Genomic DNA, 89246 nt, shown 5'->3' on the forward strand with positions numbered 1-89246 from the left:
CCAAGCAAGACTTACGTTTACTGGTATTTCTACTGATTATTGCGGGCTGTATCGGGTTAGGGATTGGCTATCTTTGGATATGCTTAGGCATTGCCTGTCTCATATTTTTTGGTATCCAATTACGCTCATTATATTTAGTCAATGATTGGATTTCGAATCGTCCTTACGATGTACCACCAAATTTAAATGGAATCTGGGGGGCATTACTGTTCAATGTATATCGGTCTCAACGCCAAGAACGTATTGTACAGTCTGAAATGGTTGGACTGATCGATCGGACCCAATCTTCTCTTGTGGCTTTATCAGAGGCGATTATTCTTACGGATGATTCCCATCAAATCGAATGGTGGAATCCTGCTGCGGAAAAGTTATTTGGCATTCAAGCTGTTGATCGTGGCCGCAACCTGCTCACGATTATTCGCCAACCTGATTTTATTGAATATTTTCATAATACCCATCAAGCACCAGATGGTGTAAAAATTAAATTGGTGAATCATGATAATAAGTATGCGCAAATCAAACTGACTCGCTTTGGCAATGAAAGTCGCCTCTTAGTTGCGCACGACATTACCCGTATGAAAAATCTCGAGCAAATGCGTTCAGATTTTGTTGATAATATTTCACATGAATTAAGAACACCACTCACAGTGTTAAGTGGGTATATCGAAACATTCACAGATCAAGAAGATATCAATCCGCGCTGGAAACGTGCCTTTGAGCAAATGCAATCGCAAACTAAACGCATGAATGCATTGGTCAATGATCTTTTGCTTTTGTCTCGTTTAGAAAATGAAAAACAAATTGCGAAAAATCAAATTATCGAAATGCCAAGTTTAATGAACCATCTTTTCGATGATGCGCAAGCTTACAATATTGATTATGGTCATACACTTAACCTTGATATAGACAGCCACTGTGACTTAATTGGTTCAGATATGGAATTGGCGAGTGCGTTTAGTAACTTAATTACCAATGCCATAAAGTACACCCCGAAAGGTGGCACCATCACCATCGGCTGGCATGATGATGGGGAACGTGGCTATTTTTCTGTTCAGGATACTGGTATTGGAATTGATCCAAAACACTTACCGCGTTTAACTGAGCGTTTTTATCGTGTGGATAGTGCACGCAGTCGTCAAACAGGTGGTACTGGTTTAGGCCTTGCCATCGTTAAGCACGTACTTATGCAACATGGCGCACATATTGAAATCGAGTCGAAAGAAAACGAAGGCTCTACATTTATTGCCGTGTTTCCCAAAGAACGCTTGTATAAAATGCACGAATAAAAAAAAGCGCCTAAGGCGCTTTTTTTAGTCAGAAGATACACTCAAATAAGATGACCTAACGCTTCACCCATTACTACAGTTGAGTTCGCCTTAAATGCTTGGTCCCATTGCATTTTATCTTTCTCAAACAAAACTACAGCCGTTGAACCCAAATAAAAACGTCCGAGCTCATCACCTTTTTCAAGTTTCATCGCATGATGGTTCAGCTCTAAGCGACCCGTTGGTTTTACTTTACCTGTCGCAACAGTTTCAATTCCAGCAACAATCATTGCGCCAACTAAAACAACAGCCATACGACCAACATCAGTATCGAATAAACATACCATTCGTTCATTACGTGCAAACAAACCCGGAATATTTTCAGCTGTAGTTTGGTTGACTGAAAATAATTCACCTGGAATATATAAAGTTTCAGTCAATGTACCAGAATAAGGCATATGCACACGATGATAATCACGCGGTGATAAGTACACTGTTGCAAATTCACCATTTTTGAATGGTGCTGCCAATTGAGGATCACCAATTAACTTTTCAACTGAAAAGCTTTGACCTTTTGCCTGAAAAATATCGCCCTCATTGATTTTACCCAATTGTGAAATTGCACCGTCTGCAGGTGACACGACACTTTTAGGATTAGGATCAATTGAACGAACGCCTGTTTTCAAAGAGCGAGTGAAAAACTCATTAAAGGATTTAAATTTCAAGGCATTTTGTTGCTCAGCAATTGACATATCAATGCCATATTTTGCTTTAAATGCTTGAATGACAACATTCTTTAATACTGGGTTTTCACTGGCTGCGACTTTACCTACCAAACGGCTGAGTTTTTGTTGCGGGACGATTTGCTGCGCTTGAATAAATAGTTTCTTTTTTAAATTTGTCAGACTCACTCAGGTGACTCTCCAGTAATGATTGGACTGTCGAGGCGGTTGCCCCACTCGCTCCACGCACCATCATAAGCTTGGATATCCCAACCCAGTAATCGACCAATAATGTAAGCTAAACCTGAACGGTGATGAGACTGACAATATACGACGACTGGCTGATCAAATTGAAAGCCCAATTGTTCTAAACGTTGTTGCGTGCGTTCTAAGGGGTGCAATTTTAAATGATTTTGACGATTAAGTGCAGTACTCCACTCAAAATGTCTAGCCGTTGGAATATGTCCACCACGACGTGCCGCGAGACGTTGCCCGGTATACTCCTCAGCCGTTCGGCAGTCCCATACTTGGCAAGTTTTATTTTCAATTTTTTTTATTAAAGTTGAATAATCAATACGGTGTTGATCAACATTGGATGTCTTAACTTGAAAAAGACATGTGACTGGCTGAACCTCTTCAACTTCTGAAGAAGTAGGATAGTTGGCGCCTAACCATGCATGAATACCACCATTTAATAAACTGGTGTTATAAAAACCCATACAGTGTAGATTCCAGATCAGTCGACCAGCCCATGCCCCACCTTCATCATCATAGACCACGACATGATGCTCAGGTGATATGTTTAATATCTGTACTAGCTGCTGAAGCCCTTCATCATCAGGCAATAAACCCGTAGCTTGTTCCTCTTGGCGCACTAAAAATTTTGGCTTCAGATGTATAGCATGCGGAATATGTAATTGCTCATAGACCGAACTTCGGGTCAAATCAACAATACGTAACTTTTCACTTCCTAAATGAGGAACAAGTTGTTCTGCTTCAATGAGCAGCCCGAAATCAAAAGCGTTAGTGGTCATATTTATTGAATAGTTCTATTGGCCTTGTTCAAATCTTAGCACAAGACTTTTTCAAAATTATTCTGATTTTTTGCATGGTATTAGCAAAAAATCAGAAAAGGGAAATTATGCTTGAGGAGACTCAACATCAAATACCTGACGCAAATATGCGAGGAAGGTATCATTATCAGTCATGGTTTTTCCTGGACTATCAGAGAGTTTAGCTACTGATTGACCATTGCACTCGACTAACTTTAAAACAATATTCAAAGCAGTTTGTCCCATATCATTGGTGAGGTTAGTACCAATCCCGAAACTGACTTGGAAACGATCTTTAAAATATTGATGCAAATCCCATGCCTTCTCTAAGTTTAGACCATCACTGAAAGTGAGCATTTTAGTTTTGCTGTCAATTTTTAATTTTTTATAATGTGCGTAGGCTTTATCGCCCCACGTATATGGATCACCACTGTCATGTCGTAGACCATCAAACAATTTGGCAAAATACAAATCAAAGTCTCTTAGGAATGCATCCATACCAACAACATCTGTCAGTGCAATGCCTAAATCTCCGCGATATTCCTGCACCCAAGTTTCAAGTGCAGCTTTTTGGAAATCACGTAAGCGAACATCCAGTGCTTGGAAAGCTTGTAAAAATTCATGTGCCATCGTACCAATTGGTGTAATACCCAACTGCTTTGCCAATAAAACATTACTTGTGCCACGAAAAATATGTGGTGCAGCCTTATTAAACTCTTCTACCACATGTTTTTGCCAGTCAAAACTATAGCGACGGCGTGTTCCAAAATCGGAAACAAGAAATGGTGGATCATTCGGTTGTTGACTACTTTCATAGTGTTTCAACAATTCAATTTTAGCTTTAAGACGGCGCTCTCCTTCTGCCAATACCTGCTCATCGCGAATACGACGAAAATAGAGTTCATTGACAATTGCAAGTACGAAAATTTCAAACATCATTGCTTGAACCATAGGTCCTTCGATACGGATATCTAAACGGCCTTGATCATCGATACTGGCTTTAATAAAGCGGCGCTTAAGTTGAAATAATTCTAAATAGTCTACAAAATCACTTTTAATAAAGCGCAAACTTCTTAAATATTGTAATTCGTCTTCTTTAAATTTGAGCTGACACAGTAAATCTAACTGTTCGTTCAGTTCCTCTAATATATCCACGAGTGGATAGGCTGTATCTTCAAGGTTACGACAACGAAATTGATAGACACTATCCGTTTGAGGAAATTGATGTAATACCACTTGTAACATCGTGAATTTATACAAGTCAGTATCAAGTAAGGATTGAATAATGGCAGACATATTATTTTTCAGTTTTTAGCAACTTATTGCATTAAAGCACATTTTGTTGCGATTCATAGCTCGTTTTAGTAATTGTCGAAGATTATTCGACTAATTACTAAAACTTAAACTGATTATTTTTTTGCATTGTCTTGACTATATGACTCAGTCAAAGCTTTCAATGCTTTATCTTGCCCAATAACTTTTGCGAATTCTTCTGTGGTCTTGTGTCCTGTCTGTTTCGCTTGAGCATCACAATCGACCTGACTCAATTGTTTGGCAATCGACCATTCAAGCTTAAAGATAGCACCCATCAAAGCTGTATTACCCTTATTATCACGAGCACAGCGGTCTGCGCCGTTTTCCAATAGAGTCGTTACAATATCTTGATGACCATAGTAGGTCGCCATCATTAATGGTGTAAAACCAGCATGGTTTTTAATATTGACTGGAAAACCATGTTTCAAAAATTCATGAATAACTTCTTTGTTTCCTGTTTTCGCTGCTGCAAAAAATAAGTCAATCACTTCTTTCTGATCTGATTGTTGTGAGCTACTGACAGACGTCGTTTGAGCGTGAAGCATTACTGAACTTAAACTCAGTAAAGCGATTAATAAACTATATACAATATTTTTCATTCTTCCCTCACCTGAGTTTAAATTCGATAACGAATGCCTGTAAAACTCCCCTAGGGTTGCAGGAAAGGAATTGAGTTTTACAGGACTTTTTTGAGGTGACACCTTATACCCTAATCACCAATTTAAGGACTAATCTTGATTAGTCTTTTAAAGCTGCCGCTTTCGCTTTAACAGTCGCTAAGTTACCGTTTACAGCTTTAGTCATACGTGTGCCGTAATCCGCATCTGCTTTATAGAAATAAGACAACATGATGTGTTTAGTTTCTGAATCTTTTACGTTACCAAGATCAGCTGCTAAGTTCATAATGAGGTCAGATTTCTCTTTAGCAGAGTATGAACGGTATAAATCACCCGGTTGCTTAAAGTTTTGCTCTTTCACAGCACGTTGTTGAACAGTGCCAGAAAGTGGAGTTTCAACAGCACGTGCTTTAGGAGTCGACGGTTTTGGCTCCATACGGCTTGGTTCATAGTTCACGTTAGATGAAGTTGCACCAACATTCATATAACCATCTTGGTTATTGTTGTTCACATTTACCAATGGACGGTTTACTGGAATTTGCTGGTGATTTGCACCCAAACGGTACATTTGTGTATCAGAGTAAGAGAAGATACGACCTTGAAGTAAGCGGTCTTCTGATGGCTCGATACCTGGTACTAAATTACCTGGTGCTAAAGCAACTTGTTCCGTTTCTTGGAAGAAATTCTTCGGCATACGATTTAATGTCAAAGTACCCACTTTTGTTTCTGGTACTAAATCAGTAGGCCAGATTTTAGTTGGATCAAGTGGATCGAAATCGAAGCTATTCAAATCTTTAGGATCCAACACTTGGATATAAAGATCCCATTTCGGGAAATTGCCCGCATTGATGTTCTTATAAAGATCATTCGTTAAGTGGTTGAAGTCTTTACCTTGTAATTCAGCAGCTTCTTTAACGTTTAGACCTTTAACACCTTGCTTAGAACGGAAGTTAAATTTAACGTATTTATATTCGCCCTTGTCGTTGTACAATTTAAATGCATGTACACCGAAACCGTCTTGTTCACGGTAGCTCGTAGGAACACCTTGGTTACCATATACATAAGTCAACATATTTGTTGCCCATGGCTGGCTAGACAAGAAGTCAAATACGCGATTAGCGTCTTGAACGTTGTCAATTGGGCTTGGTTTCATTGCGTGGATGAAGTCTGGGAACTTGATCGCATCACGAATGAAGAATACAGGCGTTTGGTTACCAACTAAATCCCAGTTACCTTCTTGAGTATAAAACTTAATTGCGAAGCCATGTGGGTCACGTAAAGTTTCTGGAGAATGCTTACCATGAATTACTGTAGAGAAGCGTAAGAATACTGGAGTTTTCGTACCTGCTTTGAAAAGTGAAGCAATAGTAATATCTGATAAATCTTTAGTTGCAACGAATTCACCATAAGCTCCCGTACCACGTGCGTGTACAACACGCTCAGGGATACGCTCACGACCGAAACGTTGAAGTTTTTGAATCAACTGTACATCTTGTAATAATACAGAACCATTTGGACCTGCAGTGATTGAGTTTTGGTTATCACCCACTGGTGCGCCGTTATCTTTTGTTAATGGTGCAGCTGATGCTGCTGTCGCAGTTGCAAGCATTGCAACCAACATTGAACGCTTAAACATCGTTTTCTCTCTCAAATTTACCTTTCCTGCACGCGTAAATTACCTCCTTTAACAAAATTGGTAAAAAGGTTAATTTTTATTATTTCAATCGCTTTATTAGATTAAAAGTATATACTCTGATTAATTATTTTTTTATCAATAACTTATGACGATAGATGGCGACTTTATCCCTTTTCTTTTTTTTAATTTGATACAATTCATTTGAATTAAAAAACATCAAACTTGGTTGAATTATGCGTGCTTTACTCCAACGCGTCCTTGAAGCGAAAGTCGTTGTGGATGGTGAGATTACTGGTCAAATCGGAAAAGGAATTTTAGTTTTTATTGGTATTGGCAAAGAAGATAACTTTGAAAAAGGTAAGAAGCTCATCGATAAGATTTTAAAATACCGTTTTTTTGATGATGACCAAGGAAAAATGGGTTGGAATCTTAGCCAAGCAGGAGGCGGATTATTATTAGTCTCGCAATTTACCCTGATGGCACAAACCCAAAAAGGTTTGCGTCCTGACTTCGGCCCTGCAATGCCGCCTCTCGAAGCAAAAGAACTGTATGAACAGTTAGTTGAATACGCAAAATCTCAGTTTGAACATGTACAAACAGGAATCTTTGCAGCGGATATGAAAGTGCATCTCATCAATGATGGTCCGGTAACCTTTAATCTTGAAGTTGAATGACAAAAAAAGCCCGCTTATGAGGGCTTTTTCTCTTGCATTTCAATACTCATCTCTAGAATCAAAACGAGAAAAGTCCGTATGTAGGTGATGTATTACTTACCTGTCTTTTCTTTAATAAATTGACGAGCAAATTGTATTTTTTCTTTTACAGGTTTAGGAATTTTTGGTGGAATTAATTTAGCGACTTGGTTAAACCATACCAATAAGCTGAAATCACCTTCCATTTTAATACTGCCATTTTGCATACCCGTCATGAATGCAGTTGGATCACCTTTCATCAGGGTTTTAACACCTTGCTCGCTATCAGCAAACTGAAGTACGAAATCTGCTTTCTCTGCATCACCTGAAACAGAATCAATCTGACCATTGTTGACTAAAATCTGACGTGCAACACCTAGATCTGTACCAATTTGAATACGGAACTGACGATCATGAATTAACTCAATAAATTTTGGACTCGTACGTGACAATTGTTTCATACGCAACGCCAAACCTAACACCAAAAGGTCTAGTGGATCTGTGCTTGCATCAACGATAGGTAATTTCACAACAGGTATTGAAGATAGTTTCATGACAATTTAAGTCCGTTTTTTTAATATCAAAAATAATTGATTCATCCTAGCATATCTTATAAGTAAGGAAATGCAGCTTTGTTTAACAAAACGTATAGGCAAAAAAAAGGTATATCATTTTGATACACCTTTAAATATAAAATTGTTACTACGCAGTTTTGGTCTACATCTCATCTGTCATGCGCAGGATTTAATCGTCCTCATATACAGGAGTATGTTCAATATAACGACGATTTTCTAAAGCCTTTTGCGCACGACTATCTTCGCGAAGTAAGAAAGCCGTTAAAGCCACCATGGCTAAGCTAATCGCTGTTAAATAACTATATGCCAAGGACATGTCAAAGACGTGTTGAACACTATAACGAATACCTTCAAGTAAACCCCAGAAGACCATACCCGCCAACATAAACCCTAGCCAATGACGATAAGGTGAAAAGAATACGGCCGCCAATGCTACAGCGATCAGAGCAAATCCGAGTATCGTTGCAAAAGTTAAAGTGACCATAAAAATCTCCGTCAAAATTTAGATGTTTCAAATACTGCCTAATGGTGTTTCACAACAAATTAAATAACGCTTCACTTTCTTCAATGGTCTTGTTGGCGTCTATGAAAGCATTATGGTGAGTTTTTTTCAGAAAAAAAGACCTGATGCTTTTGTAAGCGACACATATTGTCGCAACATTCTTTTGTCATTACATTTTTTAAGATTAGACATTTTTCATAGAGTCAGAATCAGTCAAACTTGGCGTGTCATTACAAAAAAATACCTCGTAATTTTTTGTCAAAACATCTTTTTTTCGATGATGACCATCTGTTTTTTCGTCTGAACTTAGCTGATTAAAATTTGTCTAAGAATGATTCACTTAGATTAAAAAAAGCGACCATTTGGTCGCCTTTTTAATGCGCTTTTTTGATTTTAAGCTCGGCTTAAATCTTTATCATGTACACCTAATAGGTACAGAACACCATCCAAACCAACACTAGAGATGGCTTGATTTGCATTTTGGCGTACCAGTGGTTTGGCCCGGAATGCAACGCCCAAGCCCGCTATAGAGAGCATTGGCAAATCATTCGCACCATCACCTACTGCAATCGTTTGCTCAAGTGAAATGCCCATTTCATCCGCAATTTGGCCTAATAAAAATGCTTTACGAGCGCCATCCACAATATGCCCTTTAACTTCGCCAGTGACCTGCCCATCTTGAACATCCAAAATATTGGCATGAACTTCATCAATCCCTAGTTTTGCTTGTAAATATTCAGCGAAGTATTGGAAGCCACCAGATAAAATAGCCGTACGATAACCCAAAGATTTCAGGGTTGAAATAAGACGTTCTGCACCTTCAGTAATCGTTAAACGTTCTGCAATTTTAGGCAATACAGAAGCATCCATGCCTTTCAGTAGTGCCACACGCGCACGGAAACTGCTCTGAAAGTCCAGCTCACCTTGCATAGCACGCTCAGTAATTTCTGCGACTTGTTCACCGACACCTGCTTCAATTGCCAGCTCATCAATTACTTCTTGTTCGATAAGGGTTGAGTCCATATCAAAACAAACTAAACGACGATTACGACGGTACGGCGTGTCTTCTTGTACTGCAACATCGACACTTAATTCATTTGATAAACTTAAACATGCCGCTCGCATTGCTGCAGCATCTAACATTTGACCGCTCAAACCAAATTGCACACAAGCACGTTTTGGTTCATTTTCAAAATGATTTAACGTTGGTCGTCCAGACAAACGGGTGACTGTTTCAATATTAAAGCCTTGACTCGAAACAATATTAGTCACTGCTTGCAAATGTGCTGCAGTAAGTTCAGGTGCCAATGCTGTCACAATATATCGTGTACGCCCACCTTCTTTCACCCATTGCTCATAATCTTCTGAATTGATTGGTTTAAAGCGCACAGTAAGACCAATATCATGTGCTAAAATCAGAATATCCTTCATGGCCAAAGCTGTTGCTGTCTGGTCTTCGGAGGCAACCACGATGCCGAGAGTCAATTGGTTATGGATAACTGCTTGTCCTACATCTAAAATTTGCAAAGAATGTACGGACAACACCTGCATCAATCGAGTAAACTGATTCGGTTGGTCAGGTCCTAAAAATGAAATAAGAATGATTTCTCGCATGAATTGACTCGGGTCTGAGCTACGAATATTGTAAGAATCATAATCGAAATTGAATTAATTTTCTTTGGAAGTTTACGTTGAATGCGCCTAGACAAGGGCTATTTGCTAGCCTGCTGATTGTAAGTTTTGCCTTGCATACCTTTTTATTGGTTATTGCAACGACACATCAATTAAATGAAAACCGTGCAAGCCAAGGTTTGCTAATGACGACTCAACTGGTCGCAGATAGCTTAACTGAACTTGAACCTGCCAATACTGTATCTCTTGCATTATTAGCCAATCGCTATGCAACGAATCCAAGTGTTGCATATATACGTATTCTTGGCACAGGAGACCAAGTTCTCGCAACTGCAGGCTTGTCTAAGACGCGTCAGGGTGAAATCTTCGTTCGAGATGCACTACAAAATGAAAAGAAAATTGGCAGTGTGGAAATCACATTGGTTAAACCAAGTATCGGCGAAATATTAAGAACACAATGGCTGGCGATCCTCTCGTCACTCTTTATTCATGGCTTATTATGGTTGGCTTATCGTGCCATTGCTCGCCCTACGCGTAGCGAATATCTTGCGAGATTAAATAATGAGTCCCGTTTACGTCATGAGATCAAGCTGCTCACTGAAGCATTAGAACTGGAAAAGAGTCAGCCTAAACAACCTCATACGCCAGAGCAAAATAAAGAACAAGCTGCAATTACGCCAAAAGTACCGACTCTGCAGTTAAATCAGGATGCTTTATCACTGAATATCCAATTTTATGATCCGAAACAATTAATTAATACGGTCAACAAATCTGTCTCTTTACCTTATTTTAATTTATGTCAAATTTTCTTAAATAAGAGTATCGAACTGTGTACAGCGCATTATCATTTGAATGTTGATGATATCGTTGTGAATCGTAGTTTTGATCAACAAGGTGCTGTCATTAGTATTTCTTCACTCAAGAATAATTCGATTGCTTGCATCTTAATGATTGGTTCGGTTTTTCAATTATTGTCAGAAGTACTCTATAAACGTTACCGTGAGGATAAACGGTTCGTATTGCAAACACGTTGTGCTGTAACCGCACCAGTGGAGGCAATGCAACTCGATTCAGTACAAGCAGCGGAAAGACTCACACATCACCTGATTGCGAAAGAAATGGCGCTATATTTGACCCACGATCAGTTAAAGCATATTGGTGAATGCTATCAATTGGTTCCGATGCCGAATCCGACCAGTGTGTTAACTCGTCACGCTTTTATGATTAATGGTATGAACGAAGCCTGTGCCGAACTCGCACAAAATATCCGTACTGAAATTTTGAAAGGCAAAGCCCAAAGCTCCTCGATGGATCGTACAATCACCTCTTAATTAGATTAAATTTTAATAAGCAAACCAGATTTGATGCTAAGTTAAATCTGGTTTTTCTTTTTTAAAGCTTACAGGCGTGAAAAGTTAGACTAAGCGTCTAGTTTGTATACAAAATTGCTCTTTTGGTAATTTTATCTCTCTTTTCAATGTGCTATGAAGGTGTATGTTGGACTGTATTGAATGGTACAGTCATAAGCATAGGCAAACTGACTAAAAAAGCGTTAGACTATGGCGCAACAAATTTATTCAAATGTCAGAATGACATAACAAAAAGGTGAAGGTTGATGTCGCTCAATACTGTAGAAGAACTTGTAGCAGATATCCGTGCAGGAAAAATGGTCATCCTGATGGATGATGAAGATCGTGAAAATGAAGGCGACCTCGTTATTGCTGCAACGCACGTACGACCTGAAGACATTAATTTCATGATCACACATGCTCGTGGCTTAGTTTGTTTAACCTTAAGCCGTGAACGCTGCAAACAATTAAATTTACCGTTAATGGTTGATGCGAATGGCGCTCAACACGGGACAAACTTCACACTTTCTATTGAAGCTGCAAATGGCATTTCTACAGGTATTTCTCCAGCAGAACGTGCACACACGATTCAAACAGCAGTTGCGGCACATGCAAAACCAGCAGATATCGTTCAGCCAGGCCATATTTTTCCACTCATGGCACAACCAGGTGGTGTGCTCCATCGTGCAGGTCATACCGAAGCAGGTTGTGATTTAGCTCGTCTTGCAGGTCTTGAACCAGCTTCTGTGATTTGTGAAATTATCAATGAAGACGGGACTATGGCCCGTCGTGCTGACCTTGAAATTTTTGCTAAAAAACACGGTCTAAAAATTGGTACAATTGCTGATCTTATTCACTACCGTATGACCAATGAACAAACGGTAGAGCGTTTGGATCAACAAAAACTCGATACCGAGTATGGTACTTTTGATCTTTACCGTTATCGTGAAGTCGGGAATCCTGATATTCATTTGGCATTGGTTAAAGGTCAACCTGAAGAGGGTGTGACGACTGTTCGCGTTCATGGCTTCAATCCGGCGCGAGACTTATTAAAGCTTAATAAGCAAGATGGTGAAGCAGCTTGGAATTTAGATCGTGCTTTAAAAGAAATTGCACAAAGCGATCGTGGTGTCTTGGTATGGATTGGACAACGTCAGCCGTCTGATTTAGGTCCAGCATTAGAGGCATTAACTGCGCCAAAACCAGCCAAGTCAAATGCTGCCTTATCGCAGCAATACCAAACCATTGGTGTGGGTGCACAAATTTTACGTGATTTAGGCGTACAGAAAATGAAGCTCCTGAGCTCACCTTTACGCTTCAATGCATTGTCTGGCTTTAATTTAGAAGTGGTCGAATACATCACAGCTGATCAGAGCTCTCATTCATAACTCTTATTAAATATCGAGGTTGCTATGGCGATTCGCCGTATTGAAGGTTTATTACATCTCGCGAGCGAAGATCGTTACGCGATTCTAGTTGGTCGTTTTAACAGCTTTGTTGTTGAACATTTATTAGAAGGTGCAATTGATACATTGCATCGACATGGTGTTAAAGACGATAATATCACTGTCGTTCACGCGCCAGGCGCTTGGGAACTTCCGGTTGTGGCGAAAAAACTCGCAAATTCTGGTAAGTTTGATGCGGTAATTGCACTTGGTGCAGTTATTCGCGGTAGCACTCCTCACTTTGACTTTGTTGCTGGTGAATGTGCAAAAGGCCTTGGTGTTGTTGGTTTAGAAGCTGGTTTACCTGTGATCAATGGCGTATTGACCACAGACAGCATTGAACAAGCCATCGAGCGTTCAGGTACAAAAGCAGGTAATAAAGGTGGCGAAGCTGCCTTGACTGCAATTGAAATGGTTAACTTGCTAAAGGCGATCTAAAGCATGTCGCAGACACTCCAAGCTACTTATGCAGCTAAACGCAAAGCACGTCGTTTTGCTGTACAAGGGATTTATGAATGGCAAATGAGCCACAACCCTGTGCATGAAATTGAAGCACGTACACGTGCTGAAAATGCCATGCACAAAGTGGATCTCAGCTATTATCACGAGTTGCTCACACAAGTGATTGCAAATCATGAAGCATTGGATGCGTTATTAATTCCAGTACTAGATCGTGAGATCTCGGCACTGGACGGCGTTGAATTAGCTACTTTGCGTCTTGGCGCGTATGAATTGAAAGAGCATCTTGAAATTCCATATCGCGTCGTTCTCGATGAAGCAATTGAATTGGCTAAACACTTCGGCGGTGCAGATAGTCACAAATACATCAATGGTGTATTAGACCGTTTGGCACAAAGCCTACGTGAAGCAGAAAAACAACAAGCAAAATAAGTTGTTGTTGAAATGGCTGAGTTTTCTATTATTGACACCTATTTCAATCGACCGAGTTATTCTTCAGTCGATCTAGGTGTCGGTGATGACTCAGCCCTGCTCACCCCGCCTCTACAGCAACAATTGGTCATTTGTGCCGATACCCTCGTTGCTGGTCGACATTTCCCCATCGATACAGATCCCCATGCGATTGGATGGAAATCTGTAGCTGTGAATCTTTCAGACATTGCAGCCATGGGTGCAAAACCTCAAAGCATTCTCTTGGCATTGAGCCTACCCCAAATTGATCATCACTGGCTAAAAGGGTTTAGTCAGGGTTTGTATGATTGTTGCGATCAATTTGGAGTAAGTTTAATTGGCGGCGACACAACGCAAAGCCCACATCTCACATTATCAGTTACCGCTCTAGGCTGGGTGGATATTGGGAAAGCCGTGCCACGTTCTGGTGCTCAAGCAGGTGATTTAATCTGTGTATCAGGCACTGTCGGTGATGCTGCATTCGGATTAAAATATCCCGATCATGCTTTAAAAAAACGTCTCGATTATCCCACTCCACGTTGTGAACTCGGTCAAGCGCTTAAAGGATTGGCGCATAGTATGATTGACGTATCCGATGGTTTAGCACAAGATTTAGGACATATTCTCAAAGCATCTCATGTTGGTGCCGACCTACACTTAGATCAACTTCCACTTAGTCCTGCCTTACAAGCATTGCCCAATCAACAAAAATGGCAATTGGCTTTAGCAGGTGGTGATGATTATGAATTGTGTTTTACCATTCCTTCACCTGCCTTGGATGAATTAAAAGCTCGACACTGCGATACACCGATCACGGTGATTGGTGTCGTAAAAGAGACTCAGCAATTAGATTTTTATCATCATCAACAACCACAAGAACTAGAATTACAGGGATATCAGCACTTTGCCAAAACAACCAATTAATTTTAAAGCGATGACTTGGTCTGAACGTTTCATTGTTTTTTGTGGCGTTGGATTCGGTTCTGGTTTAGCGCCAAAAGCACCTGGTACTTTTGGTTCAGCTTTTGCCTTGTTGTTTATCCCTGCTTTCATGGCAATAGGTTTTTTGTATAGCACGATTGCCATAATCGTTATGTCATTGATTGGGATATATATTTGTGGAAGAGCCGCTGATATAATGCGCGTCCATGATGACGGACGAATTGTGTGGGATGAATTTGCGGGTCAATCGATCACGTTTCTCCCTTTAATCTACCTAGGTCTGATGAATTGGGTATGGCTTTTTATTGGTTTTGCACTTTTCCGTCTCTTTGATGTTTGGAAACCTTGGCCGATTCGCGTCATTGATCGTCAAGTCGACGGTGGTTTCGGCATTATGCTTGATGACCTGATCGCAGGTTTGTGGGCAGCACTTTGTATTATAATTTATCTCTATATTGATATGGCTTAAGCCAAGCTCCAAAGAAAGGATGTTGTATGTCAACCACAGTTGTTATTCTTGCTGCAGGTAAAGGGACGCGAATGCGTTCAAAACTACCAAAAGTATTACAGCCTTTAGCAGGACGTCCACTCTTAGGGCATGTCATTGAAACCGCAAAAAAAATACAAGCTGAAAATATTATTACTATTTTCGGTCACGGCGGCGCTCTAGTTAAACAAGCATTTTCGACAGAAAATATTGACTGGGTTGAACAAGCTGAACAACTTGGTACAGGTCACGCTGTTCAAATGACCTTACCTGTATTACCCAAAGATGGTATTTCCTTAATTTTATCCGGCGATGTCCCTTGTATTACAGCCGATACATTACAAAAATTACTTGAAGCAACACAATCTAAAGGTATTGGCTTAGTCACACTTACACTAGACGATGCTTCAGGTTACGGTCGTATCGTGAGAGAAAATGGTAAAATCCAAGCCATTGTTGAACATAAAGATGCTTCAGAAGCGCAACGTTTAATTCAAGAAATTAATACTGGCATTTATGCAGTAAACAATTCCAAATTGCACGAGTGGTTGCCACGTCTGAATAATAATAATGCGCAAGGCGAATATTATTTAACAGATATCGTAGCAATGGCTATTGACGATGGACTCGAAATTGCTTCAGTTGAACCTGCTTTAGCTTTCGAAGTTGAAGGTGTAAATGATCGTGTGCAATTGGCAGCATTGGAAAGAGAATACCAAACCTACCAAGCGAAATTACTGATGCAGCAAGGTGTACATTTGATCGACCCGAGTCGTTTCGATCTCCGAGGTTCACTCAAGGTTGGTCAAGATGTACGTATCGATATCAATGTCATTATCGAGGGCGAATGTGAACTTGGTGACAATGTCGAAATCGGTGCAGGATGTGTAATTAAAAACTCCAAAATTGCTGCAGGCACGAAAGTTCAACCGTATAGCGTATTTGATTCAGCCATTGTGGGTGAGCAGGCTCAAATTGGACCATTCGCACGTTTGCGCCCTGGTGCTAAATTGGCAAATGAAGTACACATTGGCAACTTTGTTGAAGTGAAAAACACCACCATTGGTTTAGGCTCTAAAGCCAATCATTTTACGTACTTAGGTGATGCTGAAGTGGGTGAGGGTTCAAATATCGGCGCGGGTACGATCACATGTAATTACGATGGTGCCAACAAGTTTAAAACGATCATTGGTGACCAAGCCTTTATAGGTTCAAACAGCTCTTTAGTCGCGCCGGTTAAAATTGGTAATGGTGCAACAGTTGGTGCTGGATCGACGATTACTCGTGATGTGGATGATCATAGTTTAGCCGTAGAACGCTCTAAACAATTTGTGAAAGACAATTATCCACGTCCACAAAAGATTAAGAATTAAGGGGATTACAATATGTGTGGTATCGTCGGCGGTGTAGCAGAACGAAGCATAACGAATATTCTAATTGAAGGCTTAAAGCGTCTTGAATACCGTGGTTATGACTCAGCGGGATTAGCTTTAATTAATGCAGGTCAAGTTTTACGTGAACGTCGTGTCGGTAAAGTTATCAACCTTGAAGAAGCGGTTTCAGAAGCAGCGATCACTGGCGCGCTTGGTATCGCACATACACGTTGGGCTACTCATGGCAAACCTACAGAAAATAATGCACATCCGCATATTTCTGGTCAAGTCGCTGTGGTTCATAACGGTATTATTGAAAATTACCAAGAGCTTAAAGATGATCTTGAAGCATTAGGGTATGTGTTTACATCCCAAACAGATACTGAAGTTGTTGCACACTTAGTTCATGATGCACTGAAGTCTGCTCCTAACCTGCTTAAAGCCGTTGAACAAGTTGTGCCTCAACTCAAAGGTGCATTTGCACTCGGTATCGTACATACAGATTACCCAAATGAATTGATCACTGTTCGTGAAGGTTCACCGCTCGTGATCGGTGTGGGAATTGGTGAGAACTTTATCAGTTCTGATCAATTGGCCCTATTACCGATTACCAATCGTTTTATATACCTTGAAGAAGGTGATATTGCGCGTTTAACACGTGATACGATCGAAGTCTATGTACAAGGTGAGCGCGTTGAACGCCCTGTCAAAGAACTTGATGCGACAGTGAGTAATGCTTCAAAAGGTGAATATAAGCATTACATGCTGAAAGAAATTTATGAGCAACCTGAAGCGATCAAGCAAACCATCTCTCAAGCCTTAAATGCCGATCACTTACGTGATGATTTTCTTGCAAATGCTGTAGAAGATTTTTCTCATATTCAGCAAGTTCAAATCATCGCTTGCGGTACCAGCTACCATGCAGGCATGATCGCAAAATATTGGTTTGAACAACTGATTGATGTACCTTGCCAAGTTGAAATTGCAAGTGAGTTCCGCTATCGCACTCCAGTCATCGTGAACAATACGCTCTATGTGTGTATTTCTCAATCAGGTGAAACTGCCGACACATTGGCTGCTCTTCGTGATACACAAAAACGTGCCAAAGCGAAAAATATTAATATCACCACTATGACGATCTGTAACGTTGCAACATCTTCCATGGTGCGTGAAACAGATTACAGCTTATTGACATTAGCGGGTCCAGAAATTGGGGTTGCGTCGACCAAAGCATTCACCACACAACTTGCTGCCCTGATGCTGCTCGTGCTTAAGTTCGGTCAAGTTAAACAAACGATTTCTAGTGAACAAGTAACAGAAATCATTACTGGATTATGGCATACACCTAAAGTGATTCTTGACACATTACAATGTGATAAAGAAATTTTACGCCTATCTGAATTGTTTGTTGAAAAACAACATTGCCTATTTTTAGGTCGTGGAACACAGTTCCCAATCGCGCTTGAAGGAGCGCTTAAACTGAAAGAAATTTCATATATTCATGCTGAAGGTTATGCAGCTGGTGAGTTAAAACACGGCCCATTGGCCTTAGTTGATAATGATATGCCTGTTGTCATTCTTGCTCCTCAGGATGACATGCTTGATAAGCTCAAATCAAATATGGAAGAGGTTCAAGCACGTGGTGGTGAGCTGTTTGTATTTGCAGATGAAAATAGTGGCATTAAGGAAAAAGAGCGCCAACACGTTGTTCAAGTTCCGAGCGTTTCAGCACTATTATCACCAATCGTATACAGTATTCCTGTGCAGCTTTTGTCCTATCATGTCGCTGTACTACGCGGTACCGATGTAGATCAGCCGCGTAACTTAGCCAAGTCAGTTACGGTTGAATAATTCAATTTGATCTACACTTAAAAAGTGTATGAGAGTAATAAAGTTTCATACTGAGTAATAAAGTCTCATACTGAGTAATAAAGTGTAATACTGAATTGCTCAAAAAATCCACACAAGCTATGCTCTAAACAGCATGATGTGTGGATTTTTTTATGGCCAACTTTAAGAACACACAAAATCATGAACTCAAAATTCAAAAATGGATTAAAGAAGGACGAGGACAGGGTTTTGGAAATAGCTATAAACCTTGGCTCACAATTCGAGATGTGAGTTCAGAAGGTCGATCTCACCGAGTTTTTGGTCATAAAAGCCAAAGAACTCATCACCTTCTTTCGGATCTAGAACTTTCTACTTTTCTATTACTAGAATGGCATCCAACGACTATCGATATCCGAGAACAATATCCCTTAGACATTGAAAAAACTCTAGAAATTGCGAAGACAATTGGAATCCCTCACCCTAGATTTGGGAAACACTATCAAATCATGACAAGTGATTTTTTAGTGGATACACATAATACAATAACACCTAAATTTGTAGTCCAAGTTAAATATTCAAATGCTCTCAATGACCCACGCACAATAGAAAAAATAGAAATTGAACGACAATATTGGAAACAGCAAAACATACCCTTTTATATTTTTACCGAGCACCAAGTTCCTAAGACTGTTAGTCAGAACATCCAATGGTTATACAGTTCAATAAATACTCTGGAAATAAGTGAACAAGATACGCTAGATAAACTTAACTTTTATGCGGATATTTTCATTAAAAATAAATCTAAAAAGATTAATGAATTAGCGAGAACGATTGATCAAAAATATCATTTTGAGTTAGGACAATCGTTAAGAGAAATTAGAGACCTACTTGCTCAAAGGTATTTCATATTTGATCTTAATATTTCTTTTAAGGATTTAAATACAGACCATATTCAATTGGGCGAACTAAATATTTGGAATGAGGTACTTCATGCTGAAAATCAATGAAGTATTAACTTTTGAAAGCTCTTTATTTAGGATTTTAACTATCCTACCTGACTCTGTGATTTGGATTAGTCTTGATTTGGAAAATGCTTTTCCAATTGAAGTTAGTAGAACAGAAATCTTAAAAGGTTTGGAAGATGGCAATATTAAAAGAACAATAGACCCACATGAGTCACTTGCTTTCATTCAACCTGAGAAGGAATCAATACAAGAAATAAAACGTGACCAAAATTATGCTCTTATTTATCCTCTGATCTCTCATGAATTATTTTATATTCCAATACAAAGAGGCAAAATAATTAGTGAAATCATGAATCAACATGAAGTCACCAAACAAACTATTTATCGCTTAGCTCGCAGATATTGGCAAAGAGGTCAAACTCCTAATGCATTGCTTCCTGATTACAGAAATAGTGGAGCTAAGGGTCAAAAAAGAATAGCTAAAGACAAAAAATTAGGTCGACCTCGTATCTATAATAGTGAACAAGGCATTAATGTTAATGAGAACATTGAAAAACTTTTCTATCGCACCATTAAATTATTCTTTTTAAAAGACAACAAGCATTCACTCCCATTTGTATATCGAAAATTTCAAACCACATATAAAAATCTCTATCCTGATATAGCAGAATCAGATATTCCAACAATATGGCAGTTTAAGTATTACTACGAAAAAGAATTCAAAAAAATTGAAAGCATAAAATCTCGTATTGGTACATCCAACTACCGAAAGGACTATCGTCCTTTGCAATCAACGTCTAACGCTCAAGTCACAGGCCCTGGTGCACGTTATGAAATTGATGCCACGATCGCTGATATTTATCTTGTTTCCAATTCAAATCCAGAAAGTATCGTTGGTAGACCCACCATTTACTTTGTGATTGACGTCTTCAGTAGATTAGTCACAGGCTTTTATATAGGTTTTGAATCACCTTCATATTTAGCTGCAATACAAGCATTGAATATAGCGATGACCGATAAGGTTCAGTATTGTGCTGAGTATGGGATCTCAATTCAGCAAGAGGATTGGCCAGCTGTTGGTCTACCTGATGCTTTACTCGCGGATCGAGGAGAATTATTAGGCTATCAAATTGAAGCCTTAGAGAAAACTTTCGCTGTAAGACTTGAAAATGCACCAGCTAGACGTGGTGATGCTAAAGGCATCGTAGAACAAGCTTTCAATACATATCAGGCTTATTTCAAAAAAGAAGGTAAGGGAAAAGGTATTGTTGAAGGCACAACTGTAAAAAAGACTGGTGGTAATGATTACCGTCAAGATGCCACATTAAATATTCACCAATTTACTGAAATCATTCTTGCTTGCATCATCTCGCATAATCAATTTCATGTGCTAAAAACATATGATCGTGAAGCAGATATGCCCAATGACTTACCAACTATTCCCTTACATTTATGGAATTGGGGTATTCAAAACCGAACAGGAAAATTGAGAAGTGTTCCAGAAGAAGCACTCAGAATCGCATTATTGCCACGTACTAAAATCACAATATCAGACCTAGGTATCAAAGCATTTGGTCTTTACTACCTAGCGAAAGAAGTACTTGATCTCGGTTGGTTACATCGTAAAACAGGAAGTTCTCGTCCTCAAAACCTTGAAGCCGCATATGATCCTTACTCAGTGAATAAAATTTATATTTTTCCGAAAGATAATAGTCTCGAATATTGGATAGGGTCTCTCTCCGATCGATCGAGAGAATTTAAAGATTGTACTTTATGGGAAGTCAAAGAAAGGCAAAAAGCCCAAAAAGAGCACCTTGTACAACACGAACTAGAGGCTTCAAAAAAACGAAGAGAGCTTGAAGCTTTTATCAGTGAAAAACTTAAAACTAAGCTTCCGAAGAATCCAATTAAACCATCTCAACGAATCGCTGAAATAACTAAAAATAAAGCAAAAGAAAAAAATATTGAACGCAAAGCTAAGGTAAAACAGCAAGAAATATTGGATACAAATATTATTCCAATGCCTAAACTGAAAGCCTCAATTAAGCCTCAAGATGCTGAAGCGGTTCATTATCCAGACTTAACAGACGAATTATTTGGTGAGGATGACTAAATGACTTTGCCATTAAACTTTATTCAAGCACGTTACACACCTAGTTTTGGTGAATATAAAGACAATCCATTTATTGAGGCTCTACCACCAATCATGCAAGAAATTGCGGATATCAAAGCTAATCTGATTGGAAAGGTGGACTTTAATCCTGAAGATATTCTGAGATCTAAGAACGAAAGAATTCATCTTTCATCGCAACTTCTTCATCAATTTTTTCAACCCATTACTCGACATATTTCATTAGAACAAAAAATTGCAATATTAATTCGTCAAGGCTATGTAGGACGCAATATTGCTGATGGTAAATTGCACCAACATTTGCAAAACGGTTATGAGCGTATTATGTCAGGAGACATTAACGCCTTTAGATTTGATGCACCAAAATCTACAGCTTTAAGCTATTCACTGATCGGTTGTTCAGGAAGTGGCAAAAGTACAACCCTACAGCGAATTCTGAACCTCTATCCTCAAGTGATTTATCATGAAAAATATAACTTCACTCAACTCGTTTATCTAAAAATAGACTGTCCTCATGATGGCTCTTTAAAAAATCTATGTTTGCATTTCTTTAAGGCGATTGATGTTGCATTAGGAACAGATTTTGAAAGAAAAGTTGCCTTAAAAAGATTAGGAATCGAAGCTCTACTCAACTATATGCGTCAAATTACCAATACCTATGCTATTGGTGTACTCGTCATTGATGAAATCCAACACCTGAGTGTTAAAAATTCAGGTGGTGCTGAAAAAATGCTGAACTTTTTTGTCACCTTAATCAATGTTGTAGGTTTGCCAGTGGTTATGGTCGGCACCCCCAAAGCCAAATTTATATTTGATGGAGATCTGCGTTCAGCGCGTCGTGGGGCTGGTTTCGGAGCTGTTATATGGGAACCTATGAAGAACAATCCCCCATTATCAAATACCACGACGAGAACAGAATGGATGGCTTTTACCAATGCTTTATGGAAATACCAATGGCTAACCAATAAAGAACAACTGAGTGACGAAATTCGAGACTGTTGGTATGAGCTGTCTCAAGGCGTACTGGATATAGTCGTCAAACTTTTTGTTTTGGCTCAATGTCGAGCGATCATGACAGGACTAGAAAGAATAACGCCAAGTTTGCTTAGACAAGTCTATGAGGATGAACTCAAATTTGTCCATCCAATGATAGAAGCGCTTAAGTCTGGAGATCCTAATCGCATCGCACTTTATTCCGACTTAACTATTCCATATGTGGACAAGACCTTACTTCTACTTCAGAAAAAAATAGAAGAAGAACAAGAAAAAGTTGAACAATATAATGGAAATGTACATGCTCAAAGATTGCATAACCTACTGATTGCCACTGGATATCCAGAATCTAAAGTAATTTCTGTAATCAAAAAAGCCTTTGTCGATTTCCCTCATCTCAATATGCAAGAACTCATGCCTATCGTTTCTAATTGGCTCACTGAGGTCGAGGTGGATAAAGAAATCAAACCTGAAAAAATGAATCTCAGAAAAATAAAACAAAGTGAATGGGTGAGCTTACCGTCAGATGATTTAAGGTTTAAGTTTTCTCAAAAGCAAAAATCCCAAAATTTTTATGACGTTCTTCAATCGAGCGATTTAATTTTTGATACTCAAACTTGGGTGCAATCAATGTAATAGTGAAATTGGCATGTTGAATTTTCCTACACCATATCCCAATGAATTAATTTATAGCACGATAGCTAGAGCTGGAATTCATCATGCTATTACAAGCCCTAAGCAATTACTTGAAGAAGTATTTGCTAATCGTAAGGTTATTGCCACGATTGATTTACCTAGCCATCTCATATGCCTGTTAACGCATTTATCACCGAACTACACACTTGAAAAGATTGTTTATGAATATACTCTTTTTCCAATCCACGCTCTATTTTCTCCTGAAAATACACGGTTAAAATGCCTTCACTGGATGGGGAGTCAATCAAAAGGTTCTATCCATTTAGCATTAGGAGTTGCGGCATCCAAAGTTAAGCAGATAACAACGCATCGCTATTGTCACCATTGCTTAGAAGAACAATATCACCAATATGGAGAATTTTTTTGGTCAAGACTTTGGTACATTCAAGGCGCAAATTGCTGTAGCAAACATAAAGTTAAATTGTCAGAATTTTTACCACCAGCCCATTTGAATGGACGACATCAATTTATTCCTGCAAGTTTTATCCTGGATCGCAAGCAACCTTATACCCCTGCTCATGAGTTAGATCTAATCGTGAGTAGACGTGTTGATGAACTCTTAAAACTTCCTCCAACATCATCGCCTACCTTTCATCAATGGAGTCAATTTTATCAACGTGTTGCAAAGCGGTTAGGTTTCAACAAAGGTTCTAAACACACTGATCATTCAAAAATTTATTCAGCCGTTATAAAAATATGGGATCTAAAATGGTTACAGCAACATCACCTAGATGAACTGAAGTCCGAAACAAGTTGGCTTAAAGCTATCTTTAGAAAGCATCGTAAGTCATTCAGTTATCTTGAGCATATTATCGTCTTAGAGACGTTTTTCCCTAAAGGCTGGACATGGGTAGCCATTCTGGGTGAAATTCATCAATTACCTGCTAAGCACTCTAATACTGATACACCTAGTGAAAGAACTAAGTGCAAAGACATATTGATGCTCAAAGAAAAACGTAATGAATGGATCTCTTTGATTAAAAATTTTGGAATAAAGCCATCTAGAGTCAAAAATGCAGCCTTATATGCATGGCTTTATCGCAATGATAAAACTTGGTTACTCACAAAAAATAAAAGCTTTCACGCTTTGCCCGCAAGTATTCCCATGAAAGTAGATTGGCCTCTGAGGGATTGGCACATGGTGAGGCGATTATTCAAAATATTCTATCAATCATTAGACGATTTGAGTTTACCTAGGCAATCTAGAAACTGGTATCTCAAGCAACTACCGCAACACTCCACCGTAGAGAAAAACCTATATCAGCTGCCCTTAACTCATAAATTTTTGAGTACTTTTTCAGAAGATATCAGCTCTTATCAAATCCGAAGAATCACTCGAACAATTATTCAATTTCAAAAAAATAATCAACACCAAGCGAGTTGGCAATTATTACGATATTCAGGATTAAGTGAAGAACGATTAACAGATGAAGCTCTCAAATTCCTAAATCAAATGAAAAGGATGAATCATGGCTAAGATAAGTCACATCGCTAAGAACATGAAAATAAAAAAGATTGGTTCTTTATTTAAAAAACATAACTCAGGCAGTTGGGCAATAAATCTAGCTTTGGAAAATGAAAATAAAATATCTGAGACGACTTTCACTAATTTTTCTAATGCAAAATTATTAAGAAAAAATAGTCACATCAATCCCACTCAAGAATATCCCAAAGGCTACAATTTACGCTTTAAAATTAGTTCAACTCAAGATTGGCTATCTTCTGTCAATAATACAAACTTATCGAAAGGAAAGTTTGTAGAGCATTATTTCTTATTTGATGCAGTCCGTGTGGATCAATTCGGTCATCCAATGTCCGAAACCATTAAAATTAAGCTACCTCAATTTGAGCTTGCTCGATCTCTGTTTTTCTACACTCCATATTTAGCAAGATCAGCAATAATAGAGAATAGTTTCAGTATCGATTTTGATATTGTTTCAAATCGAGATCATTACCTCATCAATATTTTACCAGCTTGCTCATACCCTATTTCTCATTTCAATGATTCAGGTATTCGACGCATCTTATCTTGGATTCTTCTTGATCCTGATATTCGACAATCCTTTGAAAGTATCAGTCAGTTTTGTACCAAATATGGCTATGACGTTGACCAATATCGTATATGGAGTTTTTGTTTTAATCCCCCTCAACTCAATGGAGTGATCTTTGATTCATATGGCTATTACAAGGCTGAAACTTCTGAGTTTTTTGTCAATGAAATATCAGGTTTCGAAAGAATCTCAAGCCGAATTTCGAAAGAAGTTGAGTTCTATAGCGATAAATTCATTGAGTCTAAATCAGGTGGTAAAGGTGAAAACTCTTCGGGAACTAAAAATAACGGAAAAGAACCGACCATCAAAGATGACGAGGATGGCAATAGTGATGATGTTCAAATCATTGATGTTGTACCGACACACTTCGACTTCCTAGAAGCCATTGAAACAAGGAAAACTTCTAAAAAAACTAGGCATAGAAATCATGGTACAAAAGATCAAGACTTACCATCCACTAATGCGCCATCGGAAGTTAGCACCAATGAGCCTATTTCTGAGGGTACTATCCCCTCTGCTGAATTTAATGGTGTTGAAGATGAAACTGAAGATCTTCATTTATATCTTGATCGTTTCTCTGCATTTCAACAAATGATTGATTTGTTTTGCAAGGAAAACACAGTTAAAAATTCTACCTTTCAACTCCATAAATTACCCAACATTCAAGGTCACTCCAAACATATAAAAACTGATGGAAATCCTAGATGTGTCGCAGAAGTCAGTTTTCAATTTAATGGGCAAAATATTTTGATCTTAGAAGTAGATACTTCTGATAATAAGAAACCTCTTTCAACTCGTGTCTTATCACTTAAAGACATGAATCAATGGAACCAAACTGATCGTGCCAAAGTTCTTGAGCTTGTCGTCACTCAATGCTTACGTTGGCCAAAAGGCATCTTTAAAAATATTAGCTCTAAAAATAGTACTTTGAACCATCCACGGATGAATTCAAAGAATCAGGATATATCCGAACAAGAATTAAAAGGATGGATGGAGCGTTTAACTAATATTATTTTAAATTAGATTTCTGATGAACAAAAAAAAAGTTTAAAAATTTAAGATTGCCAAACAAGATGCCTTACAATCCGTCTGGTATTAAAGCTATATAATTTTTTTCAGGCTATCTTTTCTCATTTTAAAAGACTTCTAACAAACATTAAGTTAAGATCATATAACAAGAAAAAGTATCCATATTTAGATACACACCTCTCATAATTTTGATTTATCAAGGGTTGTTATGTCTGTAAAATCTTTTAACTTTAGAGCCAGAGCTCGTACTATTGAGCACTTAGGTAAAGGACAAATTGCAGACTGCCCCACAGCTGTAAGTGAGCTTTGGAAAAATGCTTATGATGCTTATGCGAGAGATGTTGCATTATTTACTGTAGATGCTGAATATCCTTGTGGTGCATTGATCGATAATGGCTGTGGTATGTCACCAGAGCAGATTATTGATAACTGGCTAATTGTCGGAACAGAATCTAAAAGTAAGAAAAAAGCTCTAAGTGATGAAGATCGTTTTGGTATTCCAATTCGCCAAACCCAGGGTGAAAAAGGTATTGGGCGACTCTCTGCCGCATTTTTAGCAAATGTTACTTTTCTTGTGACTAAAAAGTTAAATGGCTCTTTTACTTCTCTTCTTGTCGATTGGCGATTGTTTGAAAATCCATATCTGTCCTTTGAAGATATTAGTATTCCTTTCTTAGAGTTCGACACGATTGATGAAATCACTATTGCTTTTGATTTATTAAAGCAAGAACTTCTTCAAAATATTGTATTCAATGAAGATGAAGATGAAGATGAAGATGAAGATGAAGATGAAGATGAAGATGAAGATGAAGATTTAAAATTAAAAAGACTAATCAAAGAAAGAGCTTGGATAAAATTTTCTGAAGATGAGTTAGAAAACAATAAATCAGAAAACTTTATAACTACACAGAATAAAATTCTCAATTTTTGCCAGGAATCTGTCTTAGATGAAAGAGCTATCTTACCTTGGAAGGAAATACTAAATAATGTTTCTGAAAAAGATGGTGGGCAACATGGTACAGCTCTATTCTTGCTTGATCTAAGACGCGATTTAAGTTTATTAACTAATCAAGGTGATCTCGCAAAAGATAATCTTGAATTAGCTTCAATCGAAAAAGACCTTGTTGATACTCTAAGAGCATTCACAAATCCATACGTTGAAAAAGATGAAAGTTTCTCATACCGCCTCTTTAGAATAAAAAATACTTCAGAACCATCGGATATCTTAAGAGAGACTGATGTCTTTAATATGCAAGATTTTGAAACTCTTGAACATAAAATATCAGGTGAATTCGATGAAAAAGGTTGGTTTAGAGGTCATATTGTAGCTTTTGGTCAAGATAAAGGTGATGTCCTTATACCTCCAAATATTAGTATTAATCCTAGTTCTGGCGTAGGTAGGTTCAAATTTAAAATTGGTTCTTTTGAATATAAGCAGGATACTACCTCCTTAGATGAAAAAAGCGTGGCTGTATTAAGTGAGAAAGCAAAAAAATATGCTGGGTTACTAATATTTAGAGATAATTTACGTGTACTACCATATGGAAGAGTTGATAATGACTTCTTTGAAATTGAAGAACGTCGTACAAATCATGCGGGGAGACACTATTGGTCAAACCGAAGAACTTTCGGATATATTGGTATCAGTTATGAGTTAAATAAAGAACTCAAAGACAAAGCTGGACGTGAAGGCTTTATTAAAAATAAAGCATCAAGAGAATTAAAAGTATTAGTTTCTGATCTTTTAATTGAATTAGCTGATAGATATTTTGGCTCTAAATCTGAAGAACGACAAGAGTTATTACTTATTGCAAAGAAAAATAAAGAGCTAAGAAAAGATGCTCAAACACAAGCTCGAAAGGCATCACAAAACAGCTTTAAAGAAGCTTTAAAAGATCAGACACCCAAATTAGATAATTCTCTATCACTAGCTAAAGCTCTTAAAAATAGTTTAGAGAATGTAGATAAACTAACTATTGATAAACTTCAAGATTTTGATCAACAGCTCTCTAAACTTGACGTGATCCGTACTGAAATTAAAACGCCTACGAAACCACCCAAGCTAGGAATTTATGAAGAAAAGTATAGGGAATATCGTGATAAATATAACGAATTCTCAGCTTATATTATTCAGTTAAAAACTGTTGTTAACAAGATGGAGTCAGAACTCAATAAGTTAGCTCCACAACAAACAGCTAAGAAATTGTTCGATAAAAACCAGGGCATTCTCAATTCAAAATTGAATAAATATCTATCTACCATTGAGGCTAAGATTGATGCACTTCATTCTATTTGGAAAAAAGATATTAGTGAAGATAGAAGCTCATACTACAGTCAAGCAATCAATATTGTTGAAAGTGTTGAGGACTCATCTCATTTAGAAAATGCTCTAAACAATCTAGATATCATATATCTACAGTTAATTGAAACCTATACATTTAAATATGATGCAATTTTAAAAACATTAGAAAAAATATCTGACGGCATTAACTTAGATTCAGCATTCTCAATAGCTGAAGAAGAACGCTCTGATATTGAAGACAAAATGCGGACAATCAATGCAGTCGCACAACTTGGAATTAGTGTAGAAATTTTATCTCATGAGCTTGAAGAAATAGACTCCTTAGTCACTCGTGGGCTAAATTCATTACCAAGTGATGTAAAAGAACATCCTGGTTTTAAATTAGCTTACAACTCTCATAAAGCACTCACAAGCCAAATTCGCTTCCTTTCCCCATTAAAAATTTCTGGCTATCAAACACGCCAAACCATTACAGGGAAAAATATCGAAGCCCATATTAATCAGTTCTATGGCGATCGTTTTGAAAGACAACGAATCAATTTTGAAGTAACTGAAGCTTGTAGATCATTAAAAATTAGTGATCTTCCCTCACGTATCTATCCTGTATTCATTAACTTGATTAACAATGCAATGTATTGGGTTTCATTAGTTGAAGACAGAAAAATTAAAATTGATTTAGTTAATGATCTCGTAGTAATCGCAAATTCAGGACCCAAAGTTGATGAAGACGATGTTCCAAGACTTTTTGATCTTTTCTACACAAAACGAGCGAATGGACGTGGCGTAGGGCTGTATTTATGCCGTGAAAACCTAGCTGTAGCGCATCACAAAATTTGGTATGCCGAACAACATAATGATGACCCTTTCATATTCGAAGAGGGCGCTAACTTTATTATTAAATTTAATGGATTGGAGAAATAAGTGTGACTGTTGCTAATGAATATGAAAGTTTAGTTCAAAAAACGTTTTGCAATAATGCTATACGCTCAGTCATGATGATTGACGATCAATTTATTCCCTATCCGGATTTAATAGATTCATTGTCTAAAAATGAACACATTGATGAAGATAAAGTCCTTACATCCCAAAGAGCAGCTCTACTAGAAAAATTTTTTCAAAATGAAAAAATATTATGTGATATTGATAACTCAGTACGCAATCTAGATGTAGAGCGCATTAGAAAATCTGATTTACTTATTATTGATTATCATCTTGAACGAGATAATCCGAGTAAAACTTTAGAAATTTTATGTGGCTTGAAAAATTCTAAGCATTTTAACTTAGCTGTAGTGTATACCAGTGAAAAACCTGAAACTGTTTGGAAACAAATTGCTGCCTCTTTTAGTCCTATTAAAAATATTGAATATGAAATTGAAAAAATTGATGAATTTGACGATTTTTGGGATACAGAAATTTTACCTAGCATACAATCAGGTGGTACCTATAGTCTGTCAGACAAAGAACTTATAGATTACATTCTCTTTGACAAAAATAGTGGTAGACTCAAAGGCATATTATCTAGAAACCCACAATTCAAAGATAAGAAAGAGGAAATTTCAAATATTATTTGCGATTATTTTTTAGGTAACAATCAAATATATAAATCTTCAGAAAATAGCTATACTATAATAGAAGGCGACTCCGAAGGTAAAACCTGGATCAAGTCAGGCAATCTTTTCGTATGTATTTATCCAAAAAGTTCAGAAAATCTCGACCAAGACCCTATTAACATCTGGAATACTTTAAAAAACTCTTTAGTTAGTTGGAAACCTTCTTACTATCAGTTAATACAATCTGAAATCCAGAATCATATCGAATCTGATGCAATGGCTTTTGATAGCGTTCATGACAACGATAAACATGGCCAAGCTGCTTGGTTGCAAGAAATTTTGAAGTCAACTAACGAAACTGAGGTGTCTCAACTTCTTAGCAATATTTACGCTGACGTATCTGAAGAAATTTCTTTTAAATTCAACTGCAATGATGATTTGAAGAGTTTTATTCTTTTAACTTTTGAGTTTTATAAAAATAAATTAAATCTCGAATCTGATGCCAATCTAGCTAAATTCTGTTGTGAACAAATGAAGCTTCCTTTTAATGAAAATAAAACACCTAAAGATATGTATCATGCCTTAAACATGCATTTATCATCTAAAAATTATCAGAATGAATATATTTCCACTGGTACGATCTTTAAAACAATTTCCGAACATGAGGAAACAGATCAGCCGTCTAAATGGTATTTATGTGTATCTGCAGCCTGTGACATGATACCCAGCCAAGCCAACGATCCATATAATGATAGATTAACTCCGCATCGATTAATACGTGTGTTAGAACTTTTCCCTGCTAATCAAGAGAATGCTATTAAATTTGCTACACATTCCAAGTATGTGTATGTATATGATAATGATCAAAGAAAATATTTTTCTATTTTAAATGAGATATCTAATCTGCCAGCTCTAGATTACATGATAATCAAAAATCATGCAGATGAGCTTAAAAGAAAAGAAATCCCACTTATGATATTTACCAAAGATCACAGTGGTAATGTAGTAATAAAAGATATCAAAGTGAAACCGAAGTCACAGTTACGTGTCGGATATGCTGAACGCTATCAATCTATGGCTGCTCAACATGCTGCTAGAATCGGAGTAGACTACATCAACTCTAATATCGAAGTACCCGATAGATTAAAATTATTTTAATTTTTGGTAATGTTGCAAAATGGCTAAACCAAATTGTTTAGCCATTTCACATGGCACTGCATTTCCGATCTGCCGAGAAACTTCGACCACACTTCCATTAAAAATAAAGTCCTGAGGGAATGTTTGTAATCTTGAAGCTTCTCTCACACTAATTGCCCGATGTTGATTCGTATCTGGATGCCCAAAACGCCCATTAGAATAGCTATAGCAACGTGTTGTTAAAGTCGGAGCTGGCTTATCCCAACTCATACGACCATAGACATCCATATGACCAGAATGTGTCTTATGACATTCATTAATCAAATGATCTGGCCAATTTCGACGATCCCCACCTTCTGGAGTATTTTGAATACGCTCTAGATTACGTTCATTTAATGTTGGGCATCTATGCCATGGATCATCTGGATGTACTTCACCAGCTTGGATAGCTGGAAATTCTCCAATAAAATCTCGAACAGTTTTAATCGGTTCTAAACCTTCTCCATGTGTTCTTTGTGGAATTTCCATTTTTCCAGATTTACAAGCTAATAGAACAAAACGTTTACGTTTTTGAGGAACGCCATACTCTTCAGATTTTGCGATGAACTCTGTAATCTTATATTTTTTAGATTCTAAAAAAGTGATGAACCGTTTATAAGGGCCATCTTTTTCTTTATCAATTTTTTGAAGACCAGGAACGTTTTCGACAAGAATATACTCAGGTTTTAATTTACTGATAAACCGGTGTGTTTCATCTAATAATGTACGTCGAATATCATCTTCACTTTTTGATTTATTTTGTGTAGAAAATGGCTGACATGGAGCACATGCAACAAACAAAAGAGGTTCTTTTTTTATGTTTTTCTCTTTAAAAGCTTTTGTTAATATTTTTTCATCTACTTTGCGAATATCATCATTAAAAAATAAAGCTTCAGGAAAATTAGCTTGATATGTTGTCGCCGCATTAGAATCAAAATCTAAACCAATTGTAATTTCAAATCCAGCTTGGCGTAATCCTTCACTTACACCACCGCAACCAGAAAAGAAATCAATTACTTTCAAAACAGCACCAAATTTTAAATTAAAAAATATGCCAAATCATAACAGAAGATAACTTTATAAAATTACTCAGGCAATAAATCTTTTACATTTACATCTAAAGAATTTGCTAATTCGTAAAGTTTTTCCAAAGTAGGATTCACCTCACCTCTTTCAATCCGCCCTAAGTAACTCCGATCCATATTACAGAGTAATGCAAGTTGCTCTTGAGACATGTTTTTTTCTTTTCTGTACTTTCGAACCAATTGCCCAAATTGAATAGTAAGTTCTGACATAAACATTCAAGTGCTTAAAAAACAGAACTATCACTATTTGAGGACTATATATCCACGGACTATAATCCTCTTTTTAAGTTTTCTACTTTTTTATCATGAAACAAATTACTTCGCCTTTCTTTCAATCTTTTCTAGTACTTCTTTCCCACAACCAAATTGATGGATGGACATCAAACAAAATTTGGAACAACTTGAATCTTTTAAAAGATGAAAAGGAACGAATCAACCACCAGCAACTTTATAGGCTTCTGAGAAAAATGGTACGACAAGGACACTTGGTCAAACATATTCATTCTGACAATCCAAGGCTTTCAACATTTGTTGAAACAGAAAGCATGTATGAATTTAGAAAACAATTTGATTTAGCAATTGTTAAAAGTGATTCGAAAAAACTTAACTTCAAGACTAATGAATTAAAAGAAAAGCAAAAGATTTATGAAAACCAAATCAAAGCTTCTGAACAAGCACTTATAGACTTTCCAGAACTAAAAACAGAAATATTAAGAAGAAAAAACCAATTACTTCAAGATCTTGAAAAACTGAAAGCTTACACTGACTTTCTAACATCATTGATATAATATGAAAATAAATTAAACGAGCCTAGAGTTTCATTTCAGTATGAAACTTTATTACTCGATGAAAAGTAAAAATGGAAGAAAATTTAAAGTTAAGTATGAAACTTTATTTTTTCTTCCATTAATTTCGAATTCGAAATATCAATGAGATAAGGCTTGATCAGTATGAAACTTTATTACTCTCATACAAAAAGACCGATAATGAATATTATTGGTCTTTTTTTATTAAATGAAATATCTTATCAGTGCATGTTTAGTCGGACATCCAGTTCGCTACGATGGCCAACATTGCCTTCAACAAAAAATTAAAATGCTCATTGATACCGATCAGGCCGTCGTAATCTGCCCTGAAATTTCTGGAGGGCTTAGCACTCCCAGAGCCCCTGCTGAAATTCAAAAAGGAACAGGCTCCGATGTTTTGAGTGGTCATGCAAAAGTATTTGATCTTTCGGGAAAAGATGTTACCGAAGCATTTATTTTAGGAGCAAAACAGACCTTGGCTTTTGCTAAAAAACATGGGATTACTCATGCGATTTTGAAAGCTAAAAGTCCATCGTGTGGTTTTGGTCAGATTTATGATGGCTCTTTTTCAGGGACGAAAATAAATGCGAACGGTGTTACAGCAGCGCTTTTAAAGCAACATGGTATTCACATCATGACTGAAAAAGAATTTCTAGGTCAGTTAACGAAAATAGAATCAGCTACTTAATCACATCACCGTCATACTTATTTTTTTTAAGGACAGCTTTGTCACGCGTCGCCCAATAACTTGCCAAGATGGGTCCCGAAATATTATGCCATAAACTAAAAATCGCACTTGGAAGTGCTGTAATGGGTGTTGCCGCAAAATGAACCGCAGCTAAAGCAACGCCTAAGCCAGAATTTTGCATCCCTACTTCTATCGAAACTGCTTTAGCATCTGCTTGATTAAGCTGCAATAATTTTGCAGCCCAATAACCTATAAAATATCCTAATCCATTATGTAAAATTACAACAGCAAGGATCAGTAACCCTGACTGTAAAATTTGCATTTTGCTTCCAGCAATAATCGCAGCCACAATCAATACAATCGCGATGACTGAAACCATAGGCATCATTGCGATATATCGATCTATTTTTTGCTTAAATAGGCCGCTCACGATCACCCCTAAAATGATAGGGAACAAAATCACTTGCATTACCGATACAAGCATTGCTACCGCATCTATATCGATCCACTGACTCGCTAAGAGATAAAAAATCAATGGTGTCAGCAAAGGTGCTAACATCGTTGAAACTGAGGTACACGCGACGGACAAAGCCACATTTGCCTTTGCCATATAAGCAATGACGTTAGATGCTGTTCCTCCGGGACAACATCCAACAAGGAGTACGCCAACGGCAATTTCAGCGGGTAATCGAAATGCTATGCACAATCCCCATGCCAATAATGGCATCACTATAAATTGAGCACTCACGCCAACGGCAACCGCCTTAGGCTGGCTGAGAACACTTTTAAAATCTTCCCACGACAGGGTCATTCCCATGCCAAACATGATAATCCCGAGCATCCAAGTGATATAAGACTTAAGCCAAATAAAAGCTTCTGGCATATACATGGCAATTCCTGCAAATAGGAGTACCCACAGCGCAAAGGTTTTCTGCACGAATTGATTGATAGCTTTCATTTAGAAGTTCACTTGTTGGATTAACGACGTATGATCTTGAGCCATGCCTTTAAATGGTCTGCGCTGAGTGTCTGAGAGTCATCAGTTCTTTGGCGTAAATTCGTTTCACACCTTGTGCAAGCATTTCTTGCCATGCATGTTGCAACGAACCATTTAAATCGATGCCTTTAGTCGCATCTGACACGACATAACTGTTAAAACCTAATTTTGCAGCATCAATTGCCGTCCAAGCCACACAAAAATCAGTGGCGATCCCGACAATGAAGATGTCACGAATTCCACGCTCACGCAGATAACCTGCTAAGCCAGTCGATGTTCGATGATCAGCTTCTAAAAAGGCAGAATAACTATCAATATGTGGATGAAAACCTTTACGAATGACCAACTGCGCTTTGGGTATATTCAACTCTGGATGGAAATCTGCATCATGTGTACCCTGTACACAATGTGAAGGCCATAACACCTGACGACCATAAGCTAATTCAATCGTCTCGTAAGCAGACTTTCCAGGATGATTTTCAAAAAATGAAATATGGTCTTGAGGATGCCAATCTTGGGTAAGGACAACATTTTCAAAATGCTGAGCAAGTGAATTAATGGTTGGAATAATTTGATCTGAATTCGCTACCGCCAAATTTCCCCCAGGGGTAAATCCATTCTGAACATCAACAACGATAAGTGCACTTTGTTGTGGTTGGAACATCCTTTTCAGCTCCCAATATTTTTAAAATTGTTAGGGACTATTGCATAGGATCATGAGAACTACAATTGCTTGAGTTGAAAATTTGATATCAAAATTCTATAAAAAAAGCCTGCATCAAGCAGGCTTTAATCTATGTTTTTGTCTTAATTTTGGATACGACGTACCAACATTAACATGAAGATTGCAGAAATAATAATACAAGGGATTGCTGCAGAGATTACTCCTGCTGCACCAAATCCAGCCGTTAACAATGATCCTGCAATTGCTGGCCCAAGCATAGCACCGATACGACCTACTGCTGATGCCACACCAACACCTGTACCACGTACTTCTGTTGGGTACACAATACCGCCAAATGCGTAAAGCACACCTTGACAGCCAATCACGAAAGCACCAACCAATGCTGAAGCCAAATACATTTGTGTGAGTGAGCTTGCTGCATTCAATGCAAGAAGACCAGCCAAAATACCACCGTACATTAACAAGATCACATAAGCTTTTTTCCAGCGATCAGTTAATACACCTAAAATCACAGTACCTACAGTTGCACTTACCATGAAGTAGAATTGCGCTGTTGCACCTTCTTTTCTTGAGAAACCTAATTCCTGGAATAGAGAAGGTAACCAGCTGAGCATGATGTAAACCACCATGAGCGTGAAGAAATAGCTACACCAGATGAACATCGTACGAAGAAGATTCTGTGAATTAAACAAATCTTTAAACGAACCTTGTGGAGCTTCTGCAATTTCAGCTTCAGTTCTATTTTGCGTTTTCAAGAATTCTTTAGATTCAGGTAAGAACTTCATCATCACTGGAATAACAATTAATGGTAATAAACCACCAAGATAGAAAATATTTTTCCAGTTAGCACCGAAATCTGTACTTGCAATTAAAGATAAGATCGCAGCACCGACAGGCATACCGCAATACATTAGCCCTACAGCACGACCACGATTTTGTGGGGTTACAGCTTCAGAAGCCAAAGTGATGAGAATTGGCATTGCTGCACCTAGTCCTGCACCTGCAAGGAAACGTACAGCCAATAAACTGTTAAAACTATTTACCCATACCGTACATAAAGTGAATACAGCGAAAACAGCAACAGACCAAATTAAAACTGTTTTACGACCAATACGGTCCGCAATACGCCCACCTACCAGTGCCCCAGGTAACAGACCTAAAATACCGGCACTAAAAAACACACCTAATTGTGAACTATCTAAACCAAAATGTTCACGGATACCCGCAGCTGCAATACCTGCAGCCTGAATATCTAAGCCTTCAATTACTGCAATGAGGAAGCAGATACCTACCGTCAAAATTGCATGTTTGTTACTTACTGATTCTTGCATTGAACTTCCCTCACTCATCAGCATTTGAGTCCGATGCCCGATTATCTATGTAAGTCAATGAAAGTGAGAGTTATCAAATGGTGTAATAAAATGTAATCAAAATAAGATTAAATTTCATACCTCTTGCCAACCAAAATAAATTCTAGTCTTCAAAACGATTAATTATTTTTTTTATTTAGGAAAAAACCAAGAAAAATCTATTATAAAATCTATAAGTATTAGAATAATTTAACCTTTAAGTAAAAAAATTAAGACGTTTTATAAATTATAATAATCACATAATTTAAAAATTATTAGTCTATTCACCTGTACATACATACATCTTAAATCTGATGTAAGTGATATAAGCTATTAATTCAGGGTAAATTGGTCAGATTTTAGTTCGAATTTTCATTTTTATCCGCAATACTTTCATAGACGAACATCTATCTTCCCTGTTATTTAAATGCCTAACCATAAGGTCTTAAAATTGCTTTTTTTAAAAAAAGTTACTTGTTTTAACTAAACTTTTTTTTGACTGAAGTGAATTCATATTGTTCTTATTGGTAGCTTAGTTCATAATTTGCATACGCATTATCCAGTATGCAGGCATATTGGATCGTGATATAAATCAAAATACATACCCATCCAAACTTCGCTTCTCAACCTTCACTGGATGGAAAAATAGGATCGTGTTTTAAAATGACTACTCAGCAAGCTCAGGTAATTCAAGGCTCAATCGTCGCAATCGTCACTCCAATGTTTGAAGATGGAACTGTTGATTGGAAGGGTCTCGAGAAGCTTGTTGAATGGCACATTGAACAAGGTACAAATAGTATCGTTGCCGTGGGAACAACAGGTGAAGCTTCGACCTTAAGCATGGCTGAACACACTCAAGTGATTAAAGAAATCATTCGTGTAGCCAATAAACGCATTCCAATTATTGCCGGCACAGGCGCAAACTCAACGCATGAAGCGATTGAGCTTACCAAAGAAGCTAAAGAGCTTGGTGCAGATGCTGCACTTTTAGTAACGCCATATTATAACAAACCGACTCAAGAAGGCTTGTATCAGCATTACAAAGCAATTGCTGAAGCTGTTGATTTACCGCAAATTCTTTATAACGTACCTGGCCGTACTGGCGTTGATATGAGCAATGAAACTGTAGTTCGTCTTGCTGATATTCCTCAAATCGTAGGTATTAAAGATGCAACAGGTGATGTTCCTCGCGGTGCTGAGCTTTTAAAAGCACTTGAAGGCAAAGATATGGTGGTCTATTCAGGTGATGACGCAACAGCATATCAACTGATTGAGCATGGTGCGAAAGGTAATATTTCTGTGACCGCTAACGTTGCTCCAAAGCAAATGAGCCAAGTGTGTGCCGCTGGTTTAGTGGGTGATGCAGCTCAAGCAAAAGCAATTAATGATCAAGTTGCAAATTTACACGAAATTCTATTTTGTGAATCAAACCCAATTCCTGTGAAATGGGCACTTCATGAAATGGGATTAATTGGTACAGGTATCCGTTTACCACTTACTCCATTAGCAGAACAATATCGAGCTTCACTGCGTGATGCATTAAAAGCTGCGAGCATTATTTAAAGAAGAGTTTAACAACTATGCAACTACGTTTTGGTTTACCCCTTGCCCTTTCAGCCCTCAGCATGGTCGGTTGTAGTACGATTGGTATCGATAATGGTTCACTCGATTATAAAAAATCTACTGCACAAACCCCGCTTAAATTTCCTGAAGGTTCAATGGTTAGACCAGCAACACCGCTTTATCCAGCGCCTGTTGTTGAACAGCTTGCAATAGACAATGCGCCACAAATGGTTAATAAGCGAGGTAATCGTTTCGAGCTACCTCGTCCTAATGTGGCACCAACCGTTTCTAATCCTGTTGAGAGTGAACAATCAACTGCTGTCGGTCGTCCACAACTTTTAACTGATGGAAATGGCAATCCGTTGATCAAAATTGACGGAAATTCTGCTACAATTTGGCAATACACAATCGCCACCCTCAGTAGCCTCAACTACAACTTTGTCAATCAACCTAAGAATCCCCATTCCGCGACAATTCAAGTGGATGGTGAAAGTTTAGTGCTTAAACTGACATCTGTAGGTTCGAGTCATACCTTGGCCGTGTTTACCCCAACTAACGCGTTTGCAGACAAACAAAAAGCTGCGAGCCTGTTAACCCAGATTTATCAAAACTGGCCAGCCTAGTCGTTCTAGGCATATTTTTTCTGAAAAAGGTTCCACCATGTTAAAACAAACCTTGCTCTATACTGGTAAAGCTAAATCCGTTTATGAAACCGATAGTGCAGACCACCTGATTTTAGTCTTTCGTGATGATGCCTCAGCATTTAATGGCGAAAAAATCGAACAGCTAGATCGCAAAGGTAAGGTGAACAACCGTTTTAACGCCTTTATCATGGAAAAACTTGCAGCTGCAGGTATCGAAACTCATTTCGAAAAACTTTTAACGCCAAACGAAGTTTTGGTTAAAAAGTTAAACATGATTCCAGTTGAATGTGTAATCCGTAACTATGCAGCTGGTTCGCTTTGCCGTCGTTTGGGTGTTGAAGAAGGTTTAGAACTTACACCACCTACATTTGAATTATTTTTCAAAGATGACGCTTTGGGCGACCCAATGGTGAATGAATCTCAAGCAATTGCTTTAGGTTGGGCTACTGCTGAACAACTTGAGCGTATGAAAGAGTTAACTCACCAAGTAAACGTGGTTTTAAAAGATCTTTTTGCTCAAGGCAACATGCTTTTAGTTGATTTTAAACTTGAATTTGGTGTGTTCCATGACCGTATCGTTCTTGGTGATGAGTTCTCTCCAGATGGTTGCCGTCTATGGGACAAAGATACCAAGAAAAAATTAGATAAAGACCGTTTCCGCCAAGGTTTAGGTGGTGTGGTTGAAGCTTATGAAGAAGTTGCAACACGTATTGGTGTTGACCTTTCTGATATCTAAATCAAAATTTAGATAAAATAAAGCCGAGTCATATGACTCGGCTTTTTTGTATCTGGTGATATTATTTTTATATTTTCAAATTATTGTTATACATTCATTATTTTTGTTAAGTAGCATTACCAATGCTCTCTCCTCATTGGTAATGCTATTAATTTATCGAATCGATATTTAAATAAGATGACAAATCTGGGTCATTGATCATTAAAAAACTCAATTGTTGTTTTTGTTTTTAAATTTACCCCCATTAATCGAATAAATTAATGTTATTTATTAAAATGATCGTTTTTACAATATTACTAAGTTCAACTAATATATTTTTATACCAGGCAACTACAGGAGTTGGTGGCTCAAGAGAGAGACTGTAGTTGCCGACCAAATGAATCGCTTTTCGCCCAGCTTCCCATAGAACTGGGCTTTTTTTATTGTTGTTGCTGCTCTTGCTGCCAGCGTCGCTGCTGTAAACGCTCTGCTTCGACTTCACGCTTATTACGAGCTGATTCGTACAATTTGGTGCCTTTCAGCTCTGGAGGCATATAATCCTGCAACACGAAATGTTCTGGATAGTGATGTGGATATAAATAATCTACACCATATCCCTGCTCTTTCATTAACTTGGTCGGAGCATTTCTTAAATGTAATGGAACTGGAAGATTTGACGTACGTTCAGCCAACTCTAATGCTTTATTGATTGCTAAGTAAGTGCTGTTACTTTTCGCGCTTGTGGCCAAATACACTGCACATTGGCCTAAAATAATACGGCATTCTGGCATTCCAACCGCTTGAACGGATCTAAAACACTCCCCAGCCAATAACAACGCATTAGGATTAGAATTTCCAATATCTTCCGAAGCGGCAATCAACATCCGACGTGCAATAAAGACGGGATCTTCTCCCCCCTTTAACATTCTCGCCATCCAATATAGTGCAGCGTCAGGATCACTTCCACGAATTGATTTAATGAAAGCTGAGACTAAATCATAGTGCTGCTCACCAGATTTGTCATATCGCGCGATATTTTGTTGAGCTACTTTTACCACGATGGCATTGGTGACCATATTTTCAACATCTGCTTCAAATGTGCTCGCAATGAGATCCAACAAATTGAGTGCTTTACGAGCATCACCTGCGGCAAATTGAATTAATGCATCATATTCTTCGATGTGAATATGACGGTCTTTCAGAAATTGGTCATGCTTGAGTGCACGTTCAATTAAATGTTGAATATCATGCTCAGATAATGCATTCAGCGTATACACCTGACAGCGCGACAACAAAGCATTATTGACTTCAAAAGAAGGATTTTCTGTAGTTGCACCGACCAGAGTAATCTTGCCTTTTTCTACTGCGCTCAGTAAGGCATCTTGTTGAGATTTATTAAAGCGATGAATTTCATCAATAAAAACCACTGGCACAATGAGATCGCCACTTTCCCCAATAATTTCTCGAAGCTCTTTAACACCAGTGTTGAGTGCAGACAAGCTAATAAAAGTACGATCTACAGCTTGAGCTAACAATAGCGCAATGGTGGTCTTGCCGACCCCTGGAGGCCCCCAAAAAATAATCGAAGGTAAATGTCCTTGGTCAATCATTTGACGTAAAGGTGCGTCTTCACCAAGTAAATGATCTTGTCCGATAATCTCAGACAAATCACGTGGACGTAAGCGTTCAGGTAGCGGAATTTGTGTATCGGACATATTTTTTATAGATCTCAAAGTGCTGTTGACTAGTCTACTATGTAATAGTCAAATTCCAATATTAATAGTCAAAACAACCATCACTATTCAACATTTTTCATTTTACTCAGATTCGAGTTTTGCTTTTAATTTGAATAAATAAGCTTGCGGTCCATCTTCTATTCCCCAAATTGTGCCATCCTTCGCTTCATGCAAGTCTCGTACTCGAACCCCCATATCCAAGCGCTGAATTTCTCGTACAGGTTCAGATTGTGGATCTACCACAATAATGGCTTTCGATGATAATCCACCGATTAAGGCTTTGTTCTTCCATTGTGGAAAATAGTTAGATTTATAAAAAATCAGACTCGAGGGTGAAATCACTGGAGACCAATCAAGTTTAGGGGCTATAAATTCAGGTCGCGTTTCATGATTCGGAATCTGTTTCCCATCATAGTGATCACCATTAGATACAATTGGATAGCCATAATTCTTACCTTTTTCAATAAGATTGAACTCATCGCCACCTTTAGGGCCCATTTCTGCCACCCACAAACGATTTTGATGATCAAATGCCATACCTAAAGGATTACGATGACCTAAACTCCAAATCTGCGCTGAGACACCACCTTGTTTGGCAAATGGATTAGATTCTTGAGCACGACCATCATCATACAAATATACAATTTTACCTAGATTAGACTGCATATCTTGTGCAGGCTGAAACTTCTGCCGTTCCCCTGAACTAATCCATAAATTCGCTTGCTGGTCAAACACTATACGATGTGCATAATGCCCCTGACCCGACACTTTAGGGACTTGCTCCCATATGCGTTCGATATCCGTCAGTTTCGGTGCTTCGATATTCGATAAATCCAATTTCGCTCGGATTACCACTGCACCAAACAATCCATTTTTTTCTTCGGCATAACTGAGATATAACCAAGCGTTATTATTGAAATTAGGATGAATCGAAACATCACCTAACCCACCTTGTCCGCCATAAGCAACTTGAGGCACACTAGCCACGTTAAAACTACGTTTTGATTGTGGGTCAAACAACTTAAGTATGCCTGACTTTTCTGTAATTAACAGTTGACCATTTGGCAAAGTTGCAATCGCCCATGGTTCATTAAATAGAGCAATTTTTTCAACTTGATATCGTTGTTCTTGAGCTTTTGAATTTTCGTTTTTGATTGTTGATTCCTGCGGATTCTGTGCTTCAGTGGCCTTATTTTGATTGGCATAACACGCCATTATGATTCCGCTCAAACCAACAATCCAAATCAGTTTTGCAGCTTTTAACATGTCTTTCCCTTTTTAAATCCTTGAATATCAGTCTCAAGGATTAAACGGCAATGATCATTTTAAAAGTGTTTTTATATTACAAAATATGTGCAGTCTAGCAATTGAATGTACTAGCGTACCCACCGCACGATGTATTCATCTATTTCATTTTCATTAACAAGCTGTTCAGATATACAACGACCTGCTACAGATTTTCGAGCACTAATCACACTTTGTTTATTGCCTGTCACCAAGTGATGCCAATTCGGTAGCTTTTTACCTTCATTAATACGTCGATATGCACAACTCGAAGGTAGCCATCGTATTTGTTGTAATTTTTCAGGCGTTAACTGAATACAATCAGGTACATGCACCTGACGATTTTCATAATCTGAACAATACCCCGTCTGACAATCTAGAAGTTTGCACGCAACTTTTGTATATGCGATTTCTTCGGTTTCATCATCTTCTAATTTAACCAAACAACACATACCACAACCATCACACAGTGCCTCCCATTCTGCTTGGTTCATTTCAAACAGTGAATAATGTTTCCAAAATTCAGGGCGTAAAGATGTGCTCATGATTCAGCTAAATATCAAAAATTTGAGTCAGTATATCACTAATAATTCTCATAAAATTTCATCAATCTCAGTTACAGTTGATTAACTAAAGAATATCAATACTCTACGTTAAAATACCCTTTGTATACATTTTGCTCAGTTTATTTTCTTATACTGAATGAACATTAATAAAAATTTATGGAGAATCAAAATGTTCCGTTGGGCGATTATTTTTGCAGTGATTGCATTGATAGCAAGTTTGCTAGGGTTTGGTGGTGTAGCAGGCTTATCTAAAGATTTCGCAATTATCTTACTTGTGATTGCAGTGATTCTCGCAATTGTAGGCTTTATCTCAAGAGGCAAAGTCTAGTGTTCTAAATCACTAGATTAAATTGAAAACACAAGATTGATGAAAAGAAGAAGGTACTCCTTCTTCTTTTTTTATTTCTTTTTATCTGTTCATTGATACGCGTTTTACATATTCCAATCTTTCATAAATTCTCACATTTGATTTTACTTTCTTATTGCAAATTCATCACTTCGGAAAACATTTATGCTTTAATCTTTGCTGATTTTCATAAACGAAAGGACTTTCAATAATGACTTCAGCAATTCAAACAAGAGAAATTCAGTATAAAGCGGCAGATGGTACACAATTGATTGGTTATTTTGCCGCACCTGAAAACTCTTCAGGAGCTGCAGGTATTATTGTAGCCCCAGAGTGGTGGGGTCGTAATGAATATACAGAACAACGTGCTCGAGAACTTGCAGAACAAGGATATGCTGCTTTTGCCATTGATATGTACGGCGACAAAAAGGTAACCACTGAAGCCTCTCAAGCAAATGAGTGGATGATGCAAACTTTCGCACAGCCTGAAACGATTGTACACCGCGCTACTGCTGCATTAGACACTTTATCTGCACAGCCTGAAGTTGACGCAACTCGATTAGCTGCGATTGGTTTTTGTTACGGTGGAAAAGTTGTCTTAGATCTTGCTCGATCTGGTACGAACTTAAAAGCAGTTGCTACTTTCCATGCTAATTTATCTGCGCAAACACCTGCTCAACAAGGTCAAGTTAAAGCTGAAATTCTGGTTTTGCATGGTGAGCTAGATAGTATGGTCACGCTAGATGATGTGGCACAATTTAAAGAAGAAATGTTTGCAGCTCAGGTGCCGCATGAGGTCATTATCTTTGAGGATGCAAAACACGGTTTTAGCAATCCACAAGCTGATGAACGGGCAAAAGCCAATGGTGTAGATCTCGGTTATAACGCTGAAGCTGAGGAAAAAAGCTTAGCTGCGATGTATGAGTTACTGTCGCGTCACTTAGATTAATATACTTTCAAAGTTTATTAGCGCTAAGATTATTGAAGAAAGAAGATAAAATATAAGAGGAATGTAAGGATGAGTGAACAATGTACTTATTGCAATCACGATGAATATGATGTGATTGATAAAAATGAATTCGGTGTGATTTTGCCAGAACATCAGCCGTTGACTAAAGGACATTCCGTTATTATTCCTTTACGTCATGTGAGTTCTTTTTTTGAAATTACCGATAAAGAGCGTAAAAGTTTACAATCGTTGCTAGAACTGGCACGTAACGAGTTAAAAATCCGTCATCATCCGGAAGGCTTTCATATCGCTTTTAATGATGGCAAAGTTTTTGGCGATGAAGAGTCGGAACATTTACACATCCATATTATTCCTCGTTACAAAAACCAACCGCTTAAATTAGATAGTCGTTGGGGCATTATTCAAGAGTAATGTTGATTTTACAAAAAGGCGCAACATGCGCCTTTTTTCATGCTTTTTTAAAAGGTCTTTGCCTAGATTGGTTATACTGAGCACAGATTGTATTAATGGTATTTTCATGTTTTCTTTTTCAACTGCGTTACTTGATTGGTTTGATGTACATGGTCGACATGACCTGCCATGGCAAGTCGCAGATGATCCTTACAAAGTTTGGGTCTCTGAAATTATGTTGCAGCAAACCCAAGTGAAAACAGTTCTGAAATACTATGATCGTTTTATTGAGCGCTTTCCGACGGTCACCGATTTAGGTCGTGCTACTTGGGATGAAGTTGCTCCTTACTGGGCAGGTCTAGGCTATTATGCGCGTGCTCGCAACCTGCATAAAGCAGCCACAATCGTAAGTCAAAATGGACATTTTCCAGAGACTTTAGAAGCTTGGATGGCACTGCCAGGAATAGGTAGATCAACTGCTGGTGCATTGATGTCACTTGGATTACGCAAATACGGCGTGATAATGGATGGAAACGTTAAGCGTGTTTTAGCACGTTTCTTTGCCATTGAAGATGATTTATCAAAGCCTGTCCATGAACGTGCAATGTGGGAATTAGCCGAGCAACTCTGTCCTGAACAACGCAACCATGATTACACGCAAGCCATTATGGATTTGGGTGCAACAATTTGTACTCCTAAAAAACCACTTTGCCTGTACTGTCCAATGCAGTCAGAATGCCAAGCTTTAAAGCAGGGTCTGACACAAGAGTTACCATTTAAAAAGCCAAAAAAAGCAGTGCCTATAAAAACTGCGGATGTTTTATTACTGCGAAGTACTGAAAATACATGGCTATGGCATCAACGTCCGCATTCAGGCTTATGGGGTGGTTTATGGACCTTACCCATTATTGATGAAACTTCAGAATTTAGTCAATTGACTCAGCAATATGGTTTGGTGAGTAATCAATTACCGACTCAAATTTCACACAGTTTCACCCACTTTACCTGGTTACTGAATGCACATATTTTCCATGTTGATCTCGACCAGATGGAATACCTCCAAACAGAATTAGGAGGTGAATGGCTCGCTCCACAAGTTGTAACAGAAATGGGTATTCCAACTGCGATGAAAAAATTGATCTCAGCCGTGAATTTGTGACATAGTCGATTCAAATAAGTGTGGCTGTATCATATCAAGGAGTTCGAGTGACTAAGTATTTGCGACATTACATCATCCTAAGTGTAGCTATTTTACTTGTCGCCTGCAGTAGCCAACCTCCAAAACAAACGCCGCTTGATCCAACCCTCGTTGCTCGCTTACATATGCTTCCTTTGGATCGAAAATTACCTATCCCAGTACAAGGTGTAAAAGCGCGACAACTGACAGACACTTGGGGTGCATCACGAAGTCACGGTCGAACACATGAAGGCATTGATATCTTGGCGGCTCGTGGTACAAAAGTTTATAGTGCAACTGATGGAATTGTTCGCAGTATGCGCGATAATAAGCTGGGTGGGAAAGTCATTTGGATTTTAGGACCCGCTGGTTCTTGGCATTATTATGCGCATTTAGATCAGCATAAAAAAGGTCTCAATGAGGGTGACTTCGTGCGACGAGGTGACCATATTGGTTATGTCGGCAATACGGGTAATGCTCGACATACTGCCCCTCATTTACATTATGGAATTTACTTAGATGGTCGCGGTCGAGGCCCTGTCAATCCATACCCTTATTTACGTTAAATTAAAGTTTTTATTTTTAGGAAGTTTTCATGTCAGAAGCCTTGATTAATCGTCTAGTTGAATTTGCAGAATCTGGCAATCAACAACGTATTGTCTTAAATGGACAAAGCCATCAGGGCTGGATTATGGAAATTACCGAAGAAGCTCTGTTGATTAGCACTGGTTTTGCAGATAAAGCAGGTAAAGATTTCTGGATTAATTTTTCGGATTTAGAACAAGCAGAGTTGTTCTTTTGGGACAATCAAAACGATCAGTGGGTTGCTTTTACCATTTGATCACTTCGGAGCATTCGCATGACGATTCAACGCTGTAGCTGGTGCTCCGATGAGCAGATTTATATTGATTATCACGATCAAGAATGGGGTGTTCCTGTATATGATGAACACACCTTATTTGAAATGCTCTGTTTAGAAGGTCAGCAAGCAGGACTCGCTTGGATTATTGTTTTAAAAAAACGCGAGCGATATCGACATCATTTCTTTCAATACACCATTGAAGAAATTGCGACTTTTACAGATGAACATTTAATCGAAATAACACAAGATCCGGGCATAATTCGTCATTTAGGTAAACTAAAGGCGATTCGAGATAATGCTCGAGCATGGTTGAATATGCGCCAAATCATGCCTGATATGGTCAAATGGTTATGGAGTTTTGTAGGGCATCAACCCAAAGTTCATTCTGTGCCAGACTATCGCTTAGCACCAACACAAAGCGAATTAAGCCTGCAACTGTCTAAAACTCTAAAAAAGAATGGTTTTAAATTCGTGGGTCCAACCATTATCTATTCTTATCTGCAAGCGGTAGGAATGATTGATGATCATGAAAATCACTGCTTTAAAAAGCTTAGTTTAGCGCCATAATCCTTTTAAGAAGGTGCTTGGGATGATGACCTCATTTTTTGTTTCACCCAATCCGCTAAAAACACGATGGAGTCATGAATTTCATGAGTCAGTTCATGCCCTGCATTTAAGCGAATATAATTTTTATAACGGCGCTCTTCTCCAAAAACATCTCCGGGAACAATGTTAATACCATGTTGACGTGCGGCATAATAGAGTTCTAAACCATCAATATGTGTCGGCAATTGCAGCCATAAAACATAGCCACCATCTGGCTGACTTAAACCAATGTCAATCGCGTGAAAAGCGCTTAATATCGTTTGTCGATATTCATCAACTTGATGATTTAATTTTGGTTTTAATCGGAGTAGATGCTCACGATAGGCTCTACTATACATCAGGTCAGCCAAAGCCAATTGCAAAGGTGTATTCACACTGACATTTTGAATGACAATTTGACGATGTAAATGTTTAAGCCTTGGCGGTAAACAAAACCAACCTACTCGATATGCGCTGGACAATGATTTTGATATTGAACTGCATAAAATGACATAGCCTGCTTCATCCCAATGTTTGATCGGTAAAGGTCGTTGTAAATTAAAACTACATTCAGCATAAATATCATCTTCAATCACATAGCATTGATACTGTTCAGCCAATTGCACAATCTTCTGCTTATCATGATTTGAAAGCTCAAATCCTAGTGGATTTTGATAATTCACAGTCAATAGACAGGCTTTGGTATCGGGGTGCTGCATAGCTCTTTCTAGACGTTCTAAATCAAAACCATCCACATTTGCAGGTATCTCAATCAACTTGCGTTTCAGTGTCCCTAACAACTGTAATTGACCATTAAAATTTGGGGTTGGAATCACAATGCCATCCCCTTCCTTGGTCAAGAGCTGAACCACGAGTGATAACGCAGCCATACAGCCATTGGTGATATAAATCTCGTCTGGATTGATATAAAACCCATCTTCAGCCCAATGGTCTGATAAAGCTTGTCTCAATCTCAAATGCCCTTGTCGATTACTATAAAGGAAATCTTCTGGTTGACTGTGTTTTAAAGCACGTTGAATTGACTTTCGGATTGCATCTACAGGCACGTGATTTGGAGAGATTTGTACTGCACCTAAATGAATTGATCGATTATTGGTTGAAGACTCCTGTATTTCAATTTGCAAATCTAAGTTAGTGATATCCTTTGCTTCAGCATCAAATTCACGATGATAAGGCAACACTGGCGGATCGTTTCTGGATTTCAAATGTTGAACAAAATAACCCGATTTATTTTTAACAGTAATGAGCCCTTCCGATTCCAATAATGTATAACAATTTTTTGCTGTATTTAAACTGACGGCATGTAATGCTGAAAATTGTCGAAGGGAAATGAGCTTCTGTCCTGAACAAAGTTCTCCACTCAAAATTTTCTGTTTGATATGTTTGGCTAAGATTTGATACTGAAACATGAACTGTGCTCATTTTTATAAAATTTGTGTATCTGTATCTATAAACCTAGCAAATTTATGATGGTCTTACAGTTAAAAAGACACAGGAGGCCACATGAACAACGATAAATTATATTTGATATTACCCTTGGTAACACTTTTGACAGCTTGCCAACCAGAGCATGCGATCGATCAAGCTGCACTTGAGCAAAAATTTATTTGTACATCCTTAATTGATGGATTCTTAAAAGTGACGCACAACAGTCATTATCGTTTTACAAAAAGTATTGAATCTCCAGATCAGCAGAAAATTTACCTTTACACCGTGTCTTCTGATCATGCAGTCAAGCTCAATAGTCCCACACAAAAAAATTTAAATTTTCAATGTGATGATTCCAAAAAACAGACCTACCAAGTTTTTCTATTGGATCAGGCATCTAAGACAAAGCAACCAATTTTGAGTTTTCATTTGCCTCAAGCAGCAGAGTTAAAGCAATTTACAGCTTACACTTTGAAAAATGATTAAATGCCTAATTTAAACTCATTATTTCAAAATATCTGGTAACGATATCTGCGCAGATTGAGATTTTGCTAATTCAGTTTTCATTTTTTGCAACATTTGATAAGGCTGCTGTTGTACAAACATATTGGTCACACTTTGTGGAATTGCACCTTCTGGATCCGCATATCCTGAAGTGCTGACCTTCACCTTATTCGGTCCAATCTGTTCAAAGCTCCAGTCTCCAACATAGTGTTGCAGCCGAATATACTGAGGATTCTTCGATTTTCCCGTTTGCGAAGCTTTATTCTTAATATGAACAATACCTTTTGAATCCTTATACATTTTCCCTTGCACAATCAGATCTCGATCTTTCAAAGGAAATGGAAAATCTAACACCATGTAGAGTTTAAATTCCCCTTGCTTCAAATCTTGAGAAATCACCTGTGCTGAACCGACATTGGGTACCCATGATTTTGCATTTTCCACATCCAAAACTATTGCAACTGCTCTTTCGAGTGAAGCATCCACTACTGTTTCAGCACGATAGGACAACACAGGATGATCAGGATTTTGTATCGTCCACACTTTAATATTGTTTTTGTTAATGGTGAGTCGAGAGGCTTCATTGGCTTGAACTTGGCTTGTCAGGCCAATGGCACTGACAAGCAAGCAGATCATAGAAATTTTCTTCATTTTTTATTCTTCATATTTCACATTATTATTTAGATGATCACGCAGTATTTTTAAACTTAAACTTTGATATCGTTGAAGCCTAAAACGTCTTTCATGTCATATTTTTTCGGTGCTTTACCTACAACCCAAGCAGCGGCACGTACTGCACCTGCAGCAAAATTCATGCGATTCGTGGCTTTATGTGTGATTTCTACACGTTCACCTTCACCAATAAACATTACCGTATGTTCACCCACAATATCGCCACCACGAATGGTTTGGAAACCAATACTTTGACGTTCACGAGGACCAGTATGCCCTTCACGGTGATACACAGCATCTTGCTTCAAATCACGACCTAATGCATCAGCAATCGCCTCACCCATCATTAAAGCAGTACCTGATGGCGCATCAACTTTATGACGATGATGTGCTTCGATCACTTCAATATCGACACTGTCACCAAAGACTTTAGATGCTAATTCTAAAAGTTTAATGGATACATTCACGCCTACGGAGTAGTTTGCTGCGTACACTACAGGAGCAATCGTTGCACTTTCATCTAAAAATGCTTTTTGCTCATCGTTCATTCCCGTCGTACCGATCACTAATGCAACACCAGCCTCACGGCACAGTTTCAAATGCTGTTCAGTTGCAACTGGTGCAGTAAAATCAATAAATACATCGCAATCATTTAAAACATCTTGGATATCACCCACGACTTTCACACCAAGTGTACCAATACCCGCTAATTCGCCTGCATCCGCGCCAATAAGGCTACTGCCTGGACGCTCTACCGCTGCTGCTAATTGATAACCAGCATCTTGAACTGCTTGAATCAATGTACGACCCATACGGCCACCAGCACCTAAAATCCCAATACGCGGAGCGACAGACATAACCTATTCCTAGTGTTGCTTTAAAATTGTTCTTACTATAACAAAAGTCTATACATACGCTAAGTTTATCGATATAAAAAATTATGCTGTCTTCTAAGCATTTGATTCGAACATTAATCGAATAATCAGATTAAATTTAGAAAAATATTCGGTTTTTTATATTTATAAATTTTAACTATGATCAATGCCATGAAATTCAACACTTTTATAAGGAAATAATATGGCAGACCAAGCTCGAAAATTATCAACGATCCAAACGATCGAACAGTTACAGTTGGATGCTTCATTAGTTCAAGGTTTAGATCATGCCGAAACTGCGTGGATCATTATCGAAGCTATTCAACAATTGCAGGAATATCATAATCAGTGGCACTGAGATGAAACGGATCAGATGATTTTTCTTATTTAAAAGAAAATTATCTTCTGTGTTATTAAAATATTTACAATTTAAAAATCATATTAGGATTCAAAATTTAAAATTGCTCAAAGCATTGATTGCTCAGCTAAAGCATCGGTTTCTATTTTCATTCCTATTAAAATATGTTCTTATTATCTCGTTATTTTTAATCTAAATTACATTCTATCTTCACAGTTTCTCTGCATTTTTTCAGTACATTAGTGTGAACCCCAATTTATAAGGTCAACGAGGGCGGAATATGAAAAAGATTATGACAGTTTTGACATTATCTTTAAGTGCAATATTTACAGCAAATATTGCCAATGCTGCTCCTTACTCTGATGACTACCAAGATAAAGGTTCACGTGAACGTGGTAAAGGATTTGAGAAACGTACTCAATATGATGCTTCATCAGATCAAGAGTTCCAAGATCGTCGTAAAAACAGAGAAGAGCGTGGCGTAAAACGTTTACGTCAACATAAATGGCAAACTGGCTACGTCATGCCTCAACACTATCGTGGCAATAGTTATAAAACCGAATATAAAGATCATAACCTACCAAAACCTGGTAAAAACCAACAATGGTACAAAGTGAATAATGACTTTATTCTGGTGGATTCAAACAGCAATAGCATTTTGAAAATCCAGCAAGATTAATTTTGACGTTTAAATCGACCCGACTTCATGTCGGGTTTTTTGTTGAGTTCAATCCTAATCATTCATCTTCATCACTTCTTCATACATTTCACAAATTGACTATATCTCTCCACGGTTTATCTCAAATCATTTTGTACTTTAGCGATATCGGATAAATAACAAAGTTAGAGGTATCCCACATGAAAAAGTTAGTATCAGTACTTACATTAGCAATGAGTGGTTTATTGGCAACATCTGCGATGGCTGGTCCACATGACGATGGTCGTCACTATTCAAAACCAACTCCACCACCAGCGCATTGGAATAAAGGTCAGCTTGGGAAATATCAACATGACCGCTATGAACAAAATCGTGGCTTCCAAAATGTAAATCCAAGCCGTCAATGGCGAGTAGGTCAACAGTTACCACGTCAATTCAACTCTTCAAAATTTGAGTTAAGTGATCGTCAAGCGAAGAATCTACCTAAAGCGGCGCGTAACCAGCAGTGGTACAAAATTAATGGAGACTATGTCTTAGTGAATGAGCGTACAGATCGCATCGTGCGTATCATCGGATAAGCTTATTCCTAGATCTTCTCAAATTGATCTTCCCTGCACTCAGCCCAAACTCAGTTTGGGCTTTTTTATGTCTTTATTTTAATGCAGGTGTGGAAAATCATTTTTTTGTTTAGAATCTGATGACCACTTCCCGCTTCTATCGGTACATGCATGCAATCGGACTCAATAGATACAACTCAAAATATGACACAGCAATATGTGCATTGGTTCCGAAACTCAGCGCCGTATATCAACGCCCATCGTAATAAAACCTTCGTTTTAATGTTTGGCGGTGAAGCAGTTCAATCACCAAATTTTCAACATATTATTCATGATATTGCCCTTTTACATTCTCTCGGCATTCGACTCATTCTGGTTCATGGAGCACGACCACAAATCAGTGCAAATCTTGCTGAGAAGAATTTAGATAGCCCTTTTCATAATCATCGTAGAGTAACAACACGTGACTCATTAGGTGCGGTCATGTCTGCCGTAGGCTCAATCCGTTTACAAATCGAAGCCTTATTGTCTATGGGACTTGCAAATTCACCCATGTATGGTGCTCGCATTGATGTGGTATCTGGTAATTTTATAACAGCTAAACCTTATGGCATTCGTAATGGTATCGATTTTCAACTTACCGGTGAAGTGCGTTCAGTCGATGCAGATGCGATTCAAAAACATTTGGACAATCACAATATTGTATTGCTTGGCCCCTCAGGTTATTCAACCACTGGTGAAGTTTATAACTTGCTTGCTGAAGAAGTGGCGACCAAAACAGCTATCCAACTCGGTGCCGATAAACTCATTTTTCTCGGTTCCGAACAAGGTTTAATGCAAAGCCCACAGCAGTTGTTGCGCGAAGTGACCCCGCATCAGCTAGATCAACATATTGACGTTGCTTTAGAGCAAAATTATGAATTGGCATTGCATTTACAAAATGCCAAGGAAGCCTCTTTAAATGGCGTTAACCGCGTTCATTTATTATCTTATGAACATGATGGTGCATTAATCGAAGAATTATTTACTCGTGATGGGCATGGCACGATGATCACCGATGCACATTATGAAGAAGTCCGCACAGCGACGATTCAGGATGTCGGTGGATTAATCAGTTTATTACGGCCATTAGAACAAGAAGGCATTTTGGTATACCGCTCTAGAGAACGCTTAGAAAATGAAATTGATCATTTCGCTGTGATTGAACGTGACGGTATGGTTCTGGCTTGTGCAGCATTATATCCAATACCAACTGAATCAAATGAAATTCGTTCTGCAGAAATAGCCTGTGTGGCAGTACATCCAAGTTACCGCAAATCAAATCGTGGTAGCCAAATCTTGCACTATTTAGAAGAGAAAGCAAAAAAGTCTAATATCCAACAGTTATTTATTCTTACGACACGAACCGCACATTGGTTTTTGGAACAAGGGTTTGTCAAAGCATCGGTGGATGACTTACCACAAGCGCGTCAGGCACTTTATAATTTCCAAAGAAACTCAATTGTTTGTAAAAAGCCACTCTAAAGTGGCTTTTTTATTGCACCCTTATGAACTGCTTTATCTTTATTTTATATATCGATATTCCTAGGTGAACTATCTTCACAATCATTCGATATATTCATACAAATCATATCCTTATCACAATTTAATATTTTAATATATATTTATATATTTCATAAACTTAGAAACAAAAATATCGTTATTCTTAGATTGAGCCTTTTGCATTTTTTTAGATATTTTTTTCTCTTTTAATTTTATCTTTTTTATTCATTAGGAATTCCTGAATTCTTATTTTTTACGAAATAGAAAATTCATTAACTTAGGCTCGTTACATGACGCATTTATTTTTTTGATTTTTTTATTTTTAAGTTTTCAGGATTTTCAATATGAGCAGCTTTAACGCTAATCTTTGGAAAAAAACACTCATTTTGTCTTCTGCGTTAACAGGTGCTTTGCTACTCACTGGTTGCGACTCAAAAAAAGAAGATAAAACCCAAGTGTTAAATATCGGTTATCAAAAGTATGGCTTACTGCCCGTGATTAAAGAACGTGGTGAATTAGAAGCCGCGTTGAAGGATCAAAACATTCAAGTGAAATGGGTAGAGTTCCCAGGTGGACCACAACTGTTAGAAGGTTTGAATGTCGGCAGTGTTTCATTTGGTGAAGTCGGTGAAGCACCCCCTATTTTTGCCCAAGCAGCGAATTCAAATTTGGTTTATGTCGCAAATCAACCTGCGACTCCACGCGCTGAAGCGTTGATTGTTCAAAAAAATTCGAACATCAAAGATATTCAACAACTTAAAGGTAAGCGTGTAGCGTTAAACAAAGGTTCTAACGTTCATTATCTTCTCTTGAAGATCTTAGAAAAGAATCATTTGACGCTTGATGATATTGAAGTGGTTTACCTACCACCATCGGATGCTCGTGCAGCATTTGAGCGCGGTGCAGTCGATGCATGGGTAATCTGGGATCCGTTCTTTGCAGCGGCAGAGCATCAAATCGGCGCAAGTGTTCTCGCTTCTGGCGAAGGGAATGCCAATAACTACCAGTTCTATATGGCTGATCGTAAGTTCGTTGAACAGAATCCTGAAATTATACAAACCGTTGTTCAAGAACTTAATGAAGCATCAGATTGGATTGCTTCCAATAAAGACGAAGCAGCTCAACTGCTCGTGAAGCCTACAGGTCTAGATTTCAAAATTCTTCAAACCTCAATTGGACGTATGAGCTTCGGCGTTTATCCAATTAGTACTGAAGTTGCTCAACATCAGCAAAAAGTTGCCGATGTATTCCATCAACAGAAATTGATTCCAAACAAAATCAATATTCAGGCCGCAATTATTGCGCCTACACCCAAATAACAACATGAAAAGGTGATGAACATGACTCAATATCAATCAGGAAATACAGCACACACTTGGTTTAAAACCTCAAGTCATTCAATGACAACGATGCTATTTGCCTGTGCGATGTTGGGTTGCTCAGCTGCATGGGCTGTTGATCCCTCAGTGAAAGAATTACGCATTGGCTTCCAAAAATCTTCCGTAAATTTGGTGATTGCTCAACAGCAAAAACTGTTTGAGCAAGAATTTCCCAATGCCAAAATTACATGGAATGAGTTCCCTGGTGGTCCTCAAATTTTAGAAGCACTTGCAGTGGGTTCAGTGGATATTGGTGCAACAGGTGATACCCCCCCTGTTTATGCGCAAGCAGGAAACAAACCTCTGCATTACATTGCTTATGAGGCGGCGAAGCCACTTTCTTCAGCAATCTTAGTGCCGCAAAAATCCAAAATTACTCAGCTTAAACACCTCAAAGGCAAGCGTGTCGCAGTACATCGTGGCTCTAGTTCACATTATCTATTGGTCCAAGCCGTCCGAAAAGCAGGTTTGCAATGGAGCGATGTAAAACCAATTTGGTTAAGTCCTGCTGATGCACGCGCAGCATTCCAAAAAGGTGCTGTTGATGCATGGGCCATTTGGGACCCGTATTACGCTGCTGCTGAACTTGAAGATAAAGCAAAAGTTTTGACCACTGGACAAGGGCTGAGCCCGAATTACACGTTCTATCTCGCTTCAGGCAAGTTTATCGACAAACATCCTCAAGCGATTTCTGATGTCATTGAACAGATTAATCTTGCTGATCAATGGGTTCAAAAGAACTTAAAAACTACAGCAACGATTTTTGCCAAAACAACAGGTTTAAAGCCGAATGTCAGCCAAACCTTTGTTCAGCGCCGACCTCGTCCATCTTATGCAGCACCTTTAACCGCGAAAGTCATTGCAGATCAGCAACAACTGGCTGATCGCTTTGCTGAGCTCAAAATCATTCCTAAACCGATACAAATTAACCAAGTCGTATGGACTGGTAAGTAACTCATATTAAGGACTTAAGTAATGAAAATTTTCTGGTTTATTCCTACTCATGGTGATAGTCGCTACCTAGGTACAAGCAAAGGCGGACGTGTTGTCGACCATGCCTACATGAAACAAATCGCTGTGGCGGTGGATAATCTAGGTTATGAAGGTGTGCTTATCCCGACTGGTCGTTCTTGTGAAGATCCATGGTTGACTGCCGCAAGTTTAATTGATGCCACCAAAAATCTTAAATTTCTCGTTGCTTTGCGTCCAGGGGTAACCACTCCTGCACTGGCTGCACGTATGGCAGCAACCTTTGACCGTCTTTCAAATGGCCGTGTTCTATTGAACTTGGTTACTGGTGGTGATGAGCAAGAGTTAAAAGGTGACGGCGTCTATGAAGATCATAAAACGCGTTATAAAACTGCGACTGAATATACTACGATTTGGCGCGAAATTTTAAAACGCTCACATACGGGTGAAAGCTTCACTTTCCATGGTGAACGTCTAAGCGTGGACGATGCAAAATTATTATATCCACCCGTCCAAAAACCTTATCCACCATTGTGGTTTGGTGGTTCTTCTGATGATGCTGTTGAACTGGCAACTGATCAAGTAGATACCTATTTAACTTGGGGAGAGCCTCCAGCAGCGGTTAAAGAAAAAATTGACAATGTCCGCGCTAAGGCGGCAGCTAAAGGTCGCACCCTAGATTACGGTATTCGTTTACATGTCATCGTCCGCGAAACCAACGAGGAAGCATGGAGAGCTGCTGAAGAATTAATTCAGTATGTTGATGATGAAACCATCGCTGCGGCACAGAAAAAATTTAAACAAATGGACTCTGTTGGTCAACGTCGTATGGCTGAACTTCATAATGGAGATCGCTCGAAACTTGAAGTGTCACCAAACTTATGGGCTGGCGTAGGTCTCGTCCGTGGGGGTGCAGGAACGGCATTAGTAGGTGACCCTGAAACTGTGGCGGCACGTATCCAAGAATATGCAGATTTAGGCATTAATACCTTTATTTTCTCGGGTTATCCGCATCTTGAAGAATCAATTCGTTTTGCTGAATTGGTATTCCCTCTTCTACCATTAGAAACACGCCAAAAACTGACTCAACCTAATCTGACTGGTCCTTTTGGTGAGATTGTCGCGAATAACTATACTCCTGAAGAAAATAAAAAAGGAGATCAGGTTCAGGAGCCGGCATGACAACAGCGGTAGATAAAACTCAAAAACATTCTATCGTGTTGAGTAAAACCAAGGTGGTTAAAGCTGAAGGTTTTCTCTCTCGAGGAATCAAACAACTGGGGCAACGTTTGTTACCTTGGTTAGTACCCATTTTTCTTATTGTGATTTGGCAACTTGCTTCAGTCACTGGCATTTTAGAAAGCCGTGTCTTGCCTGCTCCAACCGCAGTGGTTTTGGCTTTTTGGCATCTATTGCTTAGTGGTGAACTGTGGACACATGTCCAAGTCAGTGCGGGACGTGCACTGATTGGCTTGCTGATTGGTGGGGGCTTAGGATTATTTTTAGGATTGTTAAATGGCTCATCTAAAGTAGCCTCTACGTTACTCGACACGACCCTACAAATGATCCGTAATATTCCAGCTTTAGCTTTAATTCCATTGGTGATTCTATGGTTTGGAATTGACGAATCTGCCAAATTATTTTTGGTCGCGATTGGCGTGTTTTTCCCAATTTATATCAATACGTATCACGGTATCCGATCTGTAGATCCTCAGCTGATCGAGATGGGCAAGAGTTATGGTTTAACACGCTGGCAGTTATATAAAGAAATTATTTTACCAGGTGCTCTTCCTTCCATTTTAGTTGGTTTACGCTTCGCACTAGGTTTAGTTTGGGTTCTGTTAATTGTGGCTGAAACCATCTCAGCACAAGCTGGAATTGGCTACATGACCATGAATGCGCGTGAATTTTTACAAACAGATGTCGTTTTAGTTGGGATTCTACTGTATGCCCTACTTGGTAAATTAGCGGATGTACTCGCGGTTGCCTTAGAAAAATATTTATTACGCTGGCATCCAGGCTATCAAAAATAGGAATGCGTATGACTGATTTAAGTATTTCAAATCTCGCTGATGAACATGTCATTCCAGATCATGCCAGATCAGCTCCACAAAAGATCGGTGCAGAAATCAATCTTGAACAACTGCACAAGTTCTATGGCAAAGTTAAAGTATTAGAGGATTTAGACCTACATATAGAACCTGGTGAATTTGTTGCCATTGTGGGTCGAAGTGGCTGTGGTAAGAGTACGTTGTTACGGTTAATCGCGGATTTAGAACAACCGAGTTATGGTGAGATTAAATTTAAATCTGCACTGAACTTTCGTGAAGGTATTACCGCTGATGACATCCGCGTCATGTTCCAAGATCCTCGCCTATTACCATGGAAAAGCATTTTAAAAAATGTGCAATTGGGCTTAGATAAATCCCAGCATGATAAGGCTGAAGCATTATTGGAAAAAGTTGGCTTAAATGAAAAAGCTGAACTTTGGCCTGCACAACTTTCAGGTGGACAACGTCAACGAGCAGCGCTAGCACGTGCCTTGTCTCATACCCCTCGAATACTATTACTTGATGAACCTTTGGGGGCTTTAGATGCGCTTACGCGTTTAGACATGCAAAATCTAATCGAGAAACTATGGTTAGAACAAGGCTTCACCACCATCTTAGTGACACATGATGTCAGTGAAGCAGTCCAGTTAGCAGATCGTATTATTTTGCTCGATAAAGGTCATATCGCACATCAGTTCAAAGTAGATTTACCACGACCGCGACAAAAAAATGTCAAATTTGCAGAGCTTGAACAACAAGTTTTAGAAGCCGTACTTTCAACTTAAGCGATACAAAATATGACATTCTGAATTGTTGAATAAGGTAAATGGAAGTGTCTAATTTTCGTCGGAAAATTAGACACTTTTCGTACTGATAAATGGCTTTTTTTAATTAAATTAAAAGATATTCTCGATCAGCATTTCCCACATGAGTAATATGTATTTGTTTATCAAATAGATTGTACATGTGTCTTATTATTAGTTTTATCACTTAACTACACAATTATTCTTCATATTCTTTTGCAAATGGCCTAATCCTTGTGCACAAATCGCACGTTTTGCCGTACAATTTGAGGTTCCTTTTTATAATTTACTGACGAGATGGAACAAAAGAAGAGTACGCAAAAACGTCAACAGCTTTTAGCTGCTGCATTAGATGTGTTTTCTGTGTATGGTTTTAGTGGTGCAAGCTTAGATGAAATTGCACAACTCGCGGAAATGCACAAATCGAATATTTTCTATTACTATGAAAATAAAGAAGCGCTCTATGTCGAAGTGCTGACTACTGTCATGCAAAAATGGTTAGCTCCACTGCAAATGTTGGAAGCTGATTTAGAGCCTGCTGAAGCGATCACGCAATATCTCATGCAAAAGATTGAGGTTTCCCGTACTCAACATAAAGCATCAAAATTATTTGCTTTAGAAATTATCCAAGGCGCACCACATATCCTGCCAATTTTGAAAGGCCCATTAAAAAAACTCTTCAAACGCAAATCTAAAGTCATTTCCACGTGGCAAGAGCAAGGCAAAATATCAGACAAGATCGATGCTGAGGTTTTAATTATTAACCTTTGGGGTATCACACAAAACTATGCTGATTTTAGCACCCAAACTGAAATGGTAACGGGAAAAACCTTACGCAATCGCACCATGTATCAACGTACCATCGAGCATACAGTCCATATGATGCTATACGGTATTTTACCTCGACCATAATTGGTTTATCTAAATCTCTTCGAGATTGATCTCTGGCATACGACCATAGTTTCTATGGTCGCCAAAATCTTCAAAATCTAGTGTTCCATACTCTGATATAAAGCCAATAATTTTTGAGCGCCCAACAACAAGTTCTCCTCCCAATCTAAATGTGCGGTGTCGTTTGCCCCATCTGTAATGTATTTCACGGAAATCAAACGAACGCCAAGTTTCTTACATACTTTGGCGAGCGCATATCCTTCCATATCAACCAACTGACATGGCACCTTAGGTTCACCAGTTTCAAAGCTATCGCCAGTCCCACAAATGCCCTTGGGAAGATGTTGAAAATACGGCTCTAGGTTAATCGCTGCGGGAAATTCCTGATCCATCGGTGTAACACCAACTTCAAAGCCAAGCGGTGAAACATCCATATCTCGCTGTACAAATGTTGTTACTTCAACCAAGGAATGTGCATCAAAATGCGAACTTCCTGCTGTTCCTAAATTCAGCAAAGTTGTGCATCCTGTCTTTTGAATCACTTCAAAAGCTTTAAATGCTGCATTGACCTTACCAATCCCACTGTAATGCACTGCAATATTTTCAGCTTCGAATAATCCTTTAGATTCGCTTGCTAAGGCCATAATTAGGGCTAGATCAGACATCACTTACTCATTAAATATTGAATGGAACACATTAGACAAAAATATATCCGGAAATAAAAGTTTCTTTGATCTAATGACTCAAGCATCTTGATCTAGAATAAGAAAAGTATTGAATAAAAACACAACAACAAGACGAAACTGTGAGAATATGGCAATATATAGCCCAAATTAATTTTAGTCACCATTTCGCCCATGAAGCTACTCCGTCTGAATGCTTTAGCGCCCAACTTTCAATTGCCCAAAACTGCCGTCACCATTGGCAATTTTGATGGTGTTCATTTGGGTCATCAGGCGATGGTTCAGCAATTAAAAGACATAGCACAACAACAAGATTTAAAAACTGTGGTGATGATTTTTGAGCCACAGCCTTTAGAATATTTTAAAAGTTACGATGCACCACCACGAATTAGTTCATTACGTGAAAAAGTGGAACATTTGGCTGCACTTGGTATCGACTATATTGTTGTTGCTAAATTTGATGACACATTTCGTAATTTAAGTGCGGAAGAGTTTGCTGATATTCTAAAATACAAACTGAATACCCAAAGCCTAGTACTCGGTGAAGATCATCATTTTGGTAAAAACCGACAAGGTAATAGCCAATTCTTGCGCGATTATGGTTTTCAAGTCACCGATTTAAATAACGTTGAACTGAATGGCGAGCGTATTAGCTCTACCTTAATACGCCAAACTTTGGCTACAGGGGACCTTAAAAAAGCTGCGGAGCTACTTGGTCGCCCGTATAGCATTACGGGTCGTGTTCAATATGGTGATCAAATCGGTCGCACCATTAACTTTCCAACTATCAATGTTCGTCTAAACCGCCATAAGCCCTGTTTGCATGGCATCTATGGTGTTGAAGTGATTTGTGAAACAGAATCGTTAAAAGACAAAGTTCGCAATGAAAATGCCGAATATCAAGGTATCGCTGGTTATGAGGCTACAGCCCTTTTCGGTGCAGGACATGTCGGCACCCGACCAGCCATCGAACAGGAACATCCAGAGTGGCGATTAGAAGTACATTTCCCTGATGTTTCTGCTAATCTGTATGGTCTGTTAATGCGGGTAACCTTTTTGAACTTTGTTCATGGCGAAAAGAATTATCCTTCGCTAGAAGCACTCAAAGCTGGGATCGATGATGATGTTGAGCAACTGCTTGAGTTTCGCCGAAACAACCCCAACTTTCCTTATTAATACTCCTTAATTTTTGTAAAACGCGTCAGCTTTAGACTGATTAAATTGGAAGACAACTTGCATGAGCGATAAGCAAACTCCTGAAAATGCAGTGGACTATAAAGCCACGCTAAACCTCCCAGGTACTGACTTTGCGATGAAAGCAAATCTCGCAGTACGTGAAGCGAAATGGTTAGAAGAGTGGTATGCCGACAACATTTATCAGCAGATTCGTGCGTCGCGTATTGGCAAGAAAAAATATGTGCTCCATGACGGCCCTCCATATGCGAATGGTCAAATTCACTTAGGTCATGCGGTTAACAAAGTCCTGAAAGACATCATCATTAAAAGCCGAGTGATGGATGGTTTTGATGCACCATACGTACCGGGTTGGGACTGTCACGGTCTTCCAATTGAACTTAAAGTTGAAGAAAAAGTCGGTAAAGTCGGCGTAAAAGTGGATGCTTCTACATTCCGTAAAGCCTGCCGTGAATATGCTTACACACAAGTTGAACTGCAAAAGAAAGACTTCGTGCGTATGGGCGTGTTTGGTGATTGGGACAATCCGTACTTAACGATGAACTTCAAACAAGAAGCCGACATCGTACGTTCATTGGGTGCTATTGCCAAAGCAGGTCATATCGAACCAGGTCTTAAACCCGTCAACTGGTGTTTAGACTGTGGTTCATCATTGGCTGAAGCTGAAGTTGAATACGAAGATAAAAAATCAGACGCAATTGATGTGGGTTTCAGCGTTGTTGATTTAGCTGACCTTTCTGCACGTTTGGGTGTAGACATTGCTGATCGTACCGACATCGTGATCTGGACCACAACGCCTTGGACCATGCCTGCTAACCAAGCAGTCGCTTTACATGCTGAGCTTGAGTATCAACTTGTTAAAGCAACAGGTGAAGACAAAGTACCTCAAAACTTCATTCTTGCGAAATCATTGGTTGAATCAGCTACTCAGCGTTATGGTTTTACTGCATTTGAAGTCATTGCTGAATTCACAGGTTCTAAACTTGAGAACCTTGTGCTGCAACACCCATTGATCGCTGAACGCCAAGTTCCTGTGATTCTAGGCGAACACGTGACTGACGGTAGCGGTACAGGTGCTGTACATACTGCACCGGGTCATGGTGTGGACGACTATAAAGTTGGCTTACAGTACAACTTGAAAGTTGAAAACCCTGTTGGCGGTAATGGTGTGTATCTTCCAACATCGCCACTGTTTGCAGGCGAGCACATCTACAAAGCCAATCCAAAAATTATTGCAGCATTGACTGAAGCAGGCAAACTTTGGGCACATGTTGTGATTAAACATAGCTACCCACATTGTTGGCGCCATAAAACACCGATTATCTTCCGTGCAACACCACAATGGTTCATCAGCATGGATGCCAAAGGTCTACGCCAAGGTGCATTGAACGCGATTGAAAATGATATTGAGTTCGTACCAGATTGGGGTAAAAACCGTATTCAAGCGATGATCGAAGGTCGCCCAGATTGGTGTATCTCTCGCCAACGTACTTGGGGTGTGCCAATTCCATTCTTCGTTCATAAAGATACTAACGAGTTACACCCTCGTACACCTGAATTGATTGAAGAAGTTGCGAAGTTAATCGAGCAAGAAGGTATTGATGGTTGGTATAACCGTGATGCACGCGAATTCATCGGTGATGATGCAGATTGCTATAACGCTGTTCGAGATACTTTAGACGTATGGTTCGATTCAGGTACAACACACTTTGCAGTTCTTCGTGAACGTGAAGAGCTACAAGACCCTGCTGATTTGTACCTTGAAGGTTCAGACCAACACCGTGGTTGGTTCCAATCTTCATTGTTGACTTCAATGGCAATCAACGAACGCGCACCGTATAAAGGCTTGTTGACACACGGCTTCGTGGTCGATGAGAAAGGCCGTAAGATGTCGAAATCGATCGGTAACGTCATCACACCGCAAGACATCATTAAAGATATGGGTGCTGATGGCCTTCGTTTCTGGATTGCATCTGCAGATTACCGTTATGAAATGACCGCAGGTAAAGAAATCTTTAACCGTGCCTCAGACGGTTACCGTCGTATTCGTAACACATTGCGTTTCTTGCTAGCAAACTTAAATGGTTTCCAACCTGCGACTGATTGCTTAGCGATTGATGATTTGATTGCACTTGATCAATACATCTTGCAACGTGCTTCAGAAGTTCAAGAAATCATTAAGAAAGCGTACGAAGATATGAACTTCCATATCGTGACAAGTGCGCTAACGAATTTCTGTATCAACGATTTAGGTGGTTTCTACCTAGACATTATCAAAGACCGTCAGTACACCACCAAAGCAGATTCTCAAGCACGTCGTTCTGCACAAACTGCGTTGTACCATTTGGTTCAAGCATTTGTACGTTGGATGGCACCTATTTTAACGTTCACCGCACAAGAAGCTTGGCCATTGATTCCCGGTCAAACTGAGAAATATGTCTTCACTGCTGAATGGTATGATATTCCGACTGCATCAAGTGCCAATGTCGTATCAGAAACTGAATGGCAAACATTGATCAATGTGAAATCAGCAGTGAATAAGTTTATCGAAGCAGCACGTGGTGCGAAAACTGTAGGTTCAAACTTGTCTGCGAAGGTTGAGCTTTGGGCAAATGATGAGCTTAAATCTGTGCTCGACAAATTAGGTGACGAACTTCGTTTCGTACTGATTACGTCTCAAGTGATTGTGAATACCTTTGATACAGCACAAGGTGAAGCATCTGATCTTGAAGGCTTGAACGTGAAAGTTTCAGCGGCTGACGGCGAAAAATGCGTTCGTTGCTGGCATGTTCTGCCTGATGTGAATACACATCCATCACATCCAGGACTATGTGGTCGTTGTATTATTAACCTCCCTACAGGTCAAGGCGAAGAGAGAAAATATGCCTAATCCACAAAATAATAAAAAAGGTTTATTCCAATTCTATCCCCACAATTTGTGGTGGATAGGATTGTCTATTGTTGCCATTATTTTGGATCAATGGACGAAATGGATAGCAAGTACACATCTGACTTATGCAGACCCTGTACCTGTTTTACCTTTTTTAAATTGGACATTACTACATAACTACGGCGCTGCCTTTAGTTTCTTGTCCGATGCCGGTGGATGGCAACGTTATTTCTTTACATCGCTTGCAGGAATTGTCTCGGTTATTTTTGTGTTTTGGATTATGCGTATGCCAAAAAACATGAAAGTATTGCCTTTAGCAATCGCACTCATCTTAGGTGGGGCGATTGGTAATCTTATTGATCGAGTAAGTTTAGGCTATGTTGTTGATTTTATTCATGTCTACTACAACAATAGTCACTTCCCTGCTTTTAACCTTGCAGATAGTGCCATTACTTTAGGTACCATCTTAATGCTTATCGATACTTTTTTCTTAGAGAAACATCGTATTCAACGTGCGGAAGCGCAAAATGACTGATTTTATTAATCCAAATGAAGATACTCGCATTGAAGCGGGTTCAAAAGTACATTTACACTTTTCAGTAGCCATTGAAAATGGTGTTGAAATTGATAATACACGTAGTCGCGAAGAACCTGTAAGCCTTGTGATAGGTGATGGCAGCTTATTGCCTGGTTTTGAAAAAGCTTTATTTGGCTTACGTGCGGGGGACCGTCGTACAGTAAGTTTACCTGCTGAAGATGCTTTTGGCCCTTGGAACCAAGAGAACGTGCAAAAATTTGATACTATTAAATTTGAGCAACGTCCTGCTGAAGGTCAAATGATTGAGTTTGAAGATAAAGCAAAGCAGTCATTATATGGTGTGGTTAAATCGGTTGGTGATGATATCACTGAGGTCGACTTTAACCATCCGCTTGCTGGTAAAGATATTACTTTTGAAGTTGAAATTTTCAAAGTAACACCAGCAGGTCAGCAAGGCATCAAAATTATGTAATGCCTGATTCGTACATAAAAAAGCGCCTTATGGCGCTTTTTTTTAGATACATTTTCGATCTACCTTTTTTAAAAAAAACATTTTAAAGTCAGTGTGATAACAGTTAGAAGGATTAATTTGGTGAATATTCAAATTATTGTGGGAAGCGTTCGAGAAGGCCGCACAGCCATTAAAGTTGCAAATTGGGTTCAAAACACGATTTCATCATATAACTACAGCACGATTCAGACAGAAATTGTGGACTTAAAAGAATGGGGTTTACCGTTTTTCGCTGGAGCAAATCCACCACTAACGGGTATATATGATCAACCTAAGCAACAAGAATGGGCTGCTCAAATCGCGAAAGGTGATGCATTTATATTTATTAGTCCTGAGTATAATCATGGTTACAGCCCTGCACTTAAAAATGCACTTGACTATTTAGGTAAAGAGTGGAATGGAAAACCTGCTGCTTATGTCAGTTATGGCGGTAGTAATGGCTCTCGCTCTATCGATCAAATCCGTCAAGTTGCTACGCAATTAGGTTTAGTCGACTCAAATGCCGTGGTTGAGATTCGCGATATTTTTGCACGCAATCGCAATGAAACATTCGAAGGCAATGAATTCGATGACAAAGCGCTTAAATCTGCGTTTGATAAAATTGTGCAATATGTAAGTGCGTAAAAATCATCTTCTGATCATCAATAGGTGCGCGATTATAAATACCGAAGACAATTTGATCGAGATAAAATTATAGTTGAAAAAGTGAACCCTCTAAAATTAGAGGGTTCTTTTTAGATACAGATCGCAATGAATTAACTAATTTTGTCCAACCGTTAAACTTTGATTCCCTATACATTTGCATCCACATGCTAAAGGTGAATTATGCTGTGCGGCGGGTTTTCCCATAATAACCATTTTGCTGTCACCCGCAACAATTGTCGTCACCGTTTTATGTTTAGGACAGGTGGCCTTATCCCCTACACAAGCAACTGGCTTACCTTCGATTAAGAAAGAACTATTTGCTGAAATAACCTGCCCACCACCTGTGGTTGGAGAGCCAATCGTAATATAAGGGAAAGCCATACACTTATTCCTTTTATAATATTTTATTGAACTTCAAACTCGATTCGTCGATTTTTCTTACGACCCTCTTCCGTTGCATTGTCTGCAACAGGTTCATCAGCACCCATACCCGCTGTACTTAATCGTGAAGGTGAAATATTCTTCGCAATCAAATATTGTTTTACTGCATCCGCACGTTGCAAGCTCAATTCTTTGTTTTTCTGTGGATTACCTTGACTGTCAGTATGTCCGATAATTTTGACATTTTTGCCTTGAACTTTGTTTAGCGCAACCACCATTTCGTCTAAAATTTGTGTGCCTGCTGGTAAAAGTGTGGCACTTCCAGAAGCAAATTCAATAATTCGATTTTTTAAAGCATTATCAATGATAGCTTGTTCTGCATGATTCACAGATAACTGTGCATTAAAGCGATAAGGTGCCACAACTAAATTTTGAAATGTATTTTGAGTCGGTACGATATCATTTTGATTGAGGACTTTACCTGTGAGCTCAACTTGTGTTCCTCTTACACTCAATTTTCCTTGAGAAACTTTTTTAAGATCAGGTGTGATGACTTGGGTTACAGAATCACTCCATCCATTGGGTGCAGTGACAGGACGAACCTGAATTTTATCGATAATTTGGTCTTGGCTATAGACCACTTTCATTTTACTCAATATGGCCTGTTTGCTCATCTCGTTAGGAACAACTCCCTCAACGATAATTTCTTTCGCAAACGATATAACACTTAAACTCAATATCGAACTAAGCAGTGAAATCTTTAATAAGGTTTTCTTCATCATTATTCTTCTATAAAAGTCTGTCGGAATAATTTCATTCCTTGATTTAAACTTAACTGTCGTTCGCACAAAGATTGCTCGAGTGCAGCAAGACCTGCATTTTGCTCCAAATAGCGATCAATCCACTGTGCTTGTACCAATGAAACCCAATGTTCAGAGCTTAAGTTTTGATTGAAAATATCACTTAATGCTTCAATATCTGCGCCCTGAAAGCCAAATAATAAAACTGGACGTTCTGAATGAAGAATACCAATTAACACTTCGGTATTATGTTTTGGCAAAAATCTTGCGATTAAACTAACCCAGAATGCTGCGATTTCATAACAAAAACTAGGGTTGTGAATCGGTAAAATTAACACCTTATTCAGTTTACTCGTTCCATTTTTTAATACAGGTTGGAGTAAAAGACCTAGTCCAATCATGCTTTGTGCAAGCTCATAGACCGATATTTTCATCATTTGTGCAAACGAATGCATGGTGTGATTTTCAAAAAAAGCGGTTGATTCAGTTACATCAAGAACTTGAATTTCTTTTTTGAGCTGAGCCAGTTTTTCGATTAAATCATCAGCATCTCGAATTTGACGAATCACTCGGTTTCTTTGAAATAAGTCAATCAAAACTGGCTTATAGCTATAAGGTGCATAGAGCAAATTTTGGTAGGGTGCATCCACTTCCAATAAGTGACTCAACACCATAGGAAACTGACGACCTGAGCTGTCTTGGCTGGTCACTAAGTTTGCAACCAAGAACATATTTTCACGCGGATTGGCAATAAAGAAATCTAATGATGCCAAACTTTGATAATTTTGATCGAAGTTTGGATTTCTCATTGCCATTTCAAGCGCTTCAGTAATCCACTGATCAATCACTTGAATCAGAGAATACTGTCCTTTGGTTTTCAGAAAATCGCCACGAGCAGGACTCTTACCATAGTACAAAGGCGTTGTTTTCACACTGTACATATCGCCTCCTACTGATGATCCATCTTAAGTTGTACTCCATACATCATGGCTGTGCTCCTTGTGTTGCATTTTGCAATGCCGTATTCGTTGAATTCTCAGCTTGAGGTGCTGGTGTTGGTGCCTTTTGAGCAGATACCACACGTGCTGTCGCCTTGTTGGTGGTCACCTTATCAACCAATTGCAAACCGTTTAAATCACGATTAGAGCCAACGCCTGTACCACCTTGACCTGAATTCCCACTGATCAAACGGAAGTTTACTTTTACTGCTAATGATGGTTGTTGAGCACTTGCCCAAGTCATTTCGATGACACCATTTTGATCACGACGTTGTGAAGAGTCGATCAAACGATTGATCCCGTATTCACCTGGTGCATCAAAAATCGTATGTGTTTTTCCTTCAAGATCGACTGCAGTAATACGCGCTCCAGGAATAGCACCAGTATTCGGCCAAACAAAGTTCACCCACTGTTGGATACCATTTTCAAAGACCATACGTTGACCATCAATATCAATCGTATAAGACAGCAACTGTGGATTAGACAATGGATAGAATTGGAAGTTGGACTGATTGGTCGCAGCAGGCGCAGAACCTTGTGACAAAGTACCTGTCGCTACACCGTTAAGTGGTGAAACATAGCGTTGGAAACTCATCACAAATTGTGGATTCAAGATAATGCCTTGGTCTTTCCACGTTTTAGAAGTCATTGTGTAACCACGACGAATCACAAATGGATCGAGCGTTTCTTTAACAAAATTGGCAATACTACCACCCTCACCGAAGATTTGACCGATTTCACTACTCGTCGCTTGGATTGAAGCCGAGGTATTGAATGGAACCTTTTGGCTCAGAGTCTGATTAAATGGTTGATAAGCTTGCATCACCCATAATTTATTAATCTCATCTTGAGCTGGCGTAATTAAGCTTGCAAAGGATTGTGTCAGTGGACTCACCAAAAGCTTTTGAATGAGCTTATTGTCAATATCATTGAGACCTACCGTCAGTTTTTCATCGACAAGTTTTTGCGTAGTATTAAATACTGAGGTTTGTTCATTGATGGTTTGTTTTACCAAAGCCATCGCATTTGGGCCAATATCCCCTGCATTTCGGAGGTCATTGAACTTACTACGTACCTGTGCGAGATTTTCTAAATACTCATCAAGTAATGATTTATTTTGCTGATCATCACGTTTACGAACCAACTGATAAAAAACGTTAAATTCTTTTGAGATAGCACCTTGAGCGCGCTCAGCTGCACGTTGAATTTCATTGGTATTATCTTGACGGAGAATCTTGCGTTTAAACCAAGCGATAAATCCTGTTTGTGGAGCAGCCAGTTCCGCTTGAACCACAGGGTTATCCCAATTGGTTTCTTTCGCTGTATGCTCAATCAGCAAACGTATCGGGGAGTTTTGAGGCTCACCCAATAAATCTATTGTTTTATGTTGCTGGGCAAAATCAGGTTGTTTTGCATAATAAATTCCATTCAAGAATTTACGCCACTCTGCGATATATTCTTTCTTATAGAGTTCAGTCAGCTGCTTACGAATTTGATCTGGACTACCACTAAAGGTGAGGTCATCTGATTGATTGCTGTTCAACACCCAGTCACGACTGTCTGTCGGACTATTCGCAGCTTCATCAATGGCTTGATCGATATATTCGTTCCATGCCTTATATGTAAATACCCCAGGAAGAGCATAAGAACCTAATACGGCACTACGATTGTTCTCACCTACAATTTGAGCTGCTGTCACTGCTGGATATCGTACGGCAGCACGCATTTTGATCTCATTATAAACTCGATCACGTGCTGGCATCCCCTTCATCACCGCCAACAATACTTGTCGGCTTTGATCAACCAACTGCGCATCCGCTGACAACTGTGGGAATTTTGGATCATTCGCCAATGTCATGGTATAGGTCAGCACCTGCTCCGCTTTTTGGATCATTTCACCACGTGGCATTTGTCCACGATTGGCATCTAACCATGAACGCCAAAAGCGCGTAACCTGATCACTCAGATGACTTGCTTCCATATATTTTGAATTGCTCATCATCAAATAAGCTTTCAATGCGTTGTAAGCATCTTGGGGATTCGAATCAGAAGGTTCCAAAGCATTTTGTGCAGGTTTAGCCGATACTTGCTGAATTTCAACATTAACGTGATTTTCTTTTAGTGTCGCTTCATTATTTTTTACACGTTGCAAGAACTGACCAATATTTTGTTGAGATGGTTCTAAAACAATTTGTCGCACACCATTTAAATATTCGGTTTTAAGTTTTTCTCGCAGATCATTGCCTTGATACAAACCAAAGCCAAACTTTAATGGACGATCTTCTTCAAATTGATCTAACTGTTCTAAACGCTGTTGTAAAATTAGTAACGAGTCAAGCTGTGTCGCCAAATGCTGACCTGATGCCTGCTCCATTTGCATCACTTTATTCAGATCTGCTTGAACATCTGCGATCAACTGTTGGTTGTTACGGTAAGACCACACCCACAGGCCTAAAATTACAGATACCCCAAGTAAAGCTGCAATAAAACTCAAATAACGTTGGCGCTTTTTCGCCGGGTTAATATGTTGCTTCACCAAGTTTTTATCTTTCAGAATGACATCTGAAAATAATCCCTTTAAGAAATACCCATGATTCTGTGATACAGAATTTTGTGGAATACCATGTTCGCTGTTCGGAATTTTCTGAAGTCTAAATTCTTGAGCAATTTGCTCCGTCATTGGACTCTCGATCGTTCCTTCTTGTAAGGCACTGGTGAAGTAAAAACCACGGAATACAGGTTTGAACTGATACGGATTTTCCTCAAATAGTGTTCCTATAAAATTTTTGAGTGCTGGTTTTAAAGTCTTAAACTCAAGCGGAAAAGTCATCACACTTGGTGAGATATTCTGTGCATGACGGCGACTTAAATGAGTCGTACTTACGCTTTTCAATCCATCATACAAAATATTGTAATGATGCTCGAATAGATCAACAGCATTTTCAGATGAGTCTGGATTATAAGGCAGCGTTGCTCCCCAAACTTGGTCAAATTCATCCTGATCATAACAATCAAAAAACTCAGTGAATCCTGCGATCAAATCCATTTTAGAAAACACCAAATACACAGGTGCAAAGATTTCTAAACGTTCCGTCAAATCTTGTATACGTGCTCTCAAGTTTTTAGCAAGTTTCAACGATTTTTCAGGACTTTGACTAACTAACTCGGCAATACTGACGGTGACAATCAGTCCATTAATCGGCGCTTTAGATCTATTTTTTTTGAGCAAGTTCAAAAAACCAATCCACTCAGAGTGATCTTCTGCATAGACTGAGTAACGACCAGCAGTATCTAACAACACCCCTTCTGTTGAGAAAAACCAGTCGCAATTACGTGTTCCACTCAAACCTGAAGACACTGCATTTTTATGCGTTTCCTCGAATGGGAACTTTAAGCCCGAGTTATAAATGGCAGAACTCTTACCAGCAGCAGGGTTACCAATGACCATATACCAAGGCAACTCATATAGCGCTGCATTCCCTTTTTTATCACCCAGCTTTGACTTACGAATGAGCTGAATTGAATCCTTCATCTGTTGATGAACCAATTGTAGTTCATCTTTATCCTTCTGCTTACCATACTCAGCTTGGGTATCTTTTTCGATTGCTTCCGCCAATTCTTCCCCTTGCTTCTCATGGCGTTTGCGTTGAATGAACCAATAGATTCCATAACCGATTAGACCCAGTACATAAGCCACCGCAAGCGGCCAGAAATACTGTCTAGGTATCGTGTGATAGGCAGACACTAAGGCAACAAACAATGACAATGCAATGATTGCCTTTGGGTTTGAAACGTACTGCCATACATAGCCTAATATCGTGTGCATTGTATTCTCATTTTTTTCGTAAATTTTTAAACGTTTTGCTGCTCAGGATTTATGTCTGATTCTGATTGATAAGTTTGAATAAATGTCTGAACATCTGGGTTTTGAGTTGTATACACCATTGTCATCAAGGCATCATCAAACTGAAAAGCGAGAGTAAATCCAAAAATTTTAGCTAAGCTTTGTGTATTCCCAAGTGTTGGATAAAGCATTAAATAATGATGTTGCTCAATATTCGTATTGGCAAAATTTTGCTCAATTTTTTTAAGTGTTTTGAGTTGAGTAATGTCATCCAACAGAATTGTAAAGGGCTGCTCATTTTCCACTTTGAACTGATGATCAATGTTATAGCGATCTAAACTCTGTTTCAGTTGTTTTTCATTTATCGCAATATCTAATGTTTTCGTAGGTAAAACATTTTCAATTTGAATTTTAGGTGAAGCTAAACAACAGCTCGAAATATATTCTGCAGGAATATACTGTTCTGAAATCCAAATCTTTTCATCTAATGTATCTTGGTCAATTTCGGAATCAACGATAAACACAAGACTTATAGACGACTCATCTTTTTCAATACTTTGTAAAAGATGAATCCATTCACTATAGCTTGTTTCAGCACCCCAATAGTGGTGTTCCACGTGAAACACTTCAGGAATATAATTGAGCTGACTCAGGTAGTCTGAAATGAGTTGCTCAGAATCTTGTTCATCCCAAACATGCAGTAATTCTTCAGCGAGAATCAGGTGGATTTTAAGCTTATTCAGTCGATAAACTTGCTGCACAGAAGGAGTATCTTCTTCCCCATCATGATACTCAGCCTGAGGATCAATCCATGCTGGATGCATACGATAAGATTGGCTAATTTGAGTATCGTAGAAAAGTGCAGATTTTTTTAAATGCTCACTAATTTCCCAGAGTATTTCTGTTTGTTGTTCGAGTTGAGTCAGAATCAATTGATGAATGCGGTATTGCCGTTTGAAGCTATATTCATCCTCTTCATCTTGTTCGACGTCTAAATCAGAAATTCGATAACTCAGAATAGGCAAGCCATACCCATTCAATAATTTGTCATCAAGTTCAGGACTCTTGAATTCCCGAATCGCATCAATAATCAGATGATTTTCACCCAAAGCATTGAGTGCATAAGCGCGATAGACATTTAAATTGATCCACTCCACAGGCTCAGGCTTTAGCTCCTCAATTGCGATCTCATCGCTAAGTTGAGGATCATTCTGCTTATTTTTTTGCTCTTTTATCCAATGATAAATTATATATGGCATCACCAAAAAAGCAGTGATTGCTACAGGTAACAATGCAAAAAATATAAGTAAATCACTGCCAGACGGATCAAAATTGATGTCACGCCAATACAGCACCACAATCGCAGAAATCACCAGATAAACAGTAAGGAACACTCCAACAATGATTTTGATCATGACGCGACTCCAAGCAATGGGTAGCAAGTTTCATCATTGTCTAGCGGTTGATTATGAGCTAAAAAGGCACCCTGACTAAGCCCCATAGAATGCTCCGAATTTAAAGTAATAGGCTGTATTTCTTGTTTTGATAAAATTAAACGAACATCAACCAATAAGGTTGGGCTACACCAGCTTTGTAGTAGTTTTTTTAATTTTAAACTTAGTTTTTGTTGTGGTAGAAAATCTAGGTAAGTTTTACGATCCAACGGTCCAATTTGAATTTCAATTTTGCCATCAATTTGGGTAATAGTCTCTCCACAAAATGTATTCAATCCTAACAAGCTTGGCGTCGCCCCTCCTAAGGATGTTCTCTGCTGAGGCTCTAATTTAAATTTTTCAGGGATAAACTCTTGTATTACCACATGCTGATTAAATACCTGTGCAATCATGGTTTTTAAAGCATGTGCTGTATTATTTTGCCCCTGCATTAATCCTGCAAATTCAGCAAAATAATCATCAAGTTCTTGTTGTTGATGTTGCTGACTAATATAACCATTTAATGCATGAATAATATTCAGATAATGATTTTCAGACTCGACCTCGTACCGTAATGGTAGATTGTACCTAACCGTCGCATCAACGAATTGTGAAGTGAGCTTATGATTAAATAAACTCAAAAATTGCGTTGTTTCAACTCGAAATTTGCGTGGTGCTGATTTAACTTTATTGGTATAGCTATAGGGTAATGCCCCCTGCATGCCAGTCAAACCCACCATTAAATTTGTAAGCTGAACTTTTTCATCTTCTAAAGCTAGCGATTCAATTTCTTTTTTAGGGAAGTTAAGCTCTAAGGAAGGATGAAATTTAAAATCACGATCCCATGGTGTATGTGGCCGAGCATAGGGCACATGTCTTAACAATCGAATCGACTGAATAAATTCATAAGCAGTCGGCTGTTGAAATAAATGGTCAATTACAGAAGCTTCTTGCCACCAACGTTCTGCACGCATTGGTATAACTCCTGTTGTGATTGAGCATCTTCGATTATGACATCGACAAAACTGTTTAACTGCACTTTTAAGTTAAACACATGACTCAGCAATTGACTGAAAATATAAAGACTATGACCTCTGAATACTTGTTCATCGATTCGGATAACAACTTTGAGTCCTCGTACGAAAAGCGGGAAAGGTTTTGCTTCAACCAACTTATGCGTCAGGCTAAATTCAATTTGTTTAATCGAATTAATTAACAGATGATTTTCTTTATTCGACGGTAAGTTATATAACTCTAATAGTTCTTTTAAATGTGCTACCGCATCCCCTTTCATCAGTGCTAACGTATTTAATGAAAGATGAGAAATAATGCGCCACTGTTCTTTCTGATTTTGCTCAAATTGATGGGGTAAACTCGGACGCTTCAATACCAACGCTCGACGTGCCAAACTACTATCATTCAGATTTAAAATATTATTTGACTGGCTTAATGCTTCATGCGGTAAATTCCGATTCGAACATAGCAATACGGTGCTAATAAAATCAGACTTTGTATCATACGGCTGTAAATGCTTAGAAATAATGGAATAACCCGTTTCAACAAACTTATTATTGAGCTGTGATGAGTTCAATGCATAAAAAAATTGGACATTTTCATCATGGTAATGACTCATTCCAAAGAACGGCAACACTGGATGATAAACCTGTTCCTGATTAATCTTTTCACGAACCATGTGCATTTTCTGAATCGAATAGACCTGATAAAACTCAGGATGATGCGCATCCGTGATCAATGGATATTCAAGTTGTCGATGATGTATTTTTTGTGGTTCAGCATTTTTTTCAAAAAGATTAACAGCCGGCGTGCTGAATAATTTGAAATTTGCGACATTCAGCTCTGAATAATTACGAATAATCGCTTGATCATTTAGGTTTAACTTAAAATGAATTTGGAGATCAAAACTGGTTTGTTGATCTAATAAATTTGTTAAAAAAGACAAATCAAGATTAAGAAAGCTGAATTTATCTGCAAAACAAAAATATTCCATCAACAAGCGATAGGCATGATGTGTATGTTGATCAATAGGCAATAAACTCTCATTTTCCTCAAAGCCCATTAAGGAAAATGGATTAGAAATTTGATAAAGCTGTGTTCCAATGCGTACCGTAAAAGTCGTATCTTTTTTAAAAATACTATCCAAAACTTGCAGCGGAAAATTTGAAATAGCATCTAAATAAATAGGGAGTTTTTCTTGATGAATCCACAAGCCTGCTTCATTGAAAGTTTCAAAACTTAATTGCAAAGTGGCATTTTGATTGAGATGAATTTGAGCACTTGGGTTCGTTTTAAATTGAACTTGATTCAGTTGAATGGGAAGTAATCGTACAGCTTGAGAGGTATTAAATTCACATTGTACCCCCTTAAAGCTTCGTGATTTTAGCGTTGTTGCCTGCGGAATGACGTGAGCTTCAGTTAATTGTTTTATTTTATTTTGATCCTCGAAACTGACGACAGTACAACTTGGAAAATGTCTTAGATATTGAGGGAACATCACCTCAAATAAAGCACGTGTAAAAACGTCATAACTGTCTGCTAATTTTTTATCAATTCGAGCAGCAATCAACGAAAACGCCTGAATTAAGCGCTCAATGTGTGGATCATCAATCTGTTCTTGGTTGAGCGAGAGCCGTTGGGCAATTTTAGGATACTTCTGAGCAAACTCGCGAGATTGTTGACCAAATTCTTGTAATTGTTTTTCGTAGTACGGTAAAAGTTCTTCTATCACAAAAGCCCCAATCTTAAGATCTAGCCGAAATTACATATTGTTGTGTCGTTGGTTTCAATAAAGCATCAAAAACTACAGGCTCATACAATGGATGGATATTTAAATATGCTTGAATACTGAGGCAAAGTGCGCCCATATTGTCGCTGTCTAACAACATTTCAACTTGAATTTGTCGTAGGCGAGGTTCATGTGCCGCAATGGACTGCTGAATAGATTGGCAAATTTTGTCTCGATCCATTGGATTGGCTGTTGATAATCCAACAAAATCAATAATGCCAAACTGTGCAATCGAGCCTTTAACCGTAGGGAAGTCATCAATTTGATCAAACTTGGCTACTCGACTATTGAGTAGATCTTCCAAGTCATGTGCAACAGATTCACGTAGCTCTTGCATAGATAAGCCTTTGATCTGATCCTCATATTCTGGAATCAAGCGGTCAAATAAAGTTGCACGGAAGCCAAATGGATAAAGATGATCTAAATTTGTTTTCATCTTGCCTACTCTAAAAGATGAATAAAGGCCAACTTAAGTCAGCCCCTACTCCTCTCACTTTCAAGACTTTAAGCTTTGTAGCTTGCAGTGTTGTTAGAAAGTGACCATTGCTTCGTGATCGCACCTTTTTGAGTACCATCGATATCTTGTTGGTTGTATGTCCACTCAACAGCAGCATATTTCAAACCAAATGCTTCAGTCGGAACACCTTCAGCATTTACAGATGGTGTTACGCTTGAAACTAGAACATGTTTCAATTTGATTTGAAGGTACTTAATACGCTTATCACCATTCGCACGGTAGTAATCGATTTGTACTTCATCAAAAGTGTAACCAGCAGAACATGCTTCCCAAAGTTTCGGGCTAGTCGCATCTAAATCTTTAACGAATAACATGTCTGAATGTTCAACACGCTCAGAAGTATGACCACCAACACTTGAAGATGTCGCAGATTTAGGCTGACGGATGTTATGAGACCAAGAATTAACTTCCAACCAATCTTTGTGCTCAGTGTCACGAGATTCGCCGTCTACTTTGTATTTTCCTCGAAATTGAACATATATATCTTTCATGAAGATTTCCTGTTTTATTTAACGTTATTATAAAGTTGCTCTATTTAATTAGAGGACTGAGGTAACTCAGTGACAAGTCTCAAAGATACCGACAACTCGTCCAACTGGAAGTGCGGTCTTAAAAACACGACCGATTTGTAGTGACCAGGGTTCGCCGGGTCTTCCACAACTTTTACAGATGCTTCACGAAGCGGGCGCTTAGCTTTGGCCTCTTGTGATGCACCATCATCTAGTAATACATATTGAGATAACCAATCATTCAAGAAGCTTTCTACATTTCCAGCTGAAGCAAAACTTCCGACTTTATCTCGCATCATTGCTTTCAAATAATGCGCAATACGCGACACAGCCATGATGTATTGAATCTGGCTTGAGAGTGCTGAATTTGCATTCGCTGTATCGCTATCATATTTCTTAGGCTTTTGGGTCGATTGAGCCCCAAAGAACGCTGCGTAGTCTGTGTTTTTGCAGTGTACTAATGGAATAAAACCGAGATCGCTCAACTCTTTCTCACGGCGGTCCGTAATCGCAACTTCTGTCGGACACTTAAATACGACTTCACCATCATTGGTTTTGAAGGTATGTACTGGCAAGCCTTCCACTAAACCACCACCTTCAACCCCACGAATTGCCGCACACCAACCATGCATATCAAATGCATTCGTTAAACGTGTACCGAAACCGTATGCTGCATTCATCCAGAGATATTGATCGTGATCTTCACCTGACACTTCTTCAACGAAGTTAAACCCTTCTGTTGCCCAACCCTCTTTAGGGTCATAAGGCAGGCGACCCAGAACGCGTGGCATAGTTAAAGCCACATAGCGAGAATCATCACTTTCACGGAATGAGCGCCACTGTACATATTCTGCAGTTTCAAAAATTTTAGATACATCACGAGGGCGATCAATTTCAGTGAAAGATTCAAGACCTAGAATTGAAGGGCTTGCTGCTGAAATAAAGGGTGCATGAGAGGCAGCGGCAACATGAGAGATTTGTTCTAAAAGATACATATCTGACGGTGTGCGATCGAATTCAAAATCACCAATCAAAGTTGCGTAAGGTGCACCACCAAAAGAACCATATTCTTCTTCATACACTTTTTTGAACAATGTGCTTTGATCAAAGTCAGTTGCGCCTTGGAAGTCCTTAATCAATTCTTTTTTAGTGGTATTTAAAATGCGGATTTTAATTAAAGGATTTGAAGGTGTTTCTTGACAGAAATAGTAAAGTCCACGCCAAGTCGACTCAATCTTTTGAAACTGTTCATGATGCATAATTTTGCTTAATTGAGCAGAAATTAAAGCATCAATTTCTGCAATACGCTTATCTATTGAGACCGTCATGTTTTCTGAAACAGTAATTGTTCCAGCCATAACTTCTTTGGCTAATTCACCAATTAAATTTTTCGCACGAACATGTTCATCATCGTTACGCGCTATTCGACTTTGTTCAACAATCGAATCTAGAAGACTTGTTTCTTCAACAGCATTGCTTGTCGCAGGTGCGGTTTGTAAATTATTCACGGTCGTCGCCTCCTGCTTCAGCACTTAATTTGCGTACTTGATCTGTATTTTGAAGAATTTCATCAAGCAGATCTTCTAAACGTTCGCTATTTGAAATTTTATTACGCAAATCTGAAAGGCGTTCACGCGCTTCAACCAATTTGCGTAAAGGGTCAACTTGTTGAACAACATTTTCAGGTCGGAAATCTTCCATTGAGTTAAAAGTAAGATCTACCGACATATTTCCACCCTCTTCCGAAATTGTGTTTTCAACTTGGAAGGCTGCTCTTGGTGCTAGCGAACTCATTACTTCATCAATGTTATCCAAATCCACATTAATAAATTTCTTATCTTTCAGTTTGGTTCTTTCAAGTTCAGATGCTGCTGAGAAGTCCCCTAATACACCAACAACAAAAGGAAGTTCTTTTATTTCTTTACCATCACCTACTTCTACGTCATACGTCAGTTGTACTCGAGGTGGTCGGATGCGTTGTAATTTTTTTTGAACACTTTCACGCTTAGCCATATTATTTTTTCCTAAATTTGTAATTTAATCAGTTCAACGAACCAAATGGATTCTCACGTTTTGGTGCTGCTGGTTTTTCAACTTTCGCAGGTGTCGTTGTTTTAGCGGGTGTTGTTTTTGCTGGAGTCGATGCACGGCGCGTCGTACGTGCAGGCTGTCGAGTAGTTCGAGTCTCTTGAACACGCTTAGGTGCTTCTTCAACTTTGGTTTCGATTACAGTCAAAGGTTTAGCTTTTTTAACTGCTTCAGAAAGTGCCAATGCAGGTTCGTAAGTCTCTTCAGTCAAATAACGTACTTCTGGTCCACGCATTTGCTCTAATGCCTCATTCGCGATTCCGATTCCAGCTAAAAACTTAGTATCTGTTAACGATGAGTGCTGAACATTTTGTGCATTAAGACTGTTCACCAATTGAAGTGCTTTCTGATTTTGTCCTATTTGTTGAAAACGCTGAGCTGCTTGTGCTAGAAAACCATTTTTGTTGTCTTTATTTTTTTTATCACATGCTTGAGCATAAATTTGTAGCAATGTCTGGTCTGTTTCACCCGCTACTAATGGATGATCTTTAACACAACCTCTTTTGAGTTTTACTTCATCTGCGTAAGTTGTAGACGCCATCCCCAACCCAATTAGCAGAGTTGTAAGCAGAATTTTAGTATTCAAAACACACCCTCATTTATTATAAAATTTACATTAACTATATGATTCATTAAATCTTTTTTTAACACACTCAATGTTTAGAGCAATGTCTTCTAGATATTAGATTTAATTAAAATTTAAACTTATAAATGCAAACTTAGTCAACATTATGACCATTATAATAAAGAAACAATTAAGTTTTTTAAGTTACAAAATTATATAGTTCTGTAAACGATTCACACTATAGGATAGTTTTTTTATCACCTTTATTTAGGTAGAATAAAAAATATGGGTGAATTTTTTCATACTAAAAATTATTGTTTATTAAATATTTAGTCGTTAAAAATCTTAAAAATAGACGTTATGCAGGTTTATTTTAAGTAACTATAAATAATTTGAACACAGAGAATTCTGATGAATAACTTGAAAATTTTGATTACAAAACTATCTCCTACGACAAGAACAGCACTAGAAAAGTCTGCAAATTATTGTATTAATCAACAAAATTACGAAATCGAAATTGAACATCTACTCTTCGAATTATTAAATCAAAACGTAAAAAATGATCTCTCCATTTTGCTCGATCACTATAAAATTTCTAAAAATGCACTGATCGATGATTTACAAGAAACGATTTCGCACTTGCCCAAAGGCAATACGCGTACACCTATTTTTGCTCAATCGATTGTACGTCTGCTAGAACAAGCTTGGCTTATTGCTTCCGCAGATCAAACCCCAGTCATCCGTAGCGGACACTTATTAGTTGCGTTATTGACTGCAGGAGATTTATATCAAATCGCGCTTCGTGCATCGAGTTTATTCGATCTGTTCCCGATTGATACGATGAAACACAAATTTATAGAAATTTGTAGAGCTAGCATTGAAGAGCATCTCCCTCAAGCTGATCATCAAAATGATGTTCACGATCAGGATACGATTCAAAGTTCAGAATCTCATGCAAAAACACCTGCACTAGATCAATACACCATTAACTTGACTCAAAAAGCGCTGAACGGTGGGATTGATCCTGTCATTGGACGTGAGTTTGAAATTCGCCTTATGTTGGATATTCTGATGCGTCGTCGTCAAAATAATCCTATTTTAACGGGTGAGCCAGGCGTAGGTAAAACTGCTGTCGTTGAAGGTTTAGCGCTGAAAATTGCCAACAACCAAGTGCCTGATGCATTAAAAAATGTACATATCCATGTTCTTGATATGGGTCTATTACAAGCAGGTGCAAGTGTAAAAGGTGAGTTTGAAAATCGCTTAAAACAAGTCATCCAAGAGGTTCAAAGTTCCGTTCATCCTATCATCATCTTCATTGACGAAGCACACACATTGATTGGTGCAGGCGGTCAAGCGGGTCAAAATGATGCAGCGAACCTCCTTAAACCAGCCTTAGCACGTGGCGAGTTAAGAACAATTGCTGCAACTACATGGGCTGAATATAAGCAATATTTTGAAAAAGATGCGGCGCTCAGTCGACGTTTCCAAGTCGTCAAAGTTGAAGAACCTACTGAAGAAGTTGCGATTGATATGCTTCGTGCCATGATTCCTGTCATGGCTAAACACTTTAATCTTCAAATCGATGACGAAGCCATTGTGACTGCTGTTCATTCTTCACATCGATATATTGCTGGTCGACAACTCCCTGATAAAGCAGTGAATGTTTTAGATACTGCTGCCGCTCGTGTGGCATTGACTCAGAATGCTCAGCCGGTAAAGTTAGATCAGCTACATGCTCAACATCATAATTTATTGCTTGAATTAGATATTTTGGAACAAGAGAATAATCAGTTCCCACAGCATGACGAACGCATCTCCAATCTTAAAAATACGATCACTGAAATAGAAAATGAGCTAAATGCCACAACTGAAAAGTGGAAACAAGAACTAGAAATTGTTCAAAAAATCAAAACACTTGAGCAAAAAAATTCTGAATTAAAAGATGAAGAACACACTAATGATTTTAAAAATCAGATTCAGCAACTTAGATCCGATTTAAAAATATTACAAGGTGAACAACCTCTGGTATTTGAACGTGTTAATGCACAAATCATTAATGAGATTATTTCAGACTGGACTGGTATTCCTGTAGGAAAAATGGTCAATGACGAAATTAAGCAAATTCTAAGTTTAGAAGAAAAACTGAAACAACGAGTCATGGGGCAAGACTATGCCCTGCATCAACTTGTTCAAGGAATCAAAACCTCTAAAGCAAAACTTGAAGATCCAAACAAGCCTCAAGGGGTATTTATGTTGGTTGGGCCAAGTGGTGTAGGGAAAACAGAAACGGCTTTAGCTTTAGCCAATGAGCTGTATGGTGGGGAATCTCATCTCATCACGATTAACATGTCTGAGTATCAAGAGGCTCATACTGTTTCCTCATTGAAAGGTGCGCCTCCAGGCTATGTAGGATATGGTCAAGGTGGTGTCCTCACTGAAGCTGTTAGACGCAATCCGTATAGCGTTGTTTTGTTAGATGAAATTGAAAAAGCACATTCAGATGTTCAAGAGTTGTTTTACCAAGTCTTTGACAAAGGCACACTTGAAGATGGTGAAGGACGTGTTATCGATTTTAAAAACACCACAATTTTATTGACCTCTAACACTGGCTCAAGCGCAATTATGCAGGCCTGTTTGACTAAACCTGTAGAAGAATGGCCTACGGCAGAAGACTTAATTGAACATTTAAAACCAAGTTTATATAAACAGTTTAAACCGGCCTTCTTGGGACGTATGCGTATCGTGCCTTACTTCCCACTCCATGATGATCTACTTGTGCGTATTATTCATCATAAGTTAGGCAAAATTACTGATCGTATTTTCAAACAATATCAAACACGTGTTGAATACACGGATGATTTGGTGGAACTACTCTTAAGTCGCTGTACAGAAGTCGATAGTGGCGCACGTAATGTCGACAATATTCTAAACTCTTCAGTTTTACCTGAACTTGCAACACAAATATTGATCGCCTTGGCTGATAACAAAGTCCCTAAGTTAATTCAAATTGATAGCAAAGATGACGTGATTGATTATCGATTAGATCCAACAACAGCACCGAAAAAGCGTAAAGCCACAAAAAAGAAAATTGTTGAAGCATAATTATTTGAGTATATAAATTAATATGAACATTGATATAGAGCATCTACTTCAACCAATCTCAGATCAAGCAATCTGTGGCGAAGATCTATCTTTTTCGAATGAATTTCATGAAATCAAGAAAGCGAAAACCCAAGATGATCCGCTCTTAGATATGGGTGATTGGGTAGCTGAACCTAAACAAGCTGATTGGTCATTTGTTTCGACAAAATGTATCGATGTTCTGACTCAAAAAAGTAAAGATATTCGTTTATTGACTTGGTTAAGCGAGGCTTGGAGTCAACTCTACGGTTACGAAGGAGTCGCTCGTAGCCTTGAGCTTTCACATCGTATGTTATCCAATTATTGGAAAGATATACATCCTGAAATTGAAGATGATGATTTAGATCAACGTCTGGGTTTATTGCAAGGTTTGACTTCTCAGTTACCTGCTTTGATTAAACGTGTTCCACTCATCAATTCAGCTCCTTTCTATTCAATCTACGATTATGAAAAATTACTGCATCAACAAAATGTAAGATTAAAAAATGCTGATGATTATGGATCTACTCAGAATCATCCAGAACTCGAGCAATTCGAACAAAGCTTATTTAACACCTCAAAAAGTTTCCAATACAGCAATTATCAGTTCTTTTTAGAAATTTTGACGCACTGGGATACCCTCAAGCAAGTACTTGATCAACTGATGCAATTAGATGCTCCAAGTTTCGCAAATACTGATTCTCAATTGGAAGACATACATAAAACACTGAAAAAAATTTATAAAGCAGATGCATTTTTAATGTCTGAGGATACTCCTGACATGAATCAAGACCTACAATTCCAAGAAAACAATTCAAATATAAATTCTGCTCCAACAGCAAATATACAAGCAGCAGTAACTCAGCAGTCATTTCAACCTCAACCACAAAGTCATCTACAAAATCGTGAACAAGCAATGCGGGTGCTTAAAGATATTGCGGATTATTTTCAAGCAAATGAACCACATAGTCCTGTGAGTTATATGCTTCAAAAAACCATTAAATGGAGCCAAATGCCGCTTCATGAATGGCTCGCACAAGTCATTAAAAACGATAACAACCCATTGGAATCAGTCCATGAACTCTTGGGTGTAAAAAATAGCAATGAATCTAATGAATGGTAATCTCAATGTTTAAAGCAGAAAAAGTACTGTGGGGTGAAGGTCTATTTTTAAGACCGCAGCACTTTCAAATTCAAGACAGTTATCATGAACAGCGTTTAAATCAAACTATTCGCGCCACCATTCCATTCGCATATGGGGTACAACAGCTCAAATTTGATGAATCTCAATTAACGACCCATGTGCTAGCAATTGAGCACATTGAAATGATTTGGCAAGATGGTGAAATTTACGCTGCTCCTTTGCGAGATCTTTTACCTCAGCCCGTGCTGCTCGATGAGCTCAATTTCCGTGGTGAAATGACCATTTTTCTTGCGCTCCCTATCGTTCAACCCAACAAGCGTAATATCGCCCATGAGGCTTCGACACAACCAAGTCGATATCATTCGTATCTGAATGAAACTCATGATTTGTTCACAGATGCCACACCTGCTGAAATTACTTACATTCGTCGTCGTGCTGAGCTGAAATTACTGGAATCTCAGAATGATACTCCTCATGAACTGGATGGTTTTTTATATTTGCCGATAGGAAAAATTAAGCGTCATAGTTCAGGAAGCTTTGAACTTGATACAAAATTTATTCCACCAATTTTGCATATTGCTTCTTGTGAGTCATTGGTTGCGAATTTAAAACGTACCTTGAATGTCATTAAAGCAAAAATCAAAACTATTCAAACCAACAATCGCGAAAACGAACAAAAATTAATTGAATTTAGATCAGGTGACATTGTTTCGTTTTGGCTAGTGAATGCATTGAATACTGCTCATGCAACTCTCAGCCATTTATTGACTCATCCCCAAATTCACCCTGAACGCTTGTTTTTTGAATTACTCAGATTGACTGGCTCATTACTGACATTCTCAACAGCCTATGAAGTTGAACATTTACCTCAATATCAACATCATAATTTACAAGATAGCTTTGCGCAGTTAGATGTCATTTTAAGAGAGTTACTCGACACAATCATTTCAAGTCGATACTTCAATATCAGTCTTAAAGAAATACGTCCTTCATATTGGGTCGGTAGCTTAGAATCAGATAAGATCACTCGCGAATCTCGTCTGTATATTGCTGTGTCTAGTTCAATGATGCAGACACACGAACTTGTACAAATTGTCCCACTACGTTTTAAAGTGGGCACAACAGTCGATGTTGAGCAACGTGTCGTCTCTGCATTGCCTGCTATTCCGATTCACCATTTGATGCAAGTACCTACTGCGATTCCAGTCCGCTCTGGTGTGAGTTATTTTGAAATTGAACCTCATCATGAACTCTATCAACGCATGTTGGAGTCTGAAACCATCTGTATTTATGTACCTGCTGGATTCCAAGATATCAGTATTGAACTCATCGCAGTGATGAATGGCTAGAGATTGAGAAGAGAAAAATATGAATATGCCTAATGGAGCACCTTCACTGTTCGATGACGGTCAGATTGGAGTAGGCTCTACACCACAGCAACAGAATAAATTGACACAGTCTTCTAATTTGGTTGATTTAATGCATGACGGTTTCTACATCGTTTTTTTAATTCGTAACCAATACGTTCCTGACAATGTCGATGAATTTCGCCAAAAAATCATGGATCAACTACAACGTTTCGAATTACAAGCGAAAAAGTTGCAGTTCTCAGCCGAGGATATCCATGATGCAAAATATGCATTTTGTGCATTACTTGATGAAACGATTGTTACACAACAGGACCCTAGTTATTTCCATTTACAAAATTCGTGGTTAATTAGTCCTCTTCAGTTAACTTTATTTGGATCTCAACTCGCAGGTTATCAATTTTTTGACTTATTAGAAAAAATTAGAACTCGTGGAAAAGATCGCTTAGCGGCTTTAGAAGTTTTTCACTACTGTTTACTGTTAGGTTTTCAAGGTAAATACCGTATTGAATCAATTGAAAGCTTAAATCATTTGGTTGCACGCGTAGGCGATGAAATAGATTATTTAAAAGGTAAAAAAGCCCTCTTTTCACCTTTCGCTGCATTGCCTGATCAAATTAAAAACATTATTCATAAAGAACTTCCATTCGCTTGGATTCTATTATTTTTACTCCTCTTTGCATTATTGGCATTTTCTGGACTTCGCTATATGCTCAGTCAACAAGAGACTAAAGCCATGACTCAATATAATAATGTCATTAGTGCACCTGCTGAACAGGCCCACATAACGATTCATTTACCATAAAAGATATTCAATATGAGCCAAGAAAAGAAAAATATTAGAGTCCTTACATCTACTAAAAAAAATAAAAAAATTTCGCCTCTAGTAAGTGGGATCATTGGTATGGCAATTGGTATCTCTGCCACATCTTTAGCTTTTTATACCTATTTAAATCAACCAAGCTTCCAACCGATTAACGCAGTGGATACAGATTCAACACACTCAAATGATAAATTATCCAATGTTGATTCGGGAATCACCCAAGCTGATCAAAACGAGCAATCTGAACCTGATGAATATCACCAAGCTCAACCCAAGCTAAATGAGCTTAATAATATTTTCAAACATCAGCAAACCAACTCCGCTCAAGCAACTCAACCAGTGACTTCAAGTAAAAATCCCTTTGAATCAACTTTTAATCAATCACAACCTTTAAGTAACAAAACTCCCCAAGTTCAACCTAAAGCAGAACCAGTAAAAAAGACGACAACTGAAGCATTACCGAAAACCATTAAAAAGCCTGAGGTTAAGCCTACGACAGCCAATCCAAATAAAGTTGCTGAAAGTAAAGCTGATACTGATGAAAATATTGATATACCTGTAACCAGTGTAGAAATTTCAGTCACACGAACTGCTAAAGAACCTGCACCGTGATTTTTTTTATCATTGTCAGTTTTGTGATATTAATCATCGCGCTGACTTTATTGATGTCTTATGAGATAAGACAAAAAGTAATAGATTTTGCACAAAGCTTATTACCACAAGGTAAAAAAAAGCTCTTAAACGCACGTAAATTTGCACATGAAATGAATCATGCTGCTTCAGCAGACCAAATTCAAACGCATTGGCACTTACAGCAATGGTGGATACTTATTGCTGGTTTTTTCTTACTTAGCAGTATTATGCTTTTTGCTTTTACAAAACCCGTTGATCCTACAAAAATAGAAGCGAACTATTTAAAGAAAGCTGATCCTCAAATTTATAACTTATTAAATGGCGAAATTCTTTCCCCTCCTCCAGAGGTTGAAGAAAGTCTCGTTGATGCAGCAATCGTTGAAGCTGTACGTCTTGAGCAACAATATCAAGCTCAAACTGGTGGTTCTGTTTCATCGACAACTATTCCTAATGTAGAAAATTCAGAGTTTTCTCATGGTCATCTAGATACTTCAATGGTAAATCGTAAGTGGGACAAAATGCATCCACGCTATAAACAACGATTACTTATGGTCTTCAAAATTATGAAGGAACAACATGGCTATGAATTAGTATTACTAGAGGGTTATCGTAGTCCTGCACGACAAAATAGCCTATCTCGAAATAAAGCAACCACCTTAGCGACTGCATACCGTAGCTATCACCAATTTGGTTTGGCAGCTGATGTCGCATTCAAGCGAGATGGTAAAGTTGTTATTTCTGAACGTGATCCTTGGGCTATGCGTGGCTATCAGTTATATGGTCAAGTTGCTGAGTCTGTCGGTTTAGTTTGGGGAGGACGATGGACCAAAATTCATGATTATGGCCACACAGAATATCGCATGCCAGGTCTAGTCCGAAGTAAAGCGACGCATGATCAATTTATGCAAGAAGCAGAACAAGGGAATTTAATGGTAAACAATACTAATTAAACTCGTTTAAAGTTCAAACTCTATATAAATTAAAAATCTCACAACATTGTTGAGCTTTTTAAGCTACTTGTAATCTAAAAATAAATGCTAATGACAGTGAACTTGTCCTTTAGAGTTATCCATGTGACAGCATTGATTTGGGGGCGAACTTTTACGACATCCGCCACCATGTGCAAACGCATTACTCACAATAAATAATGATAGACAAAATATTAAACATTTCATTAAGTTCTCCTCCATGAGCTTATAAAAATGAAATTTGTAATCTTCTTTTAAAATAGTAATAATTAATTATTTTTTCAAACATAAAAAAAACACCCCCTTCTATTGAAGGGGGTGTTTAGAATAATGAGCTGGCGATGACTTACTCTCACATGGGTAACCCCACACTACCATCAGCGCTAAGAGGTTTCACT

The 89246-nt window shown here is 38.4% G+C and carries 83 protein-coding genes (1 of these 83 only partly in view); 51 read left to right on the forward strand and 32 right to left on the reverse strand.

Going from position 1 to position 89246, the window contains the following annotated elements; all coding sequences use genetic code 11:
* Positions 1-1286, forward strand: partial view of a phosphate regulon sensor histidine kinase PhoR gene (gene phoR / locus AC1M9P_RS05255; protein WP_179999639.1) — the 3' portion only. 76 nt of this gene lie to the left of the window's left edge; only the last 1286 of its 1362 coding nucleotides appear in the window; its start codon lies off the left edge, out of view; the stop codon is at positions 1284-1286.
* 41 nt (positions 1287-1327) lie between these two features.
* Here the strand turns inward: phoR and asd are convergent, their stop codons facing one another.
* From asd to AC1M9P_RS05280, 5 genes are all read right to left on the reverse strand, one after another.
* Positions 1328-2176: an archaetidylserine decarboxylase gene (gene asd, locus AC1M9P_RS05260; protein ID WP_179999637.1), complete on the reverse strand. Its 849-nt coding sequence runs from the start codon at positions 2174-2176 to the stop codon at positions 1328-1330.
* Positions 2173-3021, reverse strand: coding sequence for a sulfurtransferase (locus AC1M9P_RS05265; RefSeq protein ID WP_092766557.1), 849 nt, complete (start codon positions 3019-3021; stop codon positions 2173-2175). Before AC1M9P_RS05265 ends, asd begins: the two co-directional genes overlap by 4 nt.
* Positions 3022-3126: 105 nt before the next feature.
* Positions 3127-4335 (reverse strand): nicotinate phosphoribosyltransferase, encoded by a 1209-nt coding sequence (gene pncB, locus AC1M9P_RS05270; protein ID WP_481586911.1) that lies wholly within the window; start codon positions 4333-4335, stop codon positions 3127-3129.
* A gap of 113 nt (positions 4336-4448) precedes the next feature.
* Positions 4449-4952 carry an ankyrin repeat domain-containing protein gene (locus AC1M9P_RS05275; protein WP_481586912.1) on the reverse strand — a complete coding sequence of 168 codons (504 nt, stop codon included), beginning with the start codon at positions 4950-4952 and terminating at the stop codon, positions 4449-4451.
* 139 nt (positions 4953-5091) lie between these two features.
* Positions 5092-6606 carry a catalase gene (locus tag AC1M9P_RS05280; protein ID WP_481586913.1) on the reverse strand — a complete coding sequence of 505 codons (1515 nt, stop codon included), beginning with the start codon at positions 6604-6606 and terminating at the stop codon, positions 5092-5094.
* A 233-nt stretch (positions 6607-6839) separates the two neighbouring features.
* On the opposite strand from AC1M9P_RS05280, the gene dtd reads away from it, so the two are divergent.
* Positions 6840-7280 (forward strand): D-aminoacyl-tRNA deacylase, encoded by a 441-nt coding sequence (dtd, locus tag AC1M9P_RS05285; RefSeq protein ID WP_481586914.1) that lies wholly within the window; start codon positions 6840-6842, stop codon positions 7278-7280.
* Between the two features lie 92 nt (positions 7281-7372).
* Here dtd and AC1M9P_RS05290 read toward each other — a convergent pair whose 3' ends face one another.
* From AC1M9P_RS05290 to serB, 3 genes are all read right to left on the reverse strand, one after another.
* Complete coding sequence (locus tag AC1M9P_RS05290) at positions 7373-7852, reverse strand: SCP-2 sterol transfer family protein (RefSeq protein WP_092766561.1); 480 nt, start codon at positions 7850-7852, stop codon at positions 7373-7375.
* 190 nt (positions 7853-8042) lie between these two features.
* Positions 8043-8357: a ciprofloxacin tolerance protein AciT gene (aciT, locus tag AC1M9P_RS05295; RefSeq protein WP_035264816.1), complete on the reverse strand. Its 315-nt coding sequence runs from the start codon at positions 8355-8357 to the stop codon at positions 8043-8045.
* A 411-nt stretch (positions 8358-8768) separates the two neighbouring features.
* A complete protein-coding gene (gene serB / locus AC1M9P_RS05300; RefSeq protein WP_481586915.1) occupies positions 8769-9989 on the reverse strand; it encodes a phosphoserine phosphatase SerB in 1221 nt (406 codons plus the stop codon).
* Between the two features lie 77 nt (positions 9990-10066).
* On the opposite strand from serB, the gene AC1M9P_RS05305 reads away from it, so the two are divergent.
* The 15 genes from AC1M9P_RS05305 to AC1M9P_RS05375 all read left to right on the forward strand — a co-directional run bounded on the left by AC1M9P_RS05305 (position 10067) and on the right by AC1M9P_RS05375 (position 31217).
* A complete protein-coding gene (locus AC1M9P_RS05305; RefSeq protein WP_481586916.1) occupies positions 10067-11338 on the forward strand; it encodes a hypothetical protein in 1272 nt (423 codons plus the stop codon).
* A 284-nt stretch (positions 11339-11622) separates the two neighbouring features.
* A complete protein-coding gene (ribBA, locus tag AC1M9P_RS05310) occupies positions 11623-12744 on the forward strand; it encodes a bifunctional 3,4-dihydroxy-2-butanone-4-phosphate synthase/GTP cyclohydrolase II (RefSeq protein WP_481586917.1) in 1122 nt (373 codons plus the stop codon).
* A 24-nt stretch (positions 12745-12768) separates the two neighbouring features.
* Positions 12769-13239: a 6,7-dimethyl-8-ribityllumazine synthase gene (gene ribH / locus AC1M9P_RS05315; protein ID WP_035264832.1), complete on the forward strand. Its 471-nt coding sequence runs from the start codon at positions 12769-12771 to the stop codon at positions 13237-13239.
* A gap of 3 nt (positions 13240-13242) precedes the next feature.
* The gene (gene nusB / locus AC1M9P_RS05320; protein ID WP_035264834.1) at positions 13243-13692 is read left to right on the forward strand and encodes a transcription antitermination factor NusB; all 450 of its coding nucleotides are present in this window, start codon (positions 13243-13245) and stop codon (positions 13690-13692) included.
* 12 nt (positions 13693-13704) lie between these two features.
* Positions 13705-14634, forward strand: coding sequence for a thiamine-phosphate kinase (gene thiL, locus AC1M9P_RS05325; RefSeq protein WP_481586918.1), 930 nt, complete (start codon positions 13705-13707; stop codon positions 14632-14634).
* A gap of 10 nt (positions 14635-14644) precedes the next feature.
* Positions 14645-15121 (forward strand): phosphatidylglycerophosphatase A family protein, encoded by a 477-nt coding sequence (locus AC1M9P_RS05330; RefSeq protein WP_081403227.1) that lies wholly within the window; start codon positions 14645-14647, stop codon positions 15119-15121.
* A 26-nt stretch (positions 15122-15147) separates the two neighbouring features.
* Entirely contained in the window at positions 15148-16512 is a 1365-nt protein-coding gene (gene glmU / locus AC1M9P_RS05335) for a bifunctional UDP-N-acetylglucosamine diphosphorylase/glucosamine-1-phosphate N-acetyltransferase GlmU (protein ID WP_481586919.1), read from the forward strand.
* A 12-nt stretch (positions 16513-16524) separates the two neighbouring features.
* Positions 16525-18363, forward strand: coding sequence for a glutamine--fructose-6-phosphate transaminase (isomerizing) (gene glmS, locus AC1M9P_RS05340; RefSeq protein ID WP_481586920.1), 1839 nt, complete (start codon positions 16525-16527; stop codon positions 18361-18363).
* Positions 18364-18515: 152 nt separating this feature from the next.
* Complete coding sequence (locus AC1M9P_RS05345; protein ID WP_481586921.1) at positions 18516-19349, forward strand: TnsA endonuclease N-terminal domain-containing protein; 834 nt, start codon at positions 18516-18518, stop codon at positions 19347-19349.
* The gene (locus AC1M9P_RS05350; protein WP_481586922.1) at positions 19333-21420 is read left to right on the forward strand and encodes a transposase; all 2088 of its coding nucleotides are present in this window, start codon (positions 19333-19335) and stop codon (positions 21418-21420) included. The genes AC1M9P_RS05345 and AC1M9P_RS05350 overlap by 17 nt, the downstream gene beginning before the upstream one ends.
* A complete protein-coding gene (locus AC1M9P_RS05355) occupies positions 21421-23067 on the forward strand; it encodes an AAA family ATPase (RefSeq protein WP_038349906.1) in 1647 nt (548 codons plus the stop codon).
* Between the two features lie 13 nt (positions 23068-23080).
* Positions 23081-24604, forward strand: a complete 1524-nt coding sequence (locus tag AC1M9P_RS05360) for a TniQ family protein (RefSeq protein ID WP_481586923.1) — start codon at positions 23081-23083, stop codon at positions 24602-24604.
* Positions 24597-26201: a Tn7-like element transposition protein TnsE gene (locus tag AC1M9P_RS05365; protein ID WP_481586924.1), complete on the forward strand. Its 1605-nt coding sequence runs from the start codon at positions 24597-24599 to the stop codon at positions 26199-26201. Before AC1M9P_RS05360 ends, AC1M9P_RS05365 begins: the two co-directional genes overlap by 8 nt.
* 214 nt (positions 26202-26415) lie before the next feature.
* On the forward strand, positions 26416-29430 hold the full coding sequence (locus tag AC1M9P_RS05370) for an ATP-binding protein (protein ID WP_481586925.1): 3015 nt from the start codon (positions 26416-26418) through the stop codon (positions 29428-29430).
* Positions 29431-29432: 2 nt separating this feature from the next.
* Positions 29433-31217: a response regulator receiver domain gene (locus AC1M9P_RS05375; protein WP_481586926.1), complete on the forward strand. Its 1785-nt coding sequence runs from the start codon at positions 29433-29435 to the stop codon at positions 31215-31217.
* Here AC1M9P_RS05375 and AC1M9P_RS05380 read toward each other — a convergent pair.
* Together AC1M9P_RS05380 and AC1M9P_RS05385 are read right to left on the reverse strand one after the other, a co-directional pair.
* Entirely contained in the window at positions 31209-32258 is a 1050-nt protein-coding gene (locus AC1M9P_RS05380; RefSeq protein WP_481586927.1) for a DNA cytosine methyltransferase, read from the reverse strand. The two genes, AC1M9P_RS05375 and AC1M9P_RS05380, sit on opposite strands and share 9 nt — an antisense overlap.
* Positions 32259-32320: 62 nt before the next feature.
* Positions 32321-32536 carry a helix-turn-helix domain-containing protein gene (locus AC1M9P_RS05385; RefSeq protein ID WP_126132256.1) on the reverse strand — a complete coding sequence of 72 codons (216 nt, stop codon included), beginning with the start codon at positions 32534-32536 and terminating at the stop codon, positions 32321-32323.
* A gap of 89 nt (positions 32537-32625) precedes the next feature.
* On the opposite strand from AC1M9P_RS05385, the gene AC1M9P_RS05390 reads away from it, so the two are divergent.
* Entirely contained in the window at positions 32626-33108 is a 483-nt protein-coding gene (locus tag AC1M9P_RS05390) for a hypothetical protein (protein WP_481586928.1), read from the forward strand.
* Between the two features lie 226 nt (positions 33109-33334).
* Complete coding sequence (locus AC1M9P_RS05395; protein ID WP_481586929.1) at positions 33335-33814, forward strand: 2-thiouracil desulfurase family protein; 480 nt, start codon at positions 33335-33337, stop codon at positions 33812-33814.
* On the opposite strand, the gene AC1M9P_RS05400 is transcribed toward AC1M9P_RS05395, so the two are convergent.
* The 3 genes from AC1M9P_RS05400 to mhpT all read right to left on the reverse strand — a co-directional run bounded on the left by AC1M9P_RS05400 (position 33807) and on the right by mhpT (position 36827).
* Positions 33807-34772 (reverse strand): bile acid:sodium symporter family protein, encoded by a 966-nt coding sequence (locus AC1M9P_RS05400; protein ID WP_481586930.1) that lies wholly within the window; start codon positions 34770-34772, stop codon positions 33807-33809. The two genes, AC1M9P_RS05395 and AC1M9P_RS05400, sit on opposite strands and share 8 nt — an antisense overlap.
* A gap of 49 nt (positions 34773-34821) precedes the next feature.
* The gene (pncA, locus tag AC1M9P_RS05405; protein ID WP_481586931.1) at positions 34822-35475 is read right to left on the reverse strand and encodes a bifunctional nicotinamidase/pyrazinamidase; all 654 of its coding nucleotides are present in this window, start codon (positions 35473-35475) and stop codon (positions 34822-34824) included.
* Positions 35476-35618: 143 nt separating this feature from the next.
* The gene (gene mhpT, locus AC1M9P_RS05410) at positions 35619-36827 is read right to left on the reverse strand and encodes a 3-(3-hydroxy-phenyl)propionate transporter MhpT (RefSeq protein ID WP_035264856.1); all 1209 of its coding nucleotides are present in this window, start codon (positions 36825-36827) and stop codon (positions 35619-35621) included.
* Positions 36828-37508: 681 nt separating this feature from the next.
* On the opposite strand from mhpT, the gene dapA reads away from it, so the two are divergent.
* From dapA to purC, 3 genes are read left to right on the forward strand one after another with little or no spacing between them, the layout of a single operon-like run.
* Complete coding sequence (dapA, locus tag AC1M9P_RS05415; RefSeq protein ID WP_179999608.1) at positions 37509-38408, forward strand: 4-hydroxy-tetrahydrodipicolinate synthase; 900 nt, start codon at positions 37509-37511, stop codon at positions 38406-38408.
* A gap of 17 nt (positions 38409-38425) precedes the next feature.
* A complete protein-coding gene (locus AC1M9P_RS05420; RefSeq protein WP_035264860.1) occupies positions 38426-39031 on the forward strand; it encodes a lipoprotein-34 precursor (NlpB) in 606 nt (201 codons plus the stop codon).
* A gap of 37 nt (positions 39032-39068) precedes the next feature.
* Positions 39069-39788, forward strand: a complete 720-nt coding sequence (purC, locus tag AC1M9P_RS05425; protein ID WP_092766585.1) for a phosphoribosylaminoimidazolesuccinocarboxamide synthase — start codon at positions 39069-39071, stop codon at positions 39786-39788.
* Positions 39789-40207: 419 nt separating this feature from the next.
* Here the strand turns inward: purC and AC1M9P_RS05430 are convergent, their stop codons facing one another.
* The 3 genes from AC1M9P_RS05430 to AC1M9P_RS05440 form a co-directional block, all read right to left on the reverse strand.
* Positions 40208-41482, reverse strand: coding sequence for a replication-associated recombination protein A (locus AC1M9P_RS05430; RefSeq protein WP_481586932.1), 1275 nt, complete (start codon positions 41480-41482; stop codon positions 40208-40210).
* 102 nt (positions 41483-41584) lie between these two features.
* Positions 41585-42769: a PQQ-dependent sugar dehydrogenase gene (locus tag AC1M9P_RS05435; protein WP_481586933.1), complete on the reverse strand. Its 1185-nt coding sequence runs from the start codon at positions 42767-42769 to the stop codon at positions 41585-41587.
* Positions 42770-42879: 110 nt separating this feature from the next.
* Positions 42880-43332 carry a YcgN family cysteine cluster protein gene (locus AC1M9P_RS05440; protein ID WP_481586934.1) on the reverse strand — a complete coding sequence of 151 codons (453 nt, stop codon included), beginning with the start codon at positions 43330-43332 and terminating at the stop codon, positions 42880-42882.
* A gap of 190 nt (positions 43333-43522) precedes the next feature.
* Here AC1M9P_RS05440 and AC1M9P_RS05445 point away from each other — a divergent pair, with 190 nt between their 5' ends.
* From AC1M9P_RS05445 to AC1M9P_RS05475, 7 genes are all read left to right on the forward strand, one after another.
* The gene (locus tag AC1M9P_RS05445; RefSeq protein ID WP_035264869.1) at positions 43523-43681 is read left to right on the forward strand and encodes a DUF1328 domain-containing protein; all 159 of its coding nucleotides are present in this window, start codon (positions 43523-43525) and stop codon (positions 43679-43681) included.
* A gap of 229 nt (positions 43682-43910) precedes the next feature.
* Positions 43911-44648 carry a dienelactone hydrolase family protein gene (locus AC1M9P_RS05450; protein WP_481586935.1) on the forward strand — a complete coding sequence of 246 codons (738 nt, stop codon included), beginning with the start codon at positions 43911-43913 and terminating at the stop codon, positions 44646-44648.
* A 45-nt stretch (positions 44649-44693) separates the two neighbouring features.
* Positions 44694-45080 carry an HIT family protein gene (locus AC1M9P_RS05455; protein WP_481586965.1) on the forward strand — a complete coding sequence of 129 codons (387 nt, stop codon included), beginning with the start codon at positions 44694-44696 and terminating at the stop codon, positions 45078-45080.
* A gap of 106 nt (positions 45081-45186) precedes the next feature.
* Positions 45187-46218, forward strand: coding sequence for an A/G-specific adenine glycosylase (mutY, locus tag AC1M9P_RS05460; protein ID WP_481586936.1), 1032 nt, complete (start codon positions 45187-45189; stop codon positions 46216-46218).
* A 59-nt stretch (positions 46219-46277) separates the two neighbouring features.
* A complete protein-coding gene (locus AC1M9P_RS05465; protein ID WP_035264946.1) occupies positions 46278-46802 on the forward strand; it encodes a M23 family metallopeptidase in 525 nt (174 codons plus the stop codon).
* Positions 46803-46831: 29 nt separating this feature from the next.
* Positions 46832-47077 carry a hypothetical protein gene (locus AC1M9P_RS05470; protein WP_035264881.1) on the forward strand — a complete coding sequence of 82 codons (246 nt, stop codon included), beginning with the start codon at positions 46832-46834 and terminating at the stop codon, positions 47075-47077.
* A gap of 18 nt (positions 47078-47095) precedes the next feature.
* Complete coding sequence (locus tag AC1M9P_RS05475; protein WP_481586937.1) at positions 47096-47665, forward strand: DNA-3-methyladenine glycosylase I; 570 nt, start codon at positions 47096-47098, stop codon at positions 47663-47665.
* A 5-nt stretch (positions 47666-47670) separates the two neighbouring features.
* Here the strand turns inward: AC1M9P_RS05475 and AC1M9P_RS05480 are convergent, their stop codons facing one another.
* Positions 47671-49113, reverse strand: coding sequence for an aminotransferase-like domain-containing protein (locus tag AC1M9P_RS05480; protein ID WP_481586938.1), 1443 nt, complete (start codon positions 49111-49113; stop codon positions 47671-47673).
* A 94-nt stretch (positions 49114-49207) separates the two neighbouring features.
* Between AC1M9P_RS05480 and AC1M9P_RS05485 the strand changes: the two genes are divergently transcribed.
* The gene (locus AC1M9P_RS05485) at positions 49208-49618 is read left to right on the forward strand and encodes a hypothetical protein (protein ID WP_481586939.1); all 411 of its coding nucleotides are present in this window, start codon (positions 49208-49210) and stop codon (positions 49616-49618) included.
* Positions 49619-49636: 18 nt separating this feature from the next.
* Here AC1M9P_RS05485 and AC1M9P_RS05490 read toward each other — a convergent pair whose 3' ends face one another.
* Entirely contained in the window at positions 49637-50287 is a 651-nt protein-coding gene (locus AC1M9P_RS05490) for an START domain-containing protein (protein WP_481586940.1), read from the reverse strand.
* A 56-nt stretch (positions 50288-50343) separates the two neighbouring features.
* Positions 50344-51165: a 4-hydroxy-tetrahydrodipicolinate reductase gene (gene dapB, locus AC1M9P_RS05495; RefSeq protein WP_035264896.1), complete on the reverse strand. Its 822-nt coding sequence runs from the start codon at positions 51163-51165 to the stop codon at positions 50344-50346.
* Positions 51166-51385: 220 nt separating this feature from the next.
* On the opposite strand from dapB, the gene AC1M9P_RS05500 reads away from it, so the two are divergent.
* From AC1M9P_RS05500 to AC1M9P_RS05545, 10 genes are all read left to right on the forward strand, one after another.
* The gene (locus AC1M9P_RS05500; protein WP_171076739.1) at positions 51386-51541 is read left to right on the forward strand and encodes a hypothetical protein; all 156 of its coding nucleotides are present in this window, start codon (positions 51386-51388) and stop codon (positions 51539-51541) included.
* Positions 51542-51821: 280 nt separating this feature from the next.
* Positions 51822-52220, forward strand: a complete 399-nt coding sequence (locus AC1M9P_RS05505) for an RcnB family protein (protein WP_092766593.1) — start codon at positions 51822-51824, stop codon at positions 52218-52220.
* A gap of 179 nt (positions 52221-52399) precedes the next feature.
* Positions 52400-52777: an RcnB family protein gene (locus AC1M9P_RS05510; RefSeq protein ID WP_481586941.1), complete on the forward strand. Its 378-nt coding sequence runs from the start codon at positions 52400-52402 to the stop codon at positions 52775-52777.
* Positions 52778-52927: 150 nt separating this feature from the next.
* Complete coding sequence (gene argA / locus AC1M9P_RS05515) at positions 52928-54280, forward strand: amino-acid N-acetyltransferase (RefSeq protein ID WP_035264904.1); 1353 nt, start codon at positions 52928-52930, stop codon at positions 54278-54280.
* A 362-nt stretch (positions 54281-54642) separates the two neighbouring features.
* On the forward strand, positions 54643-55617 hold the full coding sequence (locus tag AC1M9P_RS05520; RefSeq protein ID WP_481586942.1) for a sulfonate ABC transporter substrate-binding protein: 975 nt from the start codon (positions 54643-54645) through the stop codon (positions 55615-55617).
* An 81-nt stretch (positions 55618-55698) separates the two neighbouring features.
* Entirely contained in the window at positions 55699-56631 is a 933-nt protein-coding gene (locus AC1M9P_RS05525) for a sulfonate ABC transporter substrate-binding protein (RefSeq protein ID WP_481586966.1), read from the forward strand.
* A gap of 21 nt (positions 56632-56652) precedes the next feature.
* Positions 56653-57828, forward strand: a complete 1176-nt coding sequence (gene ssuD / locus AC1M9P_RS05530; protein WP_481586943.1) for an FMNH2-dependent alkanesulfonate monooxygenase — start codon at positions 56653-56655, stop codon at positions 57826-57828.
* A 53-nt stretch (positions 57829-57881) separates the two neighbouring features.
* Entirely contained in the window at positions 57882-58679 is a 798-nt protein-coding gene (gene ssuC / locus AC1M9P_RS05535) for an aliphatic sulfonate ABC transporter permease SsuC (protein ID WP_481586967.1), read from the forward strand.
* Between the two features lie 8 nt (positions 58680-58687).
* On the forward strand, positions 58688-59482 hold the full coding sequence (locus tag AC1M9P_RS05540; RefSeq protein ID WP_035264921.1) for an ABC transporter ATP-binding protein: 795 nt from the start codon (positions 58688-58690) through the stop codon (positions 59480-59482).
* 315 nt (positions 59483-59797) lie between these two features.
* Positions 59798-60412, forward strand: a complete 615-nt coding sequence (locus tag AC1M9P_RS05545) for a TetR/AcrR family transcriptional regulator (protein WP_035264923.1) — start codon at positions 59798-59800, stop codon at positions 60410-60412.
* A gap of 77 nt (positions 60413-60489) precedes the next feature.
* On the opposite strand, the gene AC1M9P_RS05550 is transcribed toward AC1M9P_RS05545, so the two are convergent.
* On the reverse strand, positions 60490-61059 hold the full coding sequence (locus AC1M9P_RS05550; protein WP_171076810.1) for a 5'-methylthioadenosine/S-adenosylhomocysteine nucleosidase family protein: 570 nt from the start codon (positions 61057-61059) through the stop codon (positions 60490-60492).
* 189 nt (positions 61060-61248) lie between these two features.
* Here AC1M9P_RS05550 and ribF point away from each other — a divergent pair, with 189 nt between their 5' ends.
* The 5 genes from ribF (at position 61249) to AC1M9P_RS05575 (ending at position 66831) form a co-directional block, all read left to right on the forward strand.
* Positions 61249-62250, forward strand: coding sequence for a riboflavin biosynthesis protein RibF (gene ribF, locus AC1M9P_RS05555; protein ID WP_481586944.1), 1002 nt, complete (start codon positions 61249-61251; stop codon positions 62248-62250).
* Positions 62251-62311: 61 nt separating this feature from the next.
* A complete protein-coding gene (gene ileS, locus AC1M9P_RS05560; protein WP_481586945.1) occupies positions 62312-65158 on the forward strand; it encodes an isoleucine--tRNA ligase in 2847 nt (948 codons plus the stop codon).
* Entirely contained in the window at positions 65151-65693 is a 543-nt protein-coding gene (gene lspA, locus AC1M9P_RS05565; protein WP_035270556.1) for a signal peptidase II, read from the forward strand. Before ileS ends, lspA begins: the two co-directional genes overlap by 8 nt.
* On the forward strand, positions 65686-66168 hold the full coding sequence (locus tag AC1M9P_RS05570) for an FKBP-type peptidyl-prolyl cis-trans isomerase (protein WP_481586946.1): 483 nt from the start codon (positions 65686-65688) through the stop codon (positions 66166-66168). Before lspA ends, AC1M9P_RS05570 begins: the two co-directional genes overlap by 8 nt.
* 120 nt (positions 66169-66288) lie before the next feature.
* Positions 66289-66831, forward strand: coding sequence for an NADPH-dependent FMN reductase (locus AC1M9P_RS05575; protein WP_481586947.1), 543 nt, complete (start codon positions 66289-66291; stop codon positions 66829-66831).
* Positions 66832-66966: 135 nt separating this feature from the next.
* On the opposite strand, the gene AC1M9P_RS05580 is transcribed toward AC1M9P_RS05575, so the two are convergent.
* The 12 genes from AC1M9P_RS05580 to AC1M9P_RS05635 all read right to left on the reverse strand — a co-directional run bounded on the left by AC1M9P_RS05580 (position 66967) and on the right by AC1M9P_RS05635 (position 80766).
* Positions 66967-67233: a PAAR domain-containing protein gene (locus AC1M9P_RS05580; RefSeq protein WP_092766603.1), complete on the reverse strand. Its 267-nt coding sequence runs from the start codon at positions 67231-67233 to the stop codon at positions 66967-66969.
* A 23-nt stretch (positions 67234-67256) separates the two neighbouring features.
* A complete protein-coding gene (locus AC1M9P_RS05585) occupies positions 67257-68015 on the reverse strand; it encodes an OmpA family protein (protein WP_481586948.1) in 759 nt (252 codons plus the stop codon).
* Positions 68015-68974, reverse strand: coding sequence for a type VI secretion system-associated protein TagF (tagF, locus tag AC1M9P_RS05590; protein WP_092766605.1), 960 nt, complete (start codon positions 68972-68974; stop codon positions 68015-68017). The genes AC1M9P_RS05585 and tagF overlap by 1 nt, the downstream gene beginning before the upstream one ends.
* A 43-nt stretch (positions 68975-69017) precedes the next feature.
* A complete protein-coding gene (tssM, locus tag AC1M9P_RS05595; RefSeq protein WP_481586949.1) occupies positions 69018-72857 on the reverse strand; it encodes a type VI secretion system membrane subunit TssM in 3840 nt (1279 codons plus the stop codon).
* A gap of 26 nt (positions 72858-72883) precedes the next feature.
* Positions 72884-74290: a hypothetical protein gene (locus AC1M9P_RS05600; RefSeq protein ID WP_481586950.1), complete on the reverse strand. Its 1407-nt coding sequence runs from the start codon at positions 74288-74290 to the stop codon at positions 72884-72886.
* Complete coding sequence (gene tssG / locus AC1M9P_RS05605; protein WP_481586951.1) at positions 74287-75282, reverse strand: type VI secretion system baseplate subunit TssG; 996 nt, start codon at positions 75280-75282, stop codon at positions 74287-74289. The genes AC1M9P_RS05600 and tssG overlap by 4 nt, the downstream gene beginning before the upstream one ends.
* Positions 75246-77054: a type VI secretion system baseplate subunit TssF gene (tssF, locus tag AC1M9P_RS05610; RefSeq protein WP_481586952.1), complete on the reverse strand. Its 1809-nt coding sequence runs from the start codon at positions 77052-77054 to the stop codon at positions 75246-75248. The genes tssG and tssF overlap by 37 nt, the downstream gene beginning before the upstream one ends.
* Positions 77055-77067: 13 nt before the next feature.
* On the reverse strand, positions 77068-77547 hold the full coding sequence (gene tssE / locus AC1M9P_RS05615; protein WP_092766610.1) for a type VI secretion system baseplate subunit TssE: 480 nt from the start codon (positions 77545-77547) through the stop codon (positions 77068-77070).
* A 68-nt stretch (positions 77548-77615) separates the two neighbouring features.
* A complete protein-coding gene (locus tag AC1M9P_RS05620) occupies positions 77616-78119 on the reverse strand; it encodes an Hcp family type VI secretion system effector (protein WP_092766611.1) in 504 nt (167 codons plus the stop codon).
* Between the two features lie 44 nt (positions 78120-78163).
* Entirely contained in the window at positions 78164-79645 is a 1482-nt protein-coding gene (gene tssC, locus AC1M9P_RS05625; protein ID WP_481586953.1) for a type VI secretion system contractile sheath large subunit, read from the reverse strand.
* Positions 79638-80150, reverse strand: a complete 513-nt coding sequence (gene tssB / locus AC1M9P_RS05630; protein ID WP_092766613.1) for a type VI secretion system contractile sheath small subunit — start codon at positions 80148-80150, stop codon at positions 79638-79640. Before tssB ends, tssC begins: the two co-directional genes overlap by 8 nt.
* A 28-nt stretch (positions 80151-80178) precedes the next feature.
* Positions 80179-80766, reverse strand: coding sequence for a hypothetical protein (locus tag AC1M9P_RS05635; protein ID WP_092766614.1), 588 nt, complete (start codon positions 80764-80766; stop codon positions 80179-80181).
* Between the two features lie 432 nt (positions 80767-81198).
* Between AC1M9P_RS05635 and tssH the strand changes: the two genes are divergently transcribed.
* From tssH to AC1M9P_RS05665, 6 genes are all read left to right on the forward strand, one after another.
* The gene (gene tssH / locus AC1M9P_RS05640) at positions 81199-83895 is read left to right on the forward strand and encodes a type VI secretion system ATPase TssH (RefSeq protein ID WP_481586968.1); all 2697 of its coding nucleotides are present in this window, start codon (positions 81199-81201) and stop codon (positions 83893-83895) included.
* A gap of 22 nt (positions 83896-83917) precedes the next feature.
* Positions 83918-85036: a type VI secretion system protein TssA gene (gene tssA / locus AC1M9P_RS05645; RefSeq protein WP_481586954.1), complete on the forward strand. Its 1119-nt coding sequence runs from the start codon at positions 83918-83920 to the stop codon at positions 85034-85036.
* A gap of 5 nt (positions 85037-85041) precedes the next feature.
* On the forward strand, positions 85042-86406 hold the full coding sequence (gene tssK, locus AC1M9P_RS05650) for a type VI secretion system baseplate subunit TssK (protein ID WP_481586955.1): 1365 nt from the start codon (positions 85042-85044) through the stop codon (positions 86404-86406).
* A 19-nt stretch (positions 86407-86425) separates the two neighbouring features.
* The gene (gene icmH, locus AC1M9P_RS05655) at positions 86426-87229 is read left to right on the forward strand and encodes a type IVB secretion system protein IcmH/DotU (protein ID WP_481586956.1); all 804 of its coding nucleotides are present in this window, start codon (positions 86426-86428) and stop codon (positions 87227-87229) included.
* A gap of 99 nt (positions 87230-87328) precedes the next feature.
* Positions 87329-87859, forward strand: a complete 531-nt coding sequence (locus tag AC1M9P_RS05660) for a hypothetical protein (protein ID WP_481586957.1) — start codon at positions 87329-87331, stop codon at positions 87857-87859.
* Positions 87856-88830, forward strand: a complete 975-nt coding sequence (locus tag AC1M9P_RS05665) for a M15 family metallopeptidase (protein ID WP_481586958.1) — start codon at positions 87856-87858, stop codon at positions 88828-88830. Before AC1M9P_RS05660 ends, AC1M9P_RS05665 begins: the two co-directional genes overlap by 4 nt.
* Positions 88831-89246 lie beyond the last annotated feature (416 nt).

This window comes from Acinetobacter sp. 25-47-122 (genome assembly GCF_056779695.1).

Excerpts from the sequence above, each read along its gene's own strand:
- AC1M9P_RS05265 (WP_092766557.1), bottom strand. The coding sequence starts at position 3,021 with ATGACCACTAACGCTTTTGATTTCGGGCTGCTCATTGAAGCAGAACAA.
- pncB (WP_481586911.1), bottom strand. The coding sequence starts at position 4,335 with ATGTCTGCCATTATTCAATCCTTACTTGATACTGACTTGTATAAATTC.
- AC1M9P_RS05275 (WP_481586912.1), bottom strand. The coding sequence starts at position 4,952 with ATGAAAAATATTGTATATAGTTTATTAATCGCTTTACTGAGTTTAAGT.
- AC1M9P_RS05280 (WP_481586913.1), bottom strand. The coding sequence starts at position 6,606 with ATGTTTAAGCGTTCAATGTTGGTTGCAATGCTTGCAACTGCGACAGCA.
- dtd (WP_481586914.1), top strand. The coding sequence starts at position 6,840 with ATGCGTGCTTTACTCCAACGCGTCCTTGAAGCGAAAGTCGTTGTGGAT.
- AC1M9P_RS05290 (WP_092766561.1), bottom strand. The coding sequence starts at position 7,852 with ATGAAACTATCTTCAATACCTGTTGTGAAATTACCTATCGTTGATGCA.
- aciT (WP_035264816.1), bottom strand. The coding sequence starts at position 8,357 with ATGGTCACTTTAACTTTTGCAACGATACTCGGATTTGCTCTGATCGCT.
- serB (WP_481586915.1), bottom strand. The coding sequence starts at position 9,989 with ATGCGAGAAATCATTCTTATTTCATTTTTAGGACCTGACCAACCGAAT.
- ribBA (WP_481586917.1), top strand. The coding sequence starts at position 11,623 with ATGTCGCTCAATACTGTAGAAGAACTTGTAGCAGATATCCGTGCAGGA.
- ribH (WP_035264832.1), top strand. The coding sequence starts at position 12,769 with ATGGCGATTCGCCGTATTGAAGGTTTATTACATCTCGCGAGCGAAGAT.
- nusB (WP_035264834.1), top strand. The coding sequence starts at position 13,243 with ATGTCGCAGACACTCCAAGCTACTTATGCAGCTAAACGCAAAGCACGT.
- thiL (WP_481586918.1), top strand. The coding sequence starts at position 13,705 with ATGGCTGAGTTTTCTATTATTGACACCTATTTCAATCGACCGAGTTAT.
- AC1M9P_RS05330 (WP_081403227.1), top strand. The coding sequence starts at position 14,645 with ATGACTTGGTCTGAACGTTTCATTGTTTTTTGTGGCGTTGGATTCGGT.
- glmU (WP_481586919.1), top strand. The coding sequence starts at position 15,148 with ATGTCAACCACAGTTGTTATTCTTGCTGCAGGTAAAGGGACGCGAATG.
- glmS (WP_481586920.1), top strand. The coding sequence starts at position 16,525 with ATGTGTGGTATCGTCGGCGGTGTAGCAGAACGAAGCATAACGAATATT.
- AC1M9P_RS05345 (WP_481586921.1), top strand. The coding sequence starts at position 18,516 with ATGGCCAACTTTAAGAACACACAAAATCATGAACTCAAAATTCAAAAA.
- AC1M9P_RS05350 (WP_481586922.1), top strand. The coding sequence starts at position 19,333 with ATGCTGAAAATCAATGAAGTATTAACTTTTGAAAGCTCTTTATTTAGG.
- AC1M9P_RS05355 (WP_038349906.1), top strand. The coding sequence starts at position 21,421 with ATGACTTTGCCATTAAACTTTATTCAAGCACGTTACACACCTAGTTTT.
- AC1M9P_RS05360 (WP_481586923.1), top strand. The coding sequence starts at position 23,081 with ATGTTGAATTTTCCTACACCATATCCCAATGAATTAATTTATAGCACG.
- AC1M9P_RS05365 (WP_481586924.1), top strand. The coding sequence starts at position 24,597 with ATGGCTAAGATAAGTCACATCGCTAAGAACATGAAAATAAAAAAGATT.
- AC1M9P_RS05370 (WP_481586925.1), top strand. The coding sequence starts at position 26,416 with ATGTCTGTAAAATCTTTTAACTTTAGAGCCAGAGCTCGTACTATTGAG.
- AC1M9P_RS05385 (WP_126132256.1), bottom strand. The coding sequence starts at position 32,536 with ATGTTTATGTCAGAACTTACTATTCAATTTGGGCAATTGGTTCGAAAG.
- AC1M9P_RS05390 (WP_481586928.1), top strand. The coding sequence starts at position 32,626 with ATGAAACAAATTACTTCGCCTTTCTTTCAATCTTTTCTAGTACTTCTT.
- AC1M9P_RS05395 (WP_481586929.1), top strand. The coding sequence starts at position 33,335 with ATGAAATATCTTATCAGTGCATGTTTAGTCGGACATCCAGTTCGCTAC.
- AC1M9P_RS05400 (WP_481586930.1), bottom strand. The coding sequence starts at position 34,772 with ATGAAAGCTATCAATCAATTCGTGCAGAAAACCTTTGCGCTGTGGGTA.
- pncA (WP_481586931.1), bottom strand. The coding sequence starts at position 35,475 with ATGTTCCAACCACAACAAAGTGCACTTATCGTTGTTGATGTTCAGAAT.
- mhpT (WP_035264856.1), bottom strand. The coding sequence starts at position 36,827 with ATGCAAGAATCAGTAAGTAACAAACATGCAATTTTGACGGTAGGTATC.
- dapA (WP_179999608.1), top strand. The coding sequence starts at position 37,509 with ATGACTACTCAGCAAGCTCAGGTAATTCAAGGCTCAATCGTCGCAATC.
- AC1M9P_RS05420 (WP_035264860.1), top strand. The coding sequence starts at position 38,426 with ATGCAACTACGTTTTGGTTTACCCCTTGCCCTTTCAGCCCTCAGCATG.
- purC (WP_092766585.1), top strand. The coding sequence starts at position 39,069 with ATGTTAAAACAAACCTTGCTCTATACTGGTAAAGCTAAATCCGTTTAT.
- AC1M9P_RS05430 (WP_481586932.1), bottom strand. The coding sequence starts at position 41,482 with ATGTCCGATACACAAATTCCGCTACCTGAACGCTTACGTCCACGTGAT.
- AC1M9P_RS05435 (WP_481586933.1), bottom strand. The coding sequence starts at position 42,769 with ATGTTAAAAGCTGCAAAACTGATTTGGATTGTTGGTTTGAGCGGAATC.
- AC1M9P_RS05440 (WP_481586934.1), bottom strand. The coding sequence starts at position 43,332 with ATGAGCACATCTTTACGCCCTGAATTTTGGAAACATTATTCACTGTTT.
- AC1M9P_RS05445 (WP_035264869.1), top strand. The coding sequence starts at position 43,523 with ATGTTCCGTTGGGCGATTATTTTTGCAGTGATTGCATTGATAGCAAGT.
- AC1M9P_RS05450 (WP_481586935.1), top strand. The coding sequence starts at position 43,911 with ATGACTTCAGCAATTCAAACAAGAGAAATTCAGTATAAAGCGGCAGAT.
- mutY (WP_481586936.1), top strand. The coding sequence starts at position 45,187 with ATGTTTTCTTTTTCAACTGCGTTACTTGATTGGTTTGATGTACATGGT.
- AC1M9P_RS05470 (WP_035264881.1), top strand. The coding sequence starts at position 46,832 with ATGTCAGAAGCCTTGATTAATCGTCTAGTTGAATTTGCAGAATCTGGC.
- AC1M9P_RS05475 (WP_481586937.1), top strand. The coding sequence starts at position 47,096 with ATGACGATTCAACGCTGTAGCTGGTGCTCCGATGAGCAGATTTATATT.
- AC1M9P_RS05480 (WP_481586938.1), bottom strand. The coding sequence starts at position 49,113 with ATGTTTCAGTATCAAATCTTAGCCAAACATATCAAACAGAAAATTTTG.
- AC1M9P_RS05485 (WP_481586939.1), top strand. The coding sequence starts at position 49,208 with ATGAACAACGATAAATTATATTTGATATTACCCTTGGTAACACTTTTG.
- AC1M9P_RS05490 (WP_481586940.1), bottom strand. The coding sequence starts at position 50,287 with ATGAAGAAAATTTCTATGATCTGCTTGCTTGTCAGTGCCATTGGCCTG.
- dapB (WP_035264896.1), bottom strand. The coding sequence starts at position 51,165 with ATGTCTGTCGCTCCGCGTATTGGGATTTTAGGTGCTGGTGGCCGTATG.
- AC1M9P_RS05500 (WP_171076739.1), top strand. The coding sequence starts at position 51,386 with ATGGCAGACCAAGCTCGAAAATTATCAACGATCCAAACGATCGAACAG.
- AC1M9P_RS05505 (WP_092766593.1), top strand. The coding sequence starts at position 51,822 with ATGAAAAAGATTATGACAGTTTTGACATTATCTTTAAGTGCAATATTT.
- AC1M9P_RS05510 (WP_481586941.1), top strand. The coding sequence starts at position 52,400 with ATGAAAAAGTTAGTATCAGTACTTACATTAGCAATGAGTGGTTTATTG.
- argA (WP_035264904.1), top strand. The coding sequence starts at position 52,928 with ATGCAATCGGACTCAATAGATACAACTCAAAATATGACACAGCAATAT.
- AC1M9P_RS05520 (WP_481586942.1), top strand. The coding sequence starts at position 54,643 with ATGAGCAGCTTTAACGCTAATCTTTGGAAAAAAACACTCATTTTGTCT.
- AC1M9P_RS05525 (WP_481586966.1), top strand. The coding sequence starts at position 55,699 with ATGACAACGATGCTATTTGCCTGTGCGATGTTGGGTTGCTCAGCTGCA.
- ssuD (WP_481586943.1), top strand. The coding sequence starts at position 56,653 with ATGAAAATTTTCTGGTTTATTCCTACTCATGGTGATAGTCGCTACCTA.
- AC1M9P_RS05540 (WP_035264921.1), top strand. The coding sequence starts at position 58,688 with ATGACTGATTTAAGTATTTCAAATCTCGCTGATGAACATGTCATTCCA.
- AC1M9P_RS05545 (WP_035264923.1), top strand. The coding sequence starts at position 59,798 with ATGGAACAAAAGAAGAGTACGCAAAAACGTCAACAGCTTTTAGCTGCT.
- ribF (WP_481586944.1), top strand. The coding sequence starts at position 61,249 with ATGAAGCTACTCCGTCTGAATGCTTTAGCGCCCAACTTTCAATTGCCC.
- ileS (WP_481586945.1), top strand. The coding sequence starts at position 62,312 with ATGAGCGATAAGCAAACTCCTGAAAATGCAGTGGACTATAAAGCCACG.
- lspA (WP_035270556.1), top strand. The coding sequence starts at position 65,151 with ATGCCTAATCCACAAAATAATAAAAAAGGTTTATTCCAATTCTATCCC.
- AC1M9P_RS05570 (WP_481586946.1), top strand. The coding sequence starts at position 65,686 with ATGACTGATTTTATTAATCCAAATGAAGATACTCGCATTGAAGCGGGT.
- AC1M9P_RS05580 (WP_092766603.1), bottom strand. The coding sequence starts at position 67,233 with ATGGCTTTCCCTTATATTACGATTGGCTCTCCAACCACAGGTGGTGGG.
- AC1M9P_RS05585 (WP_481586948.1), bottom strand. The coding sequence starts at position 68,015 with ATGATGAAGAAAACCTTATTAAAGATTTCACTGCTTAGTTCGATATTG.
- tagF (WP_092766605.1), bottom strand. The coding sequence starts at position 68,974 with ATGTACAGTGTGAAAACAACGCCTTTGTACTATGGTAAGAGTCCTGCT.
- tssM (WP_481586949.1), bottom strand. The coding sequence starts at position 72,857 with ATGCACACGATATTAGGCTATGTATGGCAGTACGTTTCAAACCCAAAG.
- AC1M9P_RS05600 (WP_481586950.1), bottom strand. The coding sequence starts at position 74,290 with ATGATCAAAATCATTGTTGGAGTGTTCCTTACTGTTTATCTGGTGATT.
- tssG (WP_481586951.1), bottom strand. The coding sequence starts at position 75,282 with ATGCGTGCAGAACGTTGGTGGCAAGAAGCTTCTGTAATTGACCATTTA.
- tssE (WP_092766610.1), bottom strand. The coding sequence starts at position 77,547 with ATGAAAACAAATTTAGATCATCTTTATCCATTTGGCTTCCGTGCAACT.
- AC1M9P_RS05620 (WP_092766611.1), bottom strand. The coding sequence starts at position 78,119 with ATGAAAGATATATATGTTCAATTTCGAGGAAAATACAAAGTAGACGGC.
- tssB (WP_092766613.1), bottom strand. The coding sequence starts at position 80,150 with ATGGCTAAGCGTGAAAGTGTTCAAAAAAAATTACAACGCATCCGACCA.
- AC1M9P_RS05635 (WP_092766614.1), bottom strand. The coding sequence starts at position 80,766 with ATGGCGTCTACAACTTACGCAGATGAAGTAAAACTCAAAAGAGGTTGT.
- tssA (WP_481586954.1), top strand. The coding sequence starts at position 83,918 with ATGAACATTGATATAGAGCATCTACTTCAACCAATCTCAGATCAAGCA.
- tssK (WP_481586955.1), top strand. The coding sequence starts at position 85,042 with ATGTTTAAAGCAGAAAAAGTACTGTGGGGTGAAGGTCTATTTTTAAGA.
- icmH (WP_481586956.1), top strand. The coding sequence starts at position 86,426 with ATGAATATGCCTAATGGAGCACCTTCACTGTTCGATGACGGTCAGATT.
- AC1M9P_RS05660 (WP_481586957.1), top strand. The coding sequence starts at position 87,329 with ATGGCAATTGGTATCTCTGCCACATCTTTAGCTTTTTATACCTATTTA.